The 115343-nt window shown below is 73.1% G+C and carries 85 protein-coding genes (2 of these 85 running past the window's edge); 30 read left to right on the top strand and 55 right to left on the bottom strand.

Annotated features, from left to right (window positions below):
* Positions 1 to 4817: the 3' portion of an amino acid adenylation domain-containing protein gene (locus tag ACIQE0_RS00480; protein WP_402327977.1), read on the top strand. 3016 nt of this gene lie to the left of the window's left edge; 4817 of the gene's 7833 nt are visible here — the last part of the coding sequence; its start codon lies off the left edge, out of view; its stop codon occupies positions 4815 to 4817.
* Positions 4817 to 10450, top strand: coding sequence for an amino acid adenylation domain-containing protein (locus ACIQE0_RS00485; protein WP_402327979.1), 5634 nt, complete (start codon positions 4817 to 4819; stop codon positions 10448 to 10450). Before ACIQE0_RS00480 ends, ACIQE0_RS00485 begins: the two co-directional genes overlap by 1 nt.
* 58 nt (positions 10451 to 10508) lie before the next feature.
* On the opposite strand, the gene ACIQE0_RS00490 is transcribed toward ACIQE0_RS00485, so the two are convergent.
* The 6 genes from ACIQE0_RS00490 to ACIQE0_RS00515 all read right to left on the bottom strand — a co-directional run bounded on the left by ACIQE0_RS00490 (position 10509) and on the right by ACIQE0_RS00515 (position 17232).
* The gene (locus ACIQE0_RS00490; protein ID WP_402327980.1) at positions 10509 to 11285 is read right to left on the bottom strand and encodes a thioesterase II family protein; all 777 of its coding nucleotides are present in this window, start codon (positions 11283 to 11285) and stop codon (positions 10509 to 10511) included.
* Positions 11286 to 11388: 103 nt separating this feature from the next.
* Positions 11389 to 11745 (bottom strand): hypothetical protein, encoded by a 357-nt coding sequence (locus ACIQE0_RS00495; protein ID WP_402327981.1) that lies wholly within the window; start codon positions 11743 to 11745, stop codon positions 11389 to 11391.
* An 87-nt stretch (positions 11746 to 11832) separates the two neighbouring features.
* A complete protein-coding gene (locus ACIQE0_RS00500) occupies positions 11833 to 13815 on the bottom strand; it encodes a BTAD domain-containing putative transcriptional regulator (RefSeq protein WP_402327983.1) in 1983 nt (660 codons plus the stop codon).
* Between the two features lie 369 nt (positions 13816 to 14184).
* Positions 14185 to 14886 carry a class I SAM-dependent methyltransferase gene (locus ACIQE0_RS00505; protein WP_384094732.1) on the bottom strand — a complete coding sequence of 234 codons (702 nt, stop codon included), beginning with the start codon at positions 14884 to 14886 and terminating at the stop codon, positions 14185 to 14187.
* An 86-nt stretch (positions 14887 to 14972) separates the two neighbouring features.
* A complete protein-coding gene (locus tag ACIQE0_RS00510; RefSeq protein ID WP_366330123.1) occupies positions 14973 to 16238 on the bottom strand; it encodes an acyltransferase in 1266 nt (421 codons plus the stop codon).
* On the bottom strand, positions 16231 to 17232 hold the full coding sequence (locus ACIQE0_RS00515; RefSeq protein ID WP_402327985.1) for an alpha/beta hydrolase: 1002 nt from the start codon (positions 17230 to 17232) through the stop codon (positions 16231 to 16233). The genes ACIQE0_RS00510 and ACIQE0_RS00515 overlap by 8 nt, the downstream gene beginning before the upstream one ends.
* Before the next feature lie 320 nt (positions 17233 to 17552).
* On the opposite strand from ACIQE0_RS00515, the gene ACIQE0_RS00520 reads away from it, so the two are divergent.
* A complete protein-coding gene (locus ACIQE0_RS00520; protein WP_366330121.1) occupies positions 17553 to 17894 on the top strand; it encodes a hypothetical protein in 342 nt (113 codons plus the stop codon).
* A 166-nt stretch (positions 17895 to 18060) separates the two neighbouring features.
* On the opposite strand, the gene ACIQE0_RS00525 is transcribed toward ACIQE0_RS00520, so the two are convergent.
* The 8 genes from ACIQE0_RS00525 to ACIQE0_RS00560 all read right to left on the bottom strand — a co-directional run bounded on the left by ACIQE0_RS00525 (position 18061) and on the right by ACIQE0_RS00560 (position 27479).
* Positions 18061 to 19044 (bottom strand): TauD/TfdA family dioxygenase, encoded by a 984-nt coding sequence (locus ACIQE0_RS00525; protein WP_402327987.1) that lies wholly within the window; start codon positions 19042 to 19044, stop codon positions 18061 to 18063.
* Between the two features lie 56 nt (positions 19045 to 19100).
* Positions 19101 to 19319, bottom strand: a complete 219-nt coding sequence (locus ACIQE0_RS00530) for an MbtH family protein (RefSeq protein WP_384094747.1) — start codon at positions 19317 to 19319, stop codon at positions 19101 to 19103.
* A 54-nt stretch (positions 19320 to 19373) separates the two neighbouring features.
* Positions 19374 to 20366, bottom strand: a complete 993-nt coding sequence (gene sbnA, locus ACIQE0_RS00535) for a 2,3-diaminopropionate biosynthesis protein SbnA (protein ID WP_366330118.1) — start codon at positions 20364 to 20366, stop codon at positions 19374 to 19376.
* Positions 20367 to 20407: 41 nt separating this feature from the next.
* Positions 20408 to 21442, bottom strand: coding sequence for a 2,3-diaminopropionate biosynthesis protein SbnB (sbnB, locus tag ACIQE0_RS00540; protein WP_366330117.1), 1035 nt, complete (start codon positions 21440 to 21442; stop codon positions 20408 to 20410).
* Between the two features lie 35 nt (positions 21443 to 21477).
* Positions 21478 to 22491 (bottom strand): TauD/TfdA family dioxygenase, encoded by a 1014-nt coding sequence (locus ACIQE0_RS00545; RefSeq protein ID WP_402328610.1) that lies wholly within the window; start codon positions 22489 to 22491, stop codon positions 21478 to 21480.
* A 112-nt stretch (positions 22492 to 22603) separates the two neighbouring features.
* Positions 22604 to 25159 carry an amino acid adenylation domain-containing protein gene (locus tag ACIQE0_RS00550; RefSeq protein ID WP_402327989.1) on the bottom strand — a complete coding sequence of 852 codons (2556 nt, stop codon included), beginning with the start codon at positions 25157 to 25159 and terminating at the stop codon, positions 22604 to 22606.
* Positions 25160 to 25494: 335 nt separating this feature from the next.
* Positions 25495 to 26202, bottom strand: coding sequence for a response regulator transcription factor (locus ACIQE0_RS00555; RefSeq protein ID WP_366330115.1), 708 nt, complete (start codon positions 26200 to 26202; stop codon positions 25495 to 25497).
* Entirely contained in the window at positions 26151 to 27479 is a 1329-nt protein-coding gene (locus ACIQE0_RS00560) for a sensor histidine kinase (RefSeq protein ID WP_402327991.1), read from the bottom strand. The genes ACIQE0_RS00555 and ACIQE0_RS00560 overlap by 52 nt, the downstream gene beginning before the upstream one ends.
* A 558-nt stretch (positions 27480 to 28037) precedes the next feature.
* On the opposite strand from ACIQE0_RS00560, the gene ACIQE0_RS00565 reads away from it, so the two are divergent.
* Positions 28038 to 28703 carry a hypothetical protein gene (locus ACIQE0_RS00565; RefSeq protein ID WP_366330113.1) on the top strand — a complete coding sequence of 222 codons (666 nt, stop codon included), beginning with the start codon at positions 28038 to 28040 and terminating at the stop codon, positions 28701 to 28703.
* Positions 28704 to 28884: 181 nt separating this feature from the next.
* Here ACIQE0_RS00565 and ACIQE0_RS00570 read toward each other — a convergent pair whose 3' ends face one another.
* On the bottom strand, positions 28885 to 29457 hold the full coding sequence (locus tag ACIQE0_RS00570) for a rhodanese-like domain-containing protein (RefSeq protein ID WP_402327993.1): 573 nt from the start codon (positions 29455 to 29457) through the stop codon (positions 28885 to 28887).
* A gap of 98 nt (positions 29458 to 29555) precedes the next feature.
* Here ACIQE0_RS00570 and ACIQE0_RS00575 point away from each other — a divergent pair, with 98 nt between their 5' ends.
* Positions 29556 to 29834 carry a metal-sensitive transcriptional regulator gene (locus ACIQE0_RS00575; protein ID WP_366330111.1) on the top strand — a complete coding sequence of 93 codons (279 nt, stop codon included), beginning with the start codon at positions 29556 to 29558 and terminating at the stop codon, positions 29832 to 29834.
* A gap of 116 nt (positions 29835 to 29950) precedes the next feature.
* Here the strand turns inward: ACIQE0_RS00575 and ACIQE0_RS00580 are convergent, their stop codons facing one another.
* A complete protein-coding gene (locus tag ACIQE0_RS00580; RefSeq protein ID WP_402327996.1) occupies positions 29951 to 30754 on the bottom strand; it encodes a sulfite exporter TauE/SafE family protein in 804 nt (267 codons plus the stop codon).
* Positions 30755 to 30981: 227 nt separating this feature from the next.
* Complete coding sequence (locus ACIQE0_RS00585; RefSeq protein ID WP_402327997.1) at positions 30982 to 32343, bottom strand: rhodanese-like domain-containing protein; 1362 nt, start codon at positions 32341 to 32343, stop codon at positions 30982 to 30984.
* Between the two features lie 363 nt (positions 32344 to 32706).
* Between ACIQE0_RS00585 and ACIQE0_RS00590 the strand changes: the two genes are divergently transcribed.
* On the top strand, positions 32707 to 34164 hold the full coding sequence (locus ACIQE0_RS00590) for an MFS transporter (protein WP_402327999.1): 1458 nt from the start codon (positions 32707 to 32709) through the stop codon (positions 34162 to 34164).
* Between the two features lie 113 nt (positions 34165 to 34277).
* Here ACIQE0_RS00590 and ACIQE0_RS00595 read toward each other — a convergent pair whose 3' ends face one another.
* Entirely contained in the window at positions 34278 to 34787 is a 510-nt protein-coding gene (locus ACIQE0_RS00595; protein WP_402328000.1) for a MarR family winged helix-turn-helix transcriptional regulator, read from the bottom strand.
* Positions 34788 to 34902: 115 nt separating this feature from the next.
* Here ACIQE0_RS00595 and lgt point away from each other — a divergent pair, with 115 nt between their 5' ends.
* On the top strand, positions 34903 to 35748 hold the full coding sequence (lgt, locus tag ACIQE0_RS00600) for a prolipoprotein diacylglyceryl transferase (RefSeq protein ID WP_402328612.1): 846 nt from the start codon (positions 34903 to 34905) through the stop codon (positions 35746 to 35748).
* 180 nt (positions 35749 to 35928) lie between these two features.
* On the opposite strand, the gene ACIQE0_RS00605 is transcribed toward lgt, so the two are convergent.
* Complete coding sequence (locus tag ACIQE0_RS00605) at positions 35929 to 36195, bottom strand: hypothetical protein (RefSeq protein ID WP_402328001.1); 267 nt, start codon at positions 36193 to 36195, stop codon at positions 35929 to 35931.
* Positions 36196 to 37469: 1274 nt separating this feature from the next.
* Between ACIQE0_RS00605 and ACIQE0_RS00610 the strand changes: the two genes are divergently transcribed.
* The 5 genes from ACIQE0_RS00610 to sbnA (ACIQE0_RS00630) all read left to right on the top strand — a co-directional run bounded on the left by ACIQE0_RS00610 (position 37470) and on the right by sbnA (ACIQE0_RS00630) (position 45831).
* Positions 37470 to 40091, top strand: a complete 2622-nt coding sequence (locus ACIQE0_RS00610; RefSeq protein ID WP_402328003.1) for a Pls/PosA family non-ribosomal peptide synthetase — start codon at positions 37470 to 37472, stop codon at positions 40089 to 40091.
* Positions 40092 to 40145: 54 nt separating this feature from the next.
* Positions 40146 to 42662, top strand: coding sequence for an amino acid adenylation domain-containing protein (locus ACIQE0_RS00615; protein WP_402328005.1), 2517 nt, complete (start codon positions 40146 to 40148; stop codon positions 42660 to 42662).
* Between the two features lie 77 nt (positions 42663 to 42739).
* Positions 42740 to 43744 (top strand): TauD/TfdA family dioxygenase, encoded by a 1005-nt coding sequence (locus ACIQE0_RS00620; protein WP_366330105.1) that lies wholly within the window; start codon positions 42740 to 42742, stop codon positions 43742 to 43744.
* Complete coding sequence (sbnB, locus tag ACIQE0_RS00625) at positions 43741 to 44808, top strand: 2,3-diaminopropionate biosynthesis protein SbnB (protein ID WP_402328007.1); 1068 nt, start codon at positions 43741 to 43743, stop codon at positions 44806 to 44808. Before ACIQE0_RS00620 ends, sbnB (ACIQE0_RS00625) begins: the two co-directional genes overlap by 4 nt.
* Positions 44809 to 44844: 36 nt before the next feature.
* Entirely contained in the window at positions 44845 to 45831 is a 987-nt protein-coding gene (gene sbnA / locus ACIQE0_RS00630; RefSeq protein WP_402328009.1) for a 2,3-diaminopropionate biosynthesis protein SbnA, read from the top strand.
* A 137-nt stretch (positions 45832 to 45968) separates the two neighbouring features.
* On the opposite strand, the gene ACIQE0_RS00635 is transcribed toward sbnA (ACIQE0_RS00630), so the two are convergent.
* The 4 genes from ACIQE0_RS00635 to ACIQE0_RS00650 form a co-directional block, all read right to left on the bottom strand.
* Complete coding sequence (locus ACIQE0_RS00635; protein ID WP_402328011.1) at positions 45969 to 46844, bottom strand: TauD/TfdA dioxygenase family protein; 876 nt, start codon at positions 46842 to 46844, stop codon at positions 45969 to 45971.
* Between the two features lie 33 nt (positions 46845 to 46877).
* Positions 46878 to 56126 (bottom strand): amino acid adenylation domain-containing protein, encoded by a 9249-nt coding sequence (locus ACIQE0_RS00640; RefSeq protein ID WP_402328012.1) that lies wholly within the window; start codon positions 56124 to 56126, stop codon positions 46878 to 46880.
* Entirely contained in the window at positions 56126 to 60130 is a 4005-nt protein-coding gene (locus ACIQE0_RS00645) for an amino acid adenylation domain-containing protein (RefSeq protein WP_402328014.1), read from the bottom strand. The genes ACIQE0_RS00640 and ACIQE0_RS00645 overlap by 1 nt, the downstream gene beginning before the upstream one ends.
* Positions 60131 to 60741: 611 nt before the next feature.
* The gene (locus ACIQE0_RS00650; RefSeq protein WP_402328016.1) at positions 60742 to 61668 is read right to left on the bottom strand and encodes a CAP domain-containing protein; all 927 of its coding nucleotides are present in this window, start codon (positions 61666 to 61668) and stop codon (positions 60742 to 60744) included.
* A gap of 361 nt (positions 61669 to 62029) precedes the next feature.
* Between ACIQE0_RS00650 and ACIQE0_RS00655 the strand changes: the two genes are divergently transcribed.
* Complete coding sequence (locus ACIQE0_RS00655; RefSeq protein WP_402328018.1) at positions 62030 to 63814, top strand: sigma-70 family RNA polymerase sigma factor; 1785 nt, start codon at positions 62030 to 62032, stop codon at positions 63812 to 63814.
* Positions 63815 to 63947: 133 nt separating this feature from the next.
* Here the strand turns inward: ACIQE0_RS00655 and ACIQE0_RS00660 are convergent, their stop codons facing one another.
* The gene (locus ACIQE0_RS00660; RefSeq protein ID WP_366330098.1) at positions 63948 to 64652 is read right to left on the bottom strand and encodes a TetR/AcrR family transcriptional regulator; all 705 of its coding nucleotides are present in this window, start codon (positions 64650 to 64652) and stop codon (positions 63948 to 63950) included.
* 149 nt (positions 64653 to 64801) lie between these two features.
* Here ACIQE0_RS00660 and ACIQE0_RS00665 point away from each other — a divergent pair, with 149 nt between their 5' ends.
* Positions 64802 to 65263: a nitroreductase family deazaflavin-dependent oxidoreductase gene (locus ACIQE0_RS00665; protein WP_402328020.1), complete on the top strand. Its 462-nt coding sequence runs from the start codon at positions 64802 to 64804 to the stop codon at positions 65261 to 65263.
* A gap of 178 nt (positions 65264 to 65441) precedes the next feature.
* Positions 65442 to 66137, top strand: coding sequence for a restriction endonuclease (locus ACIQE0_RS00670; RefSeq protein WP_366330096.1), 696 nt, complete (start codon positions 65442 to 65444; stop codon positions 66135 to 66137).
* 115 nt (positions 66138 to 66252) lie between these two features.
* On the opposite strand, the gene ACIQE0_RS00675 is transcribed toward ACIQE0_RS00670, so the two are convergent.
* Genes ACIQE0_RS00675 through ACIQE0_RS00685 form a run of 3 tightly spaced genes read right to left on the bottom strand, consistent with a single transcriptional unit; the run spans position 66253 to position 69475 of the window.
* Complete coding sequence (locus tag ACIQE0_RS00675) at positions 66253 to 67839, bottom strand: DUF4189 domain-containing protein (RefSeq protein WP_402328022.1); 1587 nt, start codon at positions 67837 to 67839, stop codon at positions 66253 to 66255.
* Positions 67836 to 68795 (bottom strand): protein phosphatase 2C domain-containing protein, encoded by a 960-nt coding sequence (locus ACIQE0_RS00680; RefSeq protein WP_402328023.1) that lies wholly within the window; start codon positions 68793 to 68795, stop codon positions 67836 to 67838. The genes ACIQE0_RS00675 and ACIQE0_RS00680 overlap by 4 nt, the downstream gene beginning before the upstream one ends.
* On the bottom strand, positions 68795 to 69475 hold the full coding sequence (locus ACIQE0_RS00685) for a hypothetical protein (RefSeq protein WP_366330093.1): 681 nt from the start codon (positions 69473 to 69475) through the stop codon (positions 68795 to 68797). The genes ACIQE0_RS00680 and ACIQE0_RS00685 overlap by 1 nt, the downstream gene beginning before the upstream one ends.
* A 476-nt stretch (positions 69476 to 69951) precedes the next feature.
* On the opposite strand from ACIQE0_RS00685, the gene ACIQE0_RS00690 reads away from it, so the two are divergent.
* Together ACIQE0_RS00690 and ACIQE0_RS00695 are read left to right on the top strand one after the other, a co-directional pair.
* Entirely contained in the window at positions 69952 to 71388 is a 1437-nt protein-coding gene (locus tag ACIQE0_RS00690; RefSeq protein WP_402328025.1) for a hypothetical protein, read from the top strand.
* Positions 71389 to 71402: 14 nt separating this feature from the next.
* Entirely contained in the window at positions 71403 to 71717 is a 315-nt protein-coding gene (locus tag ACIQE0_RS00695) for a bifunctional ornithine acetyltransferase/N-acetylglutamate synthase (protein WP_402328027.1), read from the top strand.
* A gap of 132 nt (positions 71718 to 71849) precedes the next feature.
* On the opposite strand, the gene ACIQE0_RS00700 is transcribed toward ACIQE0_RS00695, so the two are convergent.
* Positions 71850 to 74126, bottom strand: a complete 2277-nt coding sequence (locus tag ACIQE0_RS00700) for a heavy metal translocating P-type ATPase (protein WP_402328028.1) — start codon at positions 74124 to 74126, stop codon at positions 71850 to 71852.
* 242 nt (positions 74127 to 74368) lie between these two features.
* On the opposite strand from ACIQE0_RS00700, the gene ACIQE0_RS00705 reads away from it, so the two are divergent.
* The gene (locus tag ACIQE0_RS00705) at positions 74369 to 74614 is read left to right on the top strand and encodes a hypothetical protein (protein WP_402328030.1); all 246 of its coding nucleotides are present in this window, start codon (positions 74369 to 74371) and stop codon (positions 74612 to 74614) included.
* Between the two features lie 206 nt (positions 74615 to 74820).
* Positions 74821 to 75975 carry a HoxN/HupN/NixA family nickel/cobalt transporter gene (locus tag ACIQE0_RS00710; protein ID WP_402328032.1) on the top strand — a complete coding sequence of 385 codons (1155 nt, stop codon included), beginning with the start codon at positions 74821 to 74823 and terminating at the stop codon, positions 75973 to 75975.
* Positions 75976 to 75987: 12 nt separating this feature from the next.
* On the opposite strand, the gene ACIQE0_RS00715 is transcribed toward ACIQE0_RS00710, so the two are convergent.
* From ACIQE0_RS00715 to ACIQE0_RS00725, 3 genes are read right to left on the bottom strand one after another with little or no spacing between them, the layout of a single operon-like run.
* The gene (locus ACIQE0_RS00715; protein ID WP_402328034.1) at positions 75988 to 77556 is read right to left on the bottom strand and encodes a GMC family oxidoreductase; all 1569 of its coding nucleotides are present in this window, start codon (positions 77554 to 77556) and stop codon (positions 75988 to 75990) included.
* 39 nt (positions 77557 to 77595) lie between these two features.
* Complete coding sequence (locus tag ACIQE0_RS00720; RefSeq protein ID WP_402328036.1) at positions 77596 to 79149, bottom strand: APC family permease; 1554 nt, start codon at positions 79147 to 79149, stop codon at positions 77596 to 77598.
* Positions 79146 to 80615: an aldehyde dehydrogenase family protein gene (locus ACIQE0_RS00725; RefSeq protein ID WP_402328038.1), complete on the bottom strand. Its 1470-nt coding sequence runs from the start codon at positions 80613 to 80615 to the stop codon at positions 79146 to 79148. The genes ACIQE0_RS00720 and ACIQE0_RS00725 overlap by 4 nt, the downstream gene beginning before the upstream one ends.
* A 219-nt stretch (positions 80616 to 80834) precedes the next feature.
* Here ACIQE0_RS00725 and ACIQE0_RS00730 point away from each other — a divergent pair, with 219 nt between their 5' ends.
* Positions 80835 to 81269: a DUF6314 family protein gene (locus tag ACIQE0_RS00730; RefSeq protein WP_402328040.1), complete on the top strand. Its 435-nt coding sequence runs from the start codon at positions 80835 to 80837 to the stop codon at positions 81267 to 81269.
* Between the two features lie 46 nt (positions 81270 to 81315).
* Here ACIQE0_RS00730 and ACIQE0_RS00735 read toward each other — a convergent pair whose 3' ends face one another.
* On the bottom strand, positions 81316 to 82218 hold the full coding sequence (locus ACIQE0_RS00735; RefSeq protein ID WP_366330083.1) for a class I SAM-dependent methyltransferase: 903 nt from the start codon (positions 82216 to 82218) through the stop codon (positions 81316 to 81318).
* A 9-nt stretch (positions 82219 to 82227) separates the two neighbouring features.
* Positions 82228 to 82971 (bottom strand): ATP-binding cassette domain-containing protein, encoded by a 744-nt coding sequence (locus ACIQE0_RS00740; RefSeq protein WP_402328043.1) that lies wholly within the window; start codon positions 82969 to 82971, stop codon positions 82228 to 82230.
* A 280-nt stretch (positions 82972 to 83251) separates the two neighbouring features.
* On the opposite strand from ACIQE0_RS00740, the gene ACIQE0_RS00745 reads away from it, so the two are divergent.
* Positions 83252 to 84070, top strand: coding sequence for an SAM-dependent methyltransferase (locus ACIQE0_RS00745; protein WP_384094861.1), 819 nt, complete (start codon positions 83252 to 83254; stop codon positions 84068 to 84070).
* 85 nt (positions 84071 to 84155) lie between these two features.
* Here the strand turns inward: ACIQE0_RS00745 and ACIQE0_RS00750 are convergent, their stop codons facing one another.
* Together ACIQE0_RS00750 and ACIQE0_RS00755 are read right to left on the bottom strand one after the other, a co-directional pair.
* Positions 84156 to 85064, bottom strand: coding sequence for a helix-turn-helix domain-containing protein (locus ACIQE0_RS00750; RefSeq protein ID WP_384094864.1), 909 nt, complete (start codon positions 85062 to 85064; stop codon positions 84156 to 84158).
* A 122-nt stretch (positions 85065 to 85186) separates the two neighbouring features.
* Positions 85187 to 85429, bottom strand: coding sequence for a DUF397 domain-containing protein (locus ACIQE0_RS00755; RefSeq protein WP_366330079.1), 243 nt, complete (start codon positions 85427 to 85429; stop codon positions 85187 to 85189).
* A gap of 213 nt (positions 85430 to 85642) precedes the next feature.
* On the opposite strand from ACIQE0_RS00755, the gene ACIQE0_RS00760 reads away from it, so the two are divergent.
* The gene (locus ACIQE0_RS00760) at positions 85643 to 86170 is read left to right on the top strand and encodes an ATP-binding protein (RefSeq protein WP_402328046.1); all 528 of its coding nucleotides are present in this window, start codon (positions 85643 to 85645) and stop codon (positions 86168 to 86170) included.
* A gap of 37 nt (positions 86171 to 86207) precedes the next feature.
* Complete coding sequence (locus ACIQE0_RS00765; RefSeq protein ID WP_402328048.1) at positions 86208 to 87122, top strand: LysR family transcriptional regulator; 915 nt, start codon at positions 86208 to 86210, stop codon at positions 87120 to 87122.
* 30 nt (positions 87123 to 87152) lie between these two features.
* On the opposite strand, the gene ACIQE0_RS00770 is transcribed toward ACIQE0_RS00765, so the two are convergent.
* From ACIQE0_RS00770 to ACIQE0_RS00785, 4 genes are all read right to left on the bottom strand, one after another.
* Positions 87153 to 88199, bottom strand: coding sequence for a DNA-binding protein (locus tag ACIQE0_RS00770; RefSeq protein ID WP_402328050.1), 1047 nt, complete (start codon positions 88197 to 88199; stop codon positions 87153 to 87155).
* A 299-nt stretch (positions 88200 to 88498) separates the two neighbouring features.
* Complete coding sequence (gene meaB, locus ACIQE0_RS00775; protein ID WP_366330075.1) at positions 88499 to 89509, bottom strand: methylmalonyl Co-A mutase-associated GTPase MeaB; 1011 nt, start codon at positions 89507 to 89509, stop codon at positions 88499 to 88501.
* Positions 89510 to 89520: 11 nt separating this feature from the next.
* Positions 89521 to 91752 (bottom strand): methylmalonyl-CoA mutase, encoded by a 2232-nt coding sequence (gene scpA, locus ACIQE0_RS00780; RefSeq protein ID WP_402328052.1) that lies wholly within the window; start codon positions 91750 to 91752, stop codon positions 89521 to 89523.
* On the bottom strand, positions 91749 to 93635 hold the full coding sequence (locus tag ACIQE0_RS00785; protein WP_402328054.1) for a methylmalonyl-CoA mutase family protein: 1887 nt from the start codon (positions 93633 to 93635) through the stop codon (positions 91749 to 91751). Before ACIQE0_RS00785 ends, scpA begins: the two co-directional genes overlap by 4 nt.
* Positions 93636 to 93827: 192 nt before the next feature.
* Between ACIQE0_RS00785 and ACIQE0_RS00790 the strand changes: the two genes are divergently transcribed.
* The gene (locus tag ACIQE0_RS00790; protein ID WP_402328056.1) at positions 93828 to 95117 is read left to right on the top strand and encodes a DUF4185 domain-containing protein; all 1290 of its coding nucleotides are present in this window, start codon (positions 93828 to 93830) and stop codon (positions 95115 to 95117) included.
* 15 nt (positions 95118 to 95132) lie between these two features.
* Here the strand turns inward: ACIQE0_RS00790 and ACIQE0_RS00795 are convergent, their stop codons facing one another.
* From ACIQE0_RS00795 to ACIQE0_RS00810, 4 genes are all read right to left on the bottom strand, one after another.
* A complete protein-coding gene (locus ACIQE0_RS00795; protein WP_366330071.1) occupies positions 95133 to 95534 on the bottom strand; it encodes a DUF1992 domain-containing protein in 402 nt (133 codons plus the stop codon).
* Between the two features lie 92 nt (positions 95535 to 95626).
* Positions 95627 to 96229 (bottom strand): hypothetical protein, encoded by a 603-nt coding sequence (locus ACIQE0_RS00800; protein ID WP_366330070.1) that lies wholly within the window; start codon positions 96227 to 96229, stop codon positions 95627 to 95629.
* A complete protein-coding gene (locus ACIQE0_RS00805; RefSeq protein WP_366330069.1) occupies positions 96226 to 97758 on the bottom strand; it encodes an ATP-binding protein in 1533 nt (510 codons plus the stop codon). Before ACIQE0_RS00805 ends, ACIQE0_RS00800 begins: the two co-directional genes overlap by 4 nt.
* Complete coding sequence (locus tag ACIQE0_RS00810; protein ID WP_366330068.1) at positions 97755 to 98459, bottom strand: response regulator transcription factor; 705 nt, start codon at positions 98457 to 98459, stop codon at positions 97755 to 97757. The genes ACIQE0_RS00805 and ACIQE0_RS00810 overlap by 4 nt, the downstream gene beginning before the upstream one ends.
* A 155-nt stretch (positions 98460 to 98614) precedes the next feature.
* Here ACIQE0_RS00810 and ACIQE0_RS00815 point away from each other — a divergent pair, with 155 nt between their 5' ends.
* Complete coding sequence (locus ACIQE0_RS00815) at positions 98615 to 99391, top strand: polysaccharide deacetylase family protein (protein ID WP_366330067.1); 777 nt, start codon at positions 98615 to 98617, stop codon at positions 99389 to 99391.
* Positions 99392 to 99573: 182 nt separating this feature from the next.
* Here the strand turns inward: ACIQE0_RS00815 and ACIQE0_RS00820 are convergent, their stop codons facing one another.
* The 3 genes from ACIQE0_RS00820 to ACIQE0_RS00830 form a co-directional block, all read right to left on the bottom strand.
* On the bottom strand, positions 99574 to 99984 hold the full coding sequence (locus ACIQE0_RS00820) for an SsgA family sporulation/cell division regulator (RefSeq protein WP_402328059.1): 411 nt from the start codon (positions 99982 to 99984) through the stop codon (positions 99574 to 99576).
* 104 nt (positions 99985 to 100088) lie between these two features.
* Positions 100089 to 101696, bottom strand: a complete 1608-nt coding sequence (locus tag ACIQE0_RS00825) for a PH domain-containing protein (protein WP_402328061.1) — start codon at positions 101694 to 101696, stop codon at positions 100089 to 100091.
* Positions 101693 to 102211: a PH domain-containing protein gene (locus tag ACIQE0_RS00830; RefSeq protein WP_366330064.1), complete on the bottom strand. Its 519-nt coding sequence runs from the start codon at positions 102209 to 102211 to the stop codon at positions 101693 to 101695. The genes ACIQE0_RS00825 and ACIQE0_RS00830 overlap by 4 nt, the downstream gene beginning before the upstream one ends.
* Positions 102212 to 102618: 407 nt before the next feature.
* On the opposite strand from ACIQE0_RS00830, the gene ACIQE0_RS00835 reads away from it, so the two are divergent.
* Both ACIQE0_RS00835 and ACIQE0_RS00840 read left to right on the top strand, forming a co-directional pair.
* Entirely contained in the window at positions 102619 to 103254 is a 636-nt protein-coding gene (locus ACIQE0_RS00835) for a TetR/AcrR family transcriptional regulator (RefSeq protein WP_402328062.1), read from the top strand.
* A gap of 312 nt (positions 103255 to 103566) precedes the next feature.
* On the top strand, positions 103567 to 103893 hold the full coding sequence (locus tag ACIQE0_RS00840; RefSeq protein WP_366330062.1) for a hypothetical protein: 327 nt from the start codon (positions 103567 to 103569) through the stop codon (positions 103891 to 103893).
* A gap of 293 nt (positions 103894 to 104186) precedes the next feature.
* Here ACIQE0_RS00840 and ACIQE0_RS00845 read toward each other — a convergent pair whose 3' ends face one another.
* The 3 genes from ACIQE0_RS00845 to ACIQE0_RS00855 all read right to left on the bottom strand — a co-directional run bounded on the left by ACIQE0_RS00845 (position 104187) and on the right by ACIQE0_RS00855 (position 106733).
* Positions 104187 to 104693, bottom strand: a complete 507-nt coding sequence (locus ACIQE0_RS00845; RefSeq protein ID WP_366330061.1) for a MarR family transcriptional regulator — start codon at positions 104691 to 104693, stop codon at positions 104187 to 104189.
* A gap of 94 nt (positions 104694 to 104787) precedes the next feature.
* Positions 104788 to 105459 (bottom strand): FUSC family protein, encoded by a 672-nt coding sequence (locus ACIQE0_RS00850; RefSeq protein WP_402328064.1) that lies wholly within the window; start codon positions 105457 to 105459, stop codon positions 104788 to 104790.
* Positions 105456 to 106733 (bottom strand): hypothetical protein, encoded by a 1278-nt coding sequence (locus ACIQE0_RS00855; protein WP_402328066.1) that lies wholly within the window; start codon positions 106731 to 106733, stop codon positions 105456 to 105458. Before ACIQE0_RS00855 ends, ACIQE0_RS00850 begins: the two co-directional genes overlap by 4 nt.
* Positions 106734 to 107057: 324 nt before the next feature.
* Here ACIQE0_RS00855 and ACIQE0_RS00860 point away from each other — a divergent pair, with 324 nt between their 5' ends.
* A complete protein-coding gene (locus ACIQE0_RS00860) occupies positions 107058 to 107705 on the top strand; it encodes a TetR/AcrR family transcriptional regulator (protein ID WP_402328614.1) in 648 nt (215 codons plus the stop codon).
* Between the two features lie 365 nt (positions 107706 to 108070).
* On the opposite strand, the gene ACIQE0_RS00865 is transcribed toward ACIQE0_RS00860, so the two are convergent.
* The 4 genes from ACIQE0_RS00865 to ACIQE0_RS00880 form a co-directional block, all read right to left on the bottom strand.
* The gene (locus ACIQE0_RS00865; RefSeq protein WP_402328067.1) at positions 108071 to 108382 is read right to left on the bottom strand and encodes a hypothetical protein; all 312 of its coding nucleotides are present in this window, start codon (positions 108380 to 108382) and stop codon (positions 108071 to 108073) included.
* A gap of 408 nt (positions 108383 to 108790) precedes the next feature.
* Complete coding sequence (locus tag ACIQE0_RS00870) at positions 108791 to 109594, bottom strand: DeoR/GlpR family DNA-binding transcription regulator (protein WP_366330057.1); 804 nt, start codon at positions 109592 to 109594, stop codon at positions 108791 to 108793.
* Between the two features lie 401 nt (positions 109595 to 109995).
* Positions 109996 to 110877: a class II fructose-bisphosphate aldolase gene (locus ACIQE0_RS00875; RefSeq protein WP_366330056.1), complete on the bottom strand. Its 882-nt coding sequence runs from the start codon at positions 110875 to 110877 to the stop codon at positions 109996 to 109998.
* Between the two features lie 67 nt (positions 110878 to 110944).
* The gene (locus ACIQE0_RS00880; protein WP_402328070.1) at positions 110945 to 111850 is read right to left on the bottom strand and encodes an SIS domain-containing protein; all 906 of its coding nucleotides are present in this window, start codon (positions 111848 to 111850) and stop codon (positions 110945 to 110947) included.
* Positions 111851 to 112219: 369 nt separating this feature from the next.
* Between ACIQE0_RS00880 and ACIQE0_RS00885 the strand changes: the two genes are divergently transcribed.
* Positions 112220 to 113680 (top strand): sugar porter family MFS transporter, encoded by a 1461-nt coding sequence (locus ACIQE0_RS00885; RefSeq protein WP_402328072.1) that lies wholly within the window; start codon positions 112220 to 112222, stop codon positions 113678 to 113680.
* Between the two features lie 74 nt (positions 113681 to 113754).
* On the opposite strand, the gene ACIQE0_RS00890 is transcribed toward ACIQE0_RS00885, so the two are convergent.
* Complete coding sequence (locus tag ACIQE0_RS00890; protein WP_402328073.1) at positions 113755 to 114054, bottom strand: YciI family protein; 300 nt, start codon at positions 114052 to 114054, stop codon at positions 113755 to 113757.
* A gap of 92 nt (positions 114055 to 114146) precedes the next feature.
* On the opposite strand from ACIQE0_RS00890, the gene ACIQE0_RS00895 reads away from it, so the two are divergent.
* Positions 114147 to 114869, top strand: coding sequence for an endonuclease V (locus tag ACIQE0_RS00895; RefSeq protein ID WP_402328075.1), 723 nt, complete (start codon positions 114147 to 114149; stop codon positions 114867 to 114869).
* 13 nt (positions 114870 to 114882) lie between these two features.
* Here ACIQE0_RS00895 and ACIQE0_RS00900 read toward each other — a convergent pair whose 3' ends face one another.
* A protein-coding gene (locus tag ACIQE0_RS00900; RefSeq protein WP_402328077.1) for a saccharopine dehydrogenase family protein crosses the window boundary here: on the bottom strand, positions 114883 to 115343 show its end. It continues 727 nt past the right edge of the window; the window shows 461 of its 1188 coding nt (coding positions 728-1188); the start codon falls outside the window, past its right edge; it ends in the stop codon at positions 114883 to 114885.

Consider the following 115343-nt stretch of genomic DNA (forward strand, 5'->3'; position numbering starts at 1 on the left):
CCCTGCTGGCCACCCGGCTGACCAGCCGGATCCGCACCGCACTGGACGTCGAACTGTCCGTCCGGACGGTCTTCGAGGCGCCGACCGTCGCCGAGTTGGCCGCCCGGATCGCCGACGCGGGGACGGCTCGGGCCGCGCTGGCGCCGGTGGCGCGGCCGGACCGGCTGCCGCTGTCGTTCGCGCAGCGGCGGATGTGGTTCGCCTTCCAGGTGGAGGGCCCCAGCCCGACCTACAACATCCCGGTCGCCGTCCGGCTGACCGGTGACCTGGACCGTGTTGCCCTGGCGGCGGCCGTCGTCGATGTGGTGGGGCGCCATGAGGTGCTGCGCACGCGCTTCGAGGAGCGGGACGGTGAACCGTGCCAGGTGGTCCTGGACGCCGAACAGGACTGGCCCGCGGTCGAGTTCGTCGAGTTGGACGGTCCGGAGCGGTTGGCGGCGGTGCTGGCCGAGCGGGCCGCGTTCGGATTCGACCTCGCGGCCGGAGTGCCCGTGCGGTTCACGCTGTTCCGGGTCGGTGAGCGCGAGCACGTCCTGCTGACGCTGCTGCACCACATCGCCGGTGACGGTTGGTCGATGGGTCCGCTGTCGCGGGACCTGTCCGCGGCGTACGGGGCGCGTGTCGCGGGTCGGGCGCCTGACTGGCGGGCTCTGCCGGTGCAGTACGCGGACTATGCCTTGTGGCAGCGGGAGGTGCTCGGCGACGAGGGCGACTCCGGCAGCGTCGTTGCGCAGCAACTCGACTTCTGGAGAGAGGAGTTGAGCGGAGCACCGGAACTCCTCGAACTGCCGCTGGACCGTCCCCGCCCTGCGGTTGCCGGCTACCGCGGCGCCACCGCCCACTTCGCGCTGGACGCCGAACTCCACACCGGCATCACCGAGCTGGCCCGCGCCGGCGACGTCACCGTGTTCATGGTCCTCCAGGCCGCGCTCGCCGCCCTCCTGGCACGCATGGGGGCCGGTACCGACATCCCCCTCGGCACCGCGGTGGCCGGACGCACCGACGAGGCCCTGGAAGACCTGGTCGGCTTCTTCATCAACACCCTGGTCCTGCGCACCGACGTCTCCGGCAACCCCACCTTCCGCGAACTGCTCGACCGCGTCCGCGAGTCCGACCTGGCCGCCTACGCCCACCAGGACGTGCCGTTCGAGCGGGTCGTGGACGCGGCCGGCGTGACCCGCACGCTCTCCCACACCCCGTTCTTCCAGGTGTCCCTCAACCTGGAGGAGGGCGCGGCCGGTGCGCCGGGCATGCCCGGTCTCCAGTTGGAGACGGAACCGGTCGCCCTGGACGCCGCCAAGTCCGAGCTGGTCTTCGGCCTGCGCGAGCAGCGCACCGCCACCGGTGAACCCGCGGGCCTGGCCGGCGCGCTCACCTACGCCACCGACCTCTTCGAGCACCGCAGCGCCGAGGCCCTCGCCGAGCGCCTGGTCCGCATGGTGCGGACCCTCGTGGCCGACCCCGATCGTGCGGTGGGCGAGGTGGAGATCCTCACGGCGGGGGAGCGGCAGCAGCTGCTGAACGGCCGTAATGCCACTGGATGTTCGGTTCCTGGGTTGACGATGCCGGAGTTGTTCGCGGCGCAGGTGGCTCGTACGCCGGAGGCGGAGGCGGTGGTCTTCGAGGACACCGTGGTGTCCTACCGGGAGCTTGATGAGCGTGCCAATCGGTTGGCTCGGCTGCTCATCGGGCGTGGGGTGGGGCCTGAGCGGTTGGTGGCTCTGGCGATGCCTCGGTCGACGGACATGGTGGTGGCGGCGGTTGCCATTCACAAGGCCGGTGGTGCGTATCTGCCCATCGACCCTGACTATCCGGCGGACCGTATCGCCTACATGCTGGATGACGCCGACCCGACGTGCGTCATCACGACCAGTGGGGTCGACCTCCCCGCTACCAGTCACCCGCGCGTCCTGCTGGACGCCATCGAGGCGATGACTGGCGACCTTCCCGCCACCCCGATCGACAGCAGCGAACACAGGGCGCCGCTGGAGCTGCATCACCCGGCGTATGTGATCTACACGTCGGGTTCCACGGGCCGTCCGAAGGGCGTGATCGTCACCCATACCGGTATCGCCTCGCTCGCCGAAGCGCACACCCGCCATCTCGATGTCCAACCGGGCTCGCGCATCCTGCAGTTCGCCTCTCTCAGCTTCGACGCCGCCACATGGGAGCTGATCATGGCGCTCACGCACGGCGCGACGCTGGTGATGGCGCCCTCCGCTCGGATCGCGGCCGGCGGCGAGGAACTGGCAACGCTGCTCACCGAACAGCGGATCACCCACGCCACCCTGCCCCCTGCGGTGCTCGGGGTTCTCCCGCCCGCGGGTCTGCCGGAGGGCATGACGTTGGTGGTGGCGGGGGAGGCCTGTCCGCCGGAGCAGGTGGGCCGGTGGTCGGTGGGTCGGCGCATGATCAATGCGTACGGTCCGACCGAGGCGACGGTCTGCGCGACGATGAGCGGGCCGCTGGCCGGTGCGGTCACGCCGCCCATGGGTGACCCCATCGCCAACGCCCAGGTCTATGTCCTGGACGGCGGGCTGCGTCCCGTGGCTCCGGGGGTGCCTGGCGAGCTGTACACCACCGGTCCCGGGCTGGCCCGCGGCTATCTCAACCGTCCTGACCTGACCGCGGAGCGGTTCATCGCCAACCCCTACGGCGCCCCGGGCTCGCGTCTCTACCGCACGGGCGACCTCGTCCGCTGGGCGGCGGACGGCAGTCTGGAGTACCTCGGTCGCACCGACAACCAGGTCAAGATCCGCGGCCACCGCATCGAACTCGGCGAGATCGAGGCCGCGTTGTCCGCCGCCGAGGGCGTCGCCGACAGCCTGGTGGTGGCGCGGCAGGACGGTAGCGGCGGGCAGAAGGTGGTGGGTTATGTCACCGCCGCGGACGCCGTGGCGCCCGAGCCGGCCGACCTCCGTGCGCGGCTCGCCGCCGGGCTTCCCGACTACATGGTTCCGGCCGCCGTCGTCGTCCTGGACCGCTGGCCGCTGACCCCCAACGGCAAGATCGACCACAGGGCGCTGCCCGAGCCCGCCTTCACCGGCCGCACCGGCGGGCGAGCACCCCGCACCCCCTGGGAAGAGACCCTGGTCGCAGTGTTCGCCGAGGTCCTCGGCCTGGACGGCGTCACCGTCGACGACAGCTTCTTCGAGCTGGGCGGGGACAGCATCAGTTCGATGCGGGTGGTGTCCCAGGCCCGGGAGAACGGGCTGACGCTGACGGTGCAGCAGGTCTTCCAACACCGTACGGTCGCCGAACTGGCTGAGGTCGCCACCGAGGTCTCCGGTGCGGCACCGGCCGCGGCGGACGACGGGGTGGGCGCCTTCCCGCTGACCCCGATCATGCACTGGCTGCGCGAACTGGACGGCCCGGTATCGGGCTTCAACCAGTCGGTGGCGGTCTGCGTTCCGGCGGATGCCGACCTGGCGCGGCTGACCGCGGCGGCGCAGGGGTGGCTGGACCACCACGACATGCTGCGGCTGCGGATGACGACCGGTCAGGACGGTGCCTGGCAGCCGGTCGTGGCCCCGCGCGGCGCCGTGGCCGCCGGTTCGGTGCTGCACCGGGTGGATGTCGCGGGGCTGCCGCGCCGGGCACGGGACGCGGCCATGGCCGAGGAGGGGGAGCGGGCGCGGCGGCGGCTGTCCCCGGAGGACGGGTCGGTGGTGCAGCTGGTCTGGTACGACGCCGGGCCGGAGGCGGCCGGGCTGGTGCAGATCGTGGCGCACCACCTGGCCGTGGACGGGGTGTCGTGGCACATCCTGGTGCCGGACCTGCGGGAGGCCTGGGAGGCGGCGGTCGCCGGGCGCGAGCCGAAGTTCGCCCCGGTGGGGACCTCCTTCCGGGCGTGGGCGCAGCGGCTGTCCGCGGCCGCGCGGGAACCGGAGTGGGAGGCGGGTCTGGAACTGTGGACCCGGATCGCCACCGGTGCCTCGGAGGGCGAAGCCCCGTTGGGCGCACGGGCGTTGGACCCCCGGCGCGACACCGCGGACACGGTGCGGAACCTGGAGCTGAGCCTCCCCCCGGAGCGCGTCGAGCCGCTGCTGACGAGCGTGCCGGCGGCGTTCCACGCCACGGTGGGCGATGTGCTGCTGAGCGGGTTCGCGCTGGCCGCCCGCGAGTGGCGCCGGCGGCGCGGCGCGGCGGCGGACGGCGTCCTGGTCGATCTGGAGGGGCACGGCCGTGAGGACATCGTGCCCGGCGCCGAACTCTCCGCCACGGCGGGCTGGTTCACCAGTCTCTATCCGGTGCGGCTGACGCCCGCCGTCGCGGACTGGGACGAGGTCCGGGCGGGCGGCCCGGCGGTCGGCGAGTCGCTCAAGGCGGTCAAGGAGCAGCTGCGGGCGCTGCCCGGCAACGGGGTGGGCTACGGCATGCTGCGGCACCTCAACCCGCGCACCGGCCCGACGCTCGCCCAACACCCCGCCCCGCAGATCGGGTTCAACTACCTCGGCCGGTTCGAGGCGACAGGCGAGGCGGCGGCCGGGGCCGCCCGGCCGTGGACGATGGTCAGCGGCCTCCCGTCACCCGTACCGCGGGACGGCGGAATGCCGCTGGCGCACGCGCTCGAAGTCAACGCGGTCACCCAGGACCTCCCGGGTGGGCCGCAGCTGCGGGCCACCTGGTCCTGGGCCGGCGGAATCCTGCCGGAAGCGGACGTCCGGGAGCTGGCCGAGCTGTGGTTCGCCGCCCTGGACGCCCTGACCGCCCACACGCAGGGGACCGGCGCCGGTGGCCACAGCCCCTCCGATCTCTCCCTCGGTCTCTCCCAAGAGGAGATCGACGAACTCGAAGCCGAACTGAGGATGCTCTGATGAACCGGCCCGCACTCGAAGACGTGCTGCCGCTGACCCCGCTCCAAGAGGGCATGTTCTTCCACTCCCTCTACGACCGCGACGGGGTCGACGTCTACAACACGCAGATGGTCCTCAACCTGGAGGGCCCCCTGCGGGCGGCGATGCTCAAGACCGCCGCGACGGCCCTGCTCCGCCGCCACCCCAACCTGCGCGCCGGCTTCCGGCAGCGCAAGAACGGGCAGGCGATGCAGGTGATCCACCGCGAGGTGCCGCTGCCGTGGGAGGAGATCGACCTCACCGCCGGCCCCGCGGACCTTGACGCGCGCCTGGAGGAGCTGCTGGCCGCGGACCGGACCCGCCGCTTCCCGCTCGACCAGCCGCCCCTGCTGCGCTTCACCCTCCTGCGGCTGGGCCCGGAGCAGCACCGGCTGGTGATGACCAGCCACCACATGCTGCTGGACGGGTGGTCGGCCCCGGTGCTGATCCGCGAGCTGTTCACGCTGTACGAGGGGAACGGCGACGACGCGGCGCTGACCCGGCCGGTACCGCACCGCACCTACTTCGACTGGCTGGCGCAGCGGGACGGGGCCGCGTCCGAGCGGGCGTGGCGGGAGGCGCTGGACGGCCTGCCGGGTCCCACGCTGGCGTTCCCCGCGGACCCGGCCCGGGTGCCCGCCGTGCCCGCCCGGGTGCGGACCACCCTGCCCGCCGCGTTCGGGGCGGACCTCGACGCGCTGGTGCGCGAGCGCGGCCTGACCGTGAACCACCTGGTCCAGGGGGCCTGGGCGATGGTGCTCGGCCGGCTCACCGGCCGGGACGACGTGGTGTTCGGAACGCTGGTCTCCGGCCGCCCGCCGGAGATACCCGGTATCGCGACGATGATCGGGATGTTCATCAACACCATCCCGGTGCGGGTGCAGTTGGACCCCACCGCGTCGGTGCTCAAGAACCTCGACCGGCTGCGCCGGGAACAGGCCGACCTGCTCCCGTACCACCACGTGGGGCTGGGGAGCGTCCAGCGCACGGCCGGGCTGGGGGACCTCTTCGACACCTTCGTGGTGTTCGAGAACTACCCGGACGACGCGGCGGCCCGCCCGTCGTACGCCGGTGTGCGGGTCGGCGTGGCCACCGGGCACGACGCCGCGCACTACCCGCTGCGGGTCATCGCGGGACTGGCCGGGCAGCGGCTGGTGATCGAGCTCGAATACCAGCCGGACCTGGTCGAGCAGGACGAGGCGGAGGCGGTGCTCACCGCGCTCACCACGGTGATCAACGGGGTGGTGGCCGCCCCGGAGAGCAGCGCGGCGGACCTCGCGTTCACCCTGCCGTCCGCCTTCCGCCGTCTCCCGGCGGCCGCTCCTGCGCAGGAGGCGGCCGACGGCGGTGGCGCGCCCGCCGCGACGGGCCCGCAGGCACCGCAGACCCCGGTGGAGGAGATCCTCTGCGGTCTCTACGAGAAGGTGCTCGGCCGGCCGTGCCGCTCGGTGGACGAGAGCTTCTTCGAGCTGGGCGGCCAGTCGCTGACCGCGATCCGGCTGCTCAGCCAGGTCCGGGCCGCCTTCGGCGTGGAGCTGTCGGTGCGCACGGTCTTCGAGGCGCCGACGGTCGCCGGGCTGGCCGCGCGGCTGACCGGGGCGGACACCGCCCGGCCGCCGCTGGTGGCGGGGGAGCGGCCCGAACTGCTCCCGATGTCCTACGCCCAGCGCGGACTGTGGTTCGCCTTCCGGCTGCACGGCCCCAGCACCACCTACAACAACCCGCTGCCGCTGCGGCTCTCCGGCGAGCTGGACCGCGCCGCGCTCACCGCCGCGCTCGCGGACCTGGTGGAGCGGCACGAGGTGCTGCGGACCCGGTTCGCCGAGATCGCCGGACAGCCCTGCCAGATCGTGCTCAGCGGGCCCGAGGCGCAGGTACGGCCGCAGTACGTCGAGCTGGCGGGGGAGGAGGCGCTGCCGGCCGCGCTGGCGCGGGCGGCGGACCACGCCTTCGACCTGGCCGCCGAACCGCCCCTGCGGGCAACCCTGTTCCGGGTCTCCGAGCACGAGCACGTGCTCTATCTGCTGACGCACCACATCGCCAGCGACGGCTGGTCGATGGCGCCCCTGGCCCGGGACCTCTCGACGGCCTACCGGGCGCGGAGCGCCGGCCGGGCCCCGCAGTGGCAGCCGCTGCCGGTGCAGTACGCGGACTACGCGCTGTGGCAGCGGGAGCTGCTGGGCGCCGAGTCCGACCCCGGCAGCGTCGCCGCACGCCAACTCGACTACTGGAAGCAGCAGTTGGCGGACGTCCCGGAGCTGCTGGAACTGCCCCTGGACCACCCCCGCCCGGCGGTGGCCAGCCAGCGCGGCGCCACCGCGCGCTTCACGCTCGACGCCGCACTGCACGCCCGGATCGCCGAGCTGGCCAGGCAGTCCGACGCCACCGCGTTCATGGTCGTCCAGGCGGCGCTGGCCGCGCTGCTGTCGCGGCTGGGCGCGGGCGCCGACATCCCCGTCGGCGCGGTGCTGGCCGGCCGCACCGACGGGGCGCTGGACGGCCTCATCGGATTCTTCGTCAACACCCTGGTGCTGCGCACCGACGTGTCGGGCGACCCCAGCTTCCGTGAACTGCTCGCCCGCGTACGGGAGACGGCCCTGGGCGCCTACGCCCACCAGGACCTGCCCTTCGAGCGGATCGTGGAGGCCGTCAACCCCGGCCGTTCCCTCTCGCACGCCCCGCTCACCCAGATCACCCTGGTCTTCCAGAACAACGAACGCGGCTCGCTGGACCTGCCCGGCGTGCGGGTCTCCGTCGAGGGCGAGGCCGGCGGCGCCGCTCGCGTGGACCTCGCGTTCAACCTGGCGGAGAGCCACACCGAACAGGGCGCCCCGGCGGGCATCGACGGCCTCGTGGAGTACGCCGCCGACCTCTTCGAGCCCGGCACCGTGGCACTGCTCGCCGAACGGCTGGCCCGGCTGCTGGCCGCCGCCACCGCCGACCCCGGCGCACCGGTCTCCGGGCTGGAGATCCTCTCCGCCGACGAGCGGCGCGCCCTGCTCCAGGACGAGCCCCCGGCCGGCGGGGCGGCACCGGCCGGCACCTTCCCCGAACTGTTCGAGGCACAGGTGCGGCGCACCCCGCAGCACCCCGCGGTGGAATCCGGCGACCGGTCTTCGACCTACGCCGAACTCAACGAGCGGGCCAACCGGTTGGCCCGGCAGCTCGTCGCCCGCGGCATCGGCCCCGAGCAGTACGTGGCGGTGGCCCTGCCCCGCTCGGCGCAGCTGCTGGAGGGCGTGCTCGCGGTCATGAAGTCCGGGGCGGGATACCTGCCGCTGGACCCGGACTACCCGGCCGAGCGGCTGACCGCGATGCTGGCGGACAGCGCGCCCGCACTGCTGCTGACCACCCGGCAGCTGGCGGACCGGGTCCCGCACGTCGACGGACTGGCCGTGCTCGCGGTGGACGAGCCGGGCACCGCCGCCGAACGGGCCGCGCTGCCCGGCACGGACCTCGGCGACGCCGACCGCACGGCCCCGCTGCGGGTGACCCACCCGGCGTACGTGATCTTCACCTCGGGCTCCACCGGCCGCCCCAAGGGCGTCGTGGTCAGCCACGCCGGGATCGGCGCGCTCGCCGCCAACCAGTCCGCGCACTACGGCGTGCGCCCCGAGAGCCGGGTGCTCCAGTGCGCCTCGCCGAGCTTCGACGTCTCGGTCGCGGAGTTCTGCCTGGCCCTGCTGTCCGGCGCGTGCCTGGTCGTGCCCGAGCGCACCCCGGCCGGCCCGGAGCTCGCCGCCGTCCTCGCCGAACGGCACATCACCCACCTGCTGATCGTCCCGTCGGCACTGGCCCAGGTGCCCCGGGTCGACCTGCCCGCACTGCGCACGGTGATCACCGGCGCGGAGGTCCTCTCGCCCGAACTGGCCGAGTTCTGGGGCCGAAACCGGCTGCTGATCAACGCCTACGGGCCCACCGAGGCCACCTGCGACGTGAGCTGCGTGCCGCGGCTGGTCCCCGACGCCTCGGAGGCGTCGGTCATCGGCCGGCCCATCGCCGGCAACCGGATGTACGTCCTGGACCGGGCGCTGCGACCGGTCCCGCCAGGCACCGAGGGCGAGTTGTACGTCTCCGGCGAGGGGCTGGCCCGCGGCTACCTGGTCGCCCCCGGCATGACCTCGGAGCGCTTCGTCGCCGACCCGTTCGGCGGCCCGGGCGCCCGGATGTACCGGACCGGCGACCTGGCGGCCTGGCGCGCCGACGGGCAGTTGCAGTTCCGCGGCCGGGCGGACACCCAGGTGAAGGTGCGGGGATTCCGCGTCGAGCCGGGCGAGGTCGAGGCCGCGGTCGCGCGGCTCGCCGGCGTCGAGCGGGCGGTGGTGATGGTCCGCGAGGACCGGCCCGGTGACCAGCGCCTGGTCGCCTACGTCCAACCGGCGTCCGACGCCGCGGAATTGGACCCCAGGGTGCTGCGGAACGAGGTCGCCGAGCGGCTGCCCGCCTACATGGTGCCCAGCGCCTTCGTCGTCGTGGCCCAGTGGCCGCTGACCCCCAACGGCAAGCTGGACCGCCGGGCGCTGCCCGCACCCGCGGCGCCGGCCGGCGGGGACTACCGGCCGCCGCGCTCGCCGCAGGAGGAGCTGATCTGCCGGCTCTTCGGCGAGGTGCTCGGCGTGGCGCGGGTCGGGGTGGACGACAACTTCTTCGAGCTGGGCGGACACTCCCTGCTCGCCACCGCGTTGGTGCACCGGCTCGGCCAGGCCCTGGGCCGGCCGCTGGAGCTGCGCGACGTCTTCGCCGCACCGACCCCGGCCCGGCTCGGCGAACAGCTCGACGGGGACGGCAGCAGCGCCTTCGAGGTGATCCTGCCGCTGCGCACCACCGGCAGCGCCGCGCCGCTGTTCTGCGTCCACCCGATCGCCGGCTTCAGCTGGCGGTACTCGACGCTGCTCAGCGGGCTGAGCGCGGACCACCCGGTGTACGGGGTGCAGGCCCGCGGCCTGGACGGCACGACGCCGCTGCCCGGCTCCATGGCCGAACTGGCCGCGGACTACGCCCGGCAGATCCGCACCGTGCAACCCGAGGGCCCGTACCACCTCCTCGGCTGGTCGCTGGGCGGGATGATGGCGCACGCGGTGGCCACCGCGCTGGAGGCGGACGGTCAGGAGATCGGCCTGCTCGCGGTGCTGGACACCTCACCGCCCGAGGACGGCGGCAAGGGCACCGGCACCCCCGAGGAGATCCTTGCCCAGATGTACGAGGGCTACGGCGGGATCTACGGCATCCCGGACGGCGCCCCCGCGGCCCCCACCCCCGACCAGATGCGCGCCCAGATCGTCGAGTGGTACGGGGAGGGCAACAGCGAACTGCGGTACCTCGGCCGCGAACACCGGGCCGCCGCGCTGGAGGTGAGCATCAACAACGCCTGGCTGGCCGCCGACCGCAAGCCCGGACTGCTCCGCTCGGACCTGCTGCTGGTGCTGGCGACGCGCAACCGTCTGGAGGCGGTGGTGCCCGAGGCGTGGGAGGAGTTCGTGGCCGGCCGGATCGAGCGGGTCGAAGTGGACTGCGCGCACGCCGAGATGATGGAGCCGGGGCCGGCCGCCGAGATCGCCGGGATCCTCGCGCCCCGGATCCGGCGGACGTCCCCGCCCCCCGCGCCGACCGGCTGAGCCCCGCGGGCGGTGCGGGGGAGGCCGTCCGGCCACCCCCGCACCACCGGCGGACCGGTCAGTGCCGGGACAGCAGTCCGTCGATCTCGGTGACCACCCGGGCCGCCTGCGGCATCAGATAGAAGTGGTCCCCGGGGAGGACGGTCAGCGTGTGCCCGGCCCGCGTCGTGGCGGCCCAGGCACGCATGTCCTCCTCCGTCACATGCGGGTCCTCCGCGCCGAGGTAGCCGGTCACCGGCGCGCTGAGCAGCGGCGGCGCGTACGGCTCGTAGCCGTCGACCAGACGGTAGTCCGAGCGGATGATGGGCAGCATCAGGTCCCGCAGGTCGGGGTGGTCCAGCGCCGCCGAGAAGCTGCCGCCCAGCGCGCGGAGGTGGGCGAGCAGCTCCTCATCGCTCCAACTAGAGACGCCGGTGGGGCGCAGATGCGAGGGCGCGGCACGGGCCGAGACGATCAGCCGCTGGACGACCTGCCCGAAACGGGCCTCGAGGCGCAGTGCCACCTCGTGTGCGACCGAAGCGCCCATGCTGTGCCCGAAGAACACCAGCGGACGGTCCAGCCAGGGAACCAGCGCGGCCGCGATCCGGTCGGCGAGCTCCGCCATCCGGTCGATGCAGGGTTCGGCGATGCGCTCCTCCCGCCCCGGATAGCACACCGCGCCGACCTCGACGTCCGGGGCGAGCCACTGGGGCCAGGTCCGGTAGAAGCTGGCGGCGCCCCCGGCGTGCGGGAAGCACACCAGCCGCAGCCGGGGGTCGCTCGCCGGCCGGAAACGGCGCACCCACGTGCGGTGCAGCTCGGCCTGCCGGGCCGGCGGATGAAGGGAGTTGGTCATGGGGCTACCTCATCACAGACAACGGAAGACGCCGGCCCGGACCTGGGGTCCGGTACCGGCGTCGGGGTACGGCGCGTGCGCGCGTCGTCGAGGGACGCCGCGCTCAACCTATCTTGATCGAACCGAGGTTGAGGATGCCGGGATACCAGCTGTCGCTCAGCCGGTAGGACTTCCCCGGGGCGACCACCGCACGGGGATCGGAGACCGTCGAGCACGTCTCGTCCAGGTAGACGGTGACCTTGGTGTCGGTGTGGTTGAGCACGCCCTGCGGACCGAACGTGTGCCCCTTGCGCAGGTCCACACATGTGCCGTTCTTCGGGTTGTGCAGGTCCTGGCCGTCGGCGCCCCGGATGAACTCGACCGTACCGGTCGCGGCGTCGGCGACACCGGACAGGCCGAGCACCATCGCGGACGAGAGCGCCGACACCACGGCGAGACCGCGCAACGTGGACTTCCGCACGAGTACCTCCTGGTCGTGGCAGGGGGCGGGGACGACCCCCACCCCCCTTGTCCGCGGACCACGCTAGGCCACCGGGGTATGCACCCGTTATCGGCAGAAACCGAAATCGAGCCCCGCGTCCCGCAGTTGCAGCGCCTCCCTCGCCCGCGGGATCCCGATGCGCCAGGCACGCTGGTACGCCTCCTGCGCCTCCTGTGCCTCCTGCGTCTCCTGCGCCGGGCCGACGGCCCACGCCTGCTCCAGGGCGTACAACCGCAGCAGACCGTGCATGCGGTAGCGCACCGTGCCGGTGTCCTCGATGCCGACGACGGAGAGCAGGTTGACGTCCACCAACTGCTCCATCAGCTTCTCGGACTCGGCCGTCGGCAGGCCGAGCAGCGCCTCCCCGACCCAGGCGGCGAAGTCCGGCATCTCCAGCAGGGCCAGCGAGCGGAACATGCGGGCGACGTCCTCGGGCAGCGCGTGATAGCTCGACGCGAAGCTGGACCGCACCTCCTGGCCGCCGGAGGACAGCTCGTCCAGCCGCCGGGACTCGTCGGAGAGCCGGTTGACCAGATACCGCACCGACCAGTGCGGCTTGGACGCCAGACGGGTCGCGGCGACCCGCAGCGCCAGCGGCAACCCCTCGCACAGCGCGGACAGTTCCGCGACCGCCACCGGATCGGCGTCGCACCGCTGGGGACCGGCGATCCGCCGGACGACCTCGGCCGCCTCGTCGTCGGTCATCAGGTCCAGGGAGAGGTGCACCGTGCCGTGCACGGCCGCCAGATGGTCCTGCTGGTCCCGGGTGGTCACGAGGACGCAGCTGTGACCGCTCCCGGGCGTCAGCGACTGCACCTGCTCCATGGTGCGGACGTTGTCCAGCAGCACCAGCACGCGGCGGTCGGCCAACATGCTGCGGTACAGGGAGATCCGCTCCCCCTGCTCCACCGGCAGATGCTCGCCGTCCACGCCGAGCGCGCGCAGAAAGCGCCCCAGCAGGGAGTGCAGCGTGACCGGCTGCCCCGCCCGCTCGTGCTCGGCCAGGTCCACGTACAGCTGACCGTCGGGGAACTTTTCGGCCACGCTGTGCGCCCAGTGGACGAGGAGACTGCTCTTGCCCACACCGGCCATACCGGTCACGAAACCGGAGGGCGGCGCGGAACCGCCGTCACCGTCGGCCAACAGGGCGTCCAACTGGCGCAGTTCCGCCTCCCTGCCGATGAACGCGGGCACGTCCGGCGGCAGCTCGGCGGGGACGGCACGCACGGCCGCGGTGCCGGCCAGCGGCCGCGGCAGCTCGCCGGGAGCGTCCGCCCTCGGCTCGTCCCGGAGGATGGCACTGTGCAACTGCTGCATCGACAGGCTCGGCTCCAGGCCCAGCTCCTCGACGAGCTCACGGCGCCAGGCGCGGAAGCCCTCGGCCGCCTCCACCCGCCGGCCCGACCGGAACTGCGCCAGCATCAGGTCATGCCGGAACTGCTCGTGTTGCGGATAGTCCTTCACCACGGCGGACAGCACCGGGATGAGCTCCTGATGGCGGCCCAGCGCCAACTGCGCCTCGCTCCACACCTCGTAAGCGGACAGCCGCTGGGCCTCCAGGCGGGTCGCCGCGTCCTCGGCCAGTCGCCCGCCGACTCCCGTCAGCGGACGCCCGGTCCAGAGGTCCAGTGCCCGCTTGTGCAGCCGGCCGGCCTCCTCCAGGCGCCCGCGCCGGGCGACATCGCCGGCCTTGGCCACCAGGTACTCGAATTCCCGGACATCGACCCGGCTGCGCTCGGTGAGCAGCCGGTAGCCGGGGTGGGCCGTCACGATGACCGGGTCCTCCCAGCCGGCAGCCCGGAAAGCCTTGCGTAACGCGCCGACGCATATCGCCACTTGGGTGCGGGCCGAGGCCGGTGGCCCCTCTCCCCACACGGCGTCGATCAGTGCGTCGACGGACACCACTCGTCCCCATGCAAGGACCAGTGCCGCGAGAATGACGCGCTGCCGCGGGCCGCCGATGGCGACCGGCCGTGTCCCGGCTCGTGCCGACAGCGGTCCAAGAAGCGTGAAATTCAGCCAGTCCGATCTGGAGAGCTCATCCCCCATGACATTCCCCACATTCCCCGTGTACTCGAACGTACCAACGGATCACGGTAGGCGAATGTCTGGCAGAGCATACGTCAGATGACTGAATCTATGCCTAAAAATAACGTCGCCGGAGGTGGAGTGGAACGGGCCAAATGGTGAACCCGCACAACTTCAGCCGTGCACCGGACGGGAGTTGGCCTCCTGGTGCCCTCGAGTCGCGGCATCCCGTCATGGTGGATATGTCTCAATCCGGCGGTGTATGTATCGTCCAGGTGTCTTCGGTCGTCCTTCTGGTCCCCTTTCATGGGGGTGTGGGAGCGCGCCCCGCCCTACGACGGCAGGACGGGGCGGCGCATTTCCCTACGGAGTCCGCGGGGAGAGTCGGACTTACAGGCTCGGCAGATCGAAGAAGATCATGGGGTTGTCGCGGCTGTCGCGCACCGGCTCGTCCAGCCCCAGATCCTTCTTGATCTTCGCTATTTCCGCGAAAACCTCGGGAGCCTTGGCGGGCGACGGCGTGAAGAATTCAATGCCCTTTTCGGCCAGCCACTTGATGATGACGGAGCCCTCGCTCAGAGGCTTGGGACGACGGCCGTGGAACACATCGTGAACACTGGTCGGCGTACCGCCCGGAACGGCCGGGAAGAGGTTCTCGATGTACCACCGCGCAAAGCGCGCACCGTGGTCGGCGTCGATGAAGAGGTACTCGGTGTCATCGGGAATCACCCCGATGTTCTCGCGCACGTCTCCCTTGGTGAACGTCCACCTTTCGGCGAGGTCCTTGGGGACGTTGCGCACCACGTGGTCCACGATGTCGAACGAGTAGAGGTGGCCGGCTCCGTTGTCGCGCAGCGCGCTGAGCTGCCACATGGTGGACCAGCCGTAGAAGGTGCCGATCTCCACCACCTTCGCGGGCCGAAGCTCCCGCAGCCGCATGTAGGTGATCTCGGCCTCGACGTCGTCGAGCTGCGGCTTCATCGCCTTGCCGCGCTCGGCCAGGAAACTGCGCTGGTCGTTCTTGACCTTCCGCAGGTCCACTTCGTACTTGGCGTACAGCTCCCGCAGTGAGTCGACCGATATGTGTTGCATAACTCCTCCAAGTGGATACCGGAAGGTCCCACTGCGGGTACTTCCGTGCTCGTACTGCCTGGTTTATTCGGGTCCGTGCGACCGGTTCATGCAGGTCCGGACCGGAACCTCGTCTCCGCGTCGCCGAACGTAATGCACAGTGTGATGAGCACAATCCCGAACAGCGGAATCCAGCCAACCCGGGCAACCACCCATAGTGGGTGATCAGGGTTGGTATGCAATCCGAACAGCGGTCTTCCGAGAGCGAGTGAGACAACGGTCACCGCGAGCATGGCCGTCTGGTGCCAGAGAAATATCGTGATCGCCGAGACGTTGGTCAGCGCTATCGCGGCCCAGGCGAACTGGCGGGGCCTGGCACGTCGTTCGGCCACGCCCGAAAGGCCGGCCGGGCGGCCGTCCGCCCCGCCCAGCATCCGTCGGAGCGGACCGCGCAACAGCAGCGCGGCACCGCACTGGGCCAGGCCGAAGGCGACGGCCGCGAGCGAGACCGGATTGAGGTTGGAGAGCTGCGAGCCGGGCACGCCGACCATGCTCGCCGGGTAGCCGCCCCACAGGACCAGCGCCGCGGTGCCCGCGGCACCGGCGACCAGCAGCACCACGGCGTACCGGCGCCGGGCGAGCCCGCCCGCGCCCCAGACCGCGCCCAGCGCGAACGGCACCAACCAGCCGGCGGGCACATTGAACTGACGGGCGGTGTCCACCCAGCCGCCGTCGCCGAGCAGCAGCCGGGCGCCGTCCGTCGCGGCGACATAGCCGCCGCCCAGCACGGCGGCCGGCACACCCGCCCGGTACACCAGCGGCGTCAGCGCCGTCAGCAGGGCGAAGACCAGCAGGAACCACAGGGGGGAGAGGACGAGTTTGAGCAGCGTGTAGATCGTCTCGTGTGCGACACCGGAGGCCACCATGCCCGCCAGGACCAGCAGCCACAGGCCGAGCAACACGCCTACCGGACCGGCCAGTCGGCGCATCCGCTGCCACAGCCAGGTGCCGTAACCGACGCCGCGGGCCCGCGCGGAGGCGTAGCCCCGGGACGCGACCCGGCCGCCGACGAAGAAGAAGACCGCCAGGGTCTGGAGCACCCAGGACAGCGGGGTCAGACCCGGAATGAAGGCCAGCGGGCTGGCGCCCATCAGATGGTCGTCCGCGCGCAGTGCCACCGCGCTGACCAGCCAATGACCCAGCACCACACCGGTGATGGCCAGGGCCCGCAGGGCGTCGACGGCCCGGTCCCGTCCGGCGGGGGTGGCCTCGTCGATCCGCCGGACCGCCGCGTGCAGCCGCCCCAGCGGCGAAGCGGCCGCCCTGCCCCGGACATCGAGCGGCGCGCCGGGGCCCAGGGGGAGATCAGCCATGGGACACCGCCTCGCCGTGGCCGAGACTGATCAGTGCGAGGTTGTGCAGCGCGAGCCCACCTGGCTTGAAGTAGTCGCTGTGGCCGCCCGATCCGGCGTCAAAAGTGCGGGCCCCGAAGCCCCGGCTGACCGGATCCGTACCAAATCCGATCGTGGCGCCGGGGACGTGCACGCTGGTGTGCGGCACCCCGGCGATCCAGTCGTCCGCGCCCCGGCCCGCCCACACCGGCACCCGCACCGCGATGTCGGAGGCGGACCGCAGGCCCATACCGGGGCTGCCGACGGCGACGATCCCGGCGAGGCGATCCAGCGGGGCGGCCGGGGAGGCGGGGGGCTGGACGGCGCTGCCGCAGACCACCGTGCCGTAGGAGTGGCACATCAAGGTGACCGGCGCGGCGGCATTGACCTTCTTCAACTGCCCCATCAGCAGGCGCAGTTGGCTGCCGCCTGCGGTGGCGCGAGCGGTGGTGACCACATCCCGGCTAAGGGTGCGGGGGGCATGGTAGCCGAGCCAGGCCACCACCGCCGTCTTGGTGTCCGGAGCGAGCCGGTGCATCTCCGCCCGCAGGGTGCGGGCGCCGCCGGCCACGGAGGCATAGCGGGTGCCGATCTCATCGAAGGTGTCGAGGGTGGTGTCCGAACCGGGCACCAGCACGACGACGCGGTCCGCGTGCGCCAGATCGCCCAGCACCTCCACGGCCAGACCGTCGTCTCGCGGGTCGAAGGAGAGGAACTGCCGCCCGGATGCGGCGAGTCCGGCCAGATGGTCCGCCCGGGAGGTGTCGCCCATGCGGCGCGCGGCGCGCTCGGAGCGCACGATGACGTCGTGGTCGGCGGCGTACCGCGCGGCCAGGGTGTCGGCCCGGACGGCGGGCAGGCGGGGCGCGGTCGGCATGCTGCGGGCCGCCGACCCGGAGGCCGCGGTGACGGAGAGGACCATCGCGCCGGCCGCGACGGCGACCGCGAGCGCGCGGCGCACTCGGGATGCTCGCACGGGACCCGCCTTCCTTGTTCCTTGCTCACTCGACGACTTGCTCACCCGATGAACGTGCTCACTCGACGACTTGCTCATTCGACGGCTTGCTCACTCGGCGAACTAGCAAAAAGGTATGGTCCGCGGCCCCCGCGCGCGTCACTCTCAGGGGCTCACTGTGGAGGTAGCTCTCAGGTATGACGGCGTCCCCTCTGTCATACCCAACTCCGGTCGCCCCAAGGCGAATCGCGGAAATATTGGAGCAATAGCGGATGTGGCTACGGTTTCGGTCATGCCCGGATTTTCGGGCCTCACCCGAACCAAGCAGCCCAAGGAGAACCATGCGCAGAGTGCTCCGTCGTGCTCCGCTCCTCACCGCCCTGGCGGCGACGGCCCTGTTCGCCGGGGCCGGCGTCGCCCAGGCCACCACCGGGACCATCGAGTTCTACGACAAGGGCGAGAACATCACGAACCCGGTCGACGGCACGTGCTACTCCGTGCTGAACGTCAACACCATGGGGCAGCGTGATGTCATCAACCACACCGACCGCAAGGTGAGGGTGTTCCTCACCGTCGGCTGCAGTGACCTGCGGCAGTCGTCCGTGCTGGAGCCCGGCGAGAGCTTCCACGCCAGCTCCACCTGGTTCCCGATCATCGCCGCCCGGAGCGTCCAGCTCGTCTGAGCCGCGCGACCGGGCGACAACGAAGCGCCGGTGGACGGGACCCGCGTCCCGCCCACCGGCGCTTTTCCGCTCTCGGGCCAACCCCCGCCCCACGCAAGGCACTTCCGTGGGGACCCCGTCGGCCGGGCCGGCGCCCGCCGCGACCGGGCGGGCGCCGCCGGGCGGCTCAGTCCAGGACGTAGCCGTCCTGGGCCCGCAGGCCGCGGGAGCGGCGCAGGTCGTTCAGGACGAAGGTGCGCTGGAGCCAGCGGTCCCGGCCGTCGTAGCGCGGGGTGAAGGCGGAACGGCCGTGCGTGGTGATGCGGTTGTCGACGATCGCCAGATCGCCGGGGGTCAGCACGGTGCTCAGGGAGGTCTTCTCGAACGCGTCCTGGAGCTCGGCCATCGCCTCGCTCGCGCGCGGCGTGAGCGGCTTGGTGGCGGCGAAGTCGATGCGCAGATCGGGGTCCTCGGGCGCGCCGGTCAGGATCGGCCGCGGCTCGGTGTCCCCGCCGTCCGCACCACCGAACGACGGCGGCGGCTCGGTGCGGAACTCCGCGCTGCGCAGCACCTCCTGGGCCCGCTCGCTCAGCAGCGGCAGCGCCGCGCGGATGCCGGCGGTGCGCAGCCCGGCGACGTTGTCGTGGTCGGCGCGCAGGCACAGCAGCATGACGTAGTCGGGACGGTGCGGATGGAAGGCGTTCTCGGTGTGGAAGGTCAGCAGGACCGAGCCGGCGTTGCCCTGGAAGTCCTCCATACCGGGGATCGGCACCACGTCCTGGACGAGCGCCCCGGTCTTCTCCGGGCGGAACGCGGCCGGGTCGCCGAGCCCGCAGGCGATCATGGTCAGCACCGCGGCGGAGACACTGGCCTCACGCTGCACCGAGTCGGCGCCGGCGGGGGTGTCGGGCAGCGCCGCCGCGTCCACGGGCAGGCCGCGGACCAGCAGGACGCCGCTGGTGCCGGAGTCACGGCGGAACTCGCCCAGCGGGGCGCGCAGCGCGGCGGGCAGTTCGTGCCACTGCCTGCGGGCGGCGTCGACCCACTCGTGACCGTCCACCTTGTCCGCGGACCGGCACAGCCGCCGGGCGATCACGTCGACCTGCGTGGCATCGTCGCCCGGCAAGGTCACGACCGCCGCCTGGGCGCCGGTCTCCAGTACCACAGTCATCGAGGCTTCACTTTCTGGTGGGACGTGTAGGGAGGTACGGCCCGGGCGGCGCCCGGTCAGCCGGCGTTCTCCATGGCGCGGACGAGGCTCAGCGGACGCATGTCGGTCCACTGCTCGGTGATGAAGGCCAGGGTCTCCTCGCGGCCGCCCTCCTCGCGGGCGATGCGCCAGCCGGCCGGCACCTCGGCGAAGGCCGGCCACAGGGAGAACTGACCCTCGTCGTTGACCAGGGCGAGGTAGCGGCCCTCGTTGTCCTCGAACGGGTTGGTGCTCATTGCTCGTTGCCTCATTCCGGGGTCGTTCGGTGGGTGGCTGTCGGGCATCGTCGGCTACGACAGCAGGGTCAGCGGGGTGGGCGCGGCGTCGTCCGCGAGCACATCGGGGCCGTAGACGCCCTGCGCCCAGTTGGTGTGGTAGATCGTGTCCAGGTAGCGCTCGCCCAGGTCGGGGGCGAGGGCCACGGCGTGCAGCCGCTCGCCGCCCTGGTGCGCGGCGAGCCAGCGGGCGGCGCCGCTGACGACCGTGCCGGTGGAGCCGCCGAACAGGAAGCCCCGGGCGGCGAGCCGGTGGCACATGCGCAGGGTGTCCGGCTCGGGCACCATCACCACGTCGTCGACGAAGGACTCGTCCAGCAGCGGCGGCCGCACCCCGGTGCCCAGGCCCGGGATCATGCGCGGGGCCGGGGGATGGCCGAAGGCGACCGAGCCGACGCTGTCCACGGCCACGATCCGCACACCCGGACGGTGCTCCTTGAACCAGCGGGCGCAGCCCATCAGCGTCCCCGTGGTGCCGGCACCGACGAACAGGACGTCCAGGCCCGGGTGGGCGCGGGCGATCGCGGGCGCGGTGAGGCGGTGGTGGGCCTGCCAGTTGGCGGTGTTGACGTACTGGTTGAGCCAGACGTACCGCTCGTCCTGCTCGCACAGCGCGCGCACGCAGGCGATGCGGGCGGCCAGGAAACCGCCCTCCGCCGCCGGCTCGGTGATGGTGTGCACCACCGCGCCGAGGGCCTCCATCAGGCGCTTCGCGGCGAGGTTGCAGCGCGAGTCGGTGACGCAGACGAAGCGGTAGCCCTTGCCGGCCGCGATGACGCTGAGCGCGACGCCCAGGTTCCCGGAGGAGGACTCCACCAGGATCGAACCGGGGGTGAGCAGCCCGGACTCCTCCGCGGCCTCCACCATGGCGACAGCGGCCTTCTGCTTGACCGAACCGGTGAAGTTGAAGCCTTCGCACTTCAGGTACAGCGGGATGCCGAGGACCGCGTCGAGGTCGACGTACAGGTCTTCCTCGTTGAACTCCTGGGGGGCCGAAATGATCGGCACGGGACCTCCCTGCCTTGCGGGCGTTGCGGGGGGCGACGGGGTCAGCCGTAGCGCCGCATCTCGTGGAAGAAGTCGTCGACGACGTGCAGTTGCCCGGACTCGCGGACCGCGTCGTAGACGTGCTTGCCGACGGCGAGATCGAGGACGCCCAGACCGAAGGGGGAGAAGAACACCGGCCGGTCGGCGGCCGGGCTCAGCTTCCCGGTCAGCACGTCGTAGAGCGTGCCGTCGACGAAGTCGCGGTGGCCCAGCCGCTGTTCGGCGAGGTGGAGGGAGGTATGGGCCTTCAGGCAGTGCTCGACGTCGTCGACGATGTTGGTGCCGGTCAGCACCACCTCGGGCGCCAGGTCGCGCAGCGAGACGTGCAGCACCACCGGGTTGTGGGCGAACAGGGCCGGGTCGGTGACGTGCGGGGCGCCGGCGACGGTGGCGAAGACGATCAGGTCCGAGGAGCGGATCAGGTCCTCGGGAGTCTCGTGCACCGTGAGGGCGCCCTGCTCACCGGAGTGCGCGAGGTACGCGCCGAAACCGGCGGCGTGCTCGGCGGACAGGTCGTGCACCCCGACCTCGTCGAAGGTCCAGCCGGTGTCGCGCAGCAGGCGGTGGATGAAGCGGGCGATGAGGCCGGCGCCGAAGAAGCCGATCCGCCGCGGCCGGGCGCGGGTGGCGCTGAGCCGGTCGGCGGCCAGCGCGGCGGACGCGGCGGTGCGCACCGCGCTGATGATGGAGCTCTCCAGGCACGCGAACGGGTAGCCGGTCTCATGGTCGTTGAGGATGAGCACGGCGGAGGCCCGGGGGATCCCGGCGGCCACGTTCTCCGGGAAGCTGGAGATCCACTTCAGTCCGTCGGTGCGGACCTGGCCGCCGACGGAGGCGGGCAGCGCGATGATGCGCGAGGAGGGCCGGTCGGGGAAGCGCAGGAAGTACGAGGGCGGGTTGACCGTGTCGCCCTCGCCGTGCAGGCGGTAGGTGGCCTCGATGAGGTCCACCACCTCCTTGCCGCGGCCGTCGAGGACCTCGCTGACCTGTGCTCCGGAGATCACCGAGAAGGAGGGCGCCGGGCGGTTCTGGGACATGGAAGGGCTCCGTGGGGATGGTGCGGGACGGTCGGTCAGACGGCTGCGGAGCAGGCCGGTACGTCGGTGTGCACATGGCCGGCAAGGCGCACCGGGTCGCCGAAGAGCGCCACGATCTCGCGGTCGCCCTCGTACGCCTCGCGGCTGTGCGCCATCCGCAGGTTGTCGACGACCAGGAGGTCGCCGGCCTGCCAGGGCTCACGCGAAGTCGCCGCGGTATAGGCGGCGTTGATGGTCTCGATGACCTGCTCGGGGAGGGTCTCGCCGTCGCCGTAACGGGTGTGGAAGGGCAGCGAGTCGGGGCCGTAGAAGGAGATCAGGTACTCGCGGACGGCCGGGTCCATGGTCAGCCCGTTGAGGAACGCGATCTGGTTGAACCACAGCCGCTCGCCGGTGACCGGGTGGGCGACCACCGCGGCGCGCCGCTGCCGGGTGCGCAGCGAACCGTCCGCCAGCCACTCGTGCGCAAGGGCGTGCTCGGCGCAGTACGCGTCCACCACCGCGCGGTCCTCGGTGCCGAACGCCTCGGTCCAACTGACGCCCACATCGCGGTAGCTGCGCTCCAGCAGCCAGCCCTCGCGCGCACAGCGCTCGACGAGGTCGGCGGGCAGGGTGCGCAGCAGGGTCCGGGCGTCGGCGACGGCGGTGGCGCCGCCGGCGGCCGGCGCGGTCAGGCAGCCGAAGAGGGCGAGCGAGGGCACCTGCGCGGCGTAGCTCAACTCATGGTGCATGCACATCGGTTCGTCGGCCGGCCACTGGGAGCCGGAGTAGACGCCGCCGCCGTGGTCGGTGCGGCTGGTGAAGCCCTCGCGCTCGGCCATCGGCGTCACGCCGAGCCAACGGGCCGCCTCCGCCAGGTCGTTGGGGGCGCTCAGACCGAGACCGCGCACGAGCACGGCGCCGTGCCGCGCGACGAGGTCCCGCACCGCCGGGCCGGAAAGCCGCGTGAAGTCCGCTCCGGGCACCAGCAGCAGGGGAGTGCGTCCGGGTTCGAGGACGGGCGCGGGAACGTCGGGGGAGGCCGCACCGGTTGCGGGGCCGGCGGTCATGGCTGTCACGGGATCACCTTTCTCAAACTGTCTGGCGCCGTCGGCGGACGGGCGCGGGCGCAGGAGCCGAAGGCACCGGCCGCCAGGCGGGCCGGGGCCGGTGCCGCTGCGGTCAGGCCACTGTGGCGGAGCCCTGCGCGCGCTCGTCGAGGAGGGCCGCGAGGTCGGCGAGGACCGGCGTGCCCATCAGCTCGGCGGGCGTCACCGCCCGGTCCAGCGCGACCGCCAGCCGCAGCAGGGCCAGCGAGGTGCCGCCGGCCTCGAAGAAGTGGGTGTGCCGGCCGACCGCGTCGACCTCCAGCTTGAGCGCCTCGGCCCACAGGACGGCAAGCTTGCGCTCGGTGTCCGTACGGGGCGCCCGGAAACCGCCGTCCTCGGCGAGGAGTTCGCCCGCGGTGCGGGTCAGGGTCTTGCGGTCGGTCTTGCCGTTGGGGGTGAGCGGCAGCGCCGGGAGGTGGTGGAAACGGCGCGGGACCATGTACTCCGGCAGGGCCGCGCCCAACTCCGCGCGGATGTCCGCCGCCGGCAGCTCGGCGTCCCCGGTGTAGAAGGCCGCCAGTTGCTTGCCGTCGCCCTCACCCGTGACGACCACGGCGCTGTCGCGCACACCGGGGACGCGCAGGAGCTGGTTCTCCACCTCGCCGATCTCGATCCGGAAGCCGCTGATCTTCACCTGGGCGTCGCGGCGCCCGTGGAACTCCAGCCGCCCGTCCGGCAGCCACCGGCCGAAGTCCCCCGACCGGTACAGCCGGGCGCCGGGCCGGTGCGGGTCGGCGACGAACGCGGCGCGGGTGCGCTCCTCGTCGTTCACATAGCCGCGCCCCACGCAGATCCCGGAGAAGACGATCTCACCGGCCGAGCCGAGGGGCACCGGGCGCAGCCGCTCGTCGACGACATACACCCGCACATTGGCGATCGGCTTGCCGAGCGGCACCGAGGACTGCTCCGGCACGCTCCGCATGACCTCGTGATTGGTGTCGTCGGAGGTCTCGGTGAGCCCGTAGGCGTTGGCCAGCGCGATCCCCGGGAACCGCGCGAACCACCGTGTGACCAGGTCCTTCTTGAGCGCCTCACCGGTCACCGAGACACACCGCAGCCGCGGCAGCTCCCGGGGGCTGCGGTCCAGTTCGGTCAGCACCACCTCCAGATAGGAGGGGACGACCTGGACCACCTCGACGCGGGCCTGCTCCAGGGTGTCGACGAAGCGCGCCACGTCCATGACGGCCGCCTGCTCGATGATCCGGGTGCGGCCGCCGACGGCCAGCGCCGCGACCAGCTGCCACAGCGAGATGTCGAAGCACTGCGGCGCGGTCTGCGCCACCACCCCGGACTCCCGGACGCCCAGGTCCTCGATCTTGGCGAGGAGGTGGTTGAGGAAGCCGCCGTGCTCGCACAGAGCACCCTTGGGCCGGCCGGTGGAACCGGAGGTGAAGTAGATGTACGCACCCTGGGACGCGGCGACCGGCAGCGCCGGGTCGGTCTCGGGGTGGTCGCCGCCGAGCACGTCGTCCAGCTGGTGCGCGACGGCGCCGGGGACCGCGCGCAGCGCCTCGTCCAGCCCGGCGCACGCCTCGCGTTCGACGAGCACCTGGCGGCATTCACTGCGGCTGAGCATGTCGGCGATCCGGTCCGCGGGGAAGTGCGGTTCCACCGGAAGGTAGACCCCGCCGGCCTTGAGCACGCCGAGCACCGCGGCCAGCCACTCCAGGGTGCGCTCGCTGACCACGGCCACGACGTCCTCGTCGCCGAGCCCCGCGCGGCGCAGCGCATGGGCGATGCGGTTGGCCCGCGCGTTCAGCTCGCGATAGCTCCAGGCACGGTCGCCCTGCTCGGCCGCGACGGCCTCCGGGCGCAACCGGACCTGGTCCTCGAAGAGTTCATGGACCCGACGGTCGGGCAGCTCCCGGTGCGGCCCGGCCAGACCGTCCAGCTGATGGGCCAGCTCCGCCGCGGAGAGCGGGCTCCACTCCCGGTGGTCGGCGTCGGGCTGCTCGCCCAACTCCGCCAGCGCGGCCAGCAGATAGCCCCCGATCCGCCCGGCCTGCCCGCCGTCCAGCGCGTCCGGCCGGTGGATCAGCACCAACTCCGACCGCTCCCCGGCCCCGTCCAGGCCCACCGCGAGCACGGAGTCGGGCGTGAGGTCCTCCGGCGTGGGCGGCCGGCCGATGACGAGCAGGGCGTCGAAGAGGGCCTCGGTCCGCCCGCTCTCGGCCCGCAGCTTCTCCAGGGCCGGACCGGCGTGCCGCGCCACCTCGGCGGCGGCGCGGGCGGCGGTGTCCAGCACGGCGCGCCAGGGGCCGTCGGCCACCGGCACCGGGCAGGGCAGCGCCCGCGGTGCCGCGTCCGCCCCGGACAGCAGGCCGAGCACGACGGCGGAATCCGCGGTGAGCGCCGCCACCACCCGGGCGTACGCGGCCAGCAGCACGACATCGGGCGCGACCGCGGACGCGTCCGCCAGCCGGCGCACCGCCCGCGCGGTCCCGGCCGGTACGGCCACCCGGTGCTCCCCGGCAGTGCCCGGCTCGGCCGGCTCGCCGCACCACCTGGGCACCGGCGTGTACCCGCCCTCGGCGAGCACCCGCCGCCAGAAGCGGAGGTCCGCCTCCGCGTCATCGGTCGAGTGGCGCCAGGCGGGCTCGCTGTCCTGGCCGTCCTGCCGAGCCTTCACGGGCGTTACCTTCCATCGTGAGCGCCCGGTCCGGACGCTCGATCCCTCGTCAATGGGCGGTAACGACGCTAAGGCGCCGGATTATTGGCCAGATATCGGTTCGGAACCTCGGGGTTATCGCCGGGCATAACGGCCCGGCCGGGGGCCGTCATACCGCAGCAGGGCACGCACGGCCGCACTGCCTCCGGCACCCTCGAAGCGCCCGGCAGCCTGGCACAACGGCATTCTCCGCCGCCCCCCCGACCGAGCGGCATCCACCCTGAGAACTCACCCCGCACTAGCCCTCAGGTATGACGCCCGCGCCCTGCGGCCCGACGCCCCGCCGGCCGGCACCGCTACTCGCCCGCCACCACCAGACCGGCCTCGTACGCGTACACCGCCGCCTGGGTACGGTCCCGCAGCCCCAACTTCACCAGGATGCGGCCGACATGGGTCTTCACGGTCTGCTCGGCGATCACCAGCTCCTCGGCGATCTCCGCGTTGGACAGGCCCTGCGCGATCAGGCGCAGCACCTCCGTCTCCCGCTCGGTCAGGTCCGCCACCCGCTCCCGGCGCGGCGCCCGGGGCGCACTGCGCCGCGAGAACTCCTCGATCACCCGCTTGGTGACCGTCGGGGCGAGCAGCGCACCGCCGGTGGCGATCGTCCGTACCGCACCGGCGAGTTCGTAGGCCGAGGAGTCCTTGAGGAGGAAGCCGCTGGCGCCGACCCGCAGCGCCTCGTAGACATACTCGTCCAGATCGAAGGTGGTGAGCATGAGGATCTTGGTGCCGCTGCCGGTCTCCGCGATCCGGCGGGCGGCCTCCAGGCCGTCCAGCACCGGCATCCGGATGTCCATCAGCACCACGTCGGGGGCCAGTTCGGCGACCTGGCGCACCGCCTCCTCGCCGTTCGCCGCCTCGCCGATCACCTCGATGTCCGGCTGGGCGTTGAGCAGGATCGCAAAGCTCCCCCGGATCATCGCCTGGTCGTCGGCGACCAGCACCCGAATCGTCACGAATCTTCCCCCTCGCCGGCGGGCAACAAGGCACGCACTTCGAACCATCCGTCGTCCATGGGCCCGACGTGCAGCGTGCCGCCGAGCATGGCGGCCCGCTCGCGCATACCGAGCAGGCCGTGTCCCTTGCCGCCCTGCCGCGGAACGGCGGCCGCGGCCGGGCTGTTGATCACGCGCAGCGTGAGAGCGGAGCCGCCGTAGGACAGCTCGACGCGGACCTCGGCGCCCGGAGCGTGGCGGAGCACATTGCTCAACGCCTCCTGGAGGATGCGGAACGCGGAGAGTTCGACCCGATTGGGCAGCGCGCGCGGGGTGCCGGATATCTCCGTCTCGACCCGCAGCCCCGCCGCCCGTACGTTGCCGACCAGCTCCTCGATGTTCGCCAGCGTCGGCTGCGGTACGTAGCGGCCGTCCGCGCTCGGTTCGTCGGACCGCATCATGCCCAGGATGTGGCGGAGTTCGCTCAGCGCGGCGAGCGCGTTCCGCCGGATGCTGCGGAAGCTCTCGTCGAGCGGCTGCGGCGGATCGGGCACGAGATAGGGCGCGGCCTCCGCCTGCACGGCGACGACGGACATGTGGTGGGCGACGACATCGTGCAGCTCCCGCGCGATACGCGCACGCTCCTCCAGCACCGTCCGGCGGAACCGTTCGATCTCGGTGAGCCGTTCCTGCCGCCGCAACTGCCGCCGCGCCTCCCGGCGTCCGCGCAGCGCGGCCTGGAGCGCCAGGCCGAAGGCGGAGAGGATGCCGAACGACACCAGGCCGTGCCCGGCCTCCGAGGGCGGCAGCATCAGCCCCAGCACACCGCCGGCCAGGATGCTCACGACCCACTGCGTGACGAAGAGCGGAGTGTGCACCCGCCACGCGACGAGCAGGGTGACGACCAGATGCGCGAGGAAGCCGGGCTCCGTCCACGGCCACGGCGAATCCCTGCCGGGCAGGGCCTGCGTCGCGACCACGAGGACGGGGAAGGGCACCATCGCCGCCAGCGACAGCCACCAGGCGGCCACCGGGCGGACCAGCCCCAACGGCACGGCCGCCGCCTGGGCAACCGCGATGACGACCGCCACCAACCAGGGCAGCGGGAGCCGGTCGGACAGCGCATCGGCCCCCGGCACCGCCACATAGAGCGCGAACACCACGGAGACGATGAGCGGAAGCTGGCGCAGCACCCGGTTCTGCACCCGGGAGAGCACCGGCAGCGGGCGCGACGAGAAGTCGAAAAGCTCCCGGAGAAGGGTCCGTGAACCAGGTACCAGGCGCTCTTTCACGCCGCTCGCCCACGAGCCCGCGCGCCGCCGTTCCCCGTCCTGATCGCTCGTCACGCGGACCATGGTAGGGCGTGACCTGCACCCCGGGCCCGCCGTTCGACGCCACCGGCAACGCACCGGCCCGCCGCCGCGCGACCGGCCGATGACCGTCCGCGCACCGCGCTGACCTTGAGAGACCTGCTCTCCCGGCCGGCGGTTCAGGCGCCGTCCCACGGGTGGCCGTGCCGCCGGAAGGCCGCCGCGCCCACGGCTTCCCGGCCCTCGACGTCGCCGTCGAAAAGGGCGCGCGTACCGGCCGGTCGCAACTTCCGTACATACGCGTCGAGTTCGGCTCAATGCGGGCGCCGTGGAGTGGACCTGCCGATGGCGGCGCACGTTTCGGTGTCACCGTTCCGTAAAGAGGAATCGGCCATTCCGGCTCACACCGGACGGCTCGCCGCACGAAGGTTCCGGGGTGTGCGGTCTTCACGGCATCTCCTTGCCGTTCTGTGGTTGTGTCGCCGGGGCAGGGGCGCGTTCGGCGGCGCGGCGACGCCGAGCCGGACCGCTGCCAGCAAGCCGAACCTTGCACTATCGATAGTTTTGCTATCACTAGAGGAGATAGGTCGTCTTATGGCTGAAGTGGCGCTGTTTCTGCGGGAGTACGCCCGCACCCGGCAGGACGTCGGGGCGATCGCTCCGAGCAGTGCCTGGCTGTGCAGGGCCCTCACCCGCTATATGGTCCCCAGCCCCGGCCGTCCCCGGGCGGTGCTCGAAGTGGGGCCCGGCACCGGCGCCGTGACCCGGCACATCACCGGCTCGCTCGGCAAACTGGACACCTTGGACCTCATCGAGGCCAACCCCCGCTTCTCCGCCCTGCTGCGCGAGACCTACGGCGGCGACAAGCGACTGCGGTTCCGCACCGGCCTGGTGCAGGAACAGGAACTCGGTGTGTACGACACCATCGTGTGCGGTCTGCCGTTCGCCAACTTCGAGGCCCGCACCACGGCGGAGATCTTCAACCGGCTGCTCGGATCGCTGCGGCCCGGCGGCACCCTGTCCTTCTTCGGATACGTCGGCGGCGCGACGCTGCGCCGGACGCTCACGGCCGGACCGGAGCGCGAGCACGCGCTCGCCGGGCAGGCCGCACTGAGCGGCATCCTGCGCCGGCACGCGTTCCGCAGCGAACTGGTGCTGGGGAACCTGCCCCCGGCCCGGGTCCATCACCTCGCACCGGCCGGCGCTCCCCGGCATGCCGAGCGCGGCGACTCCTGCGCCTGCCGCGAGGAGTCTTCCTGAGCGATCCGCTCGGGCTGCCGTGCGCCGACACCCCGCGGATGCCGGGGAGTTCACCGCCGCTGAGGGGGAGAAGGTCTGCGCCCTCCCCCGGCGGTGTGTGTCGGGGGAGGGCGCGGGGGATGCCTGGCTGACCGGCCGCCTGGCTCGGGTCGGGGGCGGTGGCCGGTGCCTGGCGGTGGGGTCAGCGGCCGAGGGCCTCCAGGGTGGCGTCGAGGTCGGTGGTGCGGGGGCGGTTGTGGGGGAGCTTGGCGAGCAGGGCGGCCATACCGCAGGTGTTGGTGACGGCGGAGAAGATCAGGCCGCCGGCGACACCGGCGGAGAGCCAGCGGGCGTGCCGGGAGCGGGTGCCCAGGGCGAGGCCGGTGAGGACGAGGGAGCCGGCGGCGAAGCGGACCTGGCGCTCCATGGGCCAGACGGTCGCGGCCTTCTCGTCCCGGTCGACCGGGTGGCCCTGCTGGGTCCAGGCGGTGGTGCCGCCGGTGAGCGAGGTGGCGCCGATGTCGGCGGCGGCGAGTTGGGCGCAGGCGCTGGTGGAGCGGTTGCCGGAGGCGCAGACGATCAGGAGCGCGCCGCGGGCCGCCGCGGCCTTGAGGGCCGGCAGGGCGACGTCGAGGTGGTCCAGGGGGACGTTGTGGGCGCCGGGGAGGTGCCCGGCGGCGTACTCGCCGGGGGTGCGCACGTCGACGACGGTGTACTGGTGCAGGTGGTCGGCGACAGCGGCGACGTCGACTGCGGCGGGGGACTGGGCGGTCATGCGCGGGTTCCTTTTCCTTGTGGTGCGCGGTGAGTGCGCTTCGTCCGGCGCGGAGCCGAACGGAGTATCATACCCTCGGGGGTATTGAGGAGGGTGTTATGGAGATGGCGATGGCGGCCGATGAGCTCAAGAGCGTGCTCAACCGGCTGCGTCGGGCGCAGGGGCAGATCGCCGGGATCATCAAGATGATCGAAGAGGGCCGGGACTGCGAGGACGTGATCACGCAGCTCGCGGCGGTGTCGCGGGCGCTGGACCGGGCCGGCTTCGCGATCATCGCGACCGGGCTGCAGCACTGCATGACCGACGGCGCGGGGGCGGTCGAGGATCGGGACCAGCTGCGGGCCCGCCTGGAGAAGCTGTTCCTGTCGCTGGCCTAGGGCCGGTCCGGCCGGCCGGTGCGGGCCCGCGGTGCCCGGCGCCGCGGGCCCACACCGCGTTGTCAGGCACGTCTCCGTACGGGATGCCCCTCCGCCGCGCGCCGTCATGGTTGCCGTCACCACAGCCCCGTCAGCGCGTCGACGAGCATGAACGCGGCCACTGCCAGCAGCAGGACGGCGAAGATCTGCTGGAGCCGGGGGCCGGAGATCTTCTTCGCGAGGCGTTTGCCGTCCCAGGCGCCCAGGATCGCGGCGGCGGTGAACGGCGCGACGACGGCCCAGTCGAGGGTGGTTGCGGCGGCGGTGCGGGTGGCCAGGGACGCCACGGAGTTCACGCTGATCACCAGCAGGCTGGTGCCGACGGCGGCCTGCATCTCGAAGGACAGCACGGCGACCAGCGCCGGGACCGCGAGGAAGCCGCCGCCCACGCCCAGCAGCCCGGTCAGGGCGCCCAGCCCCGCTCCGGCCCCCGCCGCCCTCACCGTCCGGGGGCGATGCTCCCCGGACGCTTCGGACGAGGGCGCGGAGGCGGACGAAGTCGAGGGCGACGCCGCGGACGAGCGCGCGGGGCGCAGCATCCGGGCCGCGGCCAGGCCGGCGACGACCGCGAAGGCGAGCGTGAGCACGGCCTGCGGCAGATGCGCGGCGAAGGCGCCGGCCAGCGCCGCGGGCACGATGCCGGCGGCGGCGAACGCGGCGCCGGCCTTCCACCGCACCCGCCCCTCGCGGGCGTGCGCGAACAGGGCGGTCAGCGAGGTCGCGGTGACGATGAACAGGCTCGCGGTGGTGGCCTCCGCGGGGCTGAACCCGAGCAGGTAGACCAGCACCGGAACGGCCAGCACGCTGCCGCCGCCGCCGAGCGCGCCGAGCGTCAGACCGACCACGGCACCGGCGACCAGGGCCAGGATCAGGGCGGTCACGCTATCGCTCCGCTCTGACCGCGGCGGCCCGGCGTCGCGCCGACTGGCACCGCATGACGGGTGCGCGGCAGGGGCCGGTGGGCGTCCGGCGGGAGTCCGGGGCGCCGTTCCCGTGCGCCGGGGCCTGTCCGAGGGGTCGGCGTGGCCGCCGGCTTCGACGGGCGGCGGCGATTCTGGCCGCGAGGGAAGTGGAGCATGACGTGCCTTCGGTTACTGCGGGCGGGAGTTCAGGAACGGGCCAGGAGGCCCGCGTCGGCCGCGGAGGCCAGGCCGTCGTCGACGGCGACGACCTGCCGGCCCGCGGCGTCGAGGAGGGAGGCGGCGATCCCTGCGCGCAGACCGCCGGCGCAGTGCACCCACACCGTGCCGTCCGGGACCTCGCCCAGGCGGCGGTGCAGCTGGTGGACCGGGATGTGCGTCGAGCCCTCGATGTGGCCCTGGGCGCGTTCGGTGTCGCGGCGCACGTCGAGGATCACCGGGCTCTCGCCGCCCGCGACGGCGGCGGCCAGGTCGGCGAAGGCGACGCGGCGGAACGATGCCGGTGCCTGGCCCTCGGGGACCCAGTCGGCCGGGGTGCCGGTGGCGGCCGCGGCCGGCCGCTCGATGCCGACCCGGGCCAGCTCCCGCTGCGCCGCGGCGATCTGCTCCGGCGTCTCGGCGAGCAGGGTGACGGGCTTGCCCCACGGCATCAACCAGGCCAGGTATGTGGCGAGCTGGCCCTCCCCGTCGAAGTTGAGCGACCCGGCGACGTGCCCTTCGGCGAAGGCGATCCGGTTGCGCAGGTCCACCACCCATTCCCCGGCCGCCAGCCGCTCGGCGATCTGCGCGGCGTCGGCCGGCTCGGGCGGGGTGAGGTCCAGCGGGGCGGGGCCGGTGGCGTTGGTCGGGCCCATGTGCACGTAGTACGCCGGTATGTCGTCCAGACCGGCCAGCAGCTGGGCGACGAAGGCGTCGGCGTCCAGGGTGAGCGCCTCGTTGGTCCGGCGCTCCCGGCCGATCGTGGTCGCCGTCCCCTCGGCCTGCGCCGAGGAGCAGAAGCTGCCGAAGCCGTGGGTGGGCAGCACCGGCACCGTGTCGTCGAGCTGGTCGGCGAGCCGGTGGGCCGAGGCGTGCTGGGCGCGGGCCAACTGCTCGGTCAGGCGCGGCTCGACCAGGTCCGGGCGTCCCACGGTGCCGATCAGCAGCGACCCGCCGGTGAAGACGGACACCGCGCGGCTGGCGTCTTCAAGCGCGTAGGACGTGTGGTGCGGGGTGTGGCCCGGGGTGGCGATCGCGCGCAGCACCAGTCCCTCGTCGACGGTGACGGTGTCGCCGTCGGCCACCGGGGTGCGGGTGAACGCGACCTGCGCGGCGGCCGGGACCAGGTACCGGGCGCCGGTGATGCGGGCCAGCTCCAGTCCGCCGGTGACGTAGTCGTTGTGCAGATGCGTCTCGGCGACGTACGCGATGCGCACGCCGCGGCGGGCGGCGGCGGCGATCACCTGGTCGACGTCGCGCGGCGGGTCGATGGCGACCGCGGTCCGCGGCCCGCCGGCCAGGTAGCTGCGGTTGCCCAGGCCCTTGAGCTCCAGTGTGTCGACGAAGTACACGGTGACGGCTCCTCCACGATCAGGTACCCCAGGGGGTATTGCACTCACCCTAACAGGGGTACCTGGGGGGGTATTTCGGGGCGGGGGGCTGCTGCCTGGCTCGTCGTCGCTCGGGGTGACTGGCGCAGGCGCCGGGAGCGGGCGGTGGTGCTGGTCAGACGGGTTGCCGAGGGTTCGGTGCGGCGTGGTGGTGCCGCCCGGTGCGACCCCTGGGTGTGTGATGGCGCACGTGCGGAAGGTCGGCCACGGGGGACTTATGGCGACATCAGTTCGACGGTAACAAAATATTTCGGACCCCGATATAATTGGGCCCTGGTACAGCCGCAAGCTGCTGAGCAGGGGGGAAGCTTGACCGGACAGCCGATGCCTCGATCCCGATTCACACTCCAGGCGCTGATGCGCGAGCGGCCCCGCCCGCACCGCGTGCGCACCCACCCCCGTGCCTGGTGGCTGGCGGTGGCCACGGTCTGCTTCGGGGCGTTCATGGGGCAGCTCGACGCCAGCATCGTGACGCTGACGTACAGCAGCCTGGCGAGCGACTTCGGCGCCTCGCTGGCGTCCGTGGAATGGGTGTCCCTGGCGTATCTGCTCACCCTGGTCGCCCTGCTGGTGCCGATGGGCCGGCTGTCGGACGCCCACGGCCGCAAGCTGATGTACCTCTACGGATTCGTGGTCTTCACGGCCGCGTCGGTGGTCTGCGGACTGGCGCCCGCCCTCGGGGTGCTGGTGGGTTTCCGGGCCCTCCAGGCGGTGGGGGCGGCGCTGATGCAGGCCAACAGCGTGGCCCTGGTGGCCACGAGCGCGCCGCCGGAGCGGATACGGTCCGCGCTGGGGGTGCAGGCGGCCGCCCAGGCACTCGGTCTGGCACTGGGCCCGACCGTGGGCGGCGCCCTGGTCTCGACGCTGGGCTGGCGCTGGGTGTTCGGCGTCAACGTGCCCATCGGACTGATCGCCCTGGTCGCCGGGCATTACCTGCTGCCCCGCACCCGCGCCCACCACCCCGCCACGGGCTTCGACTGGGCCGGACTGGGACTGCTGGCCGTGGCGTCGACCTCCGCACTGCTGGGGGTCTCGGCCGCGTCCGGCCTCCCGGTGCCCGGGTGGGGCGTCGCCGTGCTGTTCGTCGTGGCGGGCGCCGCGGGCTGGGCGTTCGTCGTCCGGCAGCGGCGGGCCGCCGCTCCGCTGCTGGACCTGGCGCTGCTGCGGGTGCGGGCCGTGTCGGCCGGACTGGTCGGCGCGCTGTGCGGCTATCTGGTGCTGTTCGGCCCACTGGTGCTGGTGCCGCTCGTGCTGACCGGCGGCGGCACCTCGGAGCTGGTCGCCGGGCTGGTGCTGACGGCGTTGCCCGGCGGCTTCGCCCTGGGCGCGACCGCCGCCGACCGCCTGCTGCCCAGCGCCCTGTCCGATCGGCAGCGCTGTCTGCTGGGTGCGCTGGTGTGCCTGGGCGCGCTGACCGCCCTGCTCGTCGTCCCGATGACGGCGCGGAGCCTGCCTGTCGTCCTGGTCGTGCTGGGCCTGGGACTGGGGACGTTCACCCCGGCCAACAACGCCCTGATCATGGGGGCGATCCCGGTCGGCTCCTCGGGCACCGGAGGCGGCCTGGTGAACATGGCGCGCGGCCTGGGCACCGCACTGGGCGTCGCGCTGGTCACCCTCGCCCTCCACGTCGCCCCGCCCACCGGTACGGGCCTGAACGGCGCCCGTTGGGCGGTGCTGATGCTGCTGGCCGCCGCGCTGATCTCCGTCGCGGCCGCGGCACTGGGCCCCAGCGCCAGCCGCTCGGCCACCGAGTGCAGTTCCCCCAACCAGGGCCAGTCATAACCCTCCTGTCGTCTGCCCGGAGGGCGGTCCGGCGCCGGACGCAGAGAGGGCCTGGCGGCAGGCACTGGCGCCAGTCACCCCGGATGCGCGCCGCGATCAGACCGGGCCTGGGTTCAACTCCCGCTGCTCTCCCCGGAGTTGTCGGCCTCAAGGTGGCCGGCGATGCGGAGGAGGGCGGGCAGGGCGGCGCGGACGGCGGCGCGGTCCGTCTCGCCGAGCGCGGCGAGCGCGTCGTCCAGGCGGCGTTCATGCGCGCCGGTCCAGGCGGTGAGCTGGGTTCGGCCGGCCTCGGTGAGGGTGACGACGGAGGCCCGGCGGTCGGACGGATCGACGGCGCGGGCCACCAGCCCGGAACTGATCATCTGGCCGATGAGGCCGCTGACGGTACTGGCGGCCAGCCGCTGACGCGCGGCGAGATCGCTGATCCGGGCCGGGGAGTGTTCCGCGAGGACCTGGAGGAGTTCGACCTGGGCCATGGGCAGTTGCTCCCATGGATAGTCGGTGCGGATGGAGGCGCGCAGCGCACGGCGCAACCGCGTCACGGCCTCGGTGAGCAGACGGGTGTCCGTGGTGCCCTCGGCGGGCGGGTTCGACGGGCTATCGGGGCGGGACTGACGCGGCATGCAAGGACTTTAACCGCGGATTCCGGCACGACGGCCAATCGCTTCGGTAGCCGATGTATTGTCGTGCGGTCCCGCACCGGCGCCGCCGGGGTCCCTGTCGAGAGTGGTCGCATTGATGGTTCTGGCGTATCTGCCCAGCCCCTCGCAAGGGGTCTGGCATCTGGGTCCGGTGCCGATCAGGGCGTATGCGCTGTGCATCATCGCCGGCATCTTCGCGGCGCTGTGGCTGACCCGCCGCCGGTGGGCGGCGCGTGGTGGCGAACCGGACGACATCGCCGACATCGCGGTCTGGGCCGTGCCGTTCGGTCTGCTCGGCGGGCGGCTCTACCACGTGATCACCGACCCGGAACTGTACTTCGGCGCCGGGCGCCAGCCGATCCGCGCGCTGTATGTGTGGGACGGCGGGCTCGGCATCCCCGGGGCCGTCGCGCTGGGCGCGTTCGGCGCCTGGCTGGGCTGCCGCCGACGCGGCATCAAACTGGCGGACTTCGCCGACGTCGCCGCGCCCGGCCTGGTGCTGGCCCAGGCGATGGGCCGGTGGGGCAACTACTTCAACCAGGAACTCTTCGGCGGCCCCACCGCGCTGCCGTGGAAACTGCTGATCGATCCGGCGCACCGTCCGCCCGGCTACGAGAACATCGCGTTCTACCACCCCACCTTCCTCTACGAGTCGCTGTGGGACCTGGGCGTGATGGCGCTGCTGCTGTGGATCGACCGCCGCCACCAGGTCCGCCACGGCCGGCTGTTCGCCTGCTACGTCCTGGCCTACACGGCCGGCCGGGCCTGGATCGAGGCGCTGCGCATCGACCACGCCAACCACTTCCTGGGGCTGCGCCTGAACGACTGGGTCTCCCTCGCCCTCTTCCTCGCGGCGGCGCTCTACCTCTTCGCCACCCGGAACCGGCAGGGTGAGGCGGACCCCTCGGAGACGAAGACCGGGGGAACGTCCGCGCGGCGGTGACGTGCGGCTCCGGCGGATACCCGGGTATGACTGCGCTTTGTGGTCGGCCAGTTGAGCACGCGGGGGGCCTGCGCGGGCTGAGCCGCGGCACATCGGCGGGGGCGGCGGGTAGGAGCCGTGCCCAGCAGCCGTAGACGTCACCAAGGACCGCCGGAACCGTGAGCCCGCCGTCCGTTCGGCTCAGGGCAGGTCGAACGTGATCACCGCCGTTGTGCAGAGCAGTGCGGCGAGCGGGAGTACGGGCAGGGCGAAGGTGGCGGCGCGCAGCCACGGGTGCCGGCCCCGGGTGGTCGGCAGGGCGGGCCGGCGGCGGACGGACTCGGCGACCGCCGCCGCGAACAGTCCCGAGCCGAGGGCGGAGAGAGCCGCCGGGACATGCCCCCCGGGGGCGGCTACGGACTGATCGGCATGGCCGAGCGGGCCAAGCCGCTCGGCGGCGCCTGCCACGCCGGACCGGCCGCATCCGGCACCGGCCGGCACGTCGTCGCCCGCCTGCCGGGCCGCGCGTCCCGCCGTACCGGCCGGGCGGCACCGCCCCGCGCAACCGGCCGGGGACAACGCCCGGTGGCCGACCGGAAGGCTCTGCGCACCGGGCCCGCCGACCGCGGGCAATCGGTGCGGTATGCCGAAGTGGATGTTGCGGAGACCGAAGCGGGAGAAATCCGAAAGCGCGCGATAAGAATATTTTCCGAATGATCTGGCGCCCAGGTTTGCCGGGGCGGTAGCGCCGTTACCGGAGCAGGGGGAAATCTTTATTTATTCGCTACGCCCCTTCGGCTGCTTTGCGCCAATCCGCATGATCATTTATGGGCGTGCCGCCCAATGCTCCAGTTCCCGATTGTGGACTTTGGCCTCTCCTGTGAACTATGCGAACTTGTTGCCTGAAGCGGGATATGTCCATTTCGTGCGGGTGGGTGGCGGGGCTGATTCCTGGGCTTCGAGAAGTTGACGAGGGTGCAGAAGGGCAGGTGGCGCGCGTGACGTCATGCTGCGTCAGGTAATGGCCAAGCCTTGCCGGTCGAGCGTTTTTGATCGTTTTCCGTTCGGTAGTGGTCGGCAATTTCGGTTGGCCTACACCTGGCTGGCTTGGCGGCCGTAGAGAGCCCTACGTTCTTCAACGATCCCATTCGACTGGATCGGAAAAGGGGGCCCTATGCGGGAACGTTTATTCGGTGTTCGGTTTCCGTCGAAAGTGATGCGAGGCGATTGTTCGAATCCGCGTGATGGGTCGCCGAGCGATCCATGCGGTTTCCTCGGGTGCGTCGACGCTTGGGCGGCGGAAGCCGGCAGTGTGACGAACTCGCTGGACCGCAGGGGTTGTTGCGCCCTCGCGTGAGAATTCCCGGCCTCGGACAGGAGGCGCGCGACCGGGGGGTGTCCCGCCGCGCAGAGGAACCGGGTCGAGAAAGCAAAGGGGGGCTGCCGGGCGGGTGCGCATCCGTCCGCGGTCGACGTGACCTGGGGTGATGTCCGTCGGATAGGTGGCGCCCTGGGTGCTGCTCCCGACCGTGCAGGGGAAATCCCGGGCTTTCCCGCTCGGGTACGGCGACCGGTGCTCAGGTAGCGGTCGGACGGTGTGCGTGTTCCGGGCGGGTGTGCTCTGCCCCCGCTGTCGCGGCGCATTTTCTGTCGACTACGGCTCCCTCGCGCATTTCGGTTGCGTGTCTCATGAATCGTATTCAGCCCGCAGGTACGGGCATTAGGTGCTTCAAGGAGCTCAGGTGGCGAGAGAATCCGCCGAGGTCGCCTCCGTCGGCCCGGCAGAAACCGTGCCGACCGCACGGAACGGCGCTGGCCCAACGGCCGTACTGGAGAAAGGCTTTGCCGAGTTGTTGGCCGACGTCGTCAGCGTCCAACAGGTGCCGCTCGATGGTCATTTCTTCGATGACCTGGGCGCCGACTCGCTGATGATGGCGCATTTCTGTGCGCGCGTCAGGAAACGCCCCGACCTGCCGTCGGTATCGATGCGGGACATCTACCAGCACTCCACGGTCCGAAGCCTGGCGGCGGCATTGGCCGATGCCGTCCCCGAACCGGCCGCCGCGCCCGACACCCCCGTACCGGAGCCGGCCCAGCCGTCGCCGGCCGGGAGCACCGCACGCTATATCGCCTGCGGGGCAGCGCAGTTGGCGTTCTTCCTGGGGTACTCGTACCTGGTCGCGTTCGCCACCACGCGGGGCTACGCGTGGGTCTCCGGCGGCGTCGGGCCGGTCGGCGTCTACGGGCGGGCCATGGTCTTCGGCAGCGCCGAACTCATCGGCCTGTCCACGTTCCCGGTCCTGGCCAAATGGATTCTCATCGGGCGCTGGAAACCTCGGGAGTTCCCGATCTGGGGGCTGACGTACCTGCGGTTCTGGATCGTCAAGACGCTGGTGCACGCCAACCCCATGGTGCTGCTCATCGGCAGTCCCGTGTACGTGCTCTATCTGCGGGCCCTGGGCGCGAGGATCGGCAGACACGTCACGATCCTGTCCCACCATGTCCCCGTCTGCACCGACCTGCTCACCATCGGCGCCGGCACGGTGATCCGCAAGGAGTCGTACTTCCACTGCTACCGGGCGCACGCCGGGCGGATCCAGACAGGCACGGTCACCCTCGGGCGGAACGTGTTCATCGGCGAGCGGACGGTGCTGGACATCGACACCGCGATGGGGGACGGGGCCCAGCTCGGCCACACCTCCACCCTGCAGCGCGGCGAGGCCGTACCCACCGGCCAGCGGTGGCACGGATCGCCCGCCCAGCGCACCGAGTTCGACTACGTACGGGTCGCACCGGCGCAGTGCAGCACCCTGCGCCGGGCCGTCTTCGGCGTCCTCAGCCTCGCCAAGACGATGCTGATCACGCTGCCGCTGACCATCTCGGTCTTCGCCGTGCTCTGGAACGGGATTCCCGTCCTGATCGGCCGCGGGGACCTCAACGACCAGTCCCTGGCCGAACCGGAGTTCTACCTCAACGCACTGATCCTCTCCTTCGTGCTGTTCTTCGGATTCATCGTGGTGGGACTGGCCGTACTGGTCACCGTCCCGCGCCTGATGCACCGTTCGACGAAGCCCGGCGCGGTCTACCCGCTCTACGGCTTCCGCTATGCCGCACACCGCTCGGTGGCGCGGATGACCAACCTCCGGTTCTTCATCTGGCTGTTCGGCGACAGCTCCTACATCGTCCACTACCTGCGGGGCGTGGGGTACGACCTCTCCCACGTCGAGCAGACCGGCTCGAACTTCGGCAGCGCCCTGCAACACGAGTCGCCGTTCCTCAGCAGCTTCGGCAGCGGCACGATGGTCGCCGACGGACTGTCCCTGCTCAACGCCGAGTACTCCGGTACGTCCTTCAGCGTCGTGCGCACCACGATCGGCAGGCAGAACTTCCTCGGCAACTTCATCGCCTACCCCGCCGGCGGCCGGACCGGCGACAACTGCCTGCTGGCGACCAAGGTGATGGTCCCGCTCGAAGGCGAGATCCGCGAGGGAGTGGGCCTGCTCGGCTCCCCGTGCTTCGAGATCCCGCGGACGGTGGAGCGCGACAGCCGCTTCGACGACCTGCGCAGCGGGGACGAGATGCGCCGCCGCCTGTCCGCCAAGAACCGCTACAACCTCCGCAGCATGGGCCTGATGCTGTTCCTGCGGTGGGTGCACTTCTTCGTCCTGACCCTGCTGAGCCTGGCCACCGCCGACCGCGTTGACTGGGTCGGAAACCTGCTCGACGCCGGGTTCCTGGTGTGCGCCATGGCGTTCACCGCCGCCTACTACGCGCTGGTCGAACGGTGCCTGATCCGCTTCCGCCCGCTCCAGCCGCAGGTGCGCTCCATCTACGACCCGCACTTCTGGCACCACGAGCGGGTGTGGAAGGTCCCCGACACCCACTTCAACGCCTTCAACGGGACCCCGTTCAAGAACGTCATGTGGCGCCTGATGGGCGTCCGCCTGGGCCGCAGGGTCTTCGACGACGGCTGCTACCTCACCGAGCGGACCCTCTCCGCGATCGGCGACGACTGCAACCTGAACGCCGGCAGCAAGATCCAGTGCCACTCGCAGGAGGACGGCACCTTCAAGTCCGATCGCATCACCCTCGGCGCCGGCTGCACCCTCGGGGTGGGCGCGCTCGTCCACTACGGCGTGACGATGGGGGACGGTGCGGTGCTCGCCGCCGACTCCTTCCTGATGAAGGGCGAGGACATCCCCGCCCACGCGTGCTGGTCGGGCAACCCGGCCGCCGAGACCGCAGGCCGCCGGCCGCGGACCGCCCCCGCCGGAGCCGCGCCCGGGCCGTCGCCCGCCGCCCCGACCCCGCCGCAGCGCTCCCGACCGCACGGCGCCCCCGCCGCCAAGAGCGCGCCGCACTGACGGACACCCACCGCACCTCCCACCCGGCACGGCACGAGCCAGCAGAGGAAGCCGATGATGAAGCCGACGGACGACGACCGAGCGTACTGGCGCACCGCCCTGACCAGAGGGGGGTTCACCGCGATCCCGCGCTGGGCCCCCGCACCGGAGACCGGCCTCGCCGCCCACGAACTGCCGCTCCCCGACGACCTGGTGAAGCGACTGGACCACTGGGCCGACACCCACCACGTCCCCCTCGACGCGGTCCTGCTGGCCGCGCACGCCAAGGTCCTCGCCGCCCTTTCCGGCGACCAGGAGGTCACCACCGGATACCTGGCCGCCGACGGCGGACCCGCACTGCCCTGCCGGGTCTCCACCGCCCCCGACACCTGGCACGCACTGGCGCGGACCGCCGCCACCGCGAGCGCGGAGGTGCTCGCCCACCGCACCTGCGACGTGGCCGCCCTCGGCGCCGAACTCGGCCTGGGCACCGCACTGTTCGAGACCGAACTGGACCTGTCCGGGGACGAGGGAGCACTCGCCGCGGACACCGTGCTGCGGGTGGCGGTGGTACGGGACCGCGGCCGGACGGTCCTGCGGCTGCGGCACCGGACCGAGGCCCTGGACGCGGAGGCCGCCGCCCGGACCGCCGGCTACCACCTCACCGCGCTCAGCCACTTCGCCGCCGCCCCGGAGGCCGCGCACGGCGCGCAGAGCCTGCTGTCCGACGCCGAACGCCGCTTCCAGCTCGTCGGGTTGGCCGGCCCCCACCGGGACCTGCCCGACCGCCGCTTCCACGAACTGTTCGAGGAACGGGTACGGGCCCACCCGGACGCCGTCGCCGCCGTCCACGGCGACCGGCGGTGCACCTACGCGGAACTCAACCGGCGCGCCAACCGCCTCGCGCGGGCCCTCCTGGCGCGGGGCCTGGCCCGCGAGGGCGTGGTCGCCGTCGTCACCGAGCGGAATCTGGACTGGATGGCCGCCGTGCTGGCCGTCTTCAAGGCGGGCGGCGTCTACCTGCCCATCGAGCCGCACTTCCCGGCCGACCGCATCGCGACCGTGCTCACCCGCGCCGCCTGCCGCCTGGTGCTGACCGAACCCGGCAGCACCGCCACCCTGGACCAGGCCCTGGCCACCCGGCCCGAGGTGCGCGCGCTGCACGTCGACGCCGCGCTCGCCGAGGACCGCCCCGCCGACGACCTCGGCATCGAGGTCACCGCGGACCAACTCGCCTACATCTACTTCACCAGCGGCTCCACCGGTGAGCCCAAGGGCGCGATGTGCGAGCACGCCGGCTTCCTCAACCACCTCTACGCCAAGATCGGCGACCTGGGGATCACCGAGGGCCAGGTCGTCGCCCAGACCGCCCCCCAGTGCTTCGACATCTCGCTGTGGCAACTGGTCGCGGCCCTCCTGGTCGGCGGCCGGACCCACCTGGTCGAGCAGAAGGTGATCCTCGACGTCCAACGCTTCGTCGACACCCTCGCCGACGCGGGCGTCACCGTCCTCCAGGTCGTCCCCTCCTACCTCGAAGCCGTCCTCACCCACCTGGAACGGCACCCCCGCGAGCTGCCGGACCTGCGCTGCGTCTCGGTCACCGGAGAGGCGCTGAAGAAGGAACTCGTCCAGCGCTGGTTCACGGCCCGACCGCGGACCCGGCTCGTCAACGCCTACGGTCTGACGGAGACCTCCGACGACACCAACCACGAGGTCATGGACCGGCAACCCGAGGGCGACCGGATCCCGCTCGGGCCGTGCGTGAACAACGTGCGGGTCTACGTCGTCGACGAGGACCTTCAGCCGGTGCCGCTGGGCGCCCCGGGCCAGATCGTCTTCTCCGGGGTGTGCGTCGGCCGGGGCTACGTCAACGACCCCGAGCGCACCCGGCTCGCCTACCTCAGCGATCCGCACCACGCCGGCCAACGGCTCTACCAGGGGGGCGACTTCGGACGGTGGCTTCCCGGGGGCAAGCTGGAGTTCCTCGGGCGCCGGGACGCCCAGGTCAAGGTCCGGGGCTTCCGGATCGAGATCGGCGAGATCGAGAACGCGCTGTTGCGGGCGCCCGGCGTCCGGGACGGTGCCGTCGTGGTGGCCGGCGGCGGCCAGAGCACACGCCTGGTGGCCTTCTACAGCGGGCCGCGCGCCCTGGAGACCGACGACCTGCGCGAGCGGTTGGCCCAGTCGCTGCCCTCGTACATGGTGCCCGCCGCCTTCCACTGGCAGGAACAACTGCCGCTGACCGCCAACAGCAAGATCGACAAGAAGGCGCTCGCCCACCTCGCCGACCGGTCCGACCCCCGGGGCGAGGACCACCGCGCACCGCACACCCCCACCGAGCGGCGACTGGCCCGCGCCTGGGCGGACGTCCTCGGCGTCCCGGAGGGCGACCTCGGGCGGCGGGACCACTTCTTCGACCGCGGCGGCACCTCGCTGTCGGCCGTGAAACTCGTGATCGCCCTGAACCGCGCGGTCTCCCTCAAGGACCTCATCCGGCACCCCGTCCTGGCCGACCTCGCCGCACTGCTCGACGGCCGCCCCGAACCGGACCGGGCGGTCCTGCGCACCGTCACCGCACCGACCCCTTCGTGAACCACCCGGCAGACGACGAAAGGCACCGCACCGCGCACGTTCCCAACCCAGCAGCCGACCCTCAGGAAAGGCACCACATGCCCACGTCCCCCACAACATCCGCGCTCGACGTGGCCCTCCAGCCCGGCAGACCGCCCCTGCTCCTGGCAGAACCCGGCGGCGACCCGGCGCACTGGGCGGCCCGGTACCGAGACGCCCTGTACGCCACCGTCACCGAACACGGCTGCGTCCTGGTCCGCGGACTCGGCCTGCACGACGCGGCGTCGACCATAGCGACATTCCGGGAACTGTCCACCGACCTCATGGCGGAGAAGGAGAGCTTCGCGCCCCGGCAGACCTACGGAACGGGCGTGTACTCCTCCTCGAAGTGGCCCCAGAACCAGCCGATGTGCATGCACCACGAACTCAGCTACACCACCGAGTTCCCCCGCCTGATGCTGTTCGCCTGCCTCAAGGCCCCCGACGAACGCGGCGCGACCGCGGTCGCGGACGCCTCCGCCGTCCTGGGCGCGCTCCCCAGGAGGCTGGTCAAGCGGTTCGAACGGCAGGGCTGGCTGCTGACCCGCACCTACAACGAGGAGATCGGCGCCTCCTTCGCGGAGGCCTTCGGCACCGACGACCCAGGCGCCGTCGAACGCTACTGCCGCGCCCACGCCATCGCCTACCAGTGGCAGCCGGACGGCTCGCTGCGCACCCGGCAGCGGCGCAGCGCCGTCGTCCGCCACCCGGTCACCGGACGGCGCTGCTGGTTCAACCAGATCGCCTTCCTCAACGAATGGACCATCGCCCCGGAGATCCGCGAGTTCCTGGTGGACACCTACGGCGCCGACGGCCTGCCGTTCAACACCGCCTACGGCAACGGCGACCCCATCGGCGCCGACGTCGTGGAACTGCTCAACGCGACCTACGAGGCCCACACCGCACGCGAACCCTGGCAGGCCGGTGACCTGTTGCTCGTGGACAACATCCGCACCGCGCACAGCCGGGAACCGTTCGCCGGGCCCCGCGAGGTCCTCGTCGCCATGGCCGAACCGGTGCACCTGACCGACTGCTCGCCAACCATCGAGGTGACCACCCCATGACCACCGTGCACTCCGCCGAACCCCGGCCCACCGCATCCGCACCGCACCCCGCACCGTCCTTCGCGGTGATCCCCGGAGCCCAGGTCCAGCGCGCCCTCACGGGACGCGCGCACGAGATCGTGGAGCTGGTCGAGGCCACCTACCGCCTGCACGGCGCCGGTGACTCGGTCAACCCGCCCTCGTACTTCCTGAAGTTCCCCGACCGGCCGACCTCCCGCATCATCGCGCTGCCCGCCTCGATCGGCGGGAAGTCCCCGGTGGACGGCCTGAAATGGATCTCCAGCTTCCCCGCCAACGTGGCCGCCGGCATCCCGCGGGCCTCGGCGGTGCTGATCCTCAACGACCACGAGACGGGCTACCCGTTCGCCTGCCTGGAGAGCTCGATCATCAGCGCCACCAGGACCGCGGCGTCCGCGGCACTGGCCGCCGACCGGCTCAGCCGCGGCCGGCCGCGACCCCGCCGCGTCGGGTTCTTCGGAACGGGACTGATCGCCCGCTACATCCACACCTTCCTGGCCGACACCGGCTGGGAGTTCGACCAGATCGGCGTGCACGACCTGTCCGCCGACAGCGCCGCCGGCTTCCGCCTCTACCTGGAGCAGTCCGGCGCCGCCTCGGTCACCGTGCACGACAGCGCCGAGCAGCTGATCCGCACCAGCGACCTGGTCGTCTTCGCCACCGTCGCCGGCGAACCGCACGTCGGCGACGTGTCGTGGTTCGACCACCATCCACTGGTGCTCCACGTCTCCCTGCGCGACCTCGCGCCCGAGATCGTGCTCGACTCGGCCAACATCGTCGACGACGTCGAGCACTGCCTCAAGGCCGGCACCTCCCCGCATCTGGCCGAACAGCGCACCGGGAGACGGGACTTCCTCACCGGCACGCTCGACGACGTGATGAGCGGGCGGGTCACCGTGCCGACCGACCGCACCGTGGTGTTCTCCCCCTTCGGGCTCGGGGTGCTGGACCTTGCGGTGGGCAAGTACGTCTACGACGAGGTGATCCGCTCCGGCGGACTGCACGTCGTCGAGGACTTCTTTCACGAACTGCGCCGATATGGCTGACCGGCGGACAGCGCGGCCGCCGCTGAGGGGGGCGTCATGACGGTCATCTCCGTACCCATGGACTACAACGCCGAGGATCTCTACGTCGATCTGCGGCCGATCGTGGGACAGGGTCTGTTCCTCAAGTGCGAGGGCTTCAACTTCGCCGGCTCCATCAAGCTCAAGGCGGCGCGGGAGATGGTGGAGGCCGCCGAGCGGAAGGGCGTCCTCAAACCGGGATCCATCCTGGTGGAGTCCTCGTCCGGGAACCTGGGCGTGGCCCTGAGCATCCTCGCCGCGAGCAAGGGCTACGGCTTCCTGTGCGTGACCGACGCACGCTGCAACCTCTCGGCCCGCCGCTTCATGGAGGCGATGGGCAGCCAGGTGCACATCATCGCCGAACCGGCCGCCAACGGAGGGCTGCTCGGCGCACGGATCGCCCACGTCCAGGCGCTGTGCGCCTCCGACGACCGGTACGTGTGGCTCAACCAGTACACCAACGTGAACAACTGGAAGGCCCACTACCGCACCACCGCACCGGCCATCGCCCACCACTTCCCGCGCCTGGACGTCCTGTTCATCGGGGCGGGCACCACGGGCACCCTGATGGGCTGCGCCCGCTACTTCCGGGAGCGGCACCGCCAGGTGAAGGTCGTGGCGGTGGACAGCGTCGGCTCGGTGACCTTCGGGGGCGAGCCGGGCCGGCGGATGATCCCGGGCCTGGGGACCAGCGTCCGACCGGGACTGCTGGACGAGTCCTTCGTCGACGAGGTGGTCCGCGTCGAGGAGGCCGACACCATCCGGGCCTGCCACCGGCTGGCCCGGCGCGGGTTCCTCTTCGGCGGGTCCACCGGCACCGTGGTCAGCGGCGCCACCGAGTGGCTGGCCCGCCACGAGGCCCACGACTACACCGCGGTGGCCATCGCCCCGGACCTCGGCGAGCGCTACCTGGACACGATCTACCAGACCAACTGGCTGCACGCCCTCTACGGCGAGGAGGTGCTCAGCCCCGACATACTCGCCGCGGACGTCAGAACGGCGTGACGTGCACCGCCGCACCCACCGCGCCGGCCCCGGCCGAACCGCTCGGCCGCGGCCGGCGCGCACGCGCCCACCGCCCCGCCCCCTGACCGGCCGCGGGGCGGCCCCGCCGGAAACGGGGCCGCCCCGCGCGTCCGGGCTCAGCAGCCCTTCAACGGCCCGCCGTTGAGCGCCACCCGGCGGCCGTAGCGGGTCAGCGGGTGGTAGTCGTACGTGGCGTGGTGCTGCACACAGCGGTTGTCCCAGAACACCAGGGTGCCCGGGGCCCAGCGGACCCGGCAGTGCAGCTGCGGGCGCTGTGCCGTCATGCGGAAGAGCACGTCCAGCAGGGCCCGGCTCTCGTCCTCGGACAGCTGCGGGATACGGGCGGTGTAGGCCGGGTTGACGTAGAGGAGCTTCCGACCGGTCTCCGGGTGGCGCACCACCAGCGGGTGTTCGCTCTTGGGCACCTCGTACCCCTCGGGCACCGCATGGCCCCGGAAGGCCAGCAGGCCGTCGTGGACCGCGGTCAGCGTGTCGAGGAGCCCGCGCAGCGCCGGCGAGAGCAGCTCGTACGCCAGGTGCATGTTGGCGAACAGGGTGTCGCCGCCGCTGCCGCCCTCGGGGGTCCGCAGGATGTGCAGCATCGACCCGAGGGAGGGCTCGGCGTCCGCGGTGCCGTCCGCGTGCCAGCCGTTGCCCGCCACGTTCGCCGACTCGGGGGTGGTGACGATCTCCAGGACGTACGGGTCGCCGTCGACCGGCGGCGGGTTCACCGGCCGCAGCTCACCGAAGTGCGCCGCGAACCGCTTGTGGTCCTCGGGGCTGATGTCCTGGTCGCGCAGGACCAGCACATGGTGGTCGAGGAACGCGGCCTTGACCTCGGCCAGTTGCTCCGCCGACAGCTCCTGCGTCAGATCGACGCCGGACACCTCGGCGCCGAGGACCGGCGTGAGCGGGACGACCCCGATCGTGCGGTACTCCCGGGCGGGCCGGGTGGTCAGACGCTTGAGGGCGTCGAGTTCGTACTGCTCCATGTGCCAACTTCCTTTGCTGGGTGGGGGCGCCGGTCAGGACCGTGCGGAGGTGTCGTCCAGCGCCGCGTTGAGCGCCGCGGCGACGGCCTGCACCTGCGGTGGCCGGACGATGCCGTAGTGGTCGGTGGGGAGGTGCCGCCAGTCGCCGGGGAGCGCGAGGTGCGCGCGCCACCGCGCCTCGTGCTCCGCGGCCGGCAGCGGAGCGGGCAGGCCCGCCGTCGGGTGCTGCGCCAGCCACATCCGGGCGGGGGTGGCCGCCAGCCGCGGCAGCCGGTGGTCCGCCATGCTCGCCAGGTTCGCCCGGCAGCACTGGGCCAGCCGCTGCGCGTACGCCTGCGCCTCGCCGGTGAACGCGCCGTCCACCGAGCCCAGTTCGTTGGCGAAGAGCGTGGCGAGCTGCTGCTCGTCGTAGCCCTGGAAGCCCGGACCGGAGCCGGGCGGCGGCGGGTCGAGCAGATGGACGCCGCGCACCGGGCGGCCCGCCGCCTCGGCCTGTGCGGCGACGCCGACCGCCGTCCAGGCACCGAAGGACCAGCCCGCCAGATGCAGGTTCCAGGTGCCGTCGCCGAACCGCCGGTCCAGCGCCTCGTGATAGCGCCGGGCTCGTTCGGCCAGGGGCATTGCGTCGGCGGTGGGGTGGCGCAGGGCCGGGTCGGCGATCAGGCAGACCGTCGCCCGCTCGTCCAGCGCCGCGACCAGCGCCCGGTACGCCTGGATGTCGCCGCCGACCGGATGCAGCAGGCACACCACCTCGCGCCCGGTGCCCTCCTGCCAGATGTCGAGGGCCACCCCGTCCGGCGGTGTCCCGTCGGCCGGGGCCTCCGCGGCCAGGCGCGCCAGCAGGTCGTTGAGGCTGACCTTCGGGCCGAAGAACGACAGGTCGAGTTCGACGCCGTAGTGCTGTTTGACCACGCTGATCAGGTCGAGCAGGGTCAGGGAGTCGGCCCCCAGGTCGTACAGCGGGGCGTCGGGGTCGAGGGGGTCGGCGTCCAGCCAGTCGCGGAGCCAGTCGGTGAGGAGGGCGGTGGGGTCGGCGGGGCCGTCGGACGGCTCCGCGTCCTGCCCGGCGGGCGCGGCCACCGGCTCCGGGGCGTCCGGGACTTCCGGCAGGGCCCCGGCGTAGAAGACCCGGGACTGCTCGATGTCCGTGGTGGACACCAGCAGTTGGGGCAGTTGGAGGGCGAGGGCGCGGTCGAGGACCCGCCGGCCCTCGTCGACGGTCAGGCCCACCGCGAGATGGGCGCGGTGCCGGGCGTCGCCCGCCGGGACCCGCAGCGCCATCCCGGCCTCCCGCCACACGTCCCAGTCGATGCCGAGCCGCGCGGTGGCCGGGCCGTCCGGCCGGTGGTGCGCGAAGGCGTCCAACAGGCCGGCCGCGGCGGCGTAGTCGTACTGCCCGACGCCGCCGAGCCGCGCCGACATCGACGAGCAGTACACCGCGAGCGCGGGGGAGTACCGCGCGATCAACCGCTCCACCAGCAGCGCGCCGGTGAGCTTGGCCCGCTGGTCGTGCGCGGCGCCGGTCTCGCGGCGGACGAGGAGCCCGCCCGCCCCGACCCCGGCCGCGTGCGTCACCGTCGCCAGGCGCGTGAGGCGGCCGGCGAGTCGGGCCAGCAGGTCCTCGAAGCCGTCGGTGTCGGAGAGGTCCGCCTCGATCAGCTCGATCCGGTCGGCCCAGGGCGCGAGCGCCGCCGGCAGCCGCGGCCGGCGGGACAGCAGCAGCACCCGGCCCGCGGTCCGCTCCAGCAGCCAGGCCGCGACGGCGGCACCGATTCCGCCGGTGCCGCCGAGCACCACGTGCTCGCCGTCGTCGGGCAGTTCGGGCGCGGGGCCCGGGACGGCGGGGACGGCTGAGACGGTCGGGTGCCACCAGTGGCCGTGCCGCAGCGCCAACCGCTCCGGCAGCTCGGCGCGGGGCGTGCCGCCGGTGAGCAGCGCGGCCAGCGGGCCGGCCCAGTCGGCCGGGTCGGCGCCGGGCAGGTCCAGCCACCGGCCGTCCGCCGCGCCCTCCTGTCCGGCGACCGTGGCGACCCCCGCGAGCAGCCCCGACTCGGGCCGGGCGACGCCGCCTTCGACCGGCTGCGCCCCGTACGAGAGCCACCACAGGCGCGGCCGCAGCGCGGGCGGGGTGTCCGCCAACGCCTGGACCAGCGCCGCGGGGGCGTCCAGACAGGCCCGCTCGGCCCGCGCCAGGGCGGCGTGGCCGACCGGGCCGGTGACGCCGAGCGGGAGCGCGTGCAGCCAGTCGGTGCCGTCGGGCCCGTCCGGGCCCAGGGCGTCGAGCAGCCGCCGCCAGGAGGCCCGGTCCGTCGGGTCGACCTCGAAGGCGTCGGTGCCGCCGGCGGCGAAGGCGCGCCCCGCGGTGACGTGGACGACGCGGGCGTACGCGGCCTCGAACTCCCGCAGCGCCGCGCCGGACACCGGTCCGTCGGTGACCAGGACCAGCCGCCGGGCCGTGCGCTCCCGGCCGCCGGAACCGGCCCGGCACCACCGCACCCAGTGCGGCTGGCTCAGCCAGTCGGCCTCCGCCAGCCGCCGCGGGCCGTCGCCGGCCCGCGCGGCCGGGGCGTCGGCGCGGGCGCGCGGGAAGTCGTACTCCGCCAGGTCGAAGGCGGGCGGCGGGAAGTCCCACGGCGCCTGGGCCGGGCCCGGCCGGGGTGCGAGGTCCGCGCCGGCGAGCCAGGCGGCGACCGTCTCGTCGAGGGACTGCCCCGCGGGGGCGGCCGGGGCGGTCCCGGCGCCGGCCGCGCCCGGCTCCAACACCCCGGCATCCTCGGTCAGTTCGACGGACTCGACGGTGCGCAGCCACCGCACCGCGGACGCCGCGTCGGGGCAGACCGCGGCCGCCCGCCGGCGCCGCGCCGGGCGCCCGGACCGCAGATGCCGCAACACCGCGCGGTACGCCTGCGGGCGGGCCGCCAGGTAGTCGGCGATCCGTGCGGCGTCGGTGCGCAGCGCCGCCGCGCTGGACGCGGACAGCACCAGGCAGTCGTCGTCCCCGGCGGGCTCCGGCTTCCCGGCGTCCGGCGAACCCTCCAGCACCACATGGGCGTTGGTGCCGCCGATGCCGAAGCTGCTGACCGCCGCCACCCGGGGCCGGTCGTCCGGCCAGGGCAGCGCGGCGGTCGGGAAGTGGAACGGGGCGGGGTCGGGATCGATATGCGGGTTGAGGGCGCGGAAGTCCGCATGCGGCGGGATCACGCCGTGGTGGATGCTGAGCACCGCACGGACCAGCCCCACCACGCCGGCCGCCGCCCCCAGGTGCCCGATCTGGCTCTTCACGGACGTCAGCGCGCAGCGGTCGGACTCCGCGACGTCGAACGCCTGGCGCAGCGCGGCGATCTCGACGGGGTCGCCGAGCCGGGTGCCGGTGCCGTGCGCCTCGACGTAGGACAGATCGGCTCCGGTGCGGCCGCTGCGCCGCAGCGCCGCCCGGATCACCTCGCGCTGCCCGGCCAGCGACGGGGCGCTGTAACCGAGCTTGTCCGCACCGTCGTTGTTCAGCGCGGAGCCGGTGAGCACCGCGTAGACGGTGTCGCCGTCGCGCCGGGCGTGGCGCAGCGGCTTGAGCACCACCACACCGACGCCGCTGGCGCCGATGGTCCCGCTGGCGTCGTCACTGAAGGGACGGCAGTGGCCGTCGGCGGAGAAGATGTGCTGCGGCTGGTAGCGGTAGCCGCCGCTCAGCGTGTGGTCGACCAGCACCCCGCCGGCCAGCATGACGTCCGCGTCGCCCTGCCGCAGCAGCCCTGCCGCCAGGTGCACCGCGACCAGCGAACTGGCGCACGCCGCCTGGGCGGTGAAGGCCGGACCGGTCAGCCCCAGGTGGTAGGCGGGCTTGGTGGCGAGGAAGTCCTTCTCGTGGTGGAGCGCCAGCCGGAAGCCGTCCGGCAGCGAGGCGGGGTCCGCCTCCCGCAGCATGGCCTGGAAGTAGGTGCTCTCACCGGCCCCCGCGATCAGGCCGGTGCGCGGACCGGACGCGGGGTCGGCGATCCCGGCGTGCGCCAGGGCCTGCGCCGCGCACATCAGCAGATGGCGCTGTTGCGGGTCCATCAGACGGGCCTCGGCCCGGCTGATGCCGAAGTGGTCCGGGTCGAAGTCGAGCAGCCCGGCCATCTGGCTGCGCGCCCCGACCAGCCCGTCGGCGGCGTCGAAGTGCTCGATACCGCGGGCCCCGGTGCGCACCATCTCCCAGAACGCGGCCAGATCCGCCGCCCCGGGCAGCCGTACGGCCATGCCGATCACGGCGATCGGCTCGTCCGCGGGCACCGCGTCCGCACTGGGCGCCGGCATCGGCGCCATGGCGGGGGCCGGAGGGGGCGCCGCCGGGCCGCACGTGTCGCCCGGGTCGTCCAGGAAACGGGCCAGCGCCCGCACCGTGACGTGCTCGAAGAGGTCGGCGACGGTGAAGCCCAGCCCCAACTCCGTGGCGCAGCGCAGGTGGTAGCGCATCAGCGTCAGGCTGGAGGCGCCCGCGTCGAAGAAGCTCTGCTCGGGGGCGATGGCCGTGCCGGTCACCGCCTCGAACACCGCGGCCAGTTCGGCCTCGCGCGGCGAGCACGCCGCGACGTGCGCCGCCCGGCCGGCCACCTCCTCGCCCGGTGCGCGCAGCGCGGCCGCCCGGTCCAGCTTGCCGCTGGGGGTGCGCGGCAGCGCCTCCAGCCGCCGGAACCGGGCGATACGGACATACGCCGGCAGCAGCGTCGCCAGATGGGCGGTGAGGTCGTCGGCGGCCGGGGCCCGGCCGCGGCACTGGAAGCAGGCGACCAGGGCGTTGCCGTCGGGCACCACCACGGCGTTGGTGATCTCCGGGTGGCGCAGCAGCGCCGCCTCGACCTGGCCCAGCTCCAGCCGGTGCCCGCTCAGCTTGATCTGCGCATCGTCGCGGCCCAGGTAGTGCAGCAGCCCGCCCCGGTCGAACCGGGCCCGGTCGCCGCTGCGGTAGAACAGCCCCAGCCCCGGCAGTTCGGTGAAGCGCTCGGTGTTGAGCGGGTTCTCACCGTCGTCGCCCAGATAGCAGCGGGAGACCATGGTGCCGCCGATGAGCAGGTCGCCGGGGCACCCGGGCGGCACCGGCCGCCCGTCGCCGTCGACCACCCGCAGCACCGCGCCGGCCACCGGCTGCCCGATGGCGGGCCGCTCCGGCCAGTGCGCCGGGTCCCCCTCCAGGCACAGCGCGGAGACCACATGGGTCTCGGTCGGCCCGTAGTGGTTGAACAGCCGGGCACCGGGCAGCCCGGCGAACCAGCGGCGGATCGCATCGGTGCACACCAGCTGTTCGCCGGCGGTGACCACCTCGCGCAGCCGCGCGGGGTAGCGGCCCAGATGGACGGCGTGCTCGGCGAGCAACTGCAGGGCGACGTACGGCAGATGGAGGCGTTCCGCGCCGGACGCCTCCAGCTGCGCCAGCAGCGCGGGCGCGTCCTGCCGCAGCTCGGGGCGGATCAGGTGCAGGGTGCCGCCGCCGCACAGCGTCCCGAAGATCTCCTGGAACGACACGTCGAAGGAGAGCATCGAGAACTGCTGGGTGACGGCGGGCGCCCCGAGCCCACCGGCACCGGCCTGCCAGGCAAGGAGGTTGCACAGCGTCCGGTCGGAGACCTGGACGCCCTTGGGGGTGCCGCTGGAGCCCGAGGTGAACAGCGTGTAGAGCGGCCGGGCACCGTCGTGCGCCACGAACGGCTCCGCGGGCGCGCCCGCGTCCAGCGCGACCGGATGCCGCACCGTGCGGCCCTTGGGATCGACGGCGTCCAGACCGGGCGCGCCCTCGGCCGGCACCAGCACGCACAGCGGCGCCGCCTGGTCCAGGACCTGCCGCAGCACCGCCGGCGGGTAGGACGGATCGAGCGGCACGATCGTCAGGTTCAGCCGGGCGAGCGCCAGCAGCGCGACGATGTGGGTGAGCGACGGCTCCAGGTAGAGCGCGACGCGGGCGGTGGCCCCGTCCGCCACCGGGAACGCCGTCCGCAGCTGCGCCGCCAGCGTCGCCGCGTACCGGTCCAGCGTGGCGTAATCCACCTCCCGCGCCCCGTCGTCGACGGCCGGGGCGTGCGGGGTGCGGGCGGCCTGCCGGGCGAAGCCCTCGGCCACCGTCGGGTACGCCGGCCGGGCCGCCGGGCCGCGGCCGTGCTCGGGCAGCGCGGCGCGGTAGGGCCCGGCCAGCCCGGCGGGCGTGTCCGGGCCGCCGGCGGCGAGCAGATCCAGCGCCCGCCGGAACAGCCCGTCCAGCGCCGCGACCTCCTCGGCCTCGAAGTGGTCGGCGGCGTACTCCCACACGCACTCCAGACCGTCGGCGTACGCGACCACGGACAGCGTCAGCGGGCACTTCGCCTCGGTGGGCGGCCACCACAGGGGGCGGGCGGCGCAGCCCGGCAGCCGCAGCGCCTCGAAGTCGGTGTTCTCCTGGACGAAGAGGACGTCGAACGGCGCCCCGTCGCCGCCGTGTCGGCCCGCCCGGCCCTCCAGCACGTCGGAGAGCGCCACGTCCTGCCGGTCCAGGACCTCCCGCACCTCGGCGCCCCAGCGCAGCAGCTGCGCGCGCAGCTCCTCACCGGGGGCGACGGTCAGCGGCAGCAGCACGGTGTTGGCGAACATGCCGACCCCGTCGGCGAATTCGGGCACCGGACGGCCCGCGACGGGCGCGGCGATCCGCGGCCGGGTGCGGCCGGTCACCGCGTACAGGCTCCAGGCGAAGACGCCCAGCAGCACCTGGAAGCGGGTCAGGTCCAGCTCCGCGCAGAGCCGGTCGACGTGGGTGCGGCGCACCGTGTCGAGCCGGGTGTGCAGCAGCCGCCCCTCGGGGAACGGCAGCGGGCGCGCGGGCAGCAGCGGCTCGCCGGCCTCCTCGGAACGGGCGTAGTGCGCGGCCAGTTCGGCACGCCGGGCGCGGTAGGCGGGGCGGGTGTGCCACTCGGCCTGCCAGTGCGCGTAGTCGAGCGGGGTGCACCCGGCGGTACCCGGTGCGTCCGGCGTCCCGGCGCCCGGCGCGTAGGCGGCGTAGTCCTCCGACAGCTCCTGGAACAGCACGTTCAGCGACCAGCCGTCGACGGCGATGTGGTGCAGATGCAGCAGCAGCACCCCGCCGTCGGCGTCCGGCAGCAGACAGGCGCGCAGCATCTCCGGGCGGGCCAGGTCGAACGGCTCGGCGAAGTAGGCGGCGGCGACGGCGCGTTGACCCGCCTCGTCGGTGGGCGCCGCGCCGGGCGCGGTCCACGGGTCGTACGGCGCGCCGACCACCTGGTACAGGCCCTCCGGCGTCGCCTCGAAGCCGGTCCGCAGCGCCGGATGGCGCGCCACCAGCCGCCGCAGCGCATGGCGCAGCGCCGCGGTGTCGAGCGCGCCGTCGAGGCGGAACGCCTGGCCCACGTGGTAGCCGCGGGAGCCGGGGGAGCGCTGCTGGTGCAGCCACAGCCGCTGCTGTTCGCTGGTGGCCGGTGCGCGGTCCGCCCCGGAGGGCGGCGCCACCGGCGGATACACCGAACCCTCGGCGGTGCCGCGGCCGGCCGCCACCGCCTCGGCGATCGAGGCGAGATCGCCGCCGAGCACCAGCCCCCGGTCCAGTTCGCAGCCCCAGCGGCGCCGCGCCTCGAAGCAGAACCGCAGCGCCTTGAGCGAGTCGCCGCCGGCCGGGATCCACCGGTCCTCCAGCGCCACGTCCGGCAGGCCCAGCACCGCACCGGCCAGCACCAGCACCTCCCGCTGCCACGGCGTGGCGACCGCCGCGGCGGTGCCCTCCGTACGCCGCCACGGCCGGTCCGCGCCGGCCAGCAGCGCCGCCTCGTCGACCTTGCCGTTGGCGGTCAGCGGCACCGCGTCGACCAGGAAGAGATGGTGCGGCCGCATGTACGTGGGCAGCCCGTCGGCCAGATGCCGCTCGAACTCCTCGTAGGACAGCGCGCCTTCGGTCACCAGGAACGCCAGCAGCTCATACGGACCGTCGGCGCCGGCCCGGCGGGTGCAGACATGCGCCCGCCGCACCGCCGGATGCGCGGTGATCCGCCGCTCCAGCTCGCCCGGCTCGATCCGGAAGCCCCGGACCTTCACCTGCCGGTCGGCGCGCCCCACATACGTCAGCAGCCCGTCGGCGTCGGCACGCACCAGATCGCCCGTGCGGTAGTGCAGCTCCCGGCCGCCGTCGTACCAGGGCAGCCGGACGAAGCGGCGAGCCGTCTCCTCGGGCAGGTTGCGGTACCCGGCGGCGAGCCCCGAGCCCGACAGGCACAGCTCGGCGACCTCCCCGGGCGCGGCGAGCCGCGCACCGTCGGCGACCACCACCGCACCGGTCTCGGGCAGCGGACGCCCGATCGGCACCACGTCCCCGGCGAAGTCCCGCGGTATCGGGTGGAAGACCGCGAACGTCGTGGTCTCCGTCGGCCCGTAGATGTTGAACAGCCGGGTGGCGGCGCCGGCGTTGTGCCGGTACCAGCGGCGGACGACCCGGGCGTTGAGCTGCTCGCCGCCGACCAGGACCTGCCGGGCGCCGGCGAAGCAGCCGGGCGCGGTGTCCACGACGGCGTTGAACAGCGCGGCGGTGACGAACAGGGTGTCGACGCGCTCGCGCACCAGCACCGCCGCCAGCCGCTCCGGGTCGCGCACGTCCGCGTCGTCGACGATCACGCAGAGGCCACCGGTCAGCAGCGGCACCCACACTTCAAACGTCAGCGCGTCGAAGGCCGGATTGGACAGGCAGGCATAGCGCGCGCCCGCGGCCGGTTCGAGGAAACCGGGCGCGGCCAGCCGCGGCACCCCGGCGTCGCCGACCTCAACTCCCTTGGGCAGCCCGGTCGTTCCGGAGGTGTAGAAGAGGAAGGAGACCGGCGCGCCGGTGAACGGCGGCTCCTGCGGCGCCGGGAGGCGGTCCCGCGCGGCGAGCAGCCCGTCCGCGGCCAGCGGCACCACCCCGTCCGGCAGCCCCTCGGGCAGTGCTGCGCCGTGGACGAGCGCGACGGCGGCCGCGTCGGTGAGGATATGGCGGCGGCGCTCCAGCGGGCTGAGCGCGTCGAGCGGGACGACCCGGGCCCCCAGCCGCAGGATGCCCAGCATCACGCACACCAACTGCCAGGACCGCGGCAGCTGTACCGCCACCGCCTGCCCCGGGCGCACCCCGTGGCCGCGCAGCGCGGCGGCCACCGCCGCACCCGCCGCGTCCAGCGCCGCGTAGTCCAGCTCCACCGCGCCGTCGCGCACCGCGGGCGCGTCCGGTGTGCGCAGCGCCTGGGCGTGCACGCCCAGCGCCAGGCCCGTCGTCTCCGCCGGCACCCGGGCCGTCTCCGAAGTCCCCATCACGCCTCCCCCTCGGTACGGGAACCGGCGCCGGCGGCCGCGCCCGATGGCGGTGGCGCGGGCAGCCGCGTCAGCTCCGCCGCGATCAGCTCCGCCACCCGCGGCACCTGGTCGCTCTCCAGCATGTCCCAGTGGCCGCACTTCACCGGCTCGATCAGCAGACCGCCCCCGGCCCGCCGCTCCCAGAACGCCACCACGGCCCGCTCCGCCGCCGCGTCGTCGCTCTCCTCGGCGGCCTGCACGAACACCAACCGGGCCGGGGAGGACGGGACGTCGTAGTCCCGGGCGGTCATCCGGTTGTGGTTGTAGATCCGGAAGTACCGGTCGATCTGGGCGTCCTCGATGCCCGGGTACATCCCGTTGAACCGCACCAGCTTCGCGCGGAACTCCTCCGCCTCCACCGGCGTGACCGCCGCGCGCTCGGCGGGGTCGTCGGTGCTCCGGGAGTCGAGCAGCACCACACTGAACCGCCGGTGCCCCGAGGCCGCCAGCAGCCGCCCCATCTCATGGGCGACCAGCCCGCCGTACGACAGTCCGCACAGCACCAGCGACTCGTCCGCGCGCACCTCGACCAGCCGCAGATACTCCTGCGCCATCGCCTCCACCGAGGGCAGCGGCGTCTCCCCGGGGTTCAGCCCCGGCGACTGCACGCCGTACACCCCGACCTCCGGCGGCAGGGCGGTGGCCAGCGGCAGATAGCAGAACGCGGTCCCGCCGGCCGGGTGGATGCACACCACCCGCTGCCGCCCCTCGCCCGGCCGGAACTCGATCAGACTGCTCTGCGGCTGCCCGGTCGCCCCCGACCGCAGCCGCCCGGCCAGCGCCTCGATCGTCGGGTGGGTCATCATGTCGCGGATCGGCAGCGTCTCGCCGAACTCCGCGCGGACCGCGGAGGCCACCTTGATCGCGGAGACCGAGGTGCCGCCGATGTCGAAGAAGTTGTCGGTGATGCCTATCGACGGGCGCAGCAGCACGCCCTGCCATATCCGGTGCAGCGCCATCTCGATGTGATCGCGCGGCGCCGCGGTGTTCACCTGCGACGGCACCGCCCGCGCCGCCGCCAGCAGCGCCGCCCGGTCCACCTTGCCGCTGCGGTTGAGCGGCAGCGCGGGCAGCTCGACGAAGACCGCGGGGATCATGTGGTCCGGCAGGTACCGGCCGAGCGCGGAACGCCACTCGTGCGCCGGACGCGGCTCCTGCTCGCCCCGGCCCAGGGCGGCCACCAGGCGCAGCTCGCCCGCGTCGTCCCGGTCGGCGAGGACCACGGCCTCCCGCACCCCGTCCAGCGCCAGCAGCGCGGTCTCCACCTCACGCGGCTCGATCCGGAACCCGCGCAGCTTGACCTGGTCGTCCCGGCGGCCCAGGAACTCCGCGTTGCCGTCCGGCAGCCGGCGCGCCAGGTCGCCGGTGCGGTAGATCCGCTCGCCCGGCACGAACGGGTCGGGCCGGAACCGCTCCTCGGTCAGGTCCGGGCGCCCGAAGTAGCCGTCCGCGAGGGACGCCCCGCCCAGCCAGATCTCGCCCGTGACGCCCGGCGGCACCGGCCGCAGCCGCTCGTCGAGCAGGTACAGGCGGGTGTTGCCCAGCGGCCGGCCGATCGGGCACGGCCGGTCCAGGGGCTGCGGATCGGTGTAGGCGGTGCTGTAGACGGTGGCCTCGGTGGGCCCGTAGCCGTAGCAGATCCGCAGGCCCGGCAGCGCCTGCACCATGCGGTACAGCGCCTTCTCGGGCAGCGACTCCACACCGGTCAGCAACTGCCGCAGCGCCAGCCCGGCCAGCCGCTCCTGCGGGGCCTCGTCGATCCACCGCACATACGCGGGCGGCAGGAACGCCTGCACGATGCGGTGCTCGCGCATCCAGCCCAGCAACTCCTCGGGATCGGCGCGCAGTTCGTCGGGGACGAGGTGCAGCTCCGCGCCGGTCGTCAGCGGCAGCAGCAGCTCGTGGACCGTCGCGTCGAAGCCGATGCCGGACCACGCCGAGGACGCCTCGCCGGGCACCGCCCCGAACCGGTCCAGCCAGGTGTCGAGCAGGTTCAGCACACTGCGGTGCGGCACCGCCACGCCCTTGGGACGGCCGGTCGACCCCGAGGTGTAGAGGACATACGCGAGATCCGCCGGCCCCGCCGCCACGGCGGGCGGCTCGTCCGACACCGCCTCCGCCTCGACGGAGCGCAGGTCCGACCAGGCGTCCGGAGCGTCGGCGGCATCGGTCAGCACCAGGGCCGGGGCGGCGTCCGCCACCATCGCGGCCAGCCGCTCGGCCGGCTGCCCGGGATCGAGCGGCAGGAACGCGGCACCCGCCTTGAGGACGCCGAGCAGCCCCACCACCAACTCCGGTGTCCGCCCGGCGTGCAGACCGACCACCTGGCCGGGCCGCACCCCGCGGTCGGCCAGCGCGCGGGCGAGCCGGTCCGCGCGGCGCGCCAGCGTGCCGTAGTCGAGCCGCTGCCCGGCCGCGTCCAGCGCGAGGGCGCCGGGACGGGCCGCGGCCTGCGCGTCGAAGCGGGCCACCAGCCCGCCGGGCGCCGCCGGCGGCACCGCGGCCGCGCCGCGCGTGGCGTCCCAGTCGGCCACCAACTGCCGGCTCTCCGCCTCGTCCAGCAGCGCGAGAGCGCCGATCTCCCGGTCCGGCGCGGCGGCCATCTGGGCCAGCACCTGCCCCAGATATCCCGCGTACCGCTCGGCCGTCGCATGGTCGAACAGCGCGGTGGCGTAGTCGAGATGCCCGGTCAGACAGCCGTCCTCCGCCGCCAGCGACAGCGCGAGGTCGAACTTGGCCGGGGCGAACGGGATGTCCAGCGGCTCCGCGGCGACACCGGGCAGGTCCAGCAGGCCGCGACGGGACGGCGACCACGCGAACATGGTCTGGAACAGCGGCGTATGGGCGGCGCTGCGCGGCGGATTGACCCGCTCCACCACCCGCTCGAACGGCACGTCCTGGTGGTCCAGCGCACCGCGCACCACGCCGCGCACCCGGCGCAGCGCCTCGGAGACCGTCGGATCACCGGACAGATCGGTGCGCAGGGCGAGGGAGTTGACGAAGAAGCCGATCGCGTCGTTGGCCGCCCGGCCGCGCCGGTTCGCCGCCGGGGCGCCGACAACGATGTCGGACTCGCCGGTCAGTCGCGACAGCACCACGGACCAGCCGGTCAGCGCCGCCACGAAGAGGGTGCCGCCGTGCCGCCGGGCGACCCGGGACAGCGCCGCGGTCACCTCCTCGTCCACCCGCAGCGCCACCCGCCCGCCGCGGTGGTCCTGCTCGGGCGGCCGCGGCCGGTCGGTGGGCAGCTCCAACAGCGGCGGCGCACCGGCCAGTTGCTCCTCCCAGTAGGCGCCCTGCGCGGTGCACTCCGGCCCCGCCGCCCAGTCGAGCTGCTGCCGGGCGTGATCGGCGTACTGGAGGGGCAGCGGCTCCAACGGGTCGTCGTCACCCGCGAGGAACGCCGTGTAGAGGGCGCTCAACTCCCGCATCATCACCACCATCGACGCCCCGTCGAAGACGATGTGATGCATCGTCAGCAGCAGCGCATGATCCTCCGCCGCCAGCCGCACCAGCCGGCCCCGCGCCAGCGGCCCCGCGCCCAGGTCGAACGGCGCCTCGGCCTCGGCCCGTTGCACCTCGACCAGCCGCGCCGCGGGATCCTCCTCGCCCGACAGATCGACCGCCACCAGCGGATACCCGGCGTCCACCGGCCCCGCCACCTGGTGCGCCGCACCGTCGACGGTGACCATCCGGGCCCGCAGCACTTCGTGCCGGGCCGCCACCGCGTCCAGCGCCCGGGCCAGCACCGCCGTGTCCAGCGGACCGCGCAGCCGGTGCACCACCACCTCGTTGTACGCCGCCCCGGCCCCCTCCAACTGGTCCAGCACCCACAGGCGCTGCTGGGCGAAGGACAGGGGCTGCGGCGCGCTGTCGCCCGGCGCCGCGGCTCCGGGCGGAGCCAGGCGCGCGGAGGGGCCGTCGCTCGGCTGCGGGAAGGTGTCAGTCACCGGGAGAACCATCTCTTTCCTCTGTGGGGGAGGACAGCCGGGGCGCCCGGGCACCGCTTGCGGACCGGGGCGCCGCACGGCGCACGAACGCCGCCGGCACCTGCGCCGCGACGCGCGCCGCGCACGGAACGTCCCCCCGTTCCTGGCGCCGCCGGGTGCCGGCGAGCGCCGGCGGACGTCTGGGTCGGGACCTACGCGACCGGTGGCCGTGGGGAGCGGCGGCCCGTCACCGGGCGGGCGGGGGCACCGTGGCGCCCGCCTCTCGCCGGTCGGCGGGGCCGTCCCTGCGAACGGCCGCTGTCCGCCCTCTCACCCACTACGCGCTCGCTTTCTCGCCGCTGCGGCAGTCCTGCCGGGCCGTAGCCGAACCATCTGCCGGAGCGGGCCGAAATCGTTCGATATATCGTTCTCTAATCCCGAAGGGTCATGATTGATTAACAAGTTGACGGTGTCAATGGTCGCCCGTCCCACCACGACGTCCCCGCGCCGCAAGCCCCGAAACGCCACCGGCCGCGCTCCGCGCGCACCCCATGAGCGAATGGGGTGCGCTGCCTCGGCCACTTGAGGCCGAGGTGCGGAACGCGGCCGGGGTCGCCCGTCGCGGGTAGGTCCGTCGGCTGCCGTCAGCCGCGGGTGCCGAAGTCCTGGGTCCACCAGGGGCCGTTGGAGCTGAGGTTCACGCCCACGCCGGTGGACGTGAACGAGCAGTTGAGGATGTTGGCGCGGTGCCCGGGGCTGTTCATCCAGCCGTCGACCGCGGTGGCCGGGTCCGTGGGGCTCTTGAAGATGTTCTCGCCCCAGCTCTGCCAGTTGAAGCCCGCGTTGGTCATGCGGGTGCCCGGGTCGACGCCCTCCGGGGAGTTGTGGTCGTAGTAGTTGCGGGCCGCCATGTCGTCGGAGTGCGCCTGGGCCGCCTTCTGGATGTGCGCGTCGACGGTGAGCGGGCGGCAACCGTGCTGCGCACGCTGGGCGTTGACCAGCTCGACGACCTTCTGGGCGTACGCCGCGGCCTTACCGGTCGCGCCTCCCGAGCGGACCGGCACCGAGGCGTGGCCCCCGCCGGAATTGACCCGGGGCTGGTGCACCGGCGTCTGGTGGGTCGGCTGCGTGTGCTCCTCGGGGGTGGCCGTCGGGGAGGGGGTGTGCGGCTTGTCGGGCGTCTCGGTGGCGCCGGCGGTGGGGGTGGGCGTCGGCTTGTGGCGGCGGGGCGAGCGCGGGTCGGTGCTCGGCGTCGCGGTGGTGGAGGCGGTGGCGAGGGCCGAGTGCGTCGTCGCGGACGCATCGGCCGCGAGGGCCTGGTCGGCCCCGGAGCCGGGGTTTATCAGCAGCAGGCAGGAGCCGCCCACGGCGAGGGCGGCTCCGACCGCCACCGCCACGGCCTTCGGCCCCGGGCGGCCGGCGCCGGAGCGGTGGTTTCCGCCGCTCTTGGCGGCTCGGTGGGCGGCGCGGGACGCGTGACGCCGGTGCCCCGCGGGCGCGTCGGCCCGGCGGCCGGAGCCGGCCGGCGCCTCGTGCTGCGCTGCGGGGTCGAGGTTGTCGTCGTGATGCATGGGTCCGCTTCCGTTTCCGTTGTCCGATTCCCGCCGGACCGCCGGGCCGTGAGGGCCGTGACGGGAGGCCGTCACCTGCGGTCCGTGGCGCGATGGCCTGCGGGAATGTGGGTCCGTGCGGCCCTTCCGAGGAGAGGGCCGCACTAGGGGAGACCCTTGGCGCGGACCCGGACAACAGAAACTTCCGAAGAAACTTCCGAAGTTTTTTTCGCCAGGCCCCGACGGGCGATACGGCGAGGGGGAGCCCCTGTCAGGACAGTGACCGCTTCCACGTAGGTTTTTCTGTTGTCACCGGGCGCCGGACGGGTCACCTGAGCACGGGGGCCATGAAGGTGTACGCGGATGAACAGGACCGAATGGCGTGAAGTGGGACAACGGTACGGCGACCGTCGAGGCGGCCAGGGCGGGTGACGACGATGCCCGGGAGCAACTCGTCTCCGCCTACCTTCCCCTGATCTACAACGTCGTCGGCCGGGCGCTGGACGGCCATGCGGACGTCGACGACGTGGTCCAGGAGACCATGGTGCGCGCCCTGGAGTCGCTGACGGAGCTGCGGGATCCGGAATCCTTCCGCTCCTGGCTGGTGGCGATCGCGATGAACCAGATACGGCGCCGCTGGACGGTCGCCCGCAAGGCCCCCACCGTCGGCCTGGAGCAGTCGGTGGAACAGCCCGACCGCGCCGCCGACTTCGTCGACCTGACGATCCTGCGGCTGGGCCTGTCCGGTCAGCGCCGCGAGGCGGTCGCGGCCACCCGCTGGCTGGACGAAGGGGACCGCTCCCTGCTGTCGCTGTGGTGGCTGGAGGCGGCCGGCGAGATCGACCGGACGGAACTCGCCGCCGCCATCGGCTGCGGGTCGCGGCACGCCGCGGTCCGGGTGCAGCGGATGAAGCAGCAGTTGGAGACCGGCCGCGTCGTCGTCCGCGCCCTCGCGGGGAAGCCGCCCTGCCCCGAACTCGCCGAGCTGATCACCCCCTGGGACAACGCCCCGTCGCCCCTGTGGCGCAAGCGCATAGCCCGGCACGCCCGCAACTGCACCACCTGCTCCCGGCACTGGCACGACCTGCTGCCCGCCGAGGGCCTGCTGGCCGGCCTCGCCATGCTGCCGCTCCCCGCCCACCTCACCCCGCACACCGTCCTCTCCCACACCGCCACCGCCTGGGCCACGTCGACGACGTCCACGACCACCGCGACGACCTCCTCGTCCGCATCGGCCTCGTCAACCGGCTCGACGGCCCCGACCACTTCGACCCCCGCCACCACCTCGGCACCCTCAACCACCGCGACACCTCCGGCCAACGGCGCATCACCGACCACCGGGGCAACTCCGAACGCCACCGGAACCGCACCCCCGACGGCCACCGGCGCCTCCCCGTCCACGACCGGAACATCCCCGGCATCCGGCCCGTCGCCCGCCCCGGCGCCGGACGCCGCCGAGGGAGCCGGTCACCACCCCGCAGACCCCGCGTCGCAGCGACCGCCCCGCCCCCGCCGGGCCACCAGGGCGGCCGTCGTCGGCGGCGCGGCCGCGCTCACGCTGGCCGTCATCGCCACCCTGCCCTGGCACCCCGGCACCCCCCGGAACGAGCAGCGGACCCCGCCCAAGCCCACGCCCAGCGCGGAACCCACGGTGACCGCCACCACCCCCGCACCCCGCCCCACGCCCACCCCGACGCCCACTCCCACCCCCACCCCGACGCACACCACCGCAAGCCCCACCCCGACGCCCTCGCCCTCCTCACCGTCCCCCAGCGTCACCCCGCCCGACCTGGAGGCGCAGGCCGTCGCCCTCATCAACCGCAGCCGCGCGCAGGCCGGTTGCGGCCCGCTCCACATCGACCCCAGGCTGCACACCGCGGCCGCGCGGCACTCCGCCGACATGGCGGCCCGCAACTACTTCGACCACAACTCACCGGAGGGCACCGGCCCCGACTCCCGGATCAGCGCCACCGGTTACCGGTGGAGCAGCTGGGGCGAGAACCTCGACCGTGGCCCGACGACCGCCGCCTCGGCGGTGAACGACTGGATGAGCGACTCCATGCACCGCGGCAACATGCTCGACTGCCGGTTCAGCGCGGTCGGCATCGGCATCGTCCACGGCAGCGGCGGCCCCTGGTGGACCCAGGACCTCGCCGCACCGCAGTGAGCAACCACAGCCGCGGCGCCTCCCGCGCACACCGATTCCCGGCGAAACCCCCTCACCCGAGGGGGAGTTGAGGAGGCGCCGACCGGCCGCGCGCGGCGATGCGCCGCGCGCCGGGCTCACGGCACCGCCCGCCCTACGCCTCGCCCTCGGCGAGACCGGTGTCCCGGGCGAGCCGGATGACGGCGCGCTCGAAGAAGGCGTCACGCGCGTCGACGACGTTGTTGAACTGACCGAAGAGCTCGAAGCTCACCAGGCCGAAGAGTTGGGCCCAGGCGGCGGCCGCCGCCACCAGGACGGGGGCGGGCAGGTGCACCCCGAGGGTCTCGCGCAGCCGCTCGGCGTCGTCGAGCACCTCCCGCGGGGGCAACGGGCCGTCCGGGGCGGGGACGGCGCCGGCCGCGTGCGCGTCCTCGATCACGCGGATCAGCGTGAGGGCGACGCGGGACGCCGGACCGGTGGTGTCCTGGGGCGCGGCATAACCGGGCACGGGTGAGCCGTAGATCAGCGCGTACTCGTGCGGATGCCCGAGCGCCCAGCCGCGGACGGCGCGGCAGACCGCGGTCCACCGGGCGAGCGGTGCGTCGCCGGCCCCGTCGAGGGCCCGTTCGGCGGCCTCGCCGACGGCGTCGTAGGCGTCGATGATCAACGCGGTGAGCAGGTCGTCACGGCTGGGGAAGTACCGGTACAGCGCGGAGGAGACCATGCCGAGTTCGCGGGCCACGGCGCGCAGCGACAGCTTGGCCGCCCCCTCGGTGGCGAGCTGACGGCGGGCCTCGTCCTTGATGGCCGCGGTGACTTCCCTGCGCGCGCGTGCACGCGCTCCCTCGATCGCGCTCATGGGGCCAGTCTGCCAGCAATCAGAGCAGTGACTCACACCGAGAGCACTACTCTTGCTTTATCTCTCCACGGCATGCACACTGCTCTACATAGAGAGCACTGCTCACGTTCCACTCGCTCCCATCTGTTCCATCCCCTCGGAGGGTCCCCATGGGCGCGCACGTCGTCGATCACGTCATCAAGCCGGGCTGGTTCACCGTCAACGTGTTCAACCGGCTCGTCGCCTCGTTCAACCGGCGGGGGATCAGCCTCTTCGGCTCCCAGGAACTGGCCGTTCGCGGCCGCAAGAGCGGGGAGTGGCGGCGCACGCCGGTGAACCTGCTCACCGTGAACGGCCGGCACTACCTCGTCGCGCCCCGCGGCCACGTCCAGTGGACCCACAACCTGCGCGCCGCCGGCGGCGGCGAACTCCGCCTGGGCAGGGCCACCAGGCCGTTCACCGCCACCGACGTGCCCGACGAGGAGAAGCCCGTCCTGCTGCGCGCCTACCTCAAGCGCTGGAAGTCCCAGGTCGGCGCCTTCTTCGACGGCGTCGGCCCGGACTCCTCCGACGACGAGCTGGGTCGCATCGCGCCGAAGCACCCCGTCTTCCGCGTCACGTTCACCGACTGACCGGCCAGGTCGGCGGCAGGTTTTGCGCCAACCCCCGGCAACTGCGGTACGACACCGCCCGGTTCGGGCTAGACAGGAGGGTCGGGGGCGGCCGTGGTCATCGTGCCGGGGCGGTACCGGTGACGGACGGACGGTGTCAGGGTCGACGGTCGCCCGTGTGACAACGGGAGGACTCTGCATGGCCACACCCGCCCGGCGGCGACGCACCACCGCTCGTCGACCGACCCGTCGCCCGGGTCGTCGGCCCGTCCGCCGGCCCCGCGGTCAGGCCGCGCGACGACGGGCGCGCGAGCAGGGGCTCACCCGATTCGCCCTCGCCGTACTGGTCTTGGCCGCGGTGGTGTCGTTCGCCCGCGAGTACCCCGTCGGCACCGGCGTGCTCGGCTTCCTCGCCGTCGTCGTCGCCGTCCTGGTCCTCCTCGCCCGAACCGGCCGCCTCCGCTTCCCCGGCGCCGACGGCACCCGTCAGGACGTCACGCACAGCCTCGCCGCCTACCAGCACATGACCGGCACCCAGTTCGAGCACGCCATCGCCGATCTCGCGCGCCGGGACCCCGGCGTCCGCTCCGCCACGGTCTCCGGCGGCGCCAACGACCGCGGGCTGGACGTCCTCGTCGTCCTGCACGACGGTCGCCGCATCGCCGTCCAGTGCAAGCGGTACGGCGAACGCAACCGGGTCGGCGCCCCCGCGATCTACACGGCGAACGGGACGTACGCCGACTTCCACCACTGCGACGCCGCCGTGATCGTCACGACCTCCCGTTTCACCCGCGACGCCGAGACCGCCAACGCCTCGCTCCCCGCACCGCTCCGCCTGATCGACGGGCGCGGCCTGGCCCGCTGGATCGCCGGCGGCCGCCCGCCCTGGGGCTGACGTGGCGAGGCCGGGCGGGGCTGTGCCGTCGCTTCGCGGGTCTCCGATCTTGTGAGGAACAAGCGGTGCACCTCGATGCCCGGGGCGGTGCCGGTGGGCGGCCCCGGGCGGTGGGTCAGTAGTGCGCGGTGCACACCCAGGTGATCCAACGCCCGCCGCCCGCATGGGAGATGGCGTTGGACTCGGCTTCGGTTGCCGTGGCGCCGCGGCCGCCCCAGTACCGGCGGGTGGTGGAGTTGTAGGCGACGGAGCCGCAGCCGTTGACGAACACCGTGAGGACCTTGCAGCCGGAGCTGCTGGAGCATCTGCTCAGAGCGGCCTGGCCGGCGCCGCTGGCGGAGTTGTAGTCCCAGGCCTTCCCGATGCTGCCGTCGCTGCCCACGGCGATGGCGCCGTAGTAGTTGGGCCGGGGTGGTGGCGGGGGCGGCAGCGAGACCGGGGCGGTGGTCGGATCGGACTCGGGGGAGTAGGAGGGGGAAGGCGGTTCGTAGGGGGTCGGCGATTCGGTGGTGGTCTCGGTGTAGGGGGTGGTCTCGGTGTCGGAGGGGGACGCGGTGTCGGTGTCGGTTTCGGTGGCGGAAGCGGTGTCGGTGGCGGAGGAGCCGGCGCCGGTCGAGCTGTCGTCGTGCGGGACGAGGACGATGAGAAGCAGGATGAGCGCGGCCGCCAGGACGGTGAGGACGGCGGCGGCTGCCGCCCGGAGCGGCGGGGTTCCGCCGGGGGGCGCCGTGCCGGCGCCGGGCGGGTGCGCCGCACGCGTACGGGGCGGCGGGGTCGGGCGTTTGGGCTTGGGCCGGCCGGGAGGTGGCTTGGGCGGGGCGGTCGACGCGGTGGCGGCGGCCGTGGTGAGCTGTTCGGCCCACTGGGACGGCGTCGGCCGCTGGGCCGGTTCCGGGTGCTGACTGGCGCGGGCCAGGTCGCCCAGTCCCGGGCTGAGCGCGCGCAGCGCGGCGGGGTCGGTGGCGGTCTGGTCGCGGGCGAAGAGCCGGACGGCGAGCAGGGCGAGCTTGTAGACGTCACCGGCCCGGGTGGCCTTCGCCTCGCCCGTGGGGACCTGCCAGTCGGGCGTTTCGGCCTGGGGCAGTACGGTGCCGCCCCGCAGGCCCATGGCGTCGCTGTCGATGAGGAAGCACGCGGGCTCGGGATCGGTGGTGAACAGCAGGTTCTTGGGGGAGAGATCGCCGACGGTGATGCCGATGCGGTGGAAGCGGGCCAGCGCGGCCGCCAGATCGGCCAGCAGTAGGAGCCGGTCCCGTTCGCTGACGGTCAGACCGATCCCGGCGACGTAGCCGTCGTCGTTGAGGAGGTACTCCAGGTTCGCCGGGCGGCGGATGCCGGAGCCGCCCTGGAGGCTCCGCAGGGTGAAGTGGAAGCGGTCGGGGACGGCGCGCATGAGGAACCCGCAGGCGTGGCCGTCGCGTTCGACGACGGCGGCGGGCCAGGCGGCCTTGTCGCACAGCCAGCGGCCTTCCGCGGCGCTCAGTTCGCCGAGCAGGGCCACATGCGCGGCGAGCGCGGCGGCGTCGAGCTCGGGCAGCACCTCGGCGCGGTACTCCTTGTAGACGACGTCCCAGCCGCCGCCCTGCGCCCCGTTGATCTTCTTGTTGGGCACCTCGTACACCGTGCCCTGGCCGCCCTGTCCGAGTTGGCGTCCCAGGGTGAGGGCGGCGTGGTCGACGGCGGGGACGGGCTCCGCGGTCACCGCGGGGCCGCCGTGGCGTGCGGCCAGAGGACCAGCAAGGTCCGGTCGTCGTCGAAGGTCTCCCGGGAGAAGTCCAGCAGATGCGCGAGCCAGGCCGGAGCGGGCGGCACCGCGAGGTGGCGGGCGACGAGCGCGCCGACCTGGCCGTCCCCGTCGCCGAGCGGGTCCCCGAAGCCGTCGGTGCCGACCAGCAGCGCCTGATGGGCGGCCAGGCGGACGCGGCGGTGCTCCGGCGGGTCGGGGACGTGCGGCAGCGGCGTGACCTCGTTCGACACCAGGAGGGCGTCCGAGCCGGTCTTGGAGCCGAACAGCTCGCGATACCGCCCGTCGGTCAGGTCCAGGATCCAGGCGCACGAGTCCCCGATGCGGAAGACGTCGACCACCGGGCCGCCGGGATCGGGCCGCACGACGCCGGCCACCAGCGTCGTCGCGTGGAGGGCCGCCACCTCGCCCGCCTCGGGCTCGCGGCCGCTCAGCCGCCACTTCGTCAACTCGCGCAGCCGCTCGGCGGCGTGCCGGGCCACGTCCCCGGAATCCAGCCGGCCCTCGTGCGCGGACACCAGGTGGAGGATGCGCTCCAGGGAGGCCCGGCACGCCTCCACGGCGCCGAACTCGGAGTGCGAGGCGCTGGAGACGCCGTCCGCGACGGCGAAGACGACGCCGCCGGTGGCCTCGTGGGCCGCGGCGCGTGCGGCGTCCTGGCGCGGCTGCCGGTAGTAGCGGTGCTTGGCCCCTCGCACCGTGGCAAACCGCAGGGTGAAGAGGGGAGTCGACCAGCCGTCGCATTCGGTGTCGGGGAACTCGAAGGCGTACTGGCCCGGTGGCCGGGCCTCGAACTCGGGGCCCGGTTCGCCCACCGTGATGCGTTGCCAGGGCGGGGGCTCGGATGCGGCCGGTGCCTGGCCCCGTCCGGTACGGTGCGCCGTCGCGGACCCCTCACCGGCCGGAGAGGTCATCACCCGACCTCGTCGATGGCCATGGTGAACTGGTCCGGGCGGTTGATCACCAGCTGCGGACTGCCGGAGTTCAGCGCCTGCCCCGAGGCCACCAGGCTCGCGGTCAGCGCATGGAAGAACTCGGCGACCGCCTGGCCGATGTCCGTCCCGGGCTTGGCCACGAAGGCGAACTCCGGGCGCGTCGCCACCTCCACCATGGTGGCGGCCTGCGCGTCACCGATGCCGCAGGCGACGATGTTGGGCGCGGTCGGCGTCTGGGACTTGTCGGTCAGCCTGGCGTGCGGGCCCCGCCAGGCTCCGCCGTCGGTCGGCTGCCCGTCACTGAGGAAGAACACCACCGGGCGGTGGACCTTGTACCCCTCGCCGCGCAGCCACTGCACATCGGACGGGATGCGGTCCAGCAGGTCGTCGAAGACCGCCGTGTAGTTGGTCAGTCCGCGGATGACGACCTTGGGCAGGCTGGTCTCCGTCCGCATGTCCGCCACCGCGAGGCGGACCTGTACGTCGTCGGAGAAGCCCAGCACGGCCAGCCGCAGCTTCGCCGCGATCATCGGCTCGGCCCGGAGCCCCTCGCACAGCGAGATCAGCCCGTTGGACAGCTCCTGCCGGTGCGGGCCCATCGACCCCGACTCGTCGGCCAGTACGTAGGCCGGCAGCAGTACACCCCTCGTCTCAGCCATACAGATCCGTCTCCCCCGTCTCTGTTATGCGCTCAATTCACTTCTGTGGCAAGGAAGTTGCTCTCTATGAGCGCTCTCCTTACTGCCGTATCTTCCCAAAGGGCGAGGACTGACGGAAGCGACTCGGGGGAGTCAGCATGGCCGACCATCACGGGAAGACCGGATCCGACGCATCGGAGCTGCCCACCTGGCGGGAGACCCCCCGCGCGGTGCCGCCGCCCTTGGGGCCACCGCCCCCGCCGCCGGAGCGGGCGGCGCGGCCGTCCTCCCCGCGATCCGTCGCAACGGACGCTCCCACATGGGGCGTTGAGTCTCCGGAACCGTCGACCACCACGCCCGCGCCGCCACCCGCCCGCCCGTCCCCCTCCGCCTGGCAACAGGGCCACGGCGACGGCATTGACGGCCGGTCGACATGCACGCTTCCGCCCGCACCCCCACCGGGGAGCGGAGACCATGGCGCGGTACCCGTCGGCCCGATGCTGCCGAGCCCGGTGCGGAAGGTGCTCCTCGCCGCGACCGCGCTGCTGGGCGTGCTCGGCTTCCTGATCGTCTTCTTCGGCACGGACGCCCGGGAGACCGCGACGGCACCGCAGCGGAGCGGAGACCGCTCGCCCTTCCTCCAGGCGTTGGACGACCTCGCCCGGGCGCGCGGCCTGCGCTACCAGGACACCTCGACCAGCACCGCGGAGCGTCGCGACGTCAGGGTCTCCCCGTCCGGAATGCTCACGGGCACCCTCAGCGCCGGCAACAAGAACCGCCCGCCCAAGGCCCACCCGCCCAAGGACGCGATGGCGGCGGACCTCCCCCAAGACGTCCTCAGGATCGACGGCAGGACCTACACCCGACGGCAACCGCCTCCCGGCGAGGGGAACCCGACCGGCACCCCGCCGGACGGCCGGCACCCCGACCGGTGGACCATCGGCGCCCCCGGGGATGCCGCCACCCTCCACCGACTCGACCGCTTCCAGCCCCCGGGCGCCCTGGCGGCGCAACTCCGGCGCGCCCTGGACACCCTCCGCGAGCTTCCCGACCCGAACGACCCCAAAAGCAAGCCCGAGTCCGTGGGCGGGGTGCCCGCGCTACGAGCCGACACCCCCGCCGGCAGCCTGCTGGTCTCAAAGGCCAAGCCCTACCGGGTACTTCGCCTTGAGCCGTACGCCCCCACCCCCTCCCCCCACTCCACCCCGCACCCGAAACACGGCACACCGCCCCCGGCGCCCCCGAAGATCACCATCGGCCCCCTGAAGGACGGCGACTCCGCCGGAATGGACCTGACCCCGCTCTCCGGCGGCCAGGCCGACGCGATGTACGCCACCCTCGAAACGGCGGCCGGGCGACTGGCCGACGCCGTCGACGGTGGCGTCGCCTTCTCCCTGAACGACGCGGGCGACTTGGGCTGCGGCCCCGACGGCTGCTACGTCACCGAGCGGTTCACCGGGACGCTCGACCCCGCGGCCCGGGACCGCCACACCGATGGCACCGTCACCGCCGTCCTGCACGCGACCGTCACCATCGACGGGCGGAACGCCGGCTCGTGCACCAGCGATCGGACGACCTTCCGCTTCGGCGGCGACTCGCTCTCCGGCGCCTTGACCTGCTTCGACGCCGATGCCGGAGCAGCCTTCTCGGGGACCGGCGACACGGGCAACACCCGCCCGCGACACCGCACTTGGCCCTCGGGGCACCGCTTCGTCTCCGGCGCCTCCTACCGGCTCCAGGCCACGGTCGAAGCCGTCGCCCTGTCCGCGGACGAGGTGGACGGGCTCGTCGCGCAGGCGCAGCGGGAGCGGCACGACGCGGCCGGGGGCGCCCCGGAGCCGGGCACGCGGCGCTCCGACCGGGGGTGGATGCCGCCGGCGTGCGCCGGAGACGGTCCCGACGAGGGGTGCTCCCAGGGGGAGTTGAGGCAGTAGCGCACTCGACCGCGATGTGGACGGGTGCACCGGCGGTAGGAGCTCCCGCCGGTGCAGCGGACCCCAACTGGGGGCGGGTCCTGATGGCCATCGGCAAGAACACCGAGGACCGCGACATCGTGCCGGACCGCGTCACCGTCGCGTACGGCGACACCGAGGTCTATCCGGCCGAGCCGACCGAGGACGTCCTGGCGCGGCTCGGTGCCGCCATGCGGCGCAGCGAGGTGGAGATCGCCATCGGCCTCGGACTGGGGGACGGCCGGGCGACGGTGTTCGGCTGCGATCTGTCCGCCGGGTACGTCCGGGTCAACGCGGACTACACGACGTGACGTTCGGCCCGGCAGACCCAGGCACGACAAGCCGCCGCGGCCCGTACCGGACGGGCCGCGGCGGCTGGTGGTGGTGACGGAGGTCGGGGCCGGTGACCGGCCCTCGCGGCCTCCGTGTCGGTCGTTGGGGGATCAGCGGTCCGCCGCCTGGAAGCCGCGCAGCCGCAGGCTGTTGCCGACGACGAAGACCGAGGAGAAGGCCATCGCCGCACCCGCGATCATCGGATTGAGCAGACCGGAGGCGGCCAGCGGCAGGGCCGCGACGTTGTAGGCGAAGGCCCAGAAGAGGTTGGACTTGATGGTGCCCAGGGTGCGGCGGGAGAGCCGGATGGCGTCCGCCGCGGCCCGCAGGTCACCGCGGACCAGGGTCAGGTCGCCGGCCTCGATGGCCGCGTCGGTGCCGGTGCCCATCGCCAGGCCCAGGTCCGCCTGGGCCAGCGCCGCCGCGTCGTTGACCCCGTCCCCGACCATCGCGACCGAACGGCCCTCCTGCTGAAGGCGCTTGACGACATCGACCTTGTCCTGCGGCAGCACCTCGGCGATCACCTGCTCCGGGTCGATGCCCACCTCGGCCGCCACCGAGCGGGCCACCGCCGCGTTGTCACCGGTCAGCAGCACCGGCGTCAGCCCGAGCCCGCGCAGCCGCCGGATCGCCTCCGGGCTGGTCTCCTTGACCGCGTCGGCCACCTCCAGCACCGCCCTGGCCGCACCGTCCCAGGCCACCGTGATCGCGGTCCGCCCGGCCGCCTCGGCAGCGGCCTTGGCCTGCGCCAGTTCCTCGGGGAGGGTGATCGCCCACTCGGCGAGCAGCCGCTCCCGGCCGACCAGCACGGCGTGCCCGTCGACGATCCCCTGTACGCCCAGCCCCGCGAGGTTGGCGAAGTCCTCCGGCACCGGCAGGGTGCCCACCTCGGCGCTCGCGCCCGCCGCCACGGCCTGGGCGATCGGGTGCTCCGAGGCGTGCTCCAACGCGCCGGCCAGCCGCAGCACTTCGGCCTTGTCGGTGCCGTCCGCGGTGTGCGTGGCCAGCAGCGTCATCCGTCCGGTGGTCACCGTGCCGGTCTTGTCCAGGACGATGGTGTCGACCTTGCGGGTGGACTCCAGGACCTCCGGCCCCTTGATGAGGATGCCGAGCTGGGCGCCGCGGCCGGTGCCGACCATCAGCGCGGTGGGCGTGGCGAGCCCCAGCGCGCACGGGCAGGCGATGATCAGCACCGCGACCGCGGCGGTGAAGGCGGCGGTCAGTCCGGCGCCGCTGCCGATCCAGAAGCCGAGGGTGGCCAGCGCCAGGGCGATCACGACCGGGACGAAGACCGCGGAGATCCTGTCGGCCAGCCGCTGCGCGGCCGCCTTGCCGTTCTGCGCGTCCTCCACCAGGCGCGCCATCCGGGCGAGTTGGGTGTCCGCGCCGACCCGGGTGGCCTCGACGACCAGCCGGCCGCCGACGTTGAGGGTGGCGCCGGTGACGGTGTCGCCGGGCGCGACCTCCACCGGCACCGACTCACCGGTCAGCATCGAGGCGTCCACGGCGGACGCGCCGTCCACCACCGTGCCGTCCGTCGCGATCTTCTCGCCCGGCCGGACCAGGAACCGGTCCCCGACGCTCAACTGCCCGATCGGAACGGTCACTTCGCGGCCGCCGCGCAGCACCGTGACGTCCTTCGCGCCCAGCTCCATCAGCGCCTTCAGGGCCGCGCCCGCCTTGCGCTTGGAGCGCGCCTCGAAGTACCGCCCGGCCAGGATGAAGGCGGTGACGCCCGCGGCCGCCTCCAGATAGATGTTGCCCGCGCCGTCGGTGCGGGCGATGGTCAGCTCGAACGCGTGGGTCATGCCGGGGGTGCCCGCCGTCCCGAAGAACAGCGCCCACAGCGACCAGAGGAACGCGGCCGAGGTGCCCACCGAGATCAGGGTGTCCATGGTGGCCGCGCCGTGCCGGGCGTTGGTCCACGCGGCGCGGTGGAACGGCCAGGCCGCGTAGGTGACGACCGGCGCGGTCAGGGTCAGCGACAGCCACTGCCAGTACGTGAACTGCAACGCCGGCACCATGGCCAGGACGATCACCGGAACGGCCAGCGCCACCGCCGTGATCAGCCGCTGCTGTAGCGGCCGCAGTGGGTCCGCCTCCCCGCCGCCCCCGTCGTCGGCGCCGTCCGTCGCGTCGCTCGCGATGGGGGCGACCGGCGCCGGCTCGTGCGCGGTGTATCCGGTGGCCTCCACCGTGGCGATCAGGTCCTGGACGGAGACCTCGTCCCGGAAGGTCACCTTCGCCTTCTCGGTGGCGTAGTTGACGGTCGCCTCGACGCCGTCCATGCGGTTGAGCTTCTTCTCGATCCGGGCGGCACAGGAGGCGCAGGTCATGCCGCCGATGGCGAGCTCGACCTCGGCGGCGCCGGGAGTGGTGGTGGTCATGTCTGCTCCTCGCAGCTCACGGAAAGGGAAGATGCCGGGGCCGGGGCGGCGGTCGGGGCGGAACCCCCGCCGCCGCGATGGATACCCCGTGGGGGTATCGGCCCGGCATGGCTCCATGTATACCCCCCTCCCGTATTCACCGCAAGGGTTCGGGCGGGTTGACTGCATACCCCTCGGGGGTATGGTGTGGGCGAATTGAACGACCGCACCGCCGCCGGCGGTCCATGAGGAGGGACTACGTCATGCACGCCGGACTGAAGGTCGGGATCTTCGCCGCCGCGCTCGCCGCGACGTTCGGCATCGCCTACGGACTGGGGGAGACGGTCGGCCCCGTGGCCCCGGACGCACCCGTCGTCCAGCACGTGGGCCACACCGGGCGCGCACACCACGGGCCCGGCGCCACCGGCCAACGGGAGATGGCGGGCGACCGTCAGGGGATGGCGGACGGCCATCAGGGAATGACGGGCGACCATGACCGTCAGCGCTGACCGCCCGACCGTCGCCGCGCACCTGGATCAGGCGCCCGCCGGGCCCCGCTCGCGCGTCTGCGCCTGCTCCCGGTCCTGCTCGCTCCGGCCGCCGCCTCGACTCCGGGCTTTACTGCACATTGGTTGCAACTAAAACCGACTGGCGGGAATGTGGGGAGGGTGTCCCGGTAGAGGCCGGGGCAAAACGGCAGAAAGCAGTATCAGGCATGGCGACGTCCCCCTCCCCGACCCTGGCCGGCCAGGCACCCCCGCCGTCGTGCCGGCAGCGGATCGCGCGGTCGATGACCCGCGCCGAGTGGGGACGGATGGCCGGTATGGCCGGGTTCATCCTCGCGCTGCACGTGATCGGCTGGTTCACCCTGGTGGCGATCGTGGCCCCGGAACACTACAGCCTGGGCACCAAGAGCTTCGGCATCGGCATCGGCGTGACCGCGTACACCCTCGGCATGCGGCACGCCTTCGACGCCGACCACATCGCCGCCATCGACAACACCACCCGGAAGCTGATGAACGAGGGGCAGCGCCCGCTCTCGGTCGGCTTCTGGTTCTCGCTGGGGCACTCCAGCATCGTCTTCGGGCTGGCCTTCCTGCTGTCGCTCGGCGTCAAGGCGCTCGCCGGACCGCTCCAGGACGACAACTCCCAACTGCACGCGGTGACCGGGCTGATCGGCACCACCGTCTCGGGCGTCTTCCTCTACCTCATCGCCGGGATCAACATCGTGATCCTCGTCGGCCTCTGGGGGGTCTTCCGGCGGATGCGGTCCGGCGACTTCGACGAGGCGGCGCTGGAGGAGCAGCTCAACAACCGGGGGCTGATGAACCGGATCCTGGGCCGCGTGATGAAGTCGATCACCAAGCCCTGGCAGATGTACCCGCTCGGCATGCTCTTCGGGCTCGGCTTCGACACCGCCACCGAGATCGCACTGCTGGTCCTGGCCGGCTCCGGCGCCGCCTCCGGCCTGCCCTGGTACGCCATCCTCTGCCTGCCGGTGCTGTTCGCGGCCGGGATGAGCCTGCTGGACACCATCGACGGCTCGTTCATGAACTTCGCCTACGGCTGGGCCTTCTCCAAGCCGGTCCGCAAGGTCTACTACAACCTCACCATCACCGGCCTGTCCGTCGCGGTCGCCCTGATCATCGGCACCGTCGAACTCCTCGGCCTGCTCGCCGACAAGCTCGGGCTGCACGGCGCCTTCTGGGACTGGATCAGCGGCCTGGACCTCAACCTCATCGGCTTCGCCATCGTCGGCCTGTTCTTCGTCACCTGGGTCGTCGCCCTCGCGGTGTGGAAGTTCGGGCGCATCGAGGAGAAGTGGACCGTCCACGTCCGCCCGACGCCGGCCGAGCGGACCACCGACTGACCGGCCGCGGCCTCACGCCTCGCGGACCAGGTCCGCGCACTTCTCGCCGATCATCATCGTGGTGATGCACGGATTGACGGCGGTCAGGAACGGCATCACCGAGCCGTCCGCCACCCGCAGCCCGGTCGTGCCCTTGACCCGCAGCTGCGGGTCCAGCGGGGCGGCCGGATCGTCGGCGGCGCCCATCGCGACGGTGCACGCCGGGTGGTAGACGGTGTTGTGGGTGGTGCGGATGTAGTCCAGCAGATCGTCGTCGGTGCGGGCCTCCGGGCCGGGGGCCAGCTCCGCACCGGCCCAGTCGGCCATCGGGGACCGGGCGACGATGTCCCGGGCCAGCCGCAGCCCGTAGGTCATCACCCGCACATCGTGCTCGTCGGTGAAGTAGCGCGGGTCCACCTTCGGCTTGTCGCGGAAGTCGCGGGTGCGCAGCCGGACCGTGCCGAGCGAGCGGGCGCGGGTGACGTTCGGGGTGAGGCAAAAGGCGTTCTCGGACGTCGGATAGCCGCGCCGGTAGGTGTTCATGTCGAAGGGCACCTGGCCGTAGTGGAACATCAGGTCCGGCCGGTCCAGGCCCGGTTCGGTGGCGTAGAAGACGCCGATCTCCCACCACTGCGTCGAGCTGGTGACCATCGGCCGCTTGGCGTCCCACATGATGACGCCCTCGGGATGGTCCTGGAGGTTCGCGCCCACGCCCGGCGCATCCACCAGCGGTGCGATGCCGTGCGCGCGCAGCTGGTCTGCCGGGCCGATACCGGACAGCATCAGCAGCTTGGGCGAGTCGAGGGCACCGCAGGAGACGATCACCTCGCGGCGGGCCGCGACGGTGCGGGTGTGGATCAGGTCGGGGGAGAGGTAGTCCACACCGGTGCACCGCCGGTCCTCGTCGAAGCGCAGCCGCTTGGCCTGCACCCCGGTACGGACGTCAAGGTTCGGGCGGTCCAGCACCGGGTGCAGATAGGCGACCGAGGCGGAGGAACGGGTGCCGTCCGGACGGCAGTTGATCTGGAACCAGTTCGCGCCGCGGACCACGGTCGTGCCGCTGTTGAACGCGGTGGTGGGGATGCCCACCGCCGCGCACGCCGCCAACAGGGCCGTCCCGCACGGGTCCTTGGGCGGGACGCTGCGCAGGACCACCGGACCGGACCGGCCGTGGTGGCCGCCGGGCGCGTCATTGGTCTCCAGGCGCTGGAAGAGCGGGAAGCAGTCGGCCGCGCTCCAGCCCGTGCAGCCCAGCGCCGCCCACTCGTCGAGGTCCTCGGCCGGCGCCCAGAAGGCGATACAGGAGTTGTGCGAGGAGCAGCCGCCCAGGACCTTGGCGCGGGCGTGCCGCAGGAAGCTGTTGCCGTTCTCCTGCGGCTCGACGGGATAGTCCCAGTCGTAGCCGGACTGGAGCAGGCCCATCCAGCGGTCCAGCCGCAGCACCGCGTCGTCGCCGACGTCGGAGGGCCCGGCCTCCAGCACGCAGACGGTGACGGACGGGTCCTCGCTGAGCCGGGCGGCCACCACCGCCCCGGCCGTACCGCCGCCCACCACGACGTAGTCGAACGAGTCGGTCCGGTCCACGTGGGTTTCGTCGGACATGGCGCTGGCTCCAGATCGCAAGGAGAGGGGCGGGCGGGGTCACGGCGCGGGGGCGGCGTCCGAGTCCTGCGCGGCGTGCGAGGCCAGCACGCCGGTGCGGTGCCGCTGGACGAACCAGTAGTAGGCGAAGCCGCCGAGCGCCACGACGCCGATGAACAGGAAGGCGCCCCAGCGCAGATACCAGTGCTGCGGGCCGGTGGCGTTGTAGACCGCGGCCCGCGGCCAGGCGAGGTTGACGGACATCGCCAGCCCCCAGAGCACCGCCAGGATGTTCACCGGCAGACCGAACCTCCCCAGCGAGAAGCCGCCCGTGGTCCATCTGCCGCGCAGCCGCTGCACCAGCATCGGCACGGTCACCATCAGATAGGCCAGGTAGACCATGATGATCGCGATGCTGGTGATCACCGAGAAGATCTGCGGCTGGTTGACGTTGATCAGCAGGATCGCGACCCCCACCAGCCCGATCACCACCGCGGGCAGCACCGGCGTCTGGAACCGCGGGCTGACCCGGGCCAGCCGCGCGGACGCCGGGAGGTTGTTGTCCCGGGACATCGCGAACATCAGCCGGATCGCGGCGGTGTGCACCGCCAGGTCGCACACGGTGATCGCGACCACCACGCACCACAGCACGAGCTGCCCGACCGCGGGACCGAGGGTGGCCAGCACGACGTACTGGAGGCCGTCCACCGACAGCCGCTCGTCGTGCAGATCGGGCACGGCCAGCAGCGCGAACAGCAGGATCAGACCGCCGATGAAGAACGAGGCGATCAGCGCCCGCAGGATCGCTCGGGGCGCATTGCGGGTCGGGTCCTTGGACTCCTCACCGAGCGAGGAGGCGGTGTCGAAGCCGTACATGACGTACGCGGAGGCGAGCGAGGCGGTCAGGAACGCGCCGAGGTAGCCCAGGCTCTCGCCCTGGCCCCGGCCGAAGGTGTTGGTCAGCGTGCTGACCGGACCGCGGGTGACGTGCGCGGCCAGCAGCAGGATCAGCACCACCGCGGCGACCAACTCGATCGCCACGCCCGCCGAGTTGATCCGCGCCATCAGCTTCACACCGAAGGCGTTGATCAGGGTGGTGAAGGCGATCAGGACCGTGCCCAGGAGGACCGCGTTGGCGGCGGCGTCGGTCCGCCCCGTGCCGTTCCCGATGAACTGGAACCACGACGAGATCTGCGGCAGCGTCACCTGATAGGCCAGCGCCACCGCCGCCAGCGAGACCATGGAGGCGGTGAGCATCATCCAGCCGCCGAGCCAGCCCACGTGCGGACCGCCCAGCTGCTTGGCCCAGTTGTAGATCGAGCCGGCCACCGGATAGCGGCAGGCCAGCTCGCAGAAGCACAGGGCCACCATCAGCTGGCCGCAGAAGACCATCGGCCAGGACCACCAGTACGCCGGACCGCCGTGGCTCACCCCGAAGTAGAAGAGCTGGAAGGTACCGGTGAGGATCGAGATGTAGCTGATACCGGCGGCGAAGGTGTGGAAGTTGCCGAGGGTGCGCTTGAGTTCGGGCTTGTAGCCGAGCTCGGCCAGTGCCCCGTCCTCGTGCGGGCCGTCGTCGTCGGCGCCCTCCTCGGCGGAGCCGGAACCGGTCACTCGAACCACCTCTGCGGCCGCGGGGCGGTGTTCCGCCACACGTGCTTGGCCTCCTGGTACTCCGCCAGCCCGGCCGGCCCCAACTCCCGGCCGATACCGGACTGCTTCATCCCGCCCCACTCCGCCTGCGGCACATACGGGTGGAAGTCGTTGATCCACACCGTTCCGGCGCGGAGCCGGGACGCCACCCGGTGCGCGCGGCCGCTGTCCTGCGTCCACACCGCCCCGGCCAGCCCGTACACCGTGTCGTTGGCCAGCGACACCGCCTCGTCCTCGTCGCGGAACCGCTCCACGGTCAGCACCGGCCCGAACGACTCGTCACGCACCACCGACATGTCCGGGGTGCACTCGTCCAGCACCGTCGGCAGGTAGTAGAAGCCGTCCGCCAGCGCCGGATCGTCCGGTGGCGCCCCGCCGCAGCGCAGCACCGCCCCCTCGTCCAGCCCGGCCGCCACATACGCCGCGATCTTCGCCCGGTGCGCCGCGGAGATCAGCGGACCGGTGCGGGCGTGCTCGTCGAACGGGCCGCCGAGCGGGATCCGCCGGGCGCGGGCGACCAGTTCGTCGACGAAGCGGTCGTGCAGCTCGTCCTGGACCAACAGCCGGGCGCCGGCCGAGCAGACCTGCCCGGAGTGCAGGAAGACCGCCAGCATGGCGTAGTCCACGGCGGCCTCGAAGTCGGCGTCCGCGAACACGATGTTGGGGTTCTTGCCGCCCAGTTCGAGGGCGATCTTCTTGACCGTGGGGGCCGCCGCGGCCATGATCCGGCGCCCGGTGACCAGCCCGCCGGTGAACGACACCATGTCCACCCGCGGGTCCTCGGTGAGCGGCGCCCCCACCAGCGGACCGGTGCCCAGCACCAGGTTCGCCGCCCCGTCCGGCACCCCGGCCTCCGCCAGCAGCCGCATCAGGTGGATCGCGGTGTGCGGGGTCAGCTCGCTCGGCTTCAGCACGAAGGTGTTGCCGGCGACCAGGGCCGGCGCGACCTTCCAGGCGGTCTGGAGCAGCGGGTAGTTCCACGGCGTGATCAGCGCGCAGACCCCGACCGGCTCGTGCCGCACCGTGCTGTCGGCCTCGGGGACGCCGGCGTCCACCACCCGGTCGGTGCCGGCGGACGCACCGAGGTTGCCGAAGTAGCGGAAGCAGTTTGCGATGTCGTCCATGTCGTAGCCGCTCTCCACCAGCCGCTTGCCGGTGTCCAGCGACTCGGCCCGGGCCAGTGCGTCCCGGTCCCGCTCCAGCAGCTCGGCGACCCGCAGGACGATCCGGCCGCGCTCGGCGACCGGCGTGCGGGGCCAGGGCCCGTCGTCGTACGCGAGCCGGGCGGCGGTGATCGCCGCGGCCGCGTCCTTGGGGCCGCCCTCGTCGACGGTCGCGACCAGTTCGCCGTTGGCCGGGCAGCGGATCTCCCGCACCTGGCCGTCGGCCGCTGCGGTCCACTGACCGCCGATGAACAGCTCCGGCATGGGGGCCTCCGGTCCTCGCGGTCTCGTCTCGGGCGGGGCGCCCGCGGCGGGCCCGTACGGGCTTGGCTCCTGCCGCGACGGTCTCCCTCGGTGGTGATCTCGATACCGAGCGTAAGGCGGGCGCCGGGGGACCGCACGGTGCGCGGCGCCGCTGCGCGCGGGCGGGGCGTGGGGTGGGGCCGATGGGGTGAGCGCGCGGCGCTGCCCGACAATGGGGACATGCATCCGGTCCCCGACACCGCCGCGTACCTCACCGGCCGCTGGCACATCGAACGCACCGTCCACGACCTGCGGACCGGCGCCGAGGGCAGCTTCCGGGGCACCGCGGACTTCCGGCCGGACGGCCCGGACGGGACGCTGTGCCACACCGAGGAGGGCGAGCTGACCTGGGCCGGCGTGGTGCATCCGGCCACCCGCACGCTGCGGCTGCGGCCCCGGCCCGACGGCACCGCCGAGGTCACCTTCGCCGACGGCCGCCCCTTCCACGACCTCGACCTGCGCACCGGCCGCTGGCGGGCCGGCCACCCGTGCGCGGCGGACCGCTACGACGGCACCTTCACCGCCGTCACCGCGGACCGCTGGCACCTTCAGTGGCGCGTCGCCGGCCCCGCCAAGGACCAACTGCTGCGCTCGATCTACCGCCGCGCCCACTGACCGCGGCCGGCGCCGGCGCGGCCGCCCGCCGACGGGGCGTGGCGGGCTACGGCTTCACCGCCTTCAGCGCGTACATCAGCGGGATGATCGGCTCCGCGTCCGGCAGCCGCCACCAGCCGTTCCCGTCCGGCACCATCGACGGGAAGCGCGGCCACGGCAGCACCTCGGTCTCCCGGAGGAGCTGCACGCTCAGCCCGGCCCCGAGCACCGCGGAGACGACCTCGCCGACGCCGTGCCGCCACTCGTAACTCGTCGTCGCACTCGCCAGCGGCGGGCCGTCGGTGTAGGTGGTGGGCGCGTCGCTGCGCAGGGCGCCCCGGCCCGCGAGGTAGTCGTGCCGGAGCAGCAGCGGCGGGGTGTCCGGGTCCGCGGGCGGGGTCGGGCCGAGCGCGTTCAGCAGCGGGTGGAACTCGACCAGGTAGAACGTCCCGCCCGGGCGCAGCAGTTCGGCGACGGTGTCGGCCCAGGCGGCGAGGTCCGGCAGGTAGCACACCGCGCCCTTGCCGGTGTAGATCACGTCGAACCGGCGGTCGCCGAGCGCCTCCACCGCGCGGTAGACGTCCGACCGCACGAACTCCATCTCCCGGCCCGCCTCCGCCGCCAGCCGGCGGGCCTGCGCCACCGCCTCGGTGGAGAAGTCCAGCCCCACCGCCCGCGCACCCCGGTCCGCGAACGCGGCCGTCTCGGTGCCCAGATGGCACTGGAGGTGCAGCACATCGCGCCCCGCCAGCGCCCCGAGGTCGCCCCACTCGAAGGGCGCGAACCAGTCCTCGGCCCGCCGCGACCCGTCCAGGCCGTAGAACGCACTGGCCACATGGACCGGTGTACGGGCGTCCCAGTTGGCCTCGTTGGCGCGCACCATCTCCGGTGTGCCGGGCTCCTCCGGACGGTCGGCGGGGGGCGGACCGAGCGGTGCACGGTCGGTGGACTCGTTCTGCTCTGTGGTCATGAACCCCTTCTACCTGCCCCCGCCACATGAGCACCAGGACGGCGTCCCGCACCGCTCCGTACCGGCCACCCGTCGCAGGCAGGACACCCGGCCGTCGGAGAGCACCACCCGCCGGCCCAGCCGCCCGGCGACCGCCTCGTCGTCCGTGGTGATCACGCAGGTGAGCCGGTAGGTGTCCCACACCCGCACCAGCAGCTCGGCGAAGTCCGCCGCGGCCGACGGCGGCAGCCCCTCCGTGGGCCGGTCCGCGAGCAGCACCGCGGGCCGCTTCACCAGCGCCCGGGCGAGCGCCGCGCGCCGCCGGGCGTATGGGTCCAACCGCCCCGGCAGCAGCGCGTCCCGGCCCGTCAGCCCGACCTCCGCCAGCGCCTCCCCGGCCAACTCCCAGCGGTCGGCGGGCCGCAGTCCCAGCGGCGCCAGCGCCGCGGCCACCTCCTGCCGCACCGTCAGCCCCGCGACGGATTCCGGACGGTCGCCGACGCCGCGGCCGAGCAGGCCGATCGACTCGGCGCGGATCCGGCCCAGCCGGGAGGCGGTGACGGTGGCCAGATCCGTACCGTCGAGCAGCACGCTGCCCCGGGTCGGCCGCTCCAGCCCGCCCAGGATCCGCAGCAGCGTGGAGGTGCCCGCACCGGGCGGGCCCTGGACGGCGAGCGCGCCGCCGTCCGGCACATGGAGCCCGACGCCGTCCAGGGCCCGCACCAGCTCACCGCCGTGTCGGTAGTGCTTCGTCACGCCGGTCAGGTGGTACACGGTGCCCTCACTCCTCCGGGCCGCCGGACCGCGACCCCGCGACAGACCGTAGGAAATCCGTGTGACGGGGCCGTGAGCGGACCGTGAGAGGCAGATGAGAACGCCGGGCCGGGCCGGCCGTCCGGCGCGCAGCGGCCGCCGACCGCAGGCGGCCGACCGCCGGTGACCGCGGCCGGCCGACCGCCCACCGCCACCGGCCGGTTGGACGCCGGGCACCGTGGTCGTACCGTTACCGGCACTGCAACCACACCAACACCACACACCAACGGGAAGAGTGGGGATGAACCAAGACAACCGTCCGCTGCCCACCGCCATCGACGTGAGCATTCCGAGCGTGGCGCGGATGTACGACTACTACCTCGGCGGCAAGGACAACTACGCGGTGGACCGCGAGGCCTGCGAGGAGTTAAGCAAGGTCGTCCCCAGTACCCAGGTGCTGGCGATCAACAACCGGCGCTTCCTGCGCCGGGTGGTCCACTGGCTGGCCGAGGAGCACGGCATCCGGCAGTTCGTCGACCATGGCTCCGGTCTGCCGACCCAGGACAACGTCCACGAGGTCGCCCAGCGCGTCGACCCCGCATCCCGTGTGGTGTACATCGACAACGATCCGATCGTGCTGGCCCACGGCCGCGCGCTGCTGGAGGAGAACGAGAACACCGCCGTCATCCAGGCCGACATGCGGGACACCGACGGGATCTTCGACAGCCCCGAGGTCCGGCGGCTGATCGACCTCGACGAACCGGTCGCCGTGCTGTTCGTCTCGGTGCTGCACTGCATCCCGGACGCCGACGACCCGGCAGGACTGGTCCGCCGGGTCGCCGAACGGCTCGTTCCCGGCAGCTTCCTGGTGGTGTGCCAGTTGGTCAGTGAGGACGCGGCGACCCGGGAGTACGTCACCGAGTTCATGCGGGTGAGCACCGAGGGGCAGTGGGGACGGGTGCGGCAGCAGCATGAACTGCGGGCGTTCCTGGACGGGTTGGAGATCCTGGAACCGGGCCTGATGGAGGTCTCCACCTGGCGGCCGGACCCGACGGACGCCGGCCCCAGGCAGCTGACGCAGGAGTGGATCGAGTACGGGGGCGTGGCCCGCAAGCCGTAGGCCCCGGCGGGGCGGCGGGGCGGGAAGCGGTGGGACGGGATGACGGACGACCGTCCCGTCCCGCCGGCCCCGTCCGTCCCCGCCCTCAGCCCTCCTGCTTCAGCAGCCGTTCCAGTATGGCCAGCGACTCCCGCGGTGACTCCGCCTGGGCCGAGAGCCGGTCCATCACCGCGAGGTAGTGGTCGACGTCGTCACGCTTGTCCAGGTAGAGCGCGCTGGTCAGCTGCTCCAGGTAGACGATGTCCGGCAGATCGGGCTCCAGGAAGCGCAGGACGGTGATCGGCCCGCCGGCCGCGGCGAGGCCGCCGAGCATGAACGGCGCGACCTGGAGGGTGATGTTGGGAAGCCGCGCCATCTCGATGAGGTGCCGGAGCTGGCCGGCCATCACCTCGGAACCGCCCAACGGGCGGCGCAGGCACGCCTCGTCGAGGATCGCCCACAGCCGCGGCGCGTCCGTGAGCGTCAGCAGTTCCTGCCGCTGCATCCGCAGCCCGACCCGCCGCTCGGTCTCCTCCGCCGTGGCGCCCGGGTGGCCCAGCTGCGCCACCGCGCGGGCGTACTCGGCGGTCTGCAACAGGCCCGGTACGAACTGGACTTCGTAGGTGCGGATGACGGAGGCGGCCGACTCCAGGCCCAGGTGGGTCTCGAACCAGCTGGGCAGGATGTCGCTGTACTGGTGCCACCACCCGGGCGTACTGGTGCGGCGGGCGAGGGCGAGGAAGGTGGCGCGAGCGGCGCCGTCGGTGACGTCGTACAGCGTCAACAGGTCGGCGACATCGCGTTCCTTGCAGCTCACCCGGCCCAGCTCCAGGCGGCTGATCTTGGCGTGGGAGGCGCGGATGGCATCGCCGGCGGCCTCGCGGGTGATGCCGGCGGCCTCCCGCAGCCGGCGCAACTGGGTGCCCAGCACGATGCGCAGGACGGTCGGGCCGCCGCGCGGATGGTCCAGATAGCGGCGCAGGCAAGGATCAGTGCTCGACTGCGCGGCGCTCATGCTGACTCCCCTGAGTGGTCGGGCGAACGCCCAGTGTCCCATTGCCGCGAGAAGGCGTACACCTACGCCGACTATCCGGACGACATATGCCTCAGAAATGAGGCTCGAAGACCGTCATCGGGTCAGTCGCGGGCGAACAAATCGTCGAACTCGCCGTCCTTCGCGCTCCGTACGAAGGCGGCCATCCCGTCCCGACTGTAGATCAGCGCGGGACCCGAGGTGTGCCGCGAATTGCGCACCGCGACCCTGTTGTCCGGAAGAACGGCCAGTTCAACGCAGTTCCCGCTGGGGTTGCTGCGGCGGCTCTTGCGCCACACCGCACCTTCGATGCCGGTGGCCGGCATCCCGTTGGTCATCGACTCCATCACGGTTGCTCCCTGGGTGGGGGGTGTGTTCGGGACCAATCCGGGGCCGCGATCACATTGGCGTGATCCCGTCCCTGGGCGGCCGCCCTTGCCGATGTAATTGCAGATGCACTTGCAGCGTTGGACGGCCGCCGAGGATATTAGCCCCCCGGGACGGCCCCGCCCAGAGCGTCCCGGACGCGCCCAACTCGTATGCCCTCCGCGGAGATCGTGATGACCACACACCCGGCACAGTCCGAGCGCGAAGCCCTCCGGGAAGGAGGCAGGCCCCCGGCCGGCATCGGCCGTGACACGTCGTGGATGCCGGCGCCGAACGGATTCGCCGCCTGCGCGCTCAGCAACTCGGCATGCACCGTGGCGGAGGCCCGCCGCTTCACCCGGACCACCCTCAAGGGCTGGCAGATGTGTCCGCTCCTGGCCGACAACGCCGTCCTGATCGTCTCGGAACTGGTCACCAACGCGCTGCGGCACGGCGCCGCCGACCCCTTCGAGCTGATCTTCAACTCCCGTGTGAACGCCCGCTTCTGCCCCGCCTGGCTGGCGCTGACCCGACAGGAGCGCGGGGTGCTGTGCGCGGTCTCGGACGGTGGGACCGGCGCGCCCGAGCTGCGGCCGGCGGACGCGCTGGCCGAGTCCGGGCGCGGACTCCGCCTCGTCGACGAACTCAGCGACTCCTGGGGCTGGACCCCGCCGGACCAGTCCGGCAAGACGGTGTGGGCTACGGTGGTGGCGCGCGGCTGAGGGCGCCGCCGGGGGACGACCGCGGGGGCCGAAGCCGATGGATCTGTTGTCGCTGCGCTACTTCCGCGCGGTCGCACGCCGGGAGCACATCAGCCGGGCCGCCGAGGAACTACGCGTCGCCCAGCCCTCGGTGAGCCGGACCATCGCCCGGCTGGAAGCCGAACTGGGGGTGCCGCTCTTCGACCGCCAGGGCCGCACCGTCCGCCTCAACCGCTACGGTTCCGCTTTCCTGCGCCGGGTCGAACGGGCCCTGGACGAACTCGACGAGGGCCGCGCCGAGTTGGCCGACGCCGCCGGGCCCGAGCGGGGAACCCTCGCGCTGGCCGCCGAGACCCTGCTGCCGCTCGCCCCGCTCCTGGGCGACTTCCGGGCCGAGCTGCCCGGCGTCGCGGTACGGCTCTTCCAGTCCACCCCCGGCACGATGCTGGAACAACTCCGCGCCCGTGAGGTGGACTTCTGCATCGCCTCGCAGCCGCTGGCCGGGCCCGGACTGAACGCGGTGCGGCTGCGGCGCGACGAGGTCCACCTGGTGGTGCCGGCCGGACACCGGCTCGCCGACCGGGAACGGGTCGCGGTGGCCGATCTGATCGACGAACCGTTCCTGACCACCCGGCCCGGCCGCTGGCAACGCGCCCTGCTGGACCGGCTGTTCGCGTCGATCGGGCAGCGCCCGGTGATCGCCTGCGAGGGCGACGAACCCGCCGCCACCCTCTTCCTGGTCCAGGCCGGGCTCGGCGTCGGGCTGCTTCCGGCGGCCGCCCGCGCCGCCGCCGCGTCGGAGCCGGTCGCCTGGCTGCGGATCGACGCCCCCGACTGCGCCCGCACGCTCCGCCTCGTCCGGCGCGCCGACGGCTATCTCTCGGTGGCCGCGGCCCGCTTCCGGGACCTGGCGCTGACACACTTCGCGGCCGAGGACGGCCCCTCGGACAGCACCCCGGTACGGCACGGCTGAGCGCACGCACGCCGCCGGGAGCCGGATTCCTCAGCTCCGCGGATGCGTGCCCGCACCCGGCGTCGACGCGACGAGGCGCCGTTCGACGCACTCCACGGCGGTGTACGCGCCGAACGCCGCGAGGCGGAGCAGCGCGGTGTCACCGGCTTCCCCCTCGGGCGCCGTCACGCGCCAGAACTCCACGTCGGAGAAGGCCAGTTGGGCCGGAGCGAGGGCCGTCAGGAGTGCCACGGCGGCGGCCGGCCGGTCGGTGCCGCGCAGTCCGGACAGCGCGGCGTAGAGCCAGGCACGCGCGGCCGGCTGACGGCCGCCGGGGTCGGCGGTGGGCGGCCGGCCGCCGTACTCGGCGACGGTCTCCGCCACCCGCGTCCGGACGGTGTCGGTGAGCCCCGCCCCGCCGTCCGCCGCGGCCGCGGACCGCAGCGCCGCCAGGCCCGCGCCCAGGGGTGCCCCGCCGGCCCAGGAGGGCGCCGGACCGGTGGCGCCGGCCAGTAGCGACAGGCTGTCCCCGGGCCGCGCAGTGCGCTCCGCCGTCGAACGGGCCGCAGCGCGACGGCCCTTCAGGCGCCACGGCCACCGGCCGACGCCCCCGGGCACGGGTGCGGAGACCAGGGCGGAGCCGAGCCGGGTGAGGAAGTGCGCGGTCAGCGCGGCGCCGAGGAACTCGGGGGCGTGGACGGCCGGGAAGGGGGGCTCGGCCGGCGGGCCCTTTGGGGCGGCGGTGGCCGCGCCCCAGGCCAGCAGCCGGGCGTGGCCGGGGTCCTCGGGGGTGCCGCCGGCGCGCACCGTCCGGGCCAGTGCGGGATGGCCGCCGGCGTCCAACGCCCGTGCCTGGGTGCGCAGTACCGGCGCGCACCGGCCGGCCCGCGCCACCCCGGCCGCGACCAACTCCCGGTCGGTGCGCGATGCCCGGCCGGCCACCAGGGACTCGTGGAACGCCACCCAGGTCGCGCACAGCAGATCGGGGGCGCCGAAGAGCAGCCGGAGCTCCGGGGGGATGCCGGAAGCGCCGTAGTGAGCGACCAACTGAGCGTGAACGGCGCCGAGTTGGACGTCTCCGGCGGTTGCGGGGTCCACGGGGGTGGTGTGAGGGAAGGGGCTCGGCACGGTGTCTCCAGTTCGGTTCCGGAGACGGCCCGGCAACGGCCGCCCCCGGAATAGATCCTTTCCGTGGACGCACCCCAGGGACGTCGTACGAGGGGGTGCACTTCCCCCTACCGCCCCCGTATCAGGAGCCTTTCCCGGCTCCTCCCGGTGGCGTAGGGGATTCCGTAGGGGAACCCCGAGACCCATGAACCAAAGGGGCGCGGAGCGGCGTCGCGATGACGCGCCCCACGCCCCGAAGTGCCGTGCGTGCAGATGGAAGTGACGTTGTTTCAGCCGTGTTGGTCGGCTGCGCCGTCCCCCGGTCCGAAGGCCGACAGCAGCCGTTCCGCCGCCAGCGTCGCGGTGATCTCGCCGGCGCGGACCGCGCGTTCGACCTCGGGTCCCAGGCGGCGGACGTCCGGATGCTCCTGGAGGCGGTCGAGCAGCCGCTCCCGGACCATCGACCAGGTCCAGTCGACCTGCTGGGTCCGGCGCCGCTCGGCGAGCGCGCCGGTGGACTCCAGCAGGGTGCGGTGCTGCTCGATCCGCTCCCACACCGTCTTCAGCCCGGTGCCCTCGCGGGCGCTGCAGGTGAGCACCGGTGGGGTCCAGGCGGCGTCGTGCGGCTGCAACAGCCGTAGCGCGCCCGCCAGTTCGCGGGCAGCCGAGCGGGCGTCCCGCTCGTGCGGACCGTCCGCCTTGTTGACCGACACCAGGTCCGCGAGCTCCAGGACGCCCTTCTTGATGCCCTGGAGCTGGTCGCCGGTGCGGGCCAGCGTCAGCAGCAGGAAGGTGTCGACCATGTTGGCGACGGTGGTCTCCGACTGGCCGACGCCGACCGTCTCCACCAGCACCACGTCGTACCCCGCGGCCTCCATCACCACGATCGACTCCCGGGTCGCCCGCGCCACCCCGCCCAGCGTCCCGGACGTGGGGGAGGGGCGGACGAACGCCGCCGGGTCGGTCGCCAGCCGCTCCATCCGGGTCTTGTCGCCCAGGATGGAGCCGCCGGTCCGGCTGGAGGACGGGTCCACGGCCAGCACCGCCACCCGGTGCCCCATCCCCGTCAGCAGCGACCCCAGCGCGTCGATGAAGGTCGACTTGCCGACGCCCGGCACCCCGCTGATGCCCACCCGCCGGGCCGCACCGGAGTACGGCAGCAGCCGCACCAGCAACTGCTGGGCGGCCGCGCGGTGATCGGCACGGGTGGACTCCACCAGGGTCACCGCGCGGGCGATCCAGGCCCGGGAGCCGGCCCGCACCCCCTCGGCGTACCGGTCGACATCGATCCTCGCAGGCATGGCCCCCCGCTCTACAGCTCGTGGCCGAGGACCGACGCCAGGTCCCGCACCAGGTCGTGGGCCGCGTCCGGGATGACCGTGCCGGGCAGGAACACCGCGGCCGCGCCCATGTCCCGCAGCGGCTGGACGTCCTGCGGCGGGATCACCCCGCCGACCACGACGGTGATGTCCTCCCGGTCCTCCGCCGCCAGCGCCTCCCGCAGCGCCGGCACCAGCGTGAGGTGACCGGCCGCCAGCGAGGACACCCCGACGATGTGCACATCGGCCTCCACCGCCTGCCGGGCCACCTCGGCCGGGGTCTGGAACAGCGGGCCGACGTCCACGTCGAAGCCCAGGTCGGCGAAGGCCGTGGCGATCACCTTCTGGCCGCGGTCATGGCCGTCCTGGCCCATCTTGGCCACCAGGATGCGCGGCCGGCGCCCCTCGGCCCGCTCGAACGCGGCCACCAGCTCCCGCGTGCGCTCGACCCCCGACGAGGGGCCCGCTTCGTCTCGGTACACACCGGAGATGGTACGGATCTGCCCCGAGTGGCGTCCGTAGACCTCCTCCAGGGCGTCCGAGATCTCCCCGACGGTCGCCATGGCGCGGGCCGCGTCCACCGCCAGCGCCAGCAGGTTGCCCTCAAGTCCCGGGCCGGGCCCGGACTTCGCGGCCTCGGTCAGCGCCCGCAGCGCCCGCCGGCAGGCGTCCTCGTCGCGCTCCGCGCGCAGCCGCTTGAGCTTGTCGATCTGCTGCGCCCGCACCGCGGAGTTGTCGACCTTGAGGACCTCGATCTCCTCGTCGGTCTCCACCCGGTACTTGTTGACGCCGATCAGCGCCTGCCGCCCGGAGTCGATCCGCGCCTGCGTACGGGCCGCCGCCTCCTCGACGCGCAGCTTGGGGATGCCCGCGTCGATCGCCTTGGCCATCCCGCCGGCCGCCTCGACCTCCTCGATGTGCGCCCAGGCCCGGCGCGCCAGATCGTGGGTGAGCCGCTCGACGTAGGCGCTGCCGCCCCACGGGTCGATCACCCGGCAGGTGCCCGACTCCTGCTGGAGGAAGAGCTGGGTGTTGCGGGCGATCCGCGCCGAGAAGTCGGTGGGCAGCGCCAGCGCCTCGTCCAGCGCGTTGGTGTGCAGCGACTGGGTGTGGCCCTGGGTCGCCGCCATCGCCTCCACGCAGGTGCGGGTGACGTTGTTGAACACGTCCTGGGCGGTCAGCGACCAGCCCGAGGTCTGCGAATGGGTGCGCAGCGACAGCGACTTGGCGTTCTTCGGGTCGAACTGCTTCACCAGCCGCGCCCACAGCAGCCGGGCCGCGCGCAACTTGGCGATCTCCATGAAGAAGTTCATGCCGATCGCCCAGAAGAAGGAGAGCCGCGGCGCGAAGGAGTCCACGTCCATACCGGCCGCCATGCCCGCCCGCAGGTACTCCACCCCGTCGGCGAGGGTGTACGCCAGCTCCAGATCGGCCGTCGCGCCGGCCTCCTGGATGTGGTAGCCGGAGATCGAGATGGAGTTGTAGCGCGGCATCTTCTGCGAGGTGTACGCGAAGATGTCGGAGATGATCCGCATCGAGGGCTGCGGCGGATAGATGTAGGTGTTGCGGACCATGAACTCCTTGAGGATGTCGTTCTGGATGGTCCCGGCCAGCTTCTCGGGCGGTACGCCCTGCTCCTCGGCGGCCACGATGTAGAGAGCGAGAACGGGCAGCACCGCGCCGTTCATCGTCATCGACACCGTCATCTTGTCCAGCGGGATGCCCTCGAAGAGCTGCCGCATGTCGTAGATCGAGTCGATGGCCACGCCCGCCATGCCGACGTCACCGGTCACCCGCGGGTGGTCGCTGTCGTAGCCGCGGTGCGTGGGCAGGTCGAAGGCGACCGACAGGCCCTTCTGGCCGGCGGCGAGGTTGCGCCGGTAGAAGGCGTTGGACTCCTCGGCGGTGGAGAAGCCCGCGTACTGCCGGATCGTCCAGGGCTGGTTGACGTACATCGTCGGGTACGGGCCGCGCAGGTACGGCGCGATGCCCGGGTACGTCCCCAGGAAGTCCAGGCCCTCCAGGTCCGCTCCGGTGTAGAGCGGCTTGACGTCGATGCCCTCCGGTGTCTCCCAGGTCAGGTCCGCGACGCTCTTACCCGTGGCCTCCTGGACCGCCTCCGCCCACTGGGCGCCGTCGCCGGACGCCGCCGCCCCGGACAGGTCGCCCAGCTCCACGGTGCTGAAGTCCGGGATGGCGCCCGCCTGCCGTGCCGTCTCCTTCATGCCGCCACCTCCGTGACATCCAGGGCCGAGGACAGCACCCCGGCCGCGTCGCAGCCGGCGAACACGAACGTGTCCACCCCGGCCGCCACGAACTCCGCACCGCGCTCACCCGGCTTGCCCGCCAGATACACCCGCACCGCCCCGGCCGCCTTCAACGCCGCTGCCACCTCCGCCGCCTGCTCCGCGTAGACCGCGTCACTGGAGCACACGCACGCGATCCGCGCACCGCTCGCCGCGAACGCCGCGGCCACCGACTCCGCCGTCACCTGCTCCGTCGCGGTCTCGAACCCGCCGGCCTGGAAGAGGTTGGCGGCGAACGCCACCCGCGCGGTGTGCGCCGCGACCGGCCCCAGCGCGGCCAGGAACGCCCGCGGCCGCGCCCCGCCGGCCGCCGACCGGGCATCCGAACGGGCCCGCAGCGCCTCGAACGCATCGTCCCGGCGCACCCGCGGCAGCCCGCCGCCGGCCGGCTCCGGGGCCGGCTCGCGCTCCAGCGGGGCCTCGGCCAGGTGCGGGAACTCGCTGACGCCGGTGATCGGTTCCCGGCGGTGCGCCAGGTCCTCGCTGCGCCGCCGCCAGGTGCTCGCCAACCGCTCGCCGAGCATCCCGGACCGCAGCGCGGCGGCCTGGCCGCCCGCGCCCTCGATCTCCTTGAAGAACGCCCAGCCCGCGCGGGCCAGTTCGACGGTGAGCCGCTCGACGTACCAGGAGCCGCCCGCCGGGTCGATCACCTTCGACAGATGCGACTCCTCCAGCAGCACCGACTGGGTGTTGCGGGCGATCCGCCGGGCGAACGCGTCCGGCAGGCCCAGCGCCGCGTCGAACGGCAGCACCGTCACGGCGTCGGCGCCGCCGACCCCCGCGGACAGCCCGGCCACCGTCGTGCGCAGCATGTTCACCCACGGGTCCCGACGGGTCATCATCACCGACGAGGTGACCGCGTGCTGGCGCTGCGCCGCACCGGCCGACGACGCGCCGCAGACCTCCGCGACCCGCGCCCACAGCAGCCGGGCCGCGCGCAGCTTGGCGATGGTCAGGAACTGGTCGGCGGTGGCGGCGTAGCGGAACTCCAGCTGCCGGCAGGCCGCGTCGGCGTCCAGGCCCGAGCCGTCCGCGGTCAGCGCGCGCAGATAGGCCACCCCGGTGGCCAGCGAGGCCCCCAGCTCCTCGGCAGCCGAGCCGCCCGCCTCGTGGTACGGCAGGGCGTCGACGGCCACCGTGCGGATGCCCGGGGCGCTTTCGGCGACCCGGCCGGCCAGCGCGGCGGCCGCCGCCAGCCCGTCGGCCAGCCCGCTGTCGTCGCCGGTGCGGGCCAGCAGGCCCAGCGGATCGGCGCCCAGCACCCCGGCCGCCTCGGACAGCGCCACCCCCGACGCGGCGTACAGCCGCAGCAACTCCTCGGCCGCCGCCGGGAATTGCGCGCCGGCGTCCAGCACGACCGGCGCCAGGTCCAGATAGACGCCCCGGAGTGCCTGAGCCAGACCGGACACCGGGATGCCGCCGTCGCCGACCGTCAGCCAGACGGAGCCGACGCCGTTCTCCAGATCGGCCAGCAGCGCCTCGTTGACCTGGTGCGGGTCGGTGCCGTGCTGGCGCTGGCGGACGTCCCATCCGGAGACGGCGGTGCCCTCCGGACGGGCCGCGCGGACGAAGGGCGCGAAGCCGGGCAGGCCCGCGGCGGGCGGCGCGTCCTGCGCGGTGTAGAGCGGCTGGACGCGGATCTCGTCCTGGAGATCCGTGGCAAGAGCGTCCTCGGCGGCGGCACCGGCGGCCTGAGAGGCGCCCGACTTGCGCAGTACGCCCTCGACGAGACGCTGCCACTGCTCGCGGTCGGCAGCCGGGAAGGCGGCGGCCAGGGGGAGTTCGGGGGACTCGGCGGTCATGGCAGCAGGCTAGGGGAACGATCGTTAGCTGGAGCAGGGGAATGGCCTGTGACCTTGCACTCGTTGCTCCGGCCCCCGATCGCCATGTAGGGGACGAACCCGCTCCGGCCGGGCGGCCGCGGACCCCGGCCGGCTCCCGGAACCGGCCCCTCCAGCGCGCTACCGTGACCCCGCACCCCACCGAGGAGCGGAATGCCCCGACCGCCGATCACCCGCACCACCCTCGTCGCCGCCCTGCTCGCCCTGCCGGTCCTGACCGTCACCGCGGCCCTGCTGATGGCCCCGCCGCCCCGCGGCACCGCCGGCCGCGCCGCCTGCACCGGCCGCACCCTCGCCTCCTGGTCCGTCGACCCCGGCCCCGCCGCGGCCTTCGCCCGCTACGGCGACGACAACTCCCGCACCGACGACTGGACCGGCGGCGACGGCACCCACTCGGTGCGCCTCCCGGACGGCCGGACCCTCTGGCTCTTCTCCGACACCTTCCTCGACCGGGTCCACCCCGCCCCCAATCCCCAGGGCGCGCCCTACCGTTGGCGCACCACCGACACCGGCGGCACCCCCTTCCTACGGCACAACTCCCTCGTCGTGATGTCCCCTTCGGGCACGCCGGAGCGCACCCTGACCGGCGGCAGCCCGGCCGCACCCGGACCGTTCTTCCCCGACCCGCCCGGCGGCGGCTGGCGCTGGCCGGTCCACGCCACCGTCGAACCCCGCACCCCCGGCTCGACCGAACAGGTCGTCAGGGTGCTGCTGTGGAACCGGGTCCCCGGCGCCGGCCCGTGGATCTTCGGAGCGCCCCGCGGCACCGACGTCGCCACCCTCTCGCTGCCCGACCTGCGCCTTGAGTCCCTCACCCCGGTCGCCGACCAGAGCGCCGCCACCGACCCGGCCCGGCGCGTCCTCTACGGCACCGCACTGGTCCGCGACGGCGACCACGCCTACGTCTTCGGCGGCGACAACCCGCCCTCGGCCGCGGCCGACAGCGGCTATCTGGCCCGGGTCCCGACCGGCCGGCTCGCGGACCGGGCGGCCTGGAGGTTCTGGGACGGGGGACACTGGCAGCCGGACGCCGGGCGGGCCGCACCGGTGCTGCGCGCCGGCGGCCGGCGCGGCGTCGGTAGCGCCTTCACCGTCGCCCGCGATCACGGGACCTGGGTGCTGCTCACCATGGACACCGCCGGCCCCGGCGGCGCGGGGTTGCGGACGATCACCGGCTACTGGTCCTGCTCGCCCCAGGGCCCCTGGCACGGACCGGTCGGGCGGATCACCCCGCCCCGGCCGGCCGGCCCCGACCCCGGCCATATCGCGGTCTACAACCCGCAGGCGCACCCGGAGTTCACCGCCGGCGCGGGCCTGCTGCTCAGCTATGATGTCAACTGGCTGGGCCCGCCCGGCGCCGCCGCCGACCCGGTGGTCAACGGCGACGTGGAGCTGTACCGGCCGCGGTTCCTCCGGGTCCGGCTGGCGCCCGTCCGGCGATGAGCCGCGCGGCGGGGCTCAGCTCCCGTGCTTCTCCCGCCAGGCGCGGGCCTGCTCCTCGACGTCGAACGGGACGAGATTCAGCGGCGGGCCCTCGGGCGGTGCGGCCAGCGCCGCCCGGATCCGGTCGTTGATCTCTCTCAGGATGCGGCGGAGGGCGGCCTCGCTCGATGCGTCGGCGGCGGCCGCCAGCGCGTCCTCGGCCTCCTTGCGCAGGACGAGGCTGGGCGGGAGGAAGGAGAGGTGCTCCCGGCTCATCTTCTCCTTGATCCACCACATCTCGTCGTAGGGCCGGTCGAGATGGGGGAGGGGCTTGCCGAAGCCGGGGAGGCGCTCGAAGGCGCCCTGCTCGGACGATTCGCGGATCTGCTTGTCGACCCAGCTCTCGAAGCTGACGCCGGGGGGTTTGCGCTCGGTCATCGTGGGATTCTCCCGAGGTGCGGGCCGGACGGTCCTTGCCTCCCACGGTAGCGCAGCGCCCCCGGCCGCCCCGGGGGCCTGTGGACAACCGGTCAGCCGCCCTCACCGGCCGTCGGGGTCGCCTGGACCAGCGGGAAGGCGGTGTTGCCGCCGCACACCATGGGACCGACCCGTACGCCCTCGCCGGCCAGCGTCACCATGACCAGGCCCGGCCGCTTGCCCCCGGGGACGCGGGCGTTGGCGGCGGTGCACACCAGCTGGTTCAGCGAGGCGGGGTCCAGCAGTTTGGCGTTGACCGGCAGGGTGATGTCGACCCGGCCCTGGGAGGCCGAGGCGGTGAGCGGAGCGGGGAACTTGGGCACCACGCTGGAGAGCCCGCGCATCCGCTCGGCGTGGTTCGGCCCCTCCATCAGCAGGTCGATGGCGGCCTGCGGATCCAGGGGTTCCTTCGCCCGGCGGGTCGCCGAGTGCAGCCCGTCCGGGCCGTAGAAGAACAGCTGCACATCGGCCTGCGGCTTGCCCGGGTCCCGTACCCCGGACGCGGGCAAGCCGGCGTCGATCACGTCGGTGGGCTCGATACCGCAGCCGGCCAGGGCCGCCGCGGTGAGCACCCCGGCCAGGACGCCCAGGGCGGTCCGGCGGACGGGGGTGCGGTGCGCGGCGGTGCGGCGCACGGTCAGGCGTGGGGCGGTCATGGTGCGTCGGTCCCCTTCCCCGGGCCGGCCGGTTCCTCGGCGGGATCGTCGGCGGCCTGGCCGGCCGCCGTCTCCTCCCGCCGCAGCGGCAGCTCGACGGTGAACACCGCACCGCCCTCAGGCGAGTTGGCGGCGCTCAGCGCACCGCCGTGCAGCCGGACGTTCTCCTGGGCGATGGCCAGGCCCAGCCCGGAGCCCTCGGACCGGGTGCGGGCCGAGTCGGCCTTGTAGAAGCGGTCGAAGACGTGCGGCAGCACCTCGGGATCTATCCCCGGGCCGCTGTCGCGGATCTCGATCCGCAGCAGGGCGTCGTCCGGCTCCGGCGCGTGCAGCACCACCCGGACCGGCTCGCCGCCGTGGTGCAGGGCGTTGCCCACCAGGTTGGCCACCACCACGTCCAGCCGCCGCGGGTCGAGCCGGGCCCGGACGTCCTCCGGCAGCTCCGCGGTCACCCGGTTCTGCCAGGCGCGGGCCTGGAGGGTCTTGCGGATCGTCTCGGCGACGTCCACCTCGTCCAAATGGAGCGCGGCGGCACCCGCGTCGAACCGGGAGACCTCCATCAGGTCCTCCACCATCCGCGCCAGCTTCCCCGTCTCCTGGCTGATCAGCCGGACCGCGGAGGCGGTGTCCGGGTCCAGCGAGTCGGCGTCCTCGTCCAGCACGTCGGTGACCGCGGACATCGCCGCCAGCGGCGTGCGCAGCTCATGCGAGACATCGGCGGCGAACCGCCGGGAGTTGGCCTCCATCCGGCGCAGCTCCGCCATGCTCTCCTCCAGCTTCGCCGCCATCTCGTTGAACGTCCGCGACAGATCGGCGAGTTCGTCGGCGCCCTCGACCTCCAGCCGGGTGTCCAACTTGCCCTCGGCGATCTTCCCGGCCGCCTGCCGCAGCCCGCGGACCGGCCGCAGCACCCCGCGCGCCGCGAACAGCGGCAGGATCACCGCCAGCGCGAAGGCCGGCAGCGCCCCGCCGCGCGCCGCGCTCACCAGCGCCTCGACGTTGGCCTCCTCGGCACGCAGCGGCAGTTGGGCGTAGACCGTCAGCGGGGACGGCATGTTGTCGTCGCTCTGCCGCACCGGCATCCCGATCAGCAGCCAGGGCGAGCCGTCCCGCTCGATGCGCTGGAAGGCCGGCACCCGCCGCTTCTCCACCGACGTCTTGAAGCCGGCCGGCACCGCCATATCGCGCCGCAGCCCGCCCTCGTCGCTGTCCGGGACGCCGTTGTAGTGCACCGAGATGTTCCAGTCGCGGGACTTGCCGGAGCGCTCCAGCTGCGCCCGGAAGAAGTCCAGGTCCGACCGGGACGGCGGCACCGCCAGCTCCGGCGCCAGCGAATTGACCTGCGCCCGCAGGTCGTTGACGGCGGTGTCCTGGGACCGCTGGAGGATGGCGTTCCGGGCCTCGCGATAGGTCAGCCCCGCCGTGGTCAGCGCGCTCACCGCGGCCACCAGGAGGAACGCCACCACCAGGCGGGCCCGCAGGCCGCGCACCGCGGAGACGCCCGGAAGCAGGCGGCGCAGGCGGTTCACAGCGGACCGAAGCGGTAACCGAAGCCGCGCACGGTCTGGACGTACCGGGGCGAGCGCGGGGTGTCCTCTATCTTCGTCCGCAGCCGCATCACACAGGCGTCGACCAGCCGCGCGTCGCCGTGGTAGCTGTGCTCCCACACATGCTCCAGCAGCTGCTGGCGGCTGAAGACCTGGCCCGGGGTGGCGGACAGGAACAGCAGCAGCTTCATCTCGGACGGCGCCAGCGCCAGGTCCTGGCCGCTCTTGCTGACGACCAGGCCGGCCCGGTCGACGGCCAGTTCGCCGTAGGTCTCCACCGGCGCGGGCCCGGGCTCGCCGGCCGGGGCGCCGTCGGCGGGCAGCGCGGTGCGCCGCAGCACCGCCCGGATACGGGCCTCCAGCACCTCGCCGCGGGCCGGTTTGACGATGTAGTCGTCGGCCCCGGCCTCCAGCCCGAGGACCACGTCGAGGTCGTCGCCGCGTGCGGTGAGCATGATGATCGGCAGCTGCCGTTCGGCCCGGATCAGCCGGCAGATCTCGAAACCGTCCTTGCCGGGCAACATCAGGTCCAGCAGTACGATGTCCGGACGGAAGGCAGGCAGCGCCGCCAGCCCTTCCTCGCCGCTGGCCGCGGCAGCGACCTCATGGCCGCGCCGCCGCAGGGCGAGCGACACACCGTCCCGCACGGCGGCGTCGTCCTCGATCAGAAGTACACGTGGCATGGGTCCAGTATCAATAAGTTTCATGATGGATCCGTAACAGGAGCAGCCTGCCCCGAGTCCTGTGCATCTGTGGGGGTGCGAGCGGCGTCTGTACCCAAGGGCACACCAGCCGCCGACAGGGACACAGGTACAGCACACGAGGGGCGGGGTTCGACATGGCAGGGCGCTTCGGCAGGGGACGGCGCTTCGGGGTGGAGGGCGGCATCATCGGCGTGGCCACCGCGGCGGTGGCCTCACTGGTGGCGGTGGGCGCGTTCGCGCTGCTCCAGCCCAGCGCGGAGGCCGACGTTCCGGCGCGGAAGCCGGCCCAACCGCCGCGCACCGCACCGGTCGACCCGTCCATCGTGCACGCCTCGGACCGCCCGGGCCGCAGCCTCAACATCACCATCGACGACGGCCCGGACCCGGTCTGGACCCCGAAGGTCCTGGAGGTCCTCAAGGAGAACGGCGTCAAGGCGACCTTCTGCATGATCGGCCCGCAGGCCGCGGCCCACCCCGACCTCGTCAAGCGGGTGGTGGCCGAGGGCCACAAGCTCTGCGACCACACCATCGACCACAACACCGCCATGGACCACCGGCCCGAGGACTACCAGTCCCGGCAGATCCTCGACGCCCAGAAGATGATCGAGGACGCGGCGGGCGGCGCCAAGGTCGAGTACTACCGCGCCCCCGGCGGCGCCTTCACCCCCTACAGCCGGAAGCTGGCCGCCGAGCACGGCATGCGCCCGCTGGGCTGGAACGTCGACAGCAAGGACTTCGAGGGCGGCACCGTCGCGACGATCGTGTCGACCGTCCGCGGCGAGCTCCCCAACGGCCCCACCGTCCTCTTCCACGACGGTGGCGGCAACCGCGCCCGCACCGTCGCGTCGCTGGAGCAGCTGCTGCCGTGGATGAAGCAGCAGGGCTACGGCTTCGGCTTCCCGCAGCGGTAGGCCCCTCGTCACACTCCCGTCCGCCACCAGGCAGGCCGGGAGCACGCACCGGACCCCGCCCGGCCTGCCCTCGGGGCAGCCGGCGGGAGTGTGACGACAGGACCTGGCGGACACCCCCGCACAGCAGAACGGGCCGGTCGCACCGGCCCGTTCGCCATCTCCCGCGGGGTGTGACCCACGCCTCACACCGCGCCGAACAGCTCCGTCAGCCCCCGCTCCACACCCAGGTGCGGATGCTCCTGCCCGGCCGGCACCGCCTCGTACGAGCGCGTCAGGAACCGCCGGACGTCCTCGCTCCGCACCTGGATCAGGGCTATGCCCTCATCGGAGTGGAACTCCATCAGCGTGCGCTCCGGGCCCGACGGCCGGATCCGCACATCGCCCCGCCCGGCGGGGGAGCGCAGCCCCTCGGTGAGCAGTTCCCGGGCGAACGCCCAGTCCACCGCGGCGCCGTCCAGCGAGATCTCCGGCGGGAAGGTCATCCGCACCGCGAGCGGATCGGACTGCCGGTAGCGCAGCACCGCGGGGACCGTATGGCCGAGGGCGGTCGTGAGGAGGCGGACCTGGACGGCTTGGTCGATGGCGGCGTGCATCGCGCGGCTCCTCACGGCAGGTCGGCCCGCGGAAGGCGGGCGCGCTCATCCTGTAGGACGGCATGCCCGGCCAAGCCGTGCACAAGTCGAGGGTGTGATCTGCGTCATGTTGCGGTCGTCGAACCGTCCTGCCGCGGGGAGACGAGGAACTCGTCCAGGAGGCCGGGGGTGGCCGCCGCCGCGAAGCCGGGTGCGGCGCCCTCCGCGAGGTCCGGGACGCGGTAGCCCTCCTCGCCCGCCGCCACCGCCGCGGTCAGCGTGACCAGCCCGGCCCGGCGGGTGAACGGCGAGGTGGTGAACGTCCAGGCGGCCACCGCCTCGCGCCGCAGCGCCAGGGTGTCCCGGCTGAACGTCCCCGAGCGGACGACCAGATGGCGCCCGGCGATCCCGTGCCCCAGGCTCCGGTACGCGTCCCGGGCCAGCCACAGCGTCACCGGCGTCACCAGTACCGCGTAGATCCAGGCGGCGTGCAGCAGGACCGGGGTGAACGCCGCCCCGAGGCCGGCCAGCAGCGCGGTCCCCGGCAGCACCGCGAACAGCAGCCCGCGCACCCGCCGCCGGCGCAGCGCGACCCGCGGATGCGGCGTCAGCGCCACCCCGCCGTGATGCGGCAACTCCGCGTCGGGAAAGGCGGATTGGAGCGTTCCGCCGGCCACCCGGACCGCCTCCCGTCGGGGCGCCGGCGGGAGCAGCCCGCTGCGCTTGCGGTTCTCCTCCTTGTTGCCCAGACCGCCGGCCACCGCGCGCACCGTCGCCCCGCCGCCGGCCCGCAGCAGCAGGGGCTCGCGCAGCACCACCCCGCGCAGCCGGGCGCGTTCGATGGTCACCGAGCGGGTGGTCAGCAGGCCCCGGTGCACCCGCAGGGTGCCGGCGTCGGCCCACTCCAGACGGTAGTTCCACCAGTTCTCGACGTAGAGGACGACCGCGCCCACCGAGCCGAGCACGATCACGGTCAGCAGCGCCGCCGGAACGGTCAGCCACAGCATCCCGTTGCCGAACTCCGTGAACGCCCGCCGCACGAAGCCGAGTTTCCAGGGCTCGATGCCGATCTCGTGCAGCGCCCGGTAGGCCGAGCCGCCCGCCGCGAACACCCCGCCGACGACCCAGAAGGTGAGCGGCGCATACCGCAGCCAGCGCCAGTTGATCAGCGCCAGCACCGGGTCCTCGGCTCTCGCCCCGCCGGCCGCGCGGGCCAGCAGTTCGGCGCGCAGCCGCTCGCCCTCGGCCACCGGCAGGGTGTCCAGCGACAGTTCGCCGCTGCCCTCCCCGGAGCCCGCCGTACCGGCCCGCAGGACCGTGACGCCCAGCAGCCGGTGCAGCGGCGACGCGGTCAGGTCGACGGTGCGTATCCGGTGCAGCGGCACGCTCCGCAGCCGTCGGGTGAGCAGCCCGCTGCGCACGTCCAGGCTCTCGCCGGTGACCCGGAAGTCGGTGCGCGCCCAACGGATCAGCCCGGCCAGCGTGACCACCGCGAAGGCGGCCGCGACCCCGGCGAGCGAGAACCACGCCCCGGTGGAGATCCGACCGCCGGTGGCCAGCGCGGTCAGCGCCAACGAGCCGACCGGCGCGACCAGCCAGCTGAAGTGGACCAACAGGGTGCGGGGGCTCAGCCGCCGCCACTCACCCGCGGCGGACGCCGCGGTGTGCTCTGCGGCGTACGGCGCGGGGGTCGGGGCGCCGCTCTCCCCGGCACCGTCCCAGGGGGCGCTCATGCGGCATCACCTGGCACGTCCTGCGCGACCTCGCCGATCCGGCGGGACAGCTCCTCCGCGTCCGCGTCCGACAGCCCGGCGATCTTGATGTCGCCGGCGGTCGACGCGGTGGTGACCGTCACCGTCGCCAGCCCGTACCGCCGCTGGAGCGGACCGCGCACGGTGTCCACCGTCTGCACCCGGGACAGCGGGGCGATCCGCCGCTTCTGCCAGAACCAGCCGCCCGCCGCGTAGACCGCGCGCTCGCCCAACTCCCAGGCGTGCACCGCGTACCGCATCCGCGGCATCACCGCGAGGTAGCCCACCGCCGGCAGGACCAGGACGACCAGCAGCAGCGGACCCAGCCACGGCAGCGCGCCCGGGAAGAAGAGGAGCGACAGCACCGCCAGGACCAGCGCGGTCAGCAGCATCGGACCGCTCAGCGTGAGCAGTGCCTGAAGCCGCCACCAGTTGCGGGCGCGCGGATCGACGCGGTGGCGGGGCGGGCGGAGAAGCGGTGCGGCGTGCTCGGACATCAGGGTTCCCCGTTTCCAAGTCAAACGTATTGTGTGGCGTTACGTTATAACGGTACGAGCGACTTGCGAAAGTCGGCCGGTCAGCGGCGCGGGAAGGAGCGGTCGCGCCACAACGGAAGGGACGCAGGACCGCGCCGGCCGGATGAGCCCGCCGGGACGACCGGCGAACATTCCGGCCAGACCGACGGGCAGGCCGGCGAAGCGATGTGAGGTGAGGCGGGGTGGTCGGGGTGCGGCCGGAATGTGGCACGGCGGAGCCGCCGGGCGCCCCGCCGGTGCCGCGCGAAAGAACCGCCGGTCTCGCGCGAAAGAACCGGCAGTGCCATGGGAAGACCGGCAGTGCCACGAAGAGACCGGCAGTGCCATGGGATGGCCGGCAGTGCCGTACGGAGAGAGAGGACCCCGTCATGCCCAAGAAGGTGGATCACGAAGCCCGGCGCCAGGAGATCTCCGCGGCGCTCTGGCGGCTCGCGAACACCCGGGGCGTGGACGGGGTCAGCCTGCGCGACGTCGCCGCCGAGGCCGGCATCTCGCTCGGCCGGATCCAGCACTACTTCCGCACCAAGGACGAACTGCTGCTGTTCGCTCTCCGGCACATCAACCAGATGGCCACCGAGCGCATCCGGCAGCGCATCGAGGCCCTCGCGGAGGACCCGACGCCGCGCACGGTCCTGCGGGCCTGCTGCGTCGGGATGCTCCCGCTCGACGCGGAGAGCCACGCCGGCCTCCTGGTGGGCGCCGCCTACTACTCCCGCGCCGTCCACGACCTGGCCCTGGGCGCGGAGGCCCGGGAGGGCATCCCCAAGCTCCGCGGCTTCTTCGCCGACCAGCTGCGGCAGGCCGCCGCCCGCGGCGAACTGCCGCCCGAGCGCGCCACCGAGGACGAGGCCATGCTGCTGATCAGCCTCACCGACGGCCTGGCGTCCTACGTCCTGCTGGGCGTCCACGAGCCGGAGCGGGCGCTCGCCCTGCTGGACCGGCACTTGGATCGTCTCTTTGGGGTGGAGGGGGCGGAGGAGGTGAAGTGGGCGGGGGAGGCTTAGGGGGTAGGGGGCTTCGGAGGGGCCCGGTGGTCGGTCGGGGGCCCCGGAGGCCGGTCGCCAAGTCGCCGCGGAAGCCGGTCCGGAGAGTTGTCCGGAAGGGGCCGCTCCGAGGGTGGCGGGGAACCGGAGACGGCGATGCCGCCTGACGCAACGTCAGCCCGCCGGCCGGCTTTCCCGCGCTTTCCTGCCATCCGGCTCGGCCCGCTCGCGCGGTCTGCCATCCTGTCGTCCGGCCTTCGCGCAGAACCCGCCCCCGCCGCCGCCCGGTGGGGGCCCTTGTGCGGGTCAGCGGCGCGACAAGGGGAGGCGGCAATGCCGTACATCGGGGAGATCTGGCGGGTGGAGCGGGGCGCCGACGTGGTCGGTGAGATCACCGTCACCGAGGCGGACTTCCCCTGGCTGAACGGCCACTTCAGCCCCGGCCCGGCCTTCGCCGCACTGCGGCCGCACTTCGCCCGGGAACTGGCGCTGATCGACACCCTCGACGAGGACCTGGCCGCCTGGGAGGACGCCTACGCCCGCGCCAGCGACGGCGTCCGACTGGTCGCTCCCCGTGGCCCGGTGGCGGAGTTCCTGCTGCACATCGAGGACGACGCGGCGTGGTTCCGATGGAGCGACGAACCGTTCCTGGAGGAGTGACGGCGAGCCGCGCGCGGGGGAGCGGAAGCGATGCGCGCGTGGTGGAGTGATCGTCGGCCGTTCCTGGTGGCTGTTCCTGGTCGCGGACGGCGGACCGTGCCCAACAGGGCGGGTGCAGCGGGGCGTTGGCAGACAACGCCCCGGGCGAGCTGTCCGGGCTGCGCGCCCGTCCGGACCGTCCACGCAGTCCGCGTAGCCCGGACCATGCGGATCATGCGGACCGCCCGCGCCGCCTGCGTTATCCGGCCTATCCGGCCTATCCGGCCCATCCAGCCCATCCGGCCCGTCCGCGGTCAGTCCATCAGGCTTCCCAGCCGTCCCTCCAACACCACCAGCAACTCGCCCAGCGCCGCGGACAGTTCCTCCTGGCGGTGTTCCCCGATGCCCTCCAACAGCGTGGCCTCGTACCGCAGTTGCTCGGGCAGCAGACGGTCGATGATCTCCCGCCCCTCGTCCGTGAGGGAGAGGTGGGTGACCCGGCGGTCCCGGTCGTCCGTCCGACGGCTGACGAGCCCGCGCGCCTCCAACTGCCGGACGCGCTTGGTGACCGCCGCCCCCGAGGCGAAGGTCTCCCGCGCCACCCGGCCAGGGGTCAGCTCACGGTCCATCCGGCGCAGCGTGCCGAGGATGTCGAACTCGGGCCGGGTCAGCCCCGCGCGCCGCAACGGTGCGTCGGCCGCCTGCTGAAGCAGCGCGGAGCAGCGGTTGAGCCGCCCGATCACCGCCATCGGGCCGGTGTCCAGCCCCGGGTGCACCTGCTGCCACTGGCGCAGCACCCCCGCGACGATGTCCTCGGTCACCCGCACTCTCCTCTCGGCCCCGTCCGCCCGGCCGGCCTCCCGGTCGTCTACCGCACTCATTGTGCCTGCCCAGGAGGGTGCGCCGAGGGGCACCTCAGGCGGCCAGCGCCGGTGCGGACAGCCGCCGGAGCAGGACCGCCAGCGTCCGGTGCCCCCGCTGCTCGGCGCGCGCGATCCGCTCCTCGGGGAGCGCCCGCTGCCACCACTCACCGGACGCCACCTCAACCGCCTCCCGCAACTCGACCAGGGACCCGGCCAACCGGTCCCGCGCCCAGCCGGCCTCGCGCGCCCCGTCCGGCCCCGCCGGGGATCCGGCGTCGCGGGCGGCAGGGATGGTTCCGGCCGCCAGCAACCGGGAAGCCGCCGACTCGGCCGCGGCGACCCGCTCCAGGGCCAGGTCGATCCGGTCCGCGGCCCGCCGGTTGGTGACCAGGACGCAGCAGACCAGCCCGACCGCCGCGCCCACCACGGTGTCCAGCCACCGGTCGGCGATCAGCGTGCCGGCCGGCAGCGGTCGGCCGAACTCGCTCAGCAGCAGCGCCATCGGCGTCACCCACACCGTGCCGAGCCAGTAGTTGCGGGTGATCGTGGCCTCCGCGCCGAGCTGGAACGCCAGCGCCAGCGCGATCATCGCGAGGTGCCCGGTGTGGATCACCGGCAGCAGCACGGTGAACAGTGCCAGCCCGAGCAGGTTGCCGAGGGTGCGCTGGAAGGCGCGCTGCCAGGAGAGCGTGGTGTTGGCCTGGTAGATCGACGCCGCGGTCACCACGGCCCAGTACGGATGCCCGACCCCCGCGGCCATCGAGGCCCAGCCCGCCAGGGCGCACCCCAGCGCGACCCGCGCCCCGATGGGGAGCAGCGGCGAACCGGGCCGCAGCCGGTCGGCCACCGCCCGTACGCCCCGCGGCCCTCCTGGGACCGGCCGCCGGAGCCCGGGCACTCCGGCCCCGCGACCGGTACCGGCCCCAGGGCCATGCCTGGTTCCAGCGCCACGCCGGACTCCCCTGCCACGCCGGCCAGTTCCTCGGCCTCCGCGGCCGTGAGCGTCACCTCGGGGAGCGGGCGTCCGCTCCGCAGCTCCCGTGCCCAGCCGCCGAGCCGCCCGGCCTCCGCCGCCGGGTCCGGCGGGGTGCCGCCCAACGCCGATTCCGCCCGCACCAGCAGTCGCTGCAGGCCCGCCCGTGCCGCGGCCTTCTCCGGCGTACGGGCCGGGACCAGGAACAGCGTGTGCCAGGCCGCGTTCACCGCCGCCGCGGTGGCGTGCCGGGCACGCGCCACCTCCGCCGGTTCCGCGCCACCGGCCTCTGCCGCTTCCCCGTCACCCGCCTTCGCCGGCTCCGTGCCACCCGTCGGCGGCGCACCGGCGGCTCCCGCCCGCGCCCGCAGCAGCCCGGCCGCCGCCTCCAGCGCCCGCGCGGTGGCGATCCGTTCCGGGCCCCGCGGCCGCACCAGCGCCGGCGCCATGCACACCAGCCATGCGAACGCCCCGGTGACCAGCGCCAGCGCCGTATGCGGCAGCACCTCCGCCGGCCGCTGCGGCACGAAGAACGCCGAGGCCGCGATGAACGTCAGGATCAGATTCCCCGGCGGCCCGATCCGCGTCGCATCGCACACCATCTTGTGCACCGCGGCGACCAACGAGGCCAGCGCCACCAGCACCGCGGCCGAGGTGACCAGGGAGGCCGCGGTCAGCGCGACGGCCAGGCTCGCCGCCATTCCGAGGACCACCCACGGCAGCGCCCGGGCCCGCGCCGCGTACGGCAGCCCGTGCGCGTACAGCGCGCACATCGCGCCCGCGGAGGTGTAGAGCACCAGGTCGAGCCGCCCCAGCGCGAACAGCACCAGGTCGGGAACGGCCAGCGCCACCACCGCGCTGAGCGCCGGCTTGTGCCAGATGTCGACGGGCCGCCGCAGCCGCACCGTGCTACGGACCGGCAGCGGCCGGAACCGCACCGCACCCGTCCCGCTCGACGACCCGTCCGCGGTCCTCTTTGTCCTCCACCACCCTGTGGTCCCGGCGTGCTTCGCGTGCTTCCCCATGCAAAAACATTAGCAGGTGTTTTACCTGTAAAAGATATGGGCTGGGTCACCCCGCCGACGCGCGACAATGTCCCCGTGCCAACCGCCAAGAACCCCAAGAGCGCCGCGAACACCACCGCGAACAACGCTGCCAGGAGCGCCACCAGGAACGCGGCCGAGAGCGCCGCCGAGGGCACCGCCAAGGGTGCCGCGAAGAGCACCGCGTCGGCCGAGAGCACGAAGAGTACGCAGAGCGGGCGGGGCACGCGGAGCGCGAGCGATGCGAACGGCATCCGGCGCGCGGAGGGTGTGAAGGATGCGAAGGATGCGAGGGGCGCGAAGGGGGTGAGGGACGCTGGGAGCGCCGGCGGTGCCAAGCGCACCGGCGGCTCGGCGGCGGCCCCCGCGCCCGCCGCGGCGGACCGCCGCCGCGAACTCCTCGCCACCGCCGCGGAGGTCTTCGCGGCACAGGGCTACAACGCGACCACGGTCCGGCAGATCGCCGACGCCGCCGGGATGCTCGCGGGCAGCCTCTACTACCACTTCGACTCCAAGGAGTCGATGGTCGACGAGATCCTCGCCGCCTTCCTCGACGAGCTCTGGGCCGGCTATGACGCGGTGCTGGCGGCCGGACTGGGCCCGCGGGAGACCGTGGAGGCGCTGGTCACCGAGTCGTTCCGGGAGATCGACCGGCACCGCGCCGCGGTCGCGATCTACCAGAAGGAGGCCCAGCACCTCGCCACCCAACCGCGCTTCGGCTACCTCACCGCATCCCAGCAGAAGTTCGAGCGGGCCTGGCTCGGCACGTTGGAGCGCGGGGTGGCCGAGGGCGTCTTCCGCTCCGACCTCGACCTCCGGCTGGCCTACCGTTTCCTGCGCGACACGGTCTGGGTCGCCGCGAGCTGGTACCGGCCCCAGGGCCGGCACAGCCCCGAGGAGATCGCCCGCCAGTACCTCACCATGGTCCTGGACGGCATCACACACCCCGCCTGACGCCCTGCGGAAGAGCCTGTCTGACTCTCCTCTTCTCTCCTCCCCGCCCAGTTCAGGACGCCGCTCAGGCTGCTCGCTCCACCCGCGCTCCGCGGAGGCCCGAGCTGCTGGGGGCACCGTGCTCTGCGGGCGCCCATGCTCAGAAGCGGCCGGCGCTCAGGGGTATCCGAGGATGCCCGGGGGACATCCCGGGGCATCCGCGCCCGGAGGCGCCCCCGCACTCAGTGACGCCCCGTGCTCAGCGGCGCCCTATGCTCAGCGACGCCCCGCGTTCCGGAGTGGCTGGAATCCGGCCGGCGCCTGCGCTCCGCGTGGATTGCGGACCCTCCGCATCTCGCGCCCTCCGCGGCGTGCAGTCGCTCCCGCTAGCAGGACACGTTCTTGACGTACAGGGCCCGCGGTCCGGCGGTCTTGCCGTAGCGCACGTCCTTGGTCACGCCGTTGGGGAGCCGGCCGCGCCGCTCCTCCTGCTTCGGGATGACGATGGTGTAGCAGGCCGGCCGCTTGGCGCACAGGTTCGTCAGGCGGACGTAGCGCTGCCCGCCCTCGTTGAAGAACGCCCGCACCTTCACGCACCGCGGCACATGTCCGGCGGCCACCGCCTGCGGTGCCGCGGCGAGCGTCAGTGAGGCGCCGCACACCGCACCCGTCAGCGCTATCGAAACGATCTTCCGCATCCGCTTTCCCCGCTCAGTACGCCGAGACGGCACGCCGCCCGGCCCTCCTCCGGCACTCGGCAGACTGCCCCGCCCGCGTCCGTCGACCCTCTTACCGGCCCACGCCGCGCCTGGCCTGCCGTCCTTGTCTCCGGCTCATTCTCCACTCCCGTACCGCAGAATTCAGCCTCGATCGCCGCGTGGAGTCCGTCGACGACTCACAGGTACGCCGGGACCCTCTCGCGTCGGCTCCGCCACATCGCCAGTCGTCCCTCCCCTCCCTCCCGGCTCTTCCCCCGGCGAGGCGGGTTCCCCCACTTCCTTCCAGTGAGGTGGGTTCCCCCTCTTTCTTTCCGGTGAGGCGGGTGGGCGCGCGACCTGCCGAGCCCCTGGCGGCCACCCTTGCCGCACCTTCACACCGGGCGGAACTCAGTCGTTGTCGGACGGACGGGCCGCCAGCACCTTCAACCCGCGCTCCGTGAACTCCCGGCGCGTCTCCTCCGCCACCGCGCCGTCGGTGATGAGGGTGTCGAAGACATCCGCGTCACCGACCCTGGCGAAGCACCGTTCGCCGATCTTCGAGGAGTCCGCGACGACCACGGCCCGCCGGGCGCGTTCGGCCATCAGCCGGTTGATCCGGGCCTCCGCCTCGTCGTGCACCGTGGCCCCCATCACCGGATCCACGCCATTGGCCCCGATGAACGCGATGTCGATGGAGATCTGCTGTAGCACCAACTCGCTGAAGGGCCCCACGAGTTCATACGAACGCGAATGCGCCACGCCGCCCGTGAGCACGATCTTGATCTGCGGCCGGACGGCCAGCTCGTTGGCGATGTTCAGTGAGTTGGTGACGATCGTCAGCTGCGGTTGCGGATCCGCCTCCGCGAAGTCGGCCCGGGTGGCGAGCGCCCGCGCGATCGCGGTGGTCGTGGTCCCCCCGCTCAGCCCGATCACGTCCCCGCGCTCCACCAGCCGCGCCGCGGCCTTCGCCACGGCCTCCTTCTCCGCCGACCTATGGCCCTGCTTGTACCGGATCGGAAGGTCGTACGCCACCGAGCTCAGTACTGCCCCGCCCCGGGTGCGGAGCAGCAACTGCTGCTCGGCGAGGGCATCCATGTCGCGCCGCATCGTGGCGGCCGAGACCTCCAGTTCGGCCGCCGCCTCCTCGACATCCACCCGGCCGCGGTCCCCGAGCAGCTCGAGCAGTGCGTTCATTCGTTCATGGCGCTTCATGGCGCGAGCCTAATTCGTCTCCCCGACCGCAGCGCTCCCCGGCCTGCGCTCACCCGCTCACCTCCGTCTCCGTCCCCCGCCCGACCGCCCGCGCCCGCTCGCCCCTGCCCGCCTCCTCTGCGCTCGCATGCTCCGCCCCTACTCGCCGTGGGCCCCGCTCGTCAGGCATCGGCCCTGATCTGAGCCCGGGGGCCGCGCCTGCCTGGTGCTCGTCGGGGAGCGTGTGGCGGCCAGGACCGACTCGCCCTCCCCTGCATACCGCCAACTCGCCCTCGCCACCGCGGCCCTGGAGCATCCCGCACTCTGGTGCCAGTGCCAGTGCCAGTGCCAGTGCCAGTGCCAGTGCCAGTGCCAGTGCCAGTGCCAGTGCCAGTGCCGGCACTGCTGGCGGTGCGGGGTACTCAGCCCCGGACCGACGTCTCCGCCACCCGGAGTTCGGGGGATGCCACCGGGGTGTTCAGTACCTCCAGCAGGCGGGCCGCCTCCTGGGCCACCGCCTCCCGCGCCGGTTTGACGTACTTGCGGGAGTCCACCAGCGACGGGTCCGCGTCCAGCGTGCGCCGTATTGAGCCGGTGAAGACCGAGACCAGGTGAGTGGAGATGTTGATCTTCGTCATGCCTGCGGCGATGGCCCGGCGCAGCTCGTCATCCGGCACCCCGGAGGAGCCGTGCAGGACCAGGGGTACCGGCAGTGCGGTGCGCAGCGCTGCGATCAGGTCCTTGTCCAGCTCGGCGGTGCGCTCGCGCATCGCATGGGAGGAGCCGACGGCGACGGCGAGCGCGTCCACCCCGGTGGCCCGGACGAACGAGAGGGCCTCGGTGGGGTCCGTGCGGGCACCTGGCGCGTGGACCCCGTCCTTTCCGCCGACTTCGCCGAGCTCCGCCTCGACGTAGGCGCCCCGTTCGTGGCACCAGGCGGTGAGCGCGGCGGTCGTGGCGACGTTCCGCTCGTAGGGGAGGGCGGAGGCGTCCACCATGACCGAGCCCACGCCGGCCGCGATGCCCTGATGGACCAGCTCCGCCTCGGTGATGTGATCGAGGTGGACCGCGATCGGCGCCGAGGACTCCTCTGCGAGGGCGAGGGTGGCCCGGGTGAGGGGCAGCAGGCTGCCGTGATACCGGATGCAGTTCTCACTGATCTGCAGGATCAGCGGGAGGCCGGTGCGCTCGGCGGCGGTGACCAGTGCTTCGGCGGTCTCCAGATGGATGACGTTGAAGGCCGCGGCGCCGACCCGCGCATCGCGCGCGGCATCGACGATCGACGCGGTGGGGACGAGGGGCATGGGGTCTGACTCCCTTGGGAAACCGGTGGGTTGAGGGGGAGAGGGGAAGAGCGGGGGAGGGGCGGATTTAGGAGACGGCCGGTTCCTGGAGCATCACCGAGCGGGTGAGGCTGCGCGGGTTGTCCGGGTCCAGGCCCCGGGCGCGTGCCCGCTCCAGGGCGACCCGCTGCACCAGCACCAGATCGGCCAGCGGATCCCGGTCGTGGGACACGAAGTGCGCTCCGGTGCGCGCCACATCCGCCTCCAGACCCTCCGGTGCCGGGCCGAAGAGCCAGGTCACCCGGCCGGGGGCGGCTATCGAGATCGGGCCGTGACGGTATTCCATCGCGGGGTAGGACTCCGTCCAACTCTGCGATGCCTCGCGCATCTTGAGCGCCGCCTCATTGGCCAGGCCGTACGTCCAGCCGGTACCGAGGAAGGAGAACTGCTCGGCGTCCACCCACTCCTTCTCCACCGGTGCCGCCAGCGCCTCCTCGGCGTCGTCCACCGCCCGCGAGACGTCCTGGCCCAGATGCGCGCGCAGCAGCGTCAGCGCCGTGGTCGCGAAGCGGGTCTGTACCACGGACCGCTCGTCGGCGAAGGGCAGCGTCACCGTCTCGTCGGACAGCTCGACCGCCGGGGTCTCCGGATCGCCGAGCAGTGTCACCGTGGGGATCCGGCCCTTCACCGCCTCCAGTACCCGCAGCACCTCGGTCGTCGTGCCGGAGCGGGTGATCGCCACCACCGCGTCGTAGCCGCGGTCGCCGTCGAGGAACGCCTCCGATGCGGGGAAGGGATCCGTGACACCCAGTCCGGCGCCCTCGCGCAGGGCCGCGTACGACTGGGCCATGAACCACGAGGTGCCGCAGCCGACGACGGCCACGCGCCGGCCGGCTCCGGGCAGTGGCCCGCCGGCGGCTCCGATGCGCGCCGCCTCCCGCCAGGTCTCCGGCTGGCTGCGCAGCTCCTGCTCCATGTACGAGGTCTCGCTCATGGCCGCCTCCCGCGGTGAGTGATCGGTAAGGGGTGAGGTGGTCGATTGCAGTGCGATGGCACTGTGCGTGCAACTTTTTGCTTTGCTGATGTCGACTCTACGCAGTTTCGTGCAAGCGTTCCATCCCTCGTGCGAGTGATCGCGGCAGAGGGGTGGCGTCGCCGGGCTTAGGAGTGGCGGGAGTTGTATGGCGGGAAGTGTGCGTGGCGCGGAGTGGCGAACGGGTAAGTGTCTGTTGACAGCTGCGTGAAACGTGCCTGATATTCGCAAGATCTGTCATGTCGAGTCGGTCATGGCCGTCGACGTGGTGTCCCGGCACCCGTCACGCAGGTACGCAGCAATGACGCTCCGTCGCACAAAGGACTCCCCATGTCCACTGCCCCGCTCTCCGCCCCGCGCCCGTCGTCCCCGACCCCGCGCCGTGCCGGCCGCATGTTCGCCCTCACCGGCGCCGTCGTCGGTGTCATCTACGGCTACGACACCGGCAGCATCTCCGGCGCGCTGGTGTTCCTCAGCAAGGACTTCGGCCTCACCGAGGCCCAAAAGGGACTGGTCAACAGCATCCTGGTGTTCGGTTCGATCCTGGGCGCACTGATCGGCGGCAAGCTCGCCGACGCCCTGGGCCGCAGGGTCGCGATGCTGATCGTCGCCGCCTCGTACGCGGTCTTCGTGGCCCTGTCCGCGTTCGCCCCCACCATCGAGGTGCTCGACACCGTCCGCTTCCTGCTCGGTGTCGCCATCGGCATCTCCATCGTGGCGGCACCTCTCTACGTCGCCGAATCGACCCCGGCCCGTATCCGGGGCGCCTCCGTGGCCGCCTACCAGGTGGCCACCGTCGTGGGCATCGTCCTGACCTACTTCGTCAACTGGGGCCTGTCCGGCGGCGGTCACTGGCGCTGGATGCTCGGCCTCTCGGCGATCCCGGCGGCGCTCGTCCTGATCCCGCTGTTCCGGCTGCCGGACACCCCCCGCTGGTACGTCCGCAAGGGGCGCACCGAACGGGCCGTCGAGGTCATGGCGATGGCCGACCCGGACGTCGATCCGCACGCCGAAGTCGCCGCGGTGCGTGCCGCGTTGGCCGAGGAGAGCGGCGGCTCGGTGCGGTCGCTGCTGCGCAAGCCGTACGCCCGCGCCGCGTTCTTCGTCGTCGGCCTCGGCTTCTTCTGCCAGATCACCGGCATCAACGCCGTGACGTACTACAGCCCGCAGATCTTCGAGAAGATGGGGTTCACCGGCGACGGCCAGAACTTCCTGCTGCCGTCCTTCGTCGAACTCGCCTCCCTGGGCGCCGCGGTGCTGGCGATCCTCATCATCGACCGCCTCGGCCGCCGGGTGGTGCTGCTCTCCGGGATCGGCACCATGGTGGTCATGCTCGCGGTGCTCACCGCCGTCTTCAGCGGGGGCGCGCCGCACGGAGCCACCACCTGGGTGGGCTTCACCGCGATCCTCCTCTTCACCGCCGCCTTCAACTTCGGCTTCGGAGCGCTGATCTGGGTCTACGCCAGTGAGGCGTTCCCCGCCCAACTGCGCTCCACGGGGGCGTCGGTGATGCTCACCGCCGATCTGGTCGCCAACCTCCTGATCGCCCAGTTCTTCCCGTCGCTGATGACGAAGCTGGGCGCCGCCGCGACCTTCGCGGGACTGGGCGCGCTCGCGCTGGCCGCCCTGGCGTTCGCCGCCTTCACCGCGCCCGAGACCAAGGGCCGTCAGCTGGAGGAGATCCAGGAGTACTGGCGCAACGGCGGCCGCTGGCCCACCGCGCAGCCGCCCGGCCCGGTCGGCACCGGCCCGCTCGGCACGTCGGCTGCGTCCCCGGCCTCGCCCTCATAGGCCGCATGCCCGCAGGCACCACACGGCCCGGCCACCGGAGGTACCGGCGACCGGGCCGCGGTGCGACGGGAAGGTCAGGACGGGAGCTGCTCCTGGTACTCGGCCATGGCCGGTGCGGTCTTGGTCGCCACGAACTCGGTGATCCGGTACGTGCAGACCCCGGCGCGCACGAAGGGGTCCTCGGCCGTGAGCTGCTCCACCGCCGCCCGGTCGATCCCGGCGGCGATGATCACGCCCCCGTCACGCGGGTTCTTCCGCCCGGACGCGATGAAGTGCCCGGCCGCGTAGCCGCTTTCCAGCCATGCCACGTGGTCCGGGAGGGCGGCGTCGATGCGGTCGAGGGGCGCGGTGTAGGTCAGTTCCAGTATGAACATGTCGGCAATATAGAGGAGTGGCCGGCGGCGACCCCGAGGGCTGCGCGCGGCCTTATCCACCTGGTCGGCGGTTCGGTAGCGTTGCCGGCACCATGGACACTTCCGCACGCATCTCCCGCGCCGACGAACTGCTGCACTGGCCGACGGACGAAGCCGGGGCCCGCGCGGTCCAGGACCGGCTGCGCGCCCATGTACGGCTCGACGAGACCGGCCCGGAGCCGGGCTTCGACGGCACCGTGGTCGGCGTCGACGTCGCCTACGACGACGAGCGGGACGTGGTCGCCGCGGCCGCCGTCGCCCTCGACGCCCGTACGCTCGCGGTCGTCGACGAGGCCACCGCCGTCGGCCCGGTCTCCTTCCCGTACATACCCGGGCTGCTCGCCTTCCGGGAGATCCCGACGGTGCTGGACGCGCTGGACCGGCTCGCCCGCACTCCCGGACTGGTGGTCTGCGACGGCTACGGGCTGGCCCATCCGCGGCGCTTCGGCCTCGCCAGCCACCTCGGGGTGCTGACCGGACTGCCCACCATCGGGGTCGCCAAGAACCCCTTCGTCTTCCGTTACGAGGCGCCGGGGCCGGAACGCGGCGCCACCTCGCCGCTGCTGGACGACCGGGTGGCGGGCGATGTGCCGGAGGAGGTGGGACGTGCCGTGCGCACCCAGAGGGGCGTCAAGCCGGTGTTCGTCTCGGTCGGCCACCGGGTGGACCTCGACCGGGCCTGCGCGCACACGCTCCACCTGGCCACCGCCTACCGCCTACCGGAGACCACCCGGGCCGCCGACTCCCTGTGCCGCAAGGCGCTGGCCGGCGCCTGACGGCCGGCCCGGGCTACCGGCGGACGACCCGGAACGTGATCCCGGCATCCTGGAGCCGCCGGATCAGCGCGTCCCCCATGGCCACCGCCGTCGTCACCTGGCCCGCGGTCTGCGGCAGGTCGTCGAAGGCCAGACTGAGCGCCGCCTCGGCGAGCATCTTCGCGGTCTCGTCGTAACCGGGGTCGCCGCCCGCGACCTCGGTGACCAGGTGAGCCCCGCCGCCCGAGGCCGCGAACCGCACCGCGAACCGACTCCGCGCCCGCCGCTGCGGGCTCGGCCCCTCGCCCGGTTGCAGCCGTCCGGACAACCACCGCCGGGCCGCCGGCACTTGGGCGAGCGCGGACACCGCCGTCGCGCCCACCACCCCGGCCAACGCCGTCGGCAGCCGGCGCACCCCCGCGTAGTGCCGGTAGCGGAAGTCGGGCCCGTAGCGGTCGAGGGCGGCCGCCGAGCGGGCCACGATCCGCGGGTCCA

It is taken from the genome of Streptomyces sp. NPDC093097, assembly GCF_044754325.1.
In the GTDB taxonomy this organism is placed as follows: Bacteria; Actinomycetota; Actinomycetes; order Streptomycetales; family Streptomycetaceae; genus Streptomyces.

Bases quoted from the DNA above. Each gene is read 5' to 3' on its own strand.
- ACIQE0_RS00485 (WP_402327979.1), top strand. From the start codon at position 4,817: ATGAACCGGCCCGCACTCGAAGACGTGCTGCCGCTGACCCCGCTCCAA.
- ACIQE0_RS00490 (WP_402327980.1), bottom strand. From the start codon at position 11,285: ATGACCAACTCCCTTCATCCGCCGGCCCGGCAGGCCGAGCTGCACCGC.
- ACIQE0_RS00500 (WP_402327983.1), bottom strand. From the start codon at position 13,815: ATGGGGGATGAGCTCTCCAGATCGGACTGGCTGAATTTCACGCTTCTT.
- ACIQE0_RS00505 (WP_384094732.1), bottom strand. From the start codon at position 14,886: ATGCAACACATATCGGTCGACTCACTGCGGGAGCTGTACGCCAAGTAC.
- ACIQE0_RS00510 (WP_366330123.1), bottom strand. From the start codon at position 16,238: ATGGCTGATCTCCCCCTGGGCCCCGGCGCGCCGCTCGATGTCCGGGGC.
- ACIQE0_RS00520 (WP_366330121.1), top strand. From the start codon at position 17,553: ATGCGCAGAGTGCTCCGTCGTGCTCCGCTCCTCACCGCCCTGGCGGCG.
- ACIQE0_RS00525 (WP_402327987.1), bottom strand. From the start codon at position 19,044: ATGACTGTGGTACTGGAGACCGGCGCCCAGGCGGCGGTCGTGACCTTG.
- ACIQE0_RS00530 (WP_384094747.1), bottom strand. From the start codon at position 19,319: ATGAGCACCAACCCGTTCGAGGACAACGAGGGCCGCTACCTCGCCCTG.
- sbnB (WP_366330117.1), bottom strand. From the start codon at position 21,442: ATGTCCCAGAACCGCCCGGCGCCCTCCTTCTCGGTGATCTCCGGAGCA.
- ACIQE0_RS00545 (WP_402328610.1), bottom strand. From the start codon at position 22,491: ATGACCGCCGGCCCCGCAACCGGTGCGGCCTCCCCCGACGTTCCCGCG.
- ACIQE0_RS00555 (WP_366330115.1), bottom strand. From the start codon at position 26,202: ATGGTTCGAAGTGCGTGCCTTGTTGCCCGCCGGCGAGGGGGAAGATTC.
- ACIQE0_RS00565 (WP_366330113.1), top strand. From the start codon at position 28,038: ATGGCTGAAGTGGCGCTGTTTCTGCGGGAGTACGCCCGCACCCGGCAG.
- ACIQE0_RS00570 (WP_402327993.1), bottom strand. From the start codon at position 29,457: ATGACCGCCCAGTCCCCCGCCGCAGTCGACGTCGCCGCTGTCGCCGAC.
- ACIQE0_RS00575 (WP_366330111.1), top strand. From the start codon at position 29,556: ATGGAGATGGCGATGGCGGCCGATGAGCTCAAGAGCGTGCTCAACCGG.
- ACIQE0_RS00590 (WP_402327999.1), top strand. From the start codon at position 32,707: ATGCCTCGATCCCGATTCACACTCCAGGCGCTGATGCGCGAGCGGCCC.
- ACIQE0_RS00595 (WP_402328000.1), bottom strand. From the start codon at position 34,787: ATGCCGCGTCAGTCCCGCCCCGATAGCCCGTCGAACCCGCCCGCCGAG.
- lgt (WP_402328612.1), top strand. From the start codon at position 34,903: ATGGTTCTGGCGTATCTGCCCAGCCCCTCGCAAGGGGTCTGGCATCTG.
- ACIQE0_RS00615 (WP_402328005.1), top strand. From the start codon at position 40,146: ATGATGAAGCCGACGGACGACGACCGAGCGTACTGGCGCACCGCCCTG.
- ACIQE0_RS00620 (WP_366330105.1), top strand. From the start codon at position 42,740: ATGCCCACGTCCCCCACAACATCCGCGCTCGACGTGGCCCTCCAGCCC.
- sbnB (WP_402328007.1), top strand. From the start codon at position 43,741: ATGACCACCGTGCACTCCGCCGAACCCCGGCCCACCGCATCCGCACCG.
- sbnA (WP_402328009.1), top strand. From the start codon at position 44,845: ATGACGGTCATCTCCGTACCCATGGACTACAACGCCGAGGATCTCTAC.
- ACIQE0_RS00635 (WP_402328011.1), bottom strand. From the start codon at position 46,844: ATGGAGCAGTACGAACTCGACGCCCTCAAGCGTCTGACCACCCGGCCC.
- ACIQE0_RS00640 (WP_402328012.1), bottom strand. From the start codon at position 56,126: ATGGGGACTTCGGAGACGGCCCGGGTGCCGGCGGAGACGACGGGCCTG.
- ACIQE0_RS00645 (WP_402328014.1), bottom strand. From the start codon at position 60,130: ATGGTTCTCCCGGTGACTGACACCTTCCCGCAGCCGAGCGACGGCCCC.
- ACIQE0_RS00650 (WP_402328016.1), bottom strand. From the start codon at position 61,668: ATGCATCACGACGACAACCTCGACCCCGCAGCGCAGCACGAGGCGCCG.
- ACIQE0_RS00660 (WP_366330098.1), bottom strand. From the start codon at position 64,652: ATGAGCGCGATCGAGGGAGCGCGTGCACGCGCGCGCAGGGAAGTCACC.
- ACIQE0_RS00665 (WP_402328020.1), top strand. From the start codon at position 64,802: ATGGGCGCGCACGTCGTCGATCACGTCATCAAGCCGGGCTGGTTCACC.
- ACIQE0_RS00670 (WP_366330096.1), top strand. From the start codon at position 65,442: ATGGCCACACCCGCCCGGCGGCGACGCACCACCGCTCGTCGACCGACC.
- ACIQE0_RS00680 (WP_402328023.1), bottom strand. From the start codon at position 68,795: ATGACCTCTCCGGCCGGTGAGGGGTCCGCGACGGCGCACCGTACCGGA.
- ACIQE0_RS00685 (WP_366330093.1), bottom strand. From the start codon at position 69,475: ATGGCTGAGACGAGGGGTGTACTGCTGCCGGCCTACGTACTGGCCGAC.
- ACIQE0_RS00690 (WP_402328025.1), top strand. From the start codon at position 69,952: ATGCTGCCGAGCCCGGTGCGGAAGGTGCTCCTCGCCGCGACCGCGCTG.
- ACIQE0_RS00695 (WP_402328027.1), top strand. From the start codon at position 71,403: ATGTGGACGGGTGCACCGGCGGTAGGAGCTCCCGCCGGTGCAGCGGAC.
- ACIQE0_RS00700 (WP_402328028.1), bottom strand. From the start codon at position 74,126: ATGACCACCACCACTCCCGGCGCCGCCGAGGTCGAGCTCGCCATCGGC.
- ACIQE0_RS00705 (WP_402328030.1), top strand. From the start codon at position 74,369: ATGCACGCCGGACTGAAGGTCGGGATCTTCGCCGCCGCGCTCGCCGCG.
- ACIQE0_RS00710 (WP_402328032.1), top strand. From the start codon at position 74,821: ATGGCGACGTCCCCCTCCCCGACCCTGGCCGGCCAGGCACCCCCGCCG.
- ACIQE0_RS00715 (WP_402328034.1), bottom strand. From the start codon at position 77,556: ATGTCCGACGAAACCCACGTGGACCGGACCGACTCGTTCGACTACGTC.
- ACIQE0_RS00725 (WP_402328038.1), bottom strand. From the start codon at position 80,615: ATGCCGGAGCTGTTCATCGGCGGTCAGTGGACCGCAGCGGCCGACGGC.
- ACIQE0_RS00730 (WP_402328040.1), top strand. From the start codon at position 80,835: ATGCATCCGGTCCCCGACACCGCCGCGTACCTCACCGGCCGCTGGCAC.
- ACIQE0_RS00735 (WP_366330083.1), bottom strand. From the start codon at position 82,218: ATGACCACAGAGCAGAACGAGTCCACCGACCGTGCACCGCTCGGTCCG.
- ACIQE0_RS00745 (WP_384094861.1), top strand. From the start codon at position 83,252: ATGAACCAAGACAACCGTCCGCTGCCCACCGCCATCGACGTGAGCATT.
- ACIQE0_RS00750 (WP_384094864.1), bottom strand. From the start codon at position 85,064: ATGAGCGCCGCGCAGTCGAGCACTGATCCTTGCCTGCGCCGCTATCTG.
- ACIQE0_RS00755 (WP_366330079.1), bottom strand. From the start codon at position 85,429: ATGGAGTCGATGACCAACGGGATGCCGGCCACCGGCATCGAAGGTGCG.
- ACIQE0_RS00760 (WP_402328046.1), top strand. From the start codon at position 85,643: ATGACCACACACCCGGCACAGTCCGAGCGCGAAGCCCTCCGGGAAGGA.
- ACIQE0_RS00765 (WP_402328048.1), top strand. From the start codon at position 86,208: ATGGATCTGTTGTCGCTGCGCTACTTCCGCGCGGTCGCACGCCGGGAG.
- meaB (WP_366330075.1), bottom strand. From the start codon at position 89,509: ATGCCTGCGAGGATCGATGTCGACCGGTACGCCGAGGGGGTGCGGGCC.
- scpA (WP_402328052.1), bottom strand. From the start codon at position 91,752: ATGAAGGAGACGGCACGGCAGGCGGGCGCCATCCCGGACTTCAGCACC.
- ACIQE0_RS00785 (WP_402328054.1), bottom strand. From the start codon at position 93,635: ATGACCGCCGAGTCCCCCGAACTCCCCCTGGCCGCCGCCTTCCCGGCT.
- ACIQE0_RS00790 (WP_402328056.1), top strand. From the start codon at position 93,828: ATGCCCCGACCGCCGATCACCCGCACCACCCTCGTCGCCGCCCTGCTC.
- ACIQE0_RS00795 (WP_366330071.1), bottom strand. From the start codon at position 95,534: ATGACCGAGCGCAAACCCCCCGGCGTCAGCTTCGAGAGCTGGGTCGAC.
- ACIQE0_RS00800 (WP_366330070.1), bottom strand. From the start codon at position 96,229: ATGACCGCCCCACGCCTGACCGTGCGCCGCACCGCCGCGCACCGCACC.
- ACIQE0_RS00810 (WP_366330068.1), bottom strand. From the start codon at position 98,459: ATGCCACGTGTACTTCTGATCGAGGACGACGCCGCCGTGCGGGACGGT.
- ACIQE0_RS00815 (WP_366330067.1), top strand. From the start codon at position 98,615: ATGGCAGGGCGCTTCGGCAGGGGACGGCGCTTCGGGGTGGAGGGCGGC.
- ACIQE0_RS00820 (WP_402328059.1), bottom strand. From the start codon at position 99,984: ATGCACGCCGCCATCGACCAAGCCGTCCAGGTCCGCCTCCTCACGACC.
- ACIQE0_RS00825 (WP_402328061.1), bottom strand. From the start codon at position 101,696: ATGAGCGCCCCCTGGGACGGTGCCGGGGAGAGCGGCGCCCCGACCCCC.
- ACIQE0_RS00830 (WP_366330064.1), bottom strand. From the start codon at position 102,211: ATGTCCGAGCACGCCGCACCGCTTCTCCGCCCGCCCCGCCACCGCGTC.
- ACIQE0_RS00835 (WP_402328062.1), top strand. From the start codon at position 102,619: ATGCCCAAGAAGGTGGATCACGAAGCCCGGCGCCAGGAGATCTCCGCG.
- ACIQE0_RS00840 (WP_366330062.1), top strand. From the start codon at position 103,567: ATGCCGTACATCGGGGAGATCTGGCGGGTGGAGCGGGGCGCCGACGTG.
- ACIQE0_RS00855 (WP_402328066.1), bottom strand. From the start codon at position 106,733: ATGGGGAAGCACGCGAAGCACGCCGGGACCACAGGGTGGTGGAGGACA.
- ACIQE0_RS00865 (WP_402328067.1), bottom strand. From the start codon at position 108,382: ATGCGGAAGATCGTTTCGATAGCGCTGACGGGTGCGGTGTGCGGCGCC.
- ACIQE0_RS00870 (WP_366330057.1), bottom strand. From the start codon at position 109,594: ATGAAGCGCCATGAACGAATGAACGCACTGCTCGAGCTGCTCGGGGAC.
- ACIQE0_RS00875 (WP_366330056.1), bottom strand. From the start codon at position 110,877: ATGCCCCTCGTCCCCACCGCGTCGATCGTCGATGCCGCGCGCGATGCG.
- ACIQE0_RS00880 (WP_402328070.1), bottom strand. From the start codon at position 111,850: ATGAGCGAGACCTCGTACATGGAGCAGGAGCTGCGCAGCCAGCCGGAG.
- ACIQE0_RS00885 (WP_402328072.1), top strand. From the start codon at position 112,220: ATGTCCACTGCCCCGCTCTCCGCCCCGCGCCCGTCGTCCCCGACCCCG.
- ACIQE0_RS00890 (WP_402328073.1), bottom strand. From the start codon at position 114,054: ATGTTCATACTGGAACTGACCTACACCGCGCCCCTCGACCGCATCGAC.
- ACIQE0_RS00895 (WP_402328075.1), top strand. From the start codon at position 114,147: ATGGACACTTCCGCACGCATCTCCCGCGCCGACGAACTGCTGCACTGG.